Source organism: Paenarthrobacter sp. 10N417 (assembly GCF_056394745.1).
In genome coordinates this window covers 1-108,455 of the sequence record NZ_JBFTIL010000024.1, presented here as the reverse complement: position 1 = coordinate 108,455, position 108,455 = coordinate 1, and the positions used below count along the sequence as shown (strand labels likewise).

The 108,455-nt window shown below is 61.1% G+C and carries 101 protein-coding genes, 6 tRNA genes, 1 other RNA gene, 2 pseudogenes and 1 riboswitch; of the genes and pseudogenes, 33 read left to right on the top strand and 77 right to left on the bottom strand.

Annotation, left to right across the window (positions count from 1 at the left end):
- The 7 genes and pseudogenes from AC1DCM_RS22915 to AC1DCM_RS22885 form a co-directional block, all read right to left on the bottom strand.
- Nucleotides 1-290: pseudogene (locus AC1DCM_RS22915) on the bottom strand (pyridoxal 5'-phosphate synthase lyase subunit PdxS); the annotation flags it as partial.
- Nucleotides 291-598: 308 nt separating this feature from the next.
- Nucleotides 599-1,210 (bottom strand): phosphatidylinositol phosphate synthase, encoded by a 612-nt coding sequence (pgsA, locus tag AC1DCM_RS22910; protein WP_309929787.1) that lies wholly within the window; start codon nucleotides 1,208-1,210, stop codon nucleotides 599-601.
- Nucleotides 1,200-1,793 (bottom strand): HIT family protein, encoded by a 594-nt coding sequence (locus tag AC1DCM_RS22905; RefSeq protein ID WP_224090593.1) that lies wholly within the window; start codon nucleotides 1,791-1,793, stop codon nucleotides 1,200-1,202. The genes pgsA and AC1DCM_RS22905 overlap by 11 nt, the downstream gene beginning before the upstream one ends.
- A gap of 18 nt (nucleotides 1,794-1,811) precedes the next feature.
- Entirely contained in the window at nucleotides 1,812-3,821 is a 2,010-nt protein-coding gene (gene thrS, locus AC1DCM_RS22900; protein ID WP_442018946.1) for a threonine--tRNA ligase, read from the bottom strand.
- Between the two features lie 131 nt (nucleotides 3,822-3,952).
- On the bottom strand, nucleotides 3,953-7,504 hold the full coding sequence (locus AC1DCM_RS22895) for a DNA polymerase III subunit alpha (RefSeq protein WP_477519824.1): 3,552 nt from the start codon (nucleotides 7,502-7,504) through the stop codon (nucleotides 3,953-3,955).
- Between the two features lie 3 nt (nucleotides 7,505-7,507).
- Nucleotides 7,508-7,852, bottom strand: coding sequence for a DUF6504 family protein (locus AC1DCM_RS22890; protein WP_442006700.1), 345 nt, complete (start codon nucleotides 7,850-7,852; stop codon nucleotides 7,508-7,510).
- 79 nt (nucleotides 7,853-7,931) lie between these two features.
- Complete coding sequence (locus AC1DCM_RS22885; RefSeq protein ID WP_477519823.1) at nucleotides 7,932-8,987, bottom strand: FAD-dependent monooxygenase; 1,056 nt, start codon at nucleotides 8,985-8,987, stop codon at nucleotides 7,932-7,934.
- 58 nt (nucleotides 8,988-9,045) lie between these two features.
- Between AC1DCM_RS22885 and AC1DCM_RS22880 the strand changes: the two genes are divergently transcribed.
- Nucleotides 9,046-9,585 carry a TetR/AcrR family transcriptional regulator gene (locus tag AC1DCM_RS22880; protein WP_477519822.1) on the top strand — a complete coding sequence of 180 codons (540 nt, stop codon included), beginning with the start codon at nucleotides 9,046-9,048 and terminating at the stop codon, nucleotides 9,583-9,585.
- 45 nt (nucleotides 9,586-9,630) lie between these two features.
- The gene (locus AC1DCM_RS22875; RefSeq protein WP_442006697.1) at nucleotides 9,631-10,020 is read left to right on the top strand and encodes a hypothetical protein; all 390 of its coding nucleotides are present in this window, start codon (nucleotides 9,631-9,633) and stop codon (nucleotides 10,018-10,020) included.
- On the opposite strand, the gene AC1DCM_RS22870 is transcribed toward AC1DCM_RS22875, so the two are convergent.
- Nucleotides 10,021-10,785, bottom strand: a complete 765-nt coding sequence (locus tag AC1DCM_RS22870; RefSeq protein WP_477519821.1) for an SOS response-associated peptidase — start codon at nucleotides 10,783-10,785, stop codon at nucleotides 10,021-10,023.
- 148 nt (nucleotides 10,786-10,933) lie between these two features.
- Between AC1DCM_RS22870 and AC1DCM_RS22865 the strand changes: the two genes are divergently transcribed.
- Nucleotides 10,934-11,191: a mycoredoxin gene (locus AC1DCM_RS22865; RefSeq protein WP_017197512.1), complete on the top strand. Its 258-nt coding sequence runs from the start codon at nucleotides 10,934-10,936 to the stop codon at nucleotides 11,189-11,191.
- Between the two features lie 4 nt (nucleotides 11,192-11,195).
- On the opposite strand, the gene AC1DCM_RS22860 is transcribed toward AC1DCM_RS22865, so the two are convergent.
- The 4 genes from AC1DCM_RS22860 to AC1DCM_RS22845 all read right to left on the bottom strand — a co-directional run bounded on the left by AC1DCM_RS22860 (nucleotide 11,196) and on the right by AC1DCM_RS22845 (nucleotide 15,686).
- Complete coding sequence (locus AC1DCM_RS22860) at nucleotides 11,196-13,523, bottom strand: FdhF/YdeP family oxidoreductase (RefSeq protein ID WP_477519826.1); 2,328 nt, start codon at nucleotides 13,521-13,523, stop codon at nucleotides 11,196-11,198.
- A 66-nt stretch (nucleotides 13,524-13,589) separates the two neighbouring features.
- Nucleotides 13,590-14,363 (bottom strand): lipoate--protein ligase family protein, encoded by a 774-nt coding sequence (locus tag AC1DCM_RS22855; protein ID WP_477519820.1) that lies wholly within the window; start codon nucleotides 14,361-14,363, stop codon nucleotides 13,590-13,592.
- Nucleotides 14,363-15,166 carry a thioesterase family protein gene (locus AC1DCM_RS22850; RefSeq protein WP_477519819.1) on the bottom strand — a complete coding sequence of 268 codons (804 nt, stop codon included), beginning with the start codon at nucleotides 15,164-15,166 and terminating at the stop codon, nucleotides 14,363-14,365. The genes AC1DCM_RS22855 and AC1DCM_RS22850 overlap by 1 nt, the downstream gene beginning before the upstream one ends.
- 31 nt (nucleotides 15,167-15,197) lie before the next feature.
- Nucleotides 15,198-15,686, bottom strand: a complete 489-nt coding sequence (locus AC1DCM_RS22845) for a DedA family protein (protein WP_477519818.1) — start codon at nucleotides 15,684-15,686, stop codon at nucleotides 15,198-15,200.
- Nucleotides 15,687-15,756: 70 nt separating this feature from the next.
- On the opposite strand from AC1DCM_RS22845, the gene AC1DCM_RS22840 reads away from it, so the two are divergent.
- Nucleotides 15,757-16,719 carry a hypothetical protein gene (locus AC1DCM_RS22840; protein ID WP_477519817.1) on the top strand — a complete coding sequence of 321 codons (963 nt, stop codon included), beginning with the start codon at nucleotides 15,757-15,759 and terminating at the stop codon, nucleotides 16,717-16,719.
- Here the strand turns inward: AC1DCM_RS22840 and AC1DCM_RS22835 are convergent, their stop codons facing one another.
- Both AC1DCM_RS22835 and AC1DCM_RS22830 read right to left on the bottom strand, forming a co-directional pair.
- On the bottom strand, nucleotides 16,720-18,228 hold the full coding sequence (locus AC1DCM_RS22835) for an FAD-dependent oxidoreductase (RefSeq protein ID WP_477519816.1): 1,509 nt from the start codon (nucleotides 18,226-18,228) through the stop codon (nucleotides 16,720-16,722).
- Between the two features lie 78 nt (nucleotides 18,229-18,306).
- Nucleotides 18,307-18,795 carry a DNA alkylation repair protein gene (locus tag AC1DCM_RS22830; RefSeq protein ID WP_477519815.1) on the bottom strand — a complete coding sequence of 163 codons (489 nt, stop codon included), beginning with the start codon at nucleotides 18,793-18,795 and terminating at the stop codon, nucleotides 18,307-18,309.
- 61 nt (nucleotides 18,796-18,856) lie between these two features.
- Here AC1DCM_RS22830 and AC1DCM_RS22825 point away from each other — a divergent pair, with 61 nt between their 5' ends.
- Nucleotides 18,857-19,960, top strand: coding sequence for a PDDEXK nuclease domain-containing protein (locus AC1DCM_RS22825; RefSeq protein WP_477519814.1), 1,104 nt, complete (start codon nucleotides 18,857-18,859; stop codon nucleotides 19,958-19,960).
- A gap of 2 nt (nucleotides 19,961-19,962) precedes the next feature.
- On the opposite strand, the gene AC1DCM_RS22820 is transcribed toward AC1DCM_RS22825, so the two are convergent.
- Entirely contained in the window at nucleotides 19,963-20,994 is a 1,032-nt protein-coding gene (locus tag AC1DCM_RS22820; protein WP_477519813.1) for a dienelactone hydrolase family protein, read from the bottom strand.
- A 70-nt stretch (nucleotides 20,995-21,064) separates the two neighbouring features.
- Between AC1DCM_RS22820 and AC1DCM_RS22815 the strand changes: the two genes are divergently transcribed.
- On the top strand, nucleotides 21,065-22,342 hold the full coding sequence (locus tag AC1DCM_RS22815) for an HNH endonuclease (RefSeq protein ID WP_477519812.1): 1,278 nt from the start codon (nucleotides 21,065-21,067) through the stop codon (nucleotides 22,340-22,342).
- Nucleotides 22,343-22,506: 164 nt separating this feature from the next.
- Here AC1DCM_RS22815 and nrdF read toward each other — a convergent pair whose 3' ends face one another.
- The 4 genes from nrdF to nrdH all read right to left on the bottom strand — a co-directional run bounded on the left by nrdF (nucleotide 22,507) and on the right by nrdH (nucleotide 26,531).
- Complete coding sequence (gene nrdF, locus AC1DCM_RS22810; protein WP_477519811.1) at nucleotides 22,507-23,481, bottom strand: class 1b ribonucleoside-diphosphate reductase subunit beta; 975 nt, start codon at nucleotides 23,479-23,481, stop codon at nucleotides 22,507-22,509.
- A 121-nt stretch (nucleotides 23,482-23,602) separates the two neighbouring features.
- Nucleotides 23,603-25,744 (bottom strand): class 1b ribonucleoside-diphosphate reductase subunit alpha, encoded by a 2,142-nt coding sequence (gene nrdE, locus AC1DCM_RS22805; RefSeq protein ID WP_477519825.1) that lies wholly within the window; start codon nucleotides 25,742-25,744, stop codon nucleotides 23,603-23,605.
- 11 nt (nucleotides 25,745-25,755) lie between these two features.
- On the bottom strand, nucleotides 25,756-26,226 hold the full coding sequence (nrdI, locus tag AC1DCM_RS22800; RefSeq protein ID WP_216925512.1) for a class Ib ribonucleoside-diphosphate reductase assembly flavoprotein NrdI: 471 nt from the start codon (nucleotides 26,224-26,226) through the stop codon (nucleotides 25,756-25,758).
- A gap of 62 nt (nucleotides 26,227-26,288) precedes the next feature.
- Nucleotides 26,289-26,531 carry a glutaredoxin-like protein NrdH gene (nrdH, locus tag AC1DCM_RS22795; RefSeq protein WP_011775022.1) on the bottom strand — a complete coding sequence of 81 codons (243 nt, stop codon included), beginning with the start codon at nucleotides 26,529-26,531 and terminating at the stop codon, nucleotides 26,289-26,291.
- A gap of 394 nt (nucleotides 26,532-26,925) precedes the next feature.
- Here nrdH and AC1DCM_RS22790 point away from each other — a divergent pair, with 394 nt between their 5' ends.
- Together AC1DCM_RS22790 and AC1DCM_RS22785 are read left to right on the top strand one after the other, a co-directional pair.
- Nucleotides 26,926-27,891, top strand: coding sequence for a LysR family transcriptional regulator (locus AC1DCM_RS22790; RefSeq protein WP_431115432.1), 966 nt, complete (start codon nucleotides 26,926-26,928; stop codon nucleotides 27,889-27,891).
- 50 nt (nucleotides 27,892-27,941) lie between these two features.
- A complete protein-coding gene (locus AC1DCM_RS22785; RefSeq protein ID WP_477519810.1) occupies nucleotides 27,942-28,433 on the top strand; it encodes a DUF2004 domain-containing protein in 492 nt (163 codons plus the stop codon).
- On the opposite strand, the gene metE is transcribed toward AC1DCM_RS22785, so the two are convergent.
- The 8 genes from metE to AC1DCM_RS22745 form a co-directional block, all read right to left on the bottom strand.
- Complete coding sequence (gene metE / locus AC1DCM_RS22780) at nucleotides 28,426-30,765, bottom strand: 5-methyltetrahydropteroyltriglutamate--homocysteine S-methyltransferase (protein WP_477519809.1); 2,340 nt, start codon at nucleotides 30,763-30,765, stop codon at nucleotides 28,426-28,428. The two genes, AC1DCM_RS22785 and metE, sit on opposite strands and share 8 nt — an antisense overlap.
- Nucleotides 30,766-30,844: 79 nt before the next feature.
- Nucleotides 30,845-31,813: a methylenetetrahydrofolate reductase gene (locus AC1DCM_RS22775; protein ID WP_477516351.1), complete on the bottom strand. Its 969-nt coding sequence runs from the start codon at nucleotides 31,811-31,813 to the stop codon at nucleotides 30,845-30,847.
- 369 nt (nucleotides 31,814-32,182) lie between these two features.
- Entirely contained in the window at nucleotides 32,183-32,893 is a 711-nt protein-coding gene (locus AC1DCM_RS22770; RefSeq protein ID WP_477519808.1) for a tetratricopeptide repeat protein, read from the bottom strand.
- Complete coding sequence (locus AC1DCM_RS22765) at nucleotides 32,890-33,912, bottom strand: vWA domain-containing protein (protein WP_477519807.1); 1,023 nt, start codon at nucleotides 33,910-33,912, stop codon at nucleotides 32,890-32,892. The genes AC1DCM_RS22770 and AC1DCM_RS22765 overlap by 4 nt, the downstream gene beginning before the upstream one ends.
- A complete protein-coding gene (locus AC1DCM_RS22760; RefSeq protein WP_477519806.1) occupies nucleotides 33,909-34,892 on the bottom strand; it encodes a vWA domain-containing protein in 984 nt (327 codons plus the stop codon). The genes AC1DCM_RS22765 and AC1DCM_RS22760 overlap by 4 nt, the downstream gene beginning before the upstream one ends.
- The gene (locus tag AC1DCM_RS22755; RefSeq protein ID WP_477519805.1) at nucleotides 34,883-35,353 is read right to left on the bottom strand and encodes a hypothetical protein; all 471 of its coding nucleotides are present in this window, start codon (nucleotides 35,351-35,353) and stop codon (nucleotides 34,883-34,885) included. The genes AC1DCM_RS22760 and AC1DCM_RS22755 overlap by 10 nt, the downstream gene beginning before the upstream one ends.
- The gene (locus AC1DCM_RS22750; protein ID WP_477519804.1) at nucleotides 35,343-36,266 is read right to left on the bottom strand and encodes a DUF58 domain-containing protein; all 924 of its coding nucleotides are present in this window, start codon (nucleotides 36,264-36,266) and stop codon (nucleotides 35,343-35,345) included. The genes AC1DCM_RS22755 and AC1DCM_RS22750 overlap by 11 nt, the downstream gene beginning before the upstream one ends.
- Before the next feature lie 10 nt (nucleotides 36,267-36,276).
- The gene (locus AC1DCM_RS22745; protein ID WP_442018421.1) at nucleotides 36,277-37,284 is read right to left on the bottom strand and encodes an AAA family ATPase; all 1,008 of its coding nucleotides are present in this window, start codon (nucleotides 37,282-37,284) and stop codon (nucleotides 36,277-36,279) included.
- 105 nt (nucleotides 37,285-37,389) lie between these two features.
- Between AC1DCM_RS22745 and AC1DCM_RS22740 the strand changes: the two genes are divergently transcribed.
- Nucleotides 37,390-37,593 carry a hypothetical protein gene (locus AC1DCM_RS22740; protein WP_442006678.1) on the top strand — a complete coding sequence of 68 codons (204 nt, stop codon included), beginning with the start codon at nucleotides 37,390-37,392 and terminating at the stop codon, nucleotides 37,591-37,593.
- Here AC1DCM_RS22740 and AC1DCM_RS22735 read toward each other — a convergent pair.
- From AC1DCM_RS22735 to AC1DCM_RS22715, 5 genes are all read right to left on the bottom strand, one after another.
- A complete protein-coding gene (locus tag AC1DCM_RS22735) occupies nucleotides 37,590-38,405 on the bottom strand; it encodes a carbohydrate ABC transporter permease (protein WP_442018420.1) in 816 nt (271 codons plus the stop codon). The genes AC1DCM_RS22740 and AC1DCM_RS22735 overlap by 4 nt on opposite strands.
- Nucleotides 38,405-39,274 carry a carbohydrate ABC transporter permease gene (locus AC1DCM_RS22730; protein WP_477519803.1) on the bottom strand — a complete coding sequence of 290 codons (870 nt, stop codon included), beginning with the start codon at nucleotides 39,272-39,274 and terminating at the stop codon, nucleotides 38,405-38,407. The genes AC1DCM_RS22735 and AC1DCM_RS22730 overlap by 1 nt, the downstream gene beginning before the upstream one ends.
- 38 nt (nucleotides 39,275-39,312) lie before the next feature.
- Complete coding sequence (locus tag AC1DCM_RS22725; protein ID WP_477519802.1) at nucleotides 39,313-40,668, bottom strand: extracellular solute-binding protein; 1,356 nt, start codon at nucleotides 40,666-40,668, stop codon at nucleotides 39,313-39,315.
- A gap of 32 nt (nucleotides 40,669-40,700) precedes the next feature.
- Nucleotides 40,701-41,900 (bottom strand): ROK family transcriptional regulator, encoded by a 1,200-nt coding sequence (locus AC1DCM_RS22720; RefSeq protein WP_431115445.1) that lies wholly within the window; start codon nucleotides 41,898-41,900, stop codon nucleotides 40,701-40,703.
- 208 nt (nucleotides 41,901-42,108) lie between these two features.
- Nucleotides 42,109-43,239: a class I SAM-dependent methyltransferase gene (locus AC1DCM_RS22715; RefSeq protein ID WP_477519801.1), complete on the bottom strand. Its 1,131-nt coding sequence runs from the start codon at nucleotides 43,237-43,239 to the stop codon at nucleotides 42,109-42,111.
- A 211-nt stretch (nucleotides 43,240-43,450) separates the two neighbouring features.
- On the opposite strand from AC1DCM_RS22715, the gene AC1DCM_RS22710 reads away from it, so the two are divergent.
- A complete protein-coding gene (locus AC1DCM_RS22710) occupies nucleotides 43,451-43,828 on the top strand; it encodes a cupin domain-containing protein (protein ID WP_442018415.1) in 378 nt (125 codons plus the stop codon).
- A gap of 94 nt (nucleotides 43,829-43,922) precedes the next feature.
- On the opposite strand, the gene AC1DCM_RS22705 is transcribed toward AC1DCM_RS22710, so the two are convergent.
- Nucleotides 43,923-43,995: transfer RNA gene (locus tag AC1DCM_RS22705), tRNA-Ala, on the bottom strand.
- Between the two features lie 384 nt (nucleotides 43,996-44,379).
- Between AC1DCM_RS22705 and AC1DCM_RS22700 the strand changes: the two genes are divergently transcribed.
- Nucleotides 44,380-44,970, top strand: coding sequence for a ScbR family autoregulator-binding transcription factor (locus AC1DCM_RS22700; RefSeq protein WP_477519800.1), 591 nt, complete (start codon nucleotides 44,380-44,382; stop codon nucleotides 44,968-44,970).
- 78 nt (nucleotides 44,971-45,048) lie between these two features.
- Here AC1DCM_RS22700 and AC1DCM_RS22695 read toward each other — a convergent pair.
- The 12 genes from AC1DCM_RS22695 to AC1DCM_RS22640 all read right to left on the bottom strand — a co-directional run bounded on the left by AC1DCM_RS22695 (nucleotide 45,049) and on the right by AC1DCM_RS22640 (nucleotide 58,123).
- Nucleotides 45,049-45,121, bottom strand: a tRNA-Ala gene (locus AC1DCM_RS22695).
- 104 nt (nucleotides 45,122-45,225) lie between these two features.
- Nucleotides 45,226-45,630 carry a ribosome silencing factor gene (gene rsfS / locus AC1DCM_RS22690; RefSeq protein WP_442006133.1) on the bottom strand — a complete coding sequence of 135 codons (405 nt, stop codon included), beginning with the start codon at nucleotides 45,628-45,630 and terminating at the stop codon, nucleotides 45,226-45,228.
- 58 nt (nucleotides 45,631-45,688) lie between these two features.
- The gene (locus tag AC1DCM_RS22685; protein ID WP_477519799.1) at nucleotides 45,689-46,840 is read right to left on the bottom strand and encodes a hypothetical protein; all 1,152 of its coding nucleotides are present in this window, start codon (nucleotides 46,838-46,840) and stop codon (nucleotides 45,689-45,691) included.
- Between the two features lie 7 nt (nucleotides 46,841-46,847).
- A complete protein-coding gene (gene nadD / locus AC1DCM_RS22680) occupies nucleotides 46,848-47,534 on the bottom strand; it encodes a nicotinate-nucleotide adenylyltransferase (protein ID WP_442006191.1) in 687 nt (228 codons plus the stop codon).
- Nucleotides 47,535-47,538: 4 nt separating this feature from the next.
- A complete protein-coding gene (locus tag AC1DCM_RS22675; protein WP_224090660.1) occupies nucleotides 47,539-47,778 on the bottom strand; it encodes a hypothetical protein in 240 nt (79 codons plus the stop codon).
- An 82-nt stretch (nucleotides 47,779-47,860) separates the two neighbouring features.
- Nucleotides 47,861-49,225, bottom strand: coding sequence for a glutamate-5-semialdehyde dehydrogenase (locus tag AC1DCM_RS22670; RefSeq protein WP_477519798.1), 1,365 nt, complete (start codon nucleotides 49,223-49,225; stop codon nucleotides 47,861-47,863).
- Nucleotides 49,222-50,400, bottom strand: a complete 1,179-nt coding sequence (gene proB / locus AC1DCM_RS22665) for a glutamate 5-kinase (protein ID WP_477519797.1) — start codon at nucleotides 50,398-50,400, stop codon at nucleotides 49,222-49,224. Before proB ends, AC1DCM_RS22670 begins: the two co-directional genes overlap by 4 nt.
- Nucleotides 50,390-51,976 (bottom strand): GTPase ObgE, encoded by a 1,587-nt coding sequence (gene obgE, locus AC1DCM_RS22660; protein ID WP_477519796.1) that lies wholly within the window; start codon nucleotides 51,974-51,976, stop codon nucleotides 50,390-50,392. The genes proB and obgE overlap by 11 nt, the downstream gene beginning before the upstream one ends.
- A gap of 133 nt (nucleotides 51,977-52,109) precedes the next feature.
- Entirely contained in the window at nucleotides 52,110-52,373 is a 264-nt protein-coding gene (gene rpmA / locus AC1DCM_RS22655) for a 50S ribosomal protein L27 (RefSeq protein WP_021470683.1), read from the bottom strand.
- 59 nt (nucleotides 52,374-52,432) lie between these two features.
- On the bottom strand, nucleotides 52,433-52,741 hold the full coding sequence (gene rplU, locus AC1DCM_RS22650) for a 50S ribosomal protein L21 (protein WP_216925647.1): 309 nt from the start codon (nucleotides 52,739-52,741) through the stop codon (nucleotides 52,433-52,435).
- Nucleotides 52,742-53,118: 377 nt separating this feature from the next.
- Nucleotides 53,119-54,669, bottom strand: coding sequence for a bifunctional hydroxymethylpyrimidine kinase/phosphomethylpyrimidine kinase (locus tag AC1DCM_RS22645; RefSeq protein WP_477519795.1), 1,551 nt, complete (start codon nucleotides 54,667-54,669; stop codon nucleotides 53,119-53,121).
- Nucleotides 54,661-54,758, bottom strand: a riboswitch (TPP riboswitch). (Overlaps the previous gene by 9 nt.)
- Before the next feature lie 146 nt (nucleotides 54,759-54,904).
- The gene (locus tag AC1DCM_RS22640) at nucleotides 54,905-58,123 is read right to left on the bottom strand and encodes an Rne/Rng family ribonuclease (RefSeq protein WP_477519794.1); all 3,219 of its coding nucleotides are present in this window, start codon (nucleotides 58,121-58,123) and stop codon (nucleotides 54,905-54,907) included.
- Between the two features lie 479 nt (nucleotides 58,124-58,602).
- Here AC1DCM_RS22640 and AC1DCM_RS22635 point away from each other — a divergent pair, with 479 nt between their 5' ends.
- Nucleotides 58,603-59,310, top strand: coding sequence for a vitamin K epoxide reductase family protein (locus AC1DCM_RS22635; RefSeq protein WP_477519793.1), 708 nt, complete (start codon nucleotides 58,603-58,605; stop codon nucleotides 59,308-59,310).
- A gap of 79 nt (nucleotides 59,311-59,389) precedes the next feature.
- Here AC1DCM_RS22635 and ndk read toward each other — a convergent pair whose 3' ends face one another.
- The 4 genes from ndk to ileS are packed head-to-tail and all read right to left on the bottom strand — an operon-like array spanning nucleotide 59,390 to nucleotide 64,991.
- Nucleotides 59,390-59,809 carry a nucleoside-diphosphate kinase gene (gene ndk, locus AC1DCM_RS22630; protein WP_477519792.1) on the bottom strand — a complete coding sequence of 140 codons (420 nt, stop codon included), beginning with the start codon at nucleotides 59,807-59,809 and terminating at the stop codon, nucleotides 59,390-59,392.
- Between the two features lie 41 nt (nucleotides 59,810-59,850).
- Nucleotides 59,851-60,303 (bottom strand): DUF4233 domain-containing protein, encoded by a 453-nt coding sequence (locus tag AC1DCM_RS22625; protein ID WP_477519791.1) that lies wholly within the window; start codon nucleotides 60,301-60,303, stop codon nucleotides 59,851-59,853.
- A 2-nt stretch (nucleotides 60,304-60,305) separates the two neighbouring features.
- Nucleotides 60,306-61,667: a bifunctional folylpolyglutamate synthase/dihydrofolate synthase gene (locus tag AC1DCM_RS22620; RefSeq protein ID WP_442006143.1), complete on the bottom strand. Its 1,362-nt coding sequence runs from the start codon at nucleotides 61,665-61,667 to the stop codon at nucleotides 60,306-60,308.
- 3 nt (nucleotides 61,668-61,670) lie between these two features.
- Nucleotides 61,671-64,991, bottom strand: a complete 3,321-nt coding sequence (gene ileS / locus AC1DCM_RS22615; protein ID WP_477519790.1) for an isoleucine--tRNA ligase — start codon at nucleotides 64,989-64,991, stop codon at nucleotides 61,671-61,673.
- Nucleotides 64,992-65,331: 340 nt separating this feature from the next.
- On the opposite strand from ileS, the gene AC1DCM_RS22610 reads away from it, so the two are divergent.
- Nucleotides 65,332-66,405, top strand: a complete 1,074-nt coding sequence (locus AC1DCM_RS22610) for an endonuclease/exonuclease/phosphatase family protein (protein WP_477519789.1) — start codon at nucleotides 65,332-65,334, stop codon at nucleotides 66,403-66,405.
- 13 nt (nucleotides 66,406-66,418) lie between these two features.
- Here the strand turns inward: AC1DCM_RS22610 and AC1DCM_RS22605 are convergent, their stop codons facing one another.
- The gene (locus AC1DCM_RS22605) at nucleotides 66,419-67,198 is read right to left on the bottom strand and encodes an SDR family oxidoreductase (RefSeq protein ID WP_477519788.1); all 780 of its coding nucleotides are present in this window, start codon (nucleotides 67,196-67,198) and stop codon (nucleotides 66,419-66,421) included.
- 22 nt (nucleotides 67,199-67,220) lie between these two features.
- The gene (locus tag AC1DCM_RS22600; RefSeq protein ID WP_477519787.1) at nucleotides 67,221-67,592 is read right to left on the bottom strand and encodes a DUF488 domain-containing protein; all 372 of its coding nucleotides are present in this window, start codon (nucleotides 67,590-67,592) and stop codon (nucleotides 67,221-67,223) included.
- An 86-nt stretch (nucleotides 67,593-67,678) separates the two neighbouring features.
- Here AC1DCM_RS22600 and valS point away from each other — a divergent pair, with 86 nt between their 5' ends.
- Together valS and AC1DCM_RS22590 are read left to right on the top strand one after the other, a co-directional pair.
- On the top strand, nucleotides 67,679-70,300 hold the full coding sequence (valS, locus tag AC1DCM_RS22595) for a valine--tRNA ligase (RefSeq protein WP_477519786.1): 2,622 nt from the start codon (nucleotides 67,679-67,681) through the stop codon (nucleotides 70,298-70,300).
- Between the two features lie 346 nt (nucleotides 70,301-70,646).
- A complete protein-coding gene (locus tag AC1DCM_RS22590; RefSeq protein ID WP_477519785.1) occupies nucleotides 70,647-71,522 on the top strand; it encodes an Fpg/Nei family DNA glycosylase in 876 nt (291 codons plus the stop codon).
- A gap of 36 nt (nucleotides 71,523-71,558) precedes the next feature.
- Here the strand turns inward: AC1DCM_RS22590 and AC1DCM_RS22585 are convergent, their stop codons facing one another.
- From AC1DCM_RS22585 to AC1DCM_RS22560, 6 genes are all read right to left on the bottom strand, one after another.
- Nucleotides 71,559-72,203: a mycothiol-dependent nitroreductase Rv2466c family protein gene (locus AC1DCM_RS22585; protein ID WP_477519784.1), complete on the bottom strand. Its 645-nt coding sequence runs from the start codon at nucleotides 72,201-72,203 to the stop codon at nucleotides 71,559-71,561.
- Nucleotides 72,204-72,283: 80 nt separating this feature from the next.
- Nucleotides 72,284-73,573 (bottom strand): ATP-dependent Clp protease ATP-binding subunit ClpX, encoded by a 1,290-nt coding sequence (gene clpX, locus AC1DCM_RS22580; protein WP_442006151.1) that lies wholly within the window; start codon nucleotides 73,571-73,573, stop codon nucleotides 72,284-72,286.
- Nucleotides 73,574-73,755: 182 nt separating this feature from the next.
- The gene (locus tag AC1DCM_RS22575) at nucleotides 73,756-74,415 is read right to left on the bottom strand and encodes an ATP-dependent Clp protease proteolytic subunit (protein WP_216925476.1); all 660 of its coding nucleotides are present in this window, start codon (nucleotides 74,413-74,415) and stop codon (nucleotides 73,756-73,758) included.
- Nucleotides 74,416-74,454: 39 nt separating this feature from the next.
- Nucleotides 74,455-75,078: an ATP-dependent Clp protease proteolytic subunit gene (locus AC1DCM_RS22570; protein WP_275964122.1), complete on the bottom strand. Its 624-nt coding sequence runs from the start codon at nucleotides 75,076-75,078 to the stop codon at nucleotides 74,455-74,457.
- Nucleotides 75,079-75,332: 254 nt separating this feature from the next.
- Complete coding sequence (tig, locus tag AC1DCM_RS22565; protein ID WP_442006153.1) at nucleotides 75,333-76,715, bottom strand: trigger factor; 1,383 nt, start codon at nucleotides 76,713-76,715, stop codon at nucleotides 75,333-75,335.
- A gap of 70 nt (nucleotides 76,716-76,785) precedes the next feature.
- Nucleotides 76,786-76,860 (bottom strand) — tRNA-Pro (locus tag AC1DCM_RS22560).
- Between the two features lie 150 nt (nucleotides 76,861-77,010).
- On the opposite strand from AC1DCM_RS22560, the gene AC1DCM_RS22555 reads away from it, so the two are divergent.
- A tRNA-Gly gene (locus AC1DCM_RS22555) sits at nucleotides 77,011-77,084 on the top strand.
- 51 nt (nucleotides 77,085-77,135) lie between these two features.
- Here the strand turns inward: AC1DCM_RS22555 and AC1DCM_RS22550 are convergent.
- The 3 genes from AC1DCM_RS22550 to AC1DCM_RS22540 all read right to left on the bottom strand — a co-directional run bounded on the left by AC1DCM_RS22550 (nucleotide 77,136) and on the right by AC1DCM_RS22540 (nucleotide 79,607).
- On the bottom strand, nucleotides 77,136-78,041 hold the full coding sequence (locus AC1DCM_RS22550; RefSeq protein ID WP_477519783.1) for an Fpg/Nei family DNA glycosylase: 906 nt from the start codon (nucleotides 78,039-78,041) through the stop codon (nucleotides 77,136-77,138).
- The gene (locus AC1DCM_RS22545) at nucleotides 78,041-78,523 is read right to left on the bottom strand and encodes a ribose-5-phosphate isomerase (protein ID WP_477519782.1); all 483 of its coding nucleotides are present in this window, start codon (nucleotides 78,521-78,523) and stop codon (nucleotides 78,041-78,043) included. Before AC1DCM_RS22545 ends, AC1DCM_RS22550 begins: the two co-directional genes overlap by 1 nt.
- A 73-nt stretch (nucleotides 78,524-78,596) precedes the next feature.
- Nucleotides 78,597-79,607, bottom strand: coding sequence for a hypothetical protein (locus AC1DCM_RS22540; RefSeq protein ID WP_442018398.1), 1,011 nt, complete (start codon nucleotides 79,605-79,607; stop codon nucleotides 78,597-78,599).
- A 132-nt stretch (nucleotides 79,608-79,739) separates the two neighbouring features.
- Between AC1DCM_RS22540 and pepN the strand changes: the two genes are divergently transcribed.
- Both pepN and AC1DCM_RS22530 read left to right on the top strand, forming a co-directional pair.
- Nucleotides 79,740-82,319: an aminopeptidase N gene (gene pepN / locus AC1DCM_RS22535; RefSeq protein ID WP_477519781.1), complete on the top strand. Its 2,580-nt coding sequence runs from the start codon at nucleotides 79,740-79,742 to the stop codon at nucleotides 82,317-82,319.
- A gap of 55 nt (nucleotides 82,320-82,374) precedes the next feature.
- The gene (locus tag AC1DCM_RS22530) at nucleotides 82,375-82,854 is read left to right on the top strand and encodes an OsmC family protein (RefSeq protein WP_477519780.1); all 480 of its coding nucleotides are present in this window, start codon (nucleotides 82,375-82,377) and stop codon (nucleotides 82,852-82,854) included.
- A gap of 16 nt (nucleotides 82,855-82,870) precedes the next feature.
- On the opposite strand, the gene AC1DCM_RS22525 is transcribed toward AC1DCM_RS22530, so the two are convergent.
- Nucleotides 82,871-83,902, bottom strand: a complete 1,032-nt coding sequence (locus AC1DCM_RS22525) for an NAD-dependent epimerase/dehydratase family protein (protein WP_477519779.1) — start codon at nucleotides 83,900-83,902, stop codon at nucleotides 82,871-82,873.
- Nucleotides 83,903-83,989: 87 nt separating this feature from the next.
- Here AC1DCM_RS22525 and AC1DCM_RS22520 point away from each other — a divergent pair, with 87 nt between their 5' ends.
- Both AC1DCM_RS22520 and AC1DCM_RS22515 read left to right on the top strand, forming a co-directional pair.
- A complete protein-coding gene (locus tag AC1DCM_RS22520) occupies nucleotides 83,990-84,652 on the top strand; it encodes a mechanosensitive ion channel family protein (RefSeq protein ID WP_309929868.1) in 663 nt (220 codons plus the stop codon).
- 34 nt (nucleotides 84,653-84,686) lie between these two features.
- Complete coding sequence (locus AC1DCM_RS22515; RefSeq protein ID WP_223949302.1) at nucleotides 84,687-85,100, top strand: globin; 414 nt, start codon at nucleotides 84,687-84,689, stop codon at nucleotides 85,098-85,100.
- A gap of 44 nt (nucleotides 85,101-85,144) precedes the next feature.
- Here AC1DCM_RS22515 and AC1DCM_RS22510 read toward each other — a convergent pair whose 3' ends face one another.
- Nucleotides 85,145-85,816, bottom strand: coding sequence for a DUF8185 domain-containing protein (locus AC1DCM_RS22510; RefSeq protein WP_442006159.1), 672 nt, complete (start codon nucleotides 85,814-85,816; stop codon nucleotides 85,145-85,147).
- A gap of 63 nt (nucleotides 85,817-85,879) precedes the next feature.
- On the opposite strand from AC1DCM_RS22510, the gene AC1DCM_RS22505 reads away from it, so the two are divergent.
- The gene (locus AC1DCM_RS22505) at nucleotides 85,880-86,785 is read left to right on the top strand and encodes an acyl-CoA thioesterase (RefSeq protein ID WP_477519778.1); all 906 of its coding nucleotides are present in this window, start codon (nucleotides 85,880-85,882) and stop codon (nucleotides 86,783-86,785) included.
- A gap of 94 nt (nucleotides 86,786-86,879) precedes the next feature.
- Here AC1DCM_RS22505 and ettA read toward each other — a convergent pair whose 3' ends face one another.
- Both ettA and AC1DCM_RS22495 read right to left on the bottom strand, forming a co-directional pair.
- Nucleotides 86,880-88,562, bottom strand: a complete 1,683-nt coding sequence (gene ettA / locus AC1DCM_RS22500) for an energy-dependent translational throttle protein EttA (RefSeq protein WP_224164549.1) — start codon at nucleotides 88,560-88,562, stop codon at nucleotides 86,880-86,882.
- Between the two features lie 83 nt (nucleotides 88,563-88,645).
- On the bottom strand, nucleotides 88,646-89,089 hold the full coding sequence (locus tag AC1DCM_RS22495) for a DUF6993 domain-containing protein (protein WP_442018393.1): 444 nt from the start codon (nucleotides 89,087-89,089) through the stop codon (nucleotides 88,646-88,648).
- A gap of 148 nt (nucleotides 89,090-89,237) precedes the next feature.
- Here AC1DCM_RS22495 and AC1DCM_RS22490 point away from each other — a divergent pair, with 148 nt between their 5' ends.
- A complete protein-coding gene (locus AC1DCM_RS22490; protein WP_442018392.1) occupies nucleotides 89,238-89,684 on the top strand; it encodes an SRPBCC family protein in 447 nt (148 codons plus the stop codon).
- A 71-nt stretch (nucleotides 89,685-89,755) separates the two neighbouring features.
- On the opposite strand, the gene AC1DCM_RS22485 is transcribed toward AC1DCM_RS22490, so the two are convergent.
- Nucleotides 89,756-89,828 (bottom strand) — tRNA-Arg (locus AC1DCM_RS22485).
- 220 nt (nucleotides 89,829-90,048) lie between these two features.
- On the opposite strand from AC1DCM_RS22485, the gene AC1DCM_RS22480 reads away from it, so the two are divergent.
- Nucleotides 90,049-90,606, top strand: coding sequence for a single-stranded DNA-binding protein (locus AC1DCM_RS22480; protein ID WP_442006163.1), 558 nt, complete (start codon nucleotides 90,049-90,051; stop codon nucleotides 90,604-90,606).
- A gap of 134 nt (nucleotides 90,607-90,740) precedes the next feature.
- Here the strand turns inward: AC1DCM_RS22480 and AC1DCM_RS22475 are convergent, their stop codons facing one another.
- Nucleotides 90,741-90,935 (bottom strand): hypothetical protein, encoded by a 195-nt coding sequence (locus AC1DCM_RS22475; protein ID WP_477519777.1) that lies wholly within the window; start codon nucleotides 90,933-90,935, stop codon nucleotides 90,741-90,743.
- An 8-nt stretch (nucleotides 90,936-90,943) separates the two neighbouring features.
- Nucleotides 90,944-91,711, bottom strand: a complete 768-nt coding sequence (gene map, locus AC1DCM_RS22470) for a type I methionyl aminopeptidase (protein ID WP_477519776.1) — start codon at nucleotides 91,709-91,711, stop codon at nucleotides 90,944-90,946.
- 202 nt (nucleotides 91,712-91,913) lie between these two features.
- Between map and AC1DCM_RS22465 the strand changes: the two genes are divergently transcribed.
- Entirely contained in the window at nucleotides 91,914-92,600 is a 687-nt protein-coding gene (locus AC1DCM_RS22465) for a DNA alkylation repair protein (RefSeq protein ID WP_477519775.1), read from the top strand.
- A gap of 39 nt (nucleotides 92,601-92,639) precedes the next feature.
- Here AC1DCM_RS22465 and mptB read toward each other — a convergent pair whose 3' ends face one another.
- Nucleotides 92,640-94,196, bottom strand: a complete 1,557-nt coding sequence (mptB, locus tag AC1DCM_RS22460) for a polyprenol phosphomannose-dependent alpha 1,6 mannosyltransferase MptB (RefSeq protein WP_477519774.1) — start codon at nucleotides 94,194-94,196, stop codon at nucleotides 92,640-92,642.
- 149 nt (nucleotides 94,197-94,345) lie between these two features.
- Here mptB and orn point away from each other — a divergent pair, with 149 nt between their 5' ends.
- The 4 genes from orn to AC1DCM_RS22440 all read left to right on the top strand — a co-directional run bounded on the left by orn (nucleotide 94,346) and on the right by AC1DCM_RS22440 (nucleotide 96,739).
- Nucleotides 94,346-94,981, top strand: a complete 636-nt coding sequence (gene orn / locus AC1DCM_RS22455) for an oligoribonuclease (RefSeq protein WP_477519773.1) — start codon at nucleotides 94,346-94,348, stop codon at nucleotides 94,979-94,981.
- Nucleotides 94,982-95,113: 132 nt separating this feature from the next.
- Nucleotides 95,114-95,186 (top strand) — tRNA-His (locus tag AC1DCM_RS22450).
- A gap of 136 nt (nucleotides 95,187-95,322) precedes the next feature.
- Nucleotides 95,323-95,895 (top strand): peptide deformylase, encoded by a 573-nt coding sequence (def, locus tag AC1DCM_RS22445; RefSeq protein WP_477519772.1) that lies wholly within the window; start codon nucleotides 95,323-95,325, stop codon nucleotides 95,893-95,895.
- 4 nt (nucleotides 95,896-95,899) lie between these two features.
- A complete protein-coding gene (locus AC1DCM_RS22440) occupies nucleotides 95,900-96,739 on the top strand; it encodes an acyltransferase domain-containing protein (RefSeq protein ID WP_477519771.1) in 840 nt (279 codons plus the stop codon).
- Here the strand turns inward: AC1DCM_RS22440 and AC1DCM_RS22435 are convergent.
- The 4 genes from AC1DCM_RS22435 to rnpB form a co-directional block, all read right to left on the bottom strand.
- The gene (locus tag AC1DCM_RS22435; protein ID WP_477519770.1) at nucleotides 96,724-97,524 is read right to left on the bottom strand and encodes an HNH endonuclease family protein; all 801 of its coding nucleotides are present in this window, start codon (nucleotides 97,522-97,524) and stop codon (nucleotides 96,724-96,726) included. The two genes, AC1DCM_RS22440 and AC1DCM_RS22435, sit on opposite strands and share 16 nt — an antisense overlap.
- 122 nt (nucleotides 97,525-97,646) lie before the next feature.
- On the bottom strand, nucleotides 97,647-97,856 hold the full coding sequence (locus AC1DCM_RS22430; protein WP_224090731.1) for a hypothetical protein: 210 nt from the start codon (nucleotides 97,854-97,856) through the stop codon (nucleotides 97,647-97,649).
- Between the two features lie 71 nt (nucleotides 97,857-97,927).
- Entirely contained in the window at nucleotides 97,928-99,415 is a 1,488-nt protein-coding gene (locus tag AC1DCM_RS22425) for a glyceraldehyde-3-phosphate dehydrogenase (RefSeq protein WP_442006171.1), read from the bottom strand.
- A 284-nt stretch (nucleotides 99,416-99,699) separates the two neighbouring features.
- Nucleotides 99,700-100,091: RNase P RNA component class A (gene rnpB, locus AC1DCM_RS22420), an RNA gene on the bottom strand.
- Between the two features lie 57 nt (nucleotides 100,092-100,148).
- Between rnpB and AC1DCM_RS22415 the strand changes: the two genes are divergently transcribed.
- A complete protein-coding gene (locus tag AC1DCM_RS22415) occupies nucleotides 100,149-100,913 on the top strand; it encodes a YaaA family protein (RefSeq protein ID WP_477519769.1) in 765 nt (254 codons plus the stop codon).
- 9 nt (nucleotides 100,914-100,922) lie between these two features.
- Here AC1DCM_RS22415 and AC1DCM_RS22410 read toward each other — a convergent pair whose 3' ends face one another.
- Together AC1DCM_RS22410 and AC1DCM_RS22405 are read right to left on the bottom strand one after the other, a co-directional pair.
- The gene (locus AC1DCM_RS22410; protein ID WP_477519768.1) at nucleotides 100,923-101,660 is read right to left on the bottom strand and encodes a zinc ribbon domain-containing protein; all 738 of its coding nucleotides are present in this window, start codon (nucleotides 101,658-101,660) and stop codon (nucleotides 100,923-100,925) included.
- Between the two features lie 90 nt (nucleotides 101,661-101,750).
- Nucleotides 101,751-102,662: a Nif3-like dinuclear metal center hexameric protein gene (locus AC1DCM_RS22405; protein ID WP_442018385.1), complete on the bottom strand. Its 912-nt coding sequence runs from the start codon at nucleotides 102,660-102,662 to the stop codon at nucleotides 101,751-101,753.
- 124 nt (nucleotides 102,663-102,786) lie between these two features.
- Here AC1DCM_RS22405 and msrA point away from each other — a divergent pair, with 124 nt between their 5' ends.
- The 3 genes from msrA (at nucleotide 102,787) to epsC (ending at nucleotide 104,939) form a co-directional block, all read left to right on the top strand.
- The gene (msrA, locus tag AC1DCM_RS22400) at nucleotides 102,787-103,311 is read left to right on the top strand and encodes a peptide-methionine (S)-S-oxide reductase MsrA (protein ID WP_216925449.1); all 525 of its coding nucleotides are present in this window, start codon (nucleotides 102,787-102,789) and stop codon (nucleotides 103,309-103,311) included.
- A gap of 66 nt (nucleotides 103,312-103,377) precedes the next feature.
- On the top strand, nucleotides 103,378-104,313 hold the full coding sequence (gene cysK / locus AC1DCM_RS22395) for a cysteine synthase A (protein WP_442006176.1): 936 nt from the start codon (nucleotides 103,378-103,380) through the stop codon (nucleotides 104,311-104,313).
- A 41-nt stretch (nucleotides 104,314-104,354) separates the two neighbouring features.
- Nucleotides 104,355-104,939: a serine O-acetyltransferase EpsC gene (gene epsC, locus AC1DCM_RS22390; RefSeq protein ID WP_223933212.1), complete on the top strand. Its 585-nt coding sequence runs from the start codon at nucleotides 104,355-104,357 to the stop codon at nucleotides 104,937-104,939.
- Here the strand turns inward: epsC and AC1DCM_RS22385 are convergent.
- Together AC1DCM_RS22385 and gndA are read right to left on the bottom strand one after the other, a co-directional pair.
- Nucleotides 104,936-105,769, bottom strand: a complete 834-nt coding sequence (locus tag AC1DCM_RS22385) for an oxidoreductase (protein ID WP_477519767.1) — start codon at nucleotides 105,767-105,769, stop codon at nucleotides 104,936-104,938. The two genes, epsC and AC1DCM_RS22385, sit on opposite strands and share 4 nt — an antisense overlap.
- A gap of 113 nt (nucleotides 105,770-105,882) precedes the next feature.
- Complete coding sequence (gene gndA, locus AC1DCM_RS22380; protein WP_442018382.1) at nucleotides 105,883-107,319, bottom strand: NADP-dependent phosphogluconate dehydrogenase; 1,437 nt, start codon at nucleotides 107,317-107,319, stop codon at nucleotides 105,883-105,885.
- Between the two features lie 253 nt (nucleotides 107,320-107,572).
- Between gndA and AC1DCM_RS22375 the strand changes: the two genes are divergently transcribed.
- Complete coding sequence (locus AC1DCM_RS22375; RefSeq protein WP_442006180.1) at nucleotides 107,573-108,301, top strand: FadR/GntR family transcriptional regulator; 729 nt, start codon at nucleotides 107,573-107,575, stop codon at nucleotides 108,299-108,301.
- Here the strand turns inward: AC1DCM_RS22375 and AC1DCM_RS22370 are convergent.
- A pseudogene (locus AC1DCM_RS22370) lies at nucleotides 108,298-108,455 on the bottom strand (L-idonate 5-dehydrogenase); the annotation flags it as partial. The gene AC1DCM_RS22375 and the pseudogene AC1DCM_RS22370 overlap by 4 nt on opposite strands.

Sequence of the window (108,455 nt, the reverse complement as noted above, 5' to 3'; positions counted from 1 at the left end):
GGGGTCAGGACCTCGGACTCGTCGATGTAGTCCACGCCGAGGGACTGCAGGACCTGGGCTTCGACGAAGTGGCCGATGCGGGCCTTGGCCATGACCGGGATGGACACGGCGGCGATGATCTGATCGATCATGTCCGGATCTGACATGCGGGACACGCCACCCTGGGCGCGGATATCAGCGGGTACGCGCTCGAGTGCCATGACGGCGACGGCACCGGCGTCCTCGGCGATGCGGGCCTGCTCGACGTTAACGACGTCCATAATGACGCCGCCCTTGAGCATCTCCGCCATGCCCCGCTTAACGCGGCTGCTGCCCGTGACGCTGTTCGCGGACGAACCGGCTTCGTTGCTTACATCTGGTGTAGACACAAAAACCCCTATGGGTAGATAAACGACCTTTTCGCCGGTGGCTCGCGCAGCCACACGACCGCAGTCAGCGCACACCGGGTTTTCAGGTCAAGGTGACCAAGTACTAGTAATACTAGTCGCACGTTGCCCGGTGGCTGTACATTCATTACCGCATTCGGGGGCCAAGAAGAGGGCGACTATAGGACACCTGCACAACTGCCGCTGCTGGGCTCTGGTCACATGCCAGTTTCCTAGGCTTCGGCCATCGCTTGCTTGCGGACAGTCGCCATTCTTTGCACGATAGTGACCACACTGGCGAGGGCGAGAAGGATCAGGGTGGCGAAGAGCACCACTGCTGGAAGTCCCAGCCCTGTGAGCCCGGTGATGAGAAGCACCGAAGCTAAACGCTCTGCACGCTCGGCAATGCCAACGCTGGCTTGATAGCCCAGTGACTCGGCCTTTGCCCGCGCATAGGAAACCACCATGCCCAGTACCAGGCAAACGACGGCGGCAGTACCAATAGCCGGGTCCTCACCTTTGGTGAAGAACCAGATGGTCAACCCTGCAAAGATGGCGCCGTCCGCCAAACGGTCCAAGGTGGAATCGAGGAAGTTTCCCCAGCCGCCGCTTCGGCCTTGCAAACGGGCCATAATGCCATCCACGACGTCCGAGAACGCGAAGAACGCGACCACCACTGAACCCCACCACAGATATCCCAGCGGGTATAGAACCAGTCCGCCAAGAATGACTCCTGCTGTACCAGCCACGGTCACTGCGTCTGGAGATACGCCAATCTTGAGGAGCCAACGCGCCAGGGGTGTGAAAAGGGAAGTAAAGAAACCACGCGCATGCCTATTGAGCATTCGACTCCCCCGGCCAGGCTTCGGCCACCAGTTTGCGGACCTCGTCGAGTGTCTGCGTAATGGCCTTCGTCTGGGCGATGATCGGGAAGAAGTTTCCGTCCCCACCCCAGCGGGGTACAACGTGCTGGTGCAGGTGCGCGGCGATCCCTGCTCCACCGGTGACACCCTGGTTCATGCCCAGGTTGAAGCCGCTGGGGTTGGAGACCTTCCTCAGCACTCGCATGGCTGTCTGCGTGAGTTCGGAGAATTCCGCCGTCTCTTCCACCGTGATGTCCGTGTAGTCCGGAACATGGCGGTAGGGGCAGATCAGCAAGTGGCCTGGGTTGTAAGGGAAAAGGTTGAGCACCACATAGCAGGTCCTGCCACGGTAGACGATGAGTGATTCCTCATCGCTACGCGTGGGCCCAACACAGAACGGGCAGTCGTCCTTGTTCTTGAACTGATCCTGTCCGCCCTTGATGTAGGCCATGCGGTGGGGAGTCCACAGGCGCTGAAAAGCGTCCGGAACACCTGCCAAGCCGAAGTCATCGGTTACTTCGGCGTCGCCCGGAAGGTCAGCTGCCGCGCCTGTGTTCTCCTGCACCGTCTATTGTCCGTTCCGTCAGCTTTCGCGGTTCTTGACAGCGTCCACGATTCTGCGGACCGCCTCTGCCACGGGCACGCCGTTATCCTGGCTGCCATCACGGAAGCGGAACGAGACAGCACCTGCCTCGGCATCCTCACCGCCCGCGATCAGGACGAATGGGACCTTGTCCTTGCTGGCCGTGCGGATCTTCTTCGGGAAACGGTCTGAAGAAATGTCCACCTCTGCGCGGATTCCCGCGGCTTTCAGCTGGCCGACGACGTCGAACATGTAGTCATTGAATGCCTCGGCCACAGGGATGCCCACTACTTGGACGGGAGACAGCCATGCGGGGAAGGCACCGGCGTAGTGCTCGGTGAGAACGCCCATGAAGCGCTCCACCGAGCCGAAGAGGGCGCGGTGAATCATGACGGGACGCTGGCGCGTTCCATCCGCTGCCTGGTACTCCAGCTCGAAGCGTTCAGGCAGGTTGAAGTCCAGCTGGATCGTGGACATCTGCCAGGTCCTGCCGAGGGCGTCCTTTGCCTGGACGGAGATCTTCGGCCCATAGAATGCTGCTCCACCCGGGTCCGGTACCAGATCCAGCCCGGAGGCCTCCGCAACCTCGGCGAGTGTGCGGGTGGCTTCCTCCCAGGCGGCGTCGTCACCTACGAACTTTTCCTCGTTCTTCGTGGAGAGCTCGAGGTAGAAATCATCCAGGCCGTAATCCTTGAGGAGGCCAAGGACGAAGTTCAGTGTTGTGGTGAGTTCGTCCTTCATCTGCTCGCGGGTGCAGTAGATGTGGGCGTCGTCCTGTGTCATGCCACGGACACGGGTCAGTCCGTGCACAACACCGGATTTCTCGTACCGGTACACCGAGCCGAATTCGAACAGGCGCAACGGCAGTTCGCGGTAGGACCGGCCGCGTGAGCGGAAGATCAGGTTGTGCATGGGGCAGTTCATCGGCTTCAGGTAATAGTCCTGCGCGGGCTTTCGCACGGTGCCGTCTTCGTTGAGCTCGGCATCCACCTGCATCGGCGGGAACATGCCGTCCTTGTACCAGTCAAGGTGGCCGGAGACCTCGTAAAGGTGTCCCTTGGTGATGTGCGGGGTGTAAACAAACTCATAGCCGGCGTCCACGTGGCGCTGACGGGAGTAGTCCTCCATGGCCTTGCGGATGATGCCGCCCTTGGGGTGGAACACAGGAAGGCCCGATCCAAGTTCGTCAGGGAACGAGAACAGATCCAGCTCCACACCCAGCTTCCGGTGGTCGCGGCGTTCTGCCTCAGCGATGCGTTCCTGGTAAGCCTTGAGGGCTTCCTTTGTGGGCCATGCGGTGCCGTAGATTCGCTGAAGCTGCTGGTTGTTCTGGTTGCCCAGCCAGTATGCGGAGGATGAGCGCGTCAGCGCGAACGCGTTGGAGATGATCTTGGTGTTGGGCAGGTGCGGTCCCCGGCAGAGGTCGCACCAGACGCTTTCGCCGCTCTTGCGGTCCACATTGTCGTAAATAGTGATATCGCCGGCACCGACTTCAACGTTCACGCCTTCTCCGGCGTCGGCGGCGTCGTTCTTCTTGCCCAGCAACTCAAGCTTGTAGGGTTCGCCGGCCATGGCTTCGCGGGCTTCTTCTTCGGTGACCACGCGGCGAACGAACTTCTGGTTCTGGTTGATGATCTTCTGCATCATCTTTTCCAGCTGGCGCAGGTCTTCCGGGGTGAACGGCTCAGCGACGTCGAAGTCGAAGTAGAAGCCGTCAGTAATGTAAGGGCCGATGCCAAGCTTGGCATCAGGCCGCAGCTGCTGCACGGCCTGGGCCATGACGTGCGCGGTGGAGTGACGGAGAACGTTGAGTCCGTCAGGAGATTCAATGGTGACACCTTCGACGTCTGCGCCCTCGGTGAGGACCTGGTCAAGATCCTTCAGCACACCATTGACACGGGCAACAACGACGTCGCGGCGCTCGAAGAAGAGTTCCGCGCCGGTAGTCCCTTCCGTCACCTTGGTCTCTTCGCCATCGACGATGAGGGTGATCTGTTGGGCATCTGACACGGGTGTCTCCTATTCATAGTGAAGGCTTCATAGCTTGTGGCGTACGGGGACCACAGCCAGCCACCGTCAATCGTATCTGTTTCGACGAAGGCGGCCAAAGCAGCGCGCCGACGCCTGATTTACCTGCCTGTTCAGCTCCCCAACCCGGTAATGGCAAGGTTCCTGGAGATACCCTCAAGGGGTCCGGAATGAGTGAATTCAGGCGGAAGCCCGACGCCGGGTGGCAGGACTTCGCTAAACGGCAAAGTTTCGGGGCGGCTAAGGTCCCAGGCTTTGCTGGCACTGAGGCTGATTCCCTTGGGACCTGTTCTTCGCGTAGTTCCGCGGATCAGCAGAAGCCGGGTACCGAACAGGAGCGGACCCGATTCTTCCTGTGCTTCATGAAAGAAGACGGAGTCCACGCAGCCTGTACCGTCGTCGATGCTGATGAACACCACGCGGCGACCGCCACGCATGGGAGGTGTCTGCGTTGCGATCCGGACACCGGCAACCAGTACCTCGGTACCGTTGCGAAGCCCCAGGAGCTTATCGGCCGTGGTGACGCCAAGCTTGTCCAGCAATGGCCGATGGCTTTGCATAAGATGCTCACTCACATCCACTGCCATGAGATCAAGCTCTGCACGCACGTTCTCCACCATGCTGGGCTCAGGTAGTCCAGCAGCAAGGTTCCGCAACTCCACATCACCAAGGGGTAGGGATAATTGCCCTTCAATGACATCGTTGGCCTTTTTGGAGGGACTGGCCTGGAGTGCTTGCAAGTGCTGCACCAGATCGGCACGGTTTGCCGTTCCGCCGGCATCCCGGTGCAGGGCATCGAAGGCTCCGAGTTGGGCGAGTCTCTTGATATTCGGCTTGCTCACCCTTGCCCTTGCCCGGAGGTCCGCGAGGGAATCATAGGGTTGACCAGCTACTATCCGCTTCAGCTCCGCTCCCGACAGTCCATATATTCCGTTCAGGCTCAAGCGAATGCCGAGCTTGCCGGAATCCTTGCCTTCCTGGATTCTTTCCACTCTGTATTCAGCCTGGCTGCGATTAATATCCAAGGGCAGGATGGGAATACCCAAGCGGCGGGCCTCAGCAACCAGCAGCCGTTTGGGGTACATCCCTGGATCGTGTTCCCACAGCCCTGCAAGGAAGGCTTCAGGGTGGTGTGCCTTCAGCCACGCCGATTGATAGGTGGGCACAGCAAAGGCAGCTCCATGGGCTTTGCAGAAACCAAAGCTGCCGAAGGCTTTGAGGGTTCCCCATACTTTGTCCACGACGTCCGGGGAGTATCTCTTGATCGCTTCCCGACGGAAATACTTCTCTACTTCAGGTTCGCGGAGCTCATCACCCAAGGCCCTTCGAAACTCGTCCGCCCGGTCCAAACCACACCCCGTCATGACATGGAAGGTCTTCAGGATCTGCTCATGGAAAACCGTGACGCCATGGGTTTCCTGCAAAACGGGTTTCAGGTCCGGGTGCGGGTAGACCTCGGGTGCGAAACCATGCCGGTGTTCAAGGAAGGGGCGGACCATGTCCGACTTCATGGGTCCAGGGCGGAACAAGGAAATATCGATAATGAGGTCATTGAATTCGCGCGGCGCCATCTTCCCAATAAGCTCACGCTGGCCAGGGGATTCAATCTGGAAGCAGCCCAAGGTGTGGGTACTGCGGATCAACTCATAGGTGGGCTCGTCGTCGAAAGGCACCGCATTGAGATCAATCCTGCCGTCCTGGGCAATGTAGTCCGGGCCAGCGCCTCCCACCTCCACCGGGTGGTGGCCAGCAGCAACTACCTCAGCTTTGGACGGGTGCAGGCGGATGACCTCCCGCACCGCAAACGCCATGGCACTTTGCATCCGCACACCCAGGACATCCAGTTTGAGCATGCCCATGGGATCCATGTCGTGTTTATCGAACTGGCTCATCGGCAGCCCCAAACCGCTGGGCTGTACCGGGGTTCTGTCCAGGAGCGTGGCATCGCCCAGGATCACACCGCACGGGTGCATGGAAATGTGCCGGGGAAGGCGGTCCAACCTTTCAGTGAGATCCACCAGCAGGTCCAACTGCTGGTTTTCCTCCATGCCCCCAGGCCCTTCACGGCCAGCCTCCACCCTTCCGGCAAATTCTCGGAGTTCAGGCTTTTCAACCAATGCCTCCCTGAATTTACGCGCAGAAAATCGCCATAACTGCTTGGCAATTTCACCGATTTCACCATCGTCCATGCCAAGGGCCATGCCGGCATCGCGGACAGCACCACGGGCCCGGTACCCGTTCTGCATGCTCATCAGGGTCACCCGTTCGGCTCCGAAGCGCTCGAAGATCTTCCGGTAGACGTTGTGCCGTTCGGCGCTTTCGACGTCGATGTCAATATCGGGAAGGGTGGATCGGCGACCCGAGAGGAACCGTTCAAAAATGAGGTCATGCCGGATGGGATCCACTTGGCTGATGTCGATCAGATAGTTGACCAAGCTGGAGGCGCCGGAACCTCTGGCAGCTACCCGGACGCCCATCTCGATGATCATTCTGGATACTTCCGCAACAGTGAGGAAGTAGGAGGCAAAGCCGAGTTTGTCGATGATCCCCAACTCATGCTGCAACCGTGAGCGCATCTGTAATTCCGCATCGCCGTTGATGCCGGGGAAGCGGCGGGTGATTCCTGCCTCGCATCGTTGCGTGAGTTCCACCATGGGGTCACGGTCGATGCCGATGATGGAAGCTTCGGGAACAACGGGCTTTTTCCATCCCATGTCCAGGACGGGATCGATGCGGCATTTGTCGGCGAGCGCTTCTGTGTTGGAGAGCAGCTTGTTCAGCCCTGCCGCTCCTTGCCCTGCGGCGCCCATGATTTCCTTGCCGAGTTGGTGCATTTGTTGGGCGTTTTTCAACCAGCCTTGCCCTGTTGGTTGCAGCTGCCCTGTTGGTTGGAGCAGGCCGGTTGGTTGCAGCTGTGGGGCCGATGAGAGTTCGGGGAGGGATTTTAGTGTGCGTGCTGAGTCCAGGACGTCTGCGGTGGGGGCGCCGTCCTGGGCGCAGTAGCGGACGGCGTTGCTGAGAATGGCGGGGATGTTGTATTCGAGGGCGAGTTTGAGCATGCGTACTGCGTGGGATGTACTGAGGGGTTCTCCTGGGGCGCTGAGGTGGGATACGGTTTCGGCGACCATTGTTCCGGGGGGCATGGCGTCGATCCATTGTTTGAAAAGTGTGCGGGGGCGAAGATATTTCCGCCCTCCCATGGCGCGGCCCACATCGGAGTCCGGTCCTATGAGGACGGTTAGCACGGGTTTGAGGGTTTTTGGGTCCAGTGTGCGTGATGCGAGTTCTGCCCGTGTTACGGCGACGGGCACCACTCCCCCGGCCTTGCCGGAGGTGCGGGCATGGGCGTCTGAGACGAGTCGGCAGAGGGCGCGGTAGCCGGCGCCGTTGTTGTTGCCGTGGGCGAGTACGACGACGCGGCCCGCTACTTGGGTGCGGTGGTCGCCGTCGTCGTCGAAGATGGCGAGATCCACGCCGATGATGGGGTCGATACCGGCGTCCATGCATGCTTTGAGGTGTTTGATGGTGCCGTACAGGCCGTCCCGGTCAGTACAGGCGAGCGCTGTTGCGCCGTCTCCTGCGGCCGACTGGGCAAGTTCGTCTGGCCAGGAGACGCCGTAGTGGGCGCTGAAGGCTGTGGAGACGTGCAGGTGTGTGAAGCTCAAGGTTCAGGCGGCTTCGTCTGGTTCGACTGCTTGGGCCGGTGCGGCGTCGTGGATGCGTAGAAGCCGCCAGCGGCCGCTGGCGAGGTGGCGGACGAGGTCAAGGGTGATGGTTTTGCTGGTTTGCCCTTCGTCCTGCGGGCGCTGGAGTTGGACCCGCCAGATCTCGTGATCCACCAAGCCTGCGCCGCTTCCCAGTGGGGCCCGGCTTTCTTCTACCCACCATTGGCGTCGTTCGTACCATCTGAGGGGTTCGTTGGTGACGAGGTAGTGGGTTCCTTTCCACTGGATTTCCTGCGGTTGGCCTGTATCCGTGCAGATGACGTCCACGGACTCGCTGAAAAGCCCCATATCCACACTCCTTGCCTGGTGAAATTCGTTCGAATGTATGTTCGAATATCTCCAGTTTACGTCGCCCCTCCGGCAAAACCTACTGGGAAGTTTTGCTCCTTCCGGGCGCTTTGGACTTTTGCTTGGCAGCAAGGTCCAGCAGCTTGTCGCGGAGGGGTTGCGCACCTTCTGCGAGCGCCACGCGCATCATCAGGGATGAGCCGATGCGGTATTGCTGGGTCCGAAGAACGCGTTGACGGTTGTACGCCTTGAGGGCTTGGTACAGGGGCAGGGTGTTGACCAGCTTGCCCAAGGTGACGGCGTCTATCAGTGATTCGCAAGCGCCTCGTCCGAGGTTGGGTGCCATGGCGTGGGCCGCGTCGCCGATGAGGACCACATTGCCCCGGGAATAACGCCATAGTGGCGGGGTGATCCAAATGCGTTGCGCCAATGATGTTTCGGGCGTCGCTGCTTGCAGGACATGCTGGATGCCTTGGGAGTGCCCGGCGTAGCGGCGGCGCGCAACTGCCAAGGCTTCGCCGACGTCAATTCCCTCGGGCCCCATCCGGGAGCGGAAGGACGCATACCAGTTTGTTCCGCCGCTTGAAGGGCCTATGCCAAAGAGGTCCCCGCGCCCCCAGTACTCACCTATGGTTTCGCTGCCCGGCTCTTGGGCAATGACGCCTCGAACGGCGAGGTAGCGTGTCAGCTTGGCCGAACGTGCTTGGCCCCACACGGAGCGCCTCACCATGCTGCGCACCCCATCTGCCGCCACTGTCAGGTGGGCGTCGCTTGGAACCGCATCCAGCTTTTCGATGCGTCGTTGGACTGTTGAGGGTACGGCTGAGTCCAGGAGTCGCAGGAGCGTGTGGCGGGCGACGCCCACAAGATTCTGCCCTTCCACACTTAACCACGGCACCCCTGTGGCACTCCGGAGCGCGCCGCCCCTGATGACGGGGCTGCTTTCCCGGACGGCGCCAAGGATCCCCAACGAGGCCAGGGCCTCCTGGGCTTCGGGCCACATGGCCAGGGTTGTTCCTACCGCCGGGAGGCCGGCCCGATGTTCGTACACGGTGACGTGGAACTGGCTGCGATCCAGAGTTCCTGCCAGGGCGAGGCCTGCTATGCCACCACCGACGATATCCACTTTTTTCATGCTGCCAATGTACTACTACATTTGTAGTAATAACGAGGTTAAAGACTAGACTTTCTCCATGCCGGACAGACGAACCGATCTTGCCGACGCCGCCCTCGCCGTGGTCGCCGCCAAAGGTCTCAAGGGACTGACCCATCGGGCCGTTGACGCCGAAGCTGGCGTGGCCGTCGGAACGACCTCCAATTACTTCCGCAACCGTGCCGCTTTGGTAGCTGCCGCCGTCGACCGCGTTGAAGAACGGGATTCGCTCCTGCTGCAGCAGCAGGGTGGGTCCGAATTCCCGACGTCGGTAGCCGCCTTGGCGGAACAACTCGCGGGAGCGCTGCTCGGGCTCGCAAAAAACCACGCTGAACTGACCCGGGCACGGTTCGCCTTTGCCCTGGACCAGCCCGAGGTAGTGGCCGCCGGGCACCAGAGGATGCTTTCAGCTCTTGAACAGATGCTCGACTCACTGGGAATTCCTGGCCCAAGGGCCCGCGCAGAAGCCGTATCGGACTACGGCGACGGGTTGGCCCTGCACCTCCTGACGGCACGCAGCGGCCAGGCGATGGACCAAACCACAGTCGCGGCCAATGTGCGGCGACTCTTGGAGGGATGAAGCAAAGGGGTGGACGCGGGCGGGTCCACAGAGCAGGATTGTGGCATGAGTACCAATGACGCACTCCTGAAGCAGGTCAGTATCTCCGCCGCCGATGACAACCTCGTTGCGAGATTCGAAATCGAAGGCAACATACCGGGCTCCGGCGCTTATGTCGTGGGCCTTGTTGCTGCCAGCGAGGACTATTCCTCCCAACGCAGGCTGGGCATTGAGTTCATGAATGGAGAAGCGATCTCGTTCTACTCCTTCAACCACTCACTCAGTGCCGAGGAAAACTATGACATCAAGGGCGTGGAACACTCCGGCAACGTGATCACGGGGAACTTTCCGATGTCCGCCATCCATGGACTCAGTAAGGGCCACGTCATGACGGCCTTCAGCGAGGCGGACGGCCGCGATTTCCAGGCCGGCGTACCGGTCACGGAAGCGCTCTAGCTAGAAAAGGCCCTCCACCGGTTCAATGAGTTCCGGTGAGTTGTTGCGGACATTTCCGACCGCTTGCCCCACAGCGTCGAGCGTCCAGTCAGCAGCGGCATCGTGCGCCCTTGAGCGGACCATGTCCACCAAACCGGCCGCATCGTCCTGGCGTGGATCCAGCCAGGCCTCCATCGTTTCCCTGCTCATGGGCAAGGGAACCCGGTCATGCAGAACAGTCAGCTCGTCAAAGACGGAGGCACTGCGGCGCGTGCGGGCCGATTCGGACGTCGGAGTATCGGCAGTGATGATGGACATGGACAACAGCCACCGGTCGGGGTCGTCGTTGGACATCGACTGGTCCCGCCACCACTCATACAGGCCGGCGAAGACCAGCCCCTCACCATTCGCGGGATGCACGTAGTAGGGCTGCTTGGACTTTCCCTCACCCTTCTTCCACTCGTAATACCCATCAGCGGGAACAGCGCAGCGCCTGGCCGCAGCAGCCTTTCGGAACGACGGCTTCTCCAGGAGAGTCTCACTGCGCGCATTGATCAGGCGCGCGCCACCTTTGGGATCTTTCGCCCATGAGGGCACCAACCCCCAACGCGCAACATGCAACTGCCGCTTCAATCCATCGTCCACGAGCCTTTCCAGCACAATCGGAACAGCATCCGTTGGAGCCACATTCCACGATTTTTCCAGGGCGATCTCGTTTTCAAGTTCGGCATCAAAGTCAGCCAGCAGATCCCCCACGGCACGGGCCATTACATAACGTCCACACATGGGAACAGTCTGCCGTGTCGCTCAAGGACGCACCAGCCCGGAATGTGACGTAACCCCGATTCCCGGCCTCACGGGAATTATTGGGCTGCGGGTTACGGTTGTTACCAACGAATCACCCGTGGAAACGACCAATACTGAGGAGAGCTCTGTGGACTTCACTCCCGACTCCGGCACCATCACCATGTTCTCGACCACCTGGTGCGGCTACTGCAACCGCCTGAAGAAGCAGCTCGACGCCAAGGGCATCGGCTACACCGAGATCAACATCGAAGAAGTAGATGGCACGGCCGAACTTGTCGAGCAGCTCAACGGAGGCAACCGCACCGTCCCCACCGTCCTGTTCCCGGACGGAACCGCAGCAACCAACCCTTCTGCTTCCGAGGTAGAAAACCGCCTCGCAGCCTAAGCATTCACTTCCGCTGCCCGGCTGCCGCCTCGAAAATCGGGGCGGTAGCCGGTTCCAGACGAATAATCACAGACTTCGACGCCGGCGTATTGCTGCCTTCCGCTGTTGAATCCAGCGGCACCAACACATTCGCCTCCGGATAGTAGGCCGTGGCGCAGCCCCTGGCACTGGGGTACGCCACTAAACGCAACTGATGAAGCACTCGGTCAACGCCGTCGTCGGCTTCACTGTGCACATCCACATACGCGCCATCCTGGAAACCCAATCCCGCCAGATCCTCAGGGTTCACCAACAAGACCATGCGGCCTTTCTTGATGCCACGGTAACGATCATTCATGGAATACGTCGTCGTATTGAACTGGTCATGGGACCGCACAGTCTGAAGGAGCAGTCTGCCCGGCGGCACTTCAATGGTTTCCAGGTCATTGACAGAAAACATGGCTTTTCCCGTTGCTGTGGGGAAAGTCCGGGAATCCCTGGGGCCGTGTGGAAGCACGAAACCGTCGCGCTCGCGGATGCGGGCATTGAAATTATCAAATCCAGGCACCACATGGGAAATGTGGTCACGGATGGTGTCATAGTTGCGCCTCAGACCGGCCCAATCCACCGGAACCTTGTGGTCAAGAACCGCCTCGGCCAGCCGGCTGACGATCGCCACTTCGGAGAGAACGTCCGGAGCGATGGGTTCCAGCGTCCCGGCGGAGCGGTGCACGGCGCACACGGTGTCCTCTACCGTGACAAACTGTTCAATCCCGTCCTGCTTGTCGATTTCGGTGCGGCCAAGGGTCGGAAGGATCAGGGCCTGCTCCCCCACCACTACGTGGGAGCGGTTCAGCTTGGTGGAAATCTGAACAGAGAGCCGGGTCTTTCGCACAGCCTGCTCAGCAACCGTGGTGTCCGAGATCGCATGGACCAGATTCCCGCCCAACGCGACGAGTATCTTGATCCTTCCATCCCGCATTCCACGGATGCTGTCCACGGAATCGACGCCAGCCTTCCGTGGCGGGTCAAAGCCAAACTCATCCCGCACGGCGTCAAGGAACCGCGGCGGCATCTTCTCCCAAATACCCATGGTCCGGTCACCCTGGACATTGCTGTGTCCACGGATCGGCGAAGGGCCAGCGCCCGGTTTGCCAATGTTGCCGCGGAGCAGAAGAAGATTAATGATCTCCTTGATGGTGGGCACTGCCTTCTTATGCTGGGTCAGTCCCATGGCCCAGGTGATGATGACCCTGTCCGCGTGGATGTACCTGTCAGCAAGTTCATCGATTTCTGCGCTGGTCAGGCCGGTGGCGGCAAGAACGTCCCGCTCCTGCAAAGTTGCGAGGTGGGCGGCGAAACCAACAAACCCCTGGCAATGCTCATCGATGAACGGGCGGTCCAACACCGAACCCGGCGCCGCTGATTCGGCATCCAGGACACGCTTGGAAACAGCCTGCAGCAGCGCCATGTCTCCGGCGAGCCTGATCTGCAGGAACTGGTCAGCCAAGTCAGTTCCCTTACCAACCAGGCCTCGAACACGTTGCGGGTTCCGGAAATTGATCAGGCCAGCCTCAGGCAGCGGATTAACAGCGACGATGGACGCACCCGCGAGTTTCGCTTCCTCCAGCGCCGTCAGCATCCGCGGATGGCAGGTTCCTGGGTTCTGCCCCATGATGATGATCAGGTCCGACTTCGCGAAGTCCGTATACGTGATGGCCGATTTGCCCACGCCGATGGTCTCGCCCATGGCAAGGCCAGTGGACTCGTGGCACATGTTGGAACAATCCGGGAGGTTGTTGGTCCCGAAAGCCCTGACGAAAAGCTGGTACAGGAACGCTGCTTCATTGCTGGTGCGTCCACTGGTGTAAAACGTGGCCTGATTTGGATCATCAAGGGCGTTCAACTCGTTTGCAATCACGTCGAAGGCCCGCTCCCAGCTGACGGGTGCGTAGTGGTCCGAGCCTGCCGCCTTATACACCGGCTCCACCAGCCGGCCCTGTTGGCCCAGCCAGTACTCGGATCGGGATTCCAGGGAACTCAGCGGATTCGCGGCCCAAAACTCCGTGGGGATCCTCAGCGGCTCTGCTTCCCAGCCGATTGCCTTGGCTCCGTTTTCACAGAATTCTGCAGCCTTGCGTTCCGGTGGATCGGGCCAAGCACAGCTCATGCAGTCGAAACCGTCTTTTTGGTTGACCGCCGTGAGGGTCTTCCAGGCGCGGGAAGGGCCCATATGGGCCATCGCATGGGGCAGGGTTTCGCTGAGGCTGGGCAAACCAGCGGCCGACCTCTTGGGCTCGCTGATGCTCAGATCGACGTCGGTATCCTGAACTGGGTGCTTCTTCCGGCCCATCATTCCACCAGGTTTCGTGTGGTTAGGTTCCTGATTCCCTCAGCGTAAACCCGGCCCCCAGCAGGCTCAACCAGCCAGGAGAGTGCGGAAGTCGCCGTCGACCACGTCTGCGTAGCCGCGGTAAGCGTCAACCACAGCGTCCTCCACAGTCTTGACGTCCAGGTGGGGCAGCAGGTCATTTGCAGCACCGGCGGTAGCAGGATCCCAGTCCAAGCCCAGTGCTGCGTAGCTCGCCGTCAGGACGTCACGGATGGGGCCGGAGTTCTCCACCACAATCACAGAGCTGAACAACCAGCCTCCGGACACCACCCGTTGGGCCGTGCCAATGAGCTTGATGCGATGGGCGGGAAACTCCGCGTCCTCCCCGTGCACGCTGAACTCCCCGGGGCAGTACTCCCCCGGGATCTCCCCGACGGCGGCATGGACACCGACGCTGCGAAGCGCACCTGCCAGCAACTCACCGAACTCCGCGAAGCGGGCTTTTGCACGGACGATCGCGTCAGGGTGCGGCTCAATATGATCAATCACCAAGGTGCCCTGGTGATACGCCGCCGCACGTCCGCCGGCCTTCCGCACGAGAGGTTCGAAGCCGAGCTCCCGGCAGGCATCCTCAGCTGCGCTGAAGCCGGGCAGGTTCGCATCGCGCTGGCCAAAGGCAACGGTGGGCTGCGGGCGGTACAAGCGCAGGGAGGGACCCAATTGCCCGCTGCGGGCTCGTTTCAGCAACTCCAACGCAAAATCAAGATCCTCAGCAGCACCGAGGGTTTCCTCTTGGCGGTAGACGGTGAGCTTGGAGCGGTCGCCGACGCCGCCGTCGGACTCGTTCCTTGCTTCGCTCATCAGCTTTTCCTCAGCGTCAGGATTTGCTCGGCCCTGCCGAAAGGTCCGTTGATGTCATGGAGCACGCTGGACGTCAGGCCGATGCCATCGGCTCCGAAGGAGACCTTGTTGTCCAGCCCGAGCCACTCGCCCTGAGGCGCACGGTACATGTGGATCTGCAGATCCACGTTGGGGAAGATGTAGCTGTTCTCGCCCGGCGGGACCCGTGCGGCGATGCCGTTGGCTGTATCGACCAATCCCATCAGCCGGGCAAGATCGCTGCTGTCTTCCTTGTCCGTCAAAGGATGCATGGTCCGGATCCACACCCTGCCCGAACCCGGCCTGTGGCCTTCGCCGATACGCATTTCCAGGGAACGGATGTAACCCCCGGGCCAGACGCTGGCACCATCCCACAACTTGCATTCGTCCGCGGCGGGCATGGCCTCGTCTTCGAACGCCGCCACCGCGCTCGTATCGCTGGTGATCATGCGCCACGCCGCGGCACGAATCGCCACCCGCCCCCCGGCGGAAAGCTCAGCCTGGATAAGTTCAATGGTTCGTCCCGGTCTCAACGTTGAGGTGGTCACTTGAAACTCGCCGCCGGGGATCAGCCCCAGGATCTCGTAGCTGATACGCGCCATACGGACGTCGTCACGGGGCTCATGCCTCAGGAGGGCGTCAGCCATGATGCCCGAGGCAGGGGCCATGTGTTGTTCGTGCGGATTCCAGGCACCTTGGGCATGAATCGTGGAGCGGTAGCGGCCCTCACCCAACGATTCGTAGTAGAAGTTACCCTCCGCCAGTTCCGGTAATGAAGTAGTCAACCCGAGCCTTTCGCAGATCCAGCAGTAGAACTCAGACCACTGTATCCGCTGATTTGGCAGCCGCCCGACGCCGCCGGGCAACGACCGCCCACACCATCACGGCGACCACAGCCGTCACTAACAACCCGGCACCAACCGGCGACGCCGCAGCTACCGCAAGCCACGCCTCAAGTGCAGCGAGTCCGATAGTTGCATACAGCAACGCCCAGATGATGGAGCCCAGGACGGCAGCGGGGAGATAGCGGCGCAACGGCATCCTCGCTGCCCCGGCGGCCAGGTTAACGGCGGTCTGCAGGCCAATGGTCAGGAAGGACAGCACGACGGCGTACGGTCCCCAACGCTGAATGAGGGCTTGGGCCTGGGCTGCTTTGGGCCGTTGGAGCGACGCCCCGAAGCGCGTGTGGGCGAATCCGGCAACCGCTCCACGACCCAGCCAGTACGTGACATTGACGCGGATCATGACAATCGCAAACAGCGCCGCAAGCGCGACGCCAAAGGGCAAGCTCATGATCTGGTCCACGTGACTTAGGCTACCCTAAGCGCTGCGGTGTCGTGGACGGGGTCAGCACAAGCGCACCTAGGATGAAGTCATGGATCTCCGCGATGCCGCCCAACAGTTATACGCCGCGCTTCCGCGTGAATTCACTGCGGAGCGGACAGCCTTGGCACGACAAGCAAAGGAGGCAGGTGAGAAGGACCTCGCGAAGGAGATCGGCAGCTTGCCAAAGCCCGCCGCCGGCGCCTGGGCCATCAACATGCTTGCCGTCCACCAACCCGAGGTGATTGACGGCGTCGTGCGTTTTGGCGCGTCCCTCCGTGCAGCACAAGAGGAGGGAGACGCTGAAGCCTTCCGTGAACTTGGCCAGCAGCGCCAAGGCCAACTGACCTCGGCCGTGCACGCGGCAAAGGACCTGGCGAGCGGGCTGGGAGCGCCGCTCAGCGCGGCCGGTGCTGCCGACGTCGAGCAGACGCTTCGGGCAGCAATGGCCGACGCCAGTGCCGCAGCCGCGGTGACGACCGGACGGCTGGTGCGCGGACTAAGTAGCAGCGGCTTCGAGTCCGTGGACCTGACAGATGCCGTCGCTGCAACAAATCCCGATGAAATCCCGGATGTAGGCGAACTGCCAAAAGTGAAGTTGCCCGCCGAACCCAGACCGGCACGCCAGAGCAAGAAGAAACAAGAGCCGGAGCCGAAAGAGAAAGCACCTGCGGAAACCCCAACATCCCTGGCCGAACGCCGGGCCCAAAAGCGCCAGGCCGCGTTGGAAGAAGCCCGCACCGAGTTTGAGGCAGCCGATCAGGAAGCCAGGGAGGCCGAAGACGCCGCATCCACAGCGTGGAATGTTGTCAAGGAAGTCGCGGGCAGGCGCTCGGATGTCGAGGCCGAGATCGCCGAGGTCAAGAAGCGTTTGGCTTCCCTCGAAGCTGAACTGATCGGCATCACGCGGGACGCGGAAGCCGCTGAGTCGCAGAAGAAGCTGGCAGTCCGCGCCGCCACCCAGGCGCGACGCACCGCGGACCAGGCCCGGCGGCGCGTCGAACGGCTGGCGTAGTCAGTCCTTCTTCTTTAGTGGCGACTTCTGCAGGTTGTGGGTTGCCGGTCCTTCGAGATACTTGCCGTCGGGTGCGTACCTGGAGCCGTGCAGGGGGCAATCCCAGGATTTCTCGGCGTCGTTCCAGCTCAGCAAACCTCCCAAGTGGGCGCAGCTCGCCGAGACCATACAGACGTTGCCATCAACGGTAGACACAGCTGCCGGCTCACCCTTGTAAAGTCCGACGACGCCGCTCCCCTCCGGTGGTCGGGTCTGGTCCGTGATCTCGGGGTTGCTTCTGACCTTGGCCTTGTCCTCGACCATGCGTTTGGCGACGCTGGCATTGAGGCGAACAGATTCCAATGCGCCCTGGGGCGACGTAACGCGGTGGTGTATGACCTTGGCCCAATCAGACTGGCCGCCCAGAATGTCCGCAGTAATGGACAGCGCGGCAGCGACTCCGTTGCTCATGCCCCACTTGTTGTAGCCAGTGCCGAAGAAGATCCGGCCGTGGCCCCGGGGCATTTTGCCGAAGAAGGGAACGAGGTTGGTTGGCCGGTAGTCCTGGGCAGACCACGTATGGGTGACCTCCGCGCCCGGATAATGCTGGTTGGCCCAGGCGAGAAGGTCATCCAGGTGGGCCTTGGGTGAGGCCGCCCGGCCTCCCGTATGTCCATAGCCGCCTACCAGCAGCAACTCACCCTCCGGCGTCGGGTGAGTGCGTTGGGAACGTGTGGGTGGATCAATGCTCAGGTACATTCCGCTCGGTGGCGGGGTTTCACCTGGAAGCCGAAGTGCTGCCGCATAAGAGCGGTTGGGTTCGAGCTTGGCGAAATAGAGTCCGCGGTCCAGGATCGGCGTGCCCGTGGCAATGACGACTGTGTCCGCGGTGAAGGCGCCTTTTCGGGTGGATACTTCCACCGGAAGGTCAGAACCCACATTCTGCACCTGGACACCTTCGACGATTATTCCGCCGTGCTCCCGGATATCCCTTGCAAGCGTTTCCAGGACTTCCATGGGGTGGATCTGCGCTTGGTCATCAAGTTCCAGTGCCTCAACCACGGGGAACGGCAGGCCTGGGTCACGGCTGAAATGTACGTCCAAGCCGGCATCCCGTGAAACTGCGGCCTCCTTGCGAAGCCGCTGACCGCCGTCGTCGCTGGTTGCGAAGGTGACTGCCGTCCGGCGCTGAAACGGGACGCCCTGCTCTTCCATGTACCGCATCAGCCATGCCTGTCCAGTGCGGTTCGCCTCCACGTAGGCTTGCACCACTTTCAGGGAGTACTGGCCTCGCAGGCCCGAGAGTGCCCCTCCCTGCAGGAGGCTTAGTTTGCCAGTGGTGTTTCCGGTAGTTGCAGCGCCAAGGGTGCGCGCTTCCAAAACTGCCACACGCTGTCCCGATCTGGACAAGAGCAGGGCCGTCACCATTCCTGTGAGCCCTGCGCCCGCCACTATTGTGTCGAAGTGCTTTTCATCGGGGATTGCATCGGACGTGAAGCTGGATTCCCTGTCCAACCACAGCGATTTCATCGAACAACCTGCCTCTCAATTCACGGAATTGGTGCCTGGCATGCGTTGATGAAACGGTAAGCCGGTGGCTGCGGCTAATCAAGGGGTCGAGCTGTCCGTGGCGAGCTGCGCGGCCCGGCGGAGCCATGGATCCATGTCCCGGGACCAGCGCTCCAGAACACGTGCAGCGCGTTCCTTCGCCTGTCCTTCAAGCCTCTCGAACAGTGGTTTGACCACGTCTACCGCCAAAGGACCTGTCAGTTCCTCCGTGCCGGCCTGCCTGATGAAGCCCTCAATGCGGGTCAGGTCTGTGTTGACCAGGACCCCTACCTTGGTTTGCAGCAGCACAACAGCAGCGAGCCTGCGCTCAAAGACCGGTTCATCCCATAGTTCCGAACTCAGCGCCGTGATGTCGTCATGGCCCAGATTCTTGTGGCGCTTCAGGGCGTCCCGCACCGTTCCTCTCACCGCACCAACCGATGCCCCGTAGACCTTCATTCCACCCAGGCGTTCGCGGGCTTCCATGGCCTTCTCCCAGGACGATTCACGCTGCAGCGTGAAGTCCACAAATTCACCGGCTTCACTCACCTGTCCATTCTGTCAGTGCCTCCCCTTAGCGTGAGGGCAATAGCAATCGACAGGAGAAAATATGCCTTCGCAAGAGCTCGTCAGCGGAACCGCGGAAACCACAGCGTCGTTCCCGGGCGTCCCGGCCGCGGCATCGATGCCCGACTGGTATCCCGCCCTGCTCAACACTGTGGCTCAAGAGGTCCGGACAGGCCGCACGCGCGCTCTGGCGGCAGCGAACAGCGAGCTCCTGAATTCCTACTGGAGCATCGGCCGGCAACTTGCCGAGCGCGAATCGCAGGAGGGCTGGGGCGCCAAAGTGGTCACCCGATTGTCCGCCGACATCCGAACCCGTTTCCCCTACGCAAAGGGTTTCTCCCCCAGGAACCTGCGGTACATGAAGAGCTTTGCCCAGGCATGGCCCGAGTTTCCAATGTTGCAAGCGCCGCTTGCAACATTGCCCTGGTACCACCAGATCGCACTCTTGGAAAAGCTCGACGACGCCGCCACGCGCCTCTGGTACGCAGCGGCAGCTGCACAACATGGATGGTCGCGCAACGTGCTGACGCACCAGATCGAGACCCGCCTGCACGAGCGTTCCGGGCAGGCCATCACCAATTTCAAAACCACTATGGTTCCTGCCGATTCAGACCTCGCCCAGCAGGCAACCAAGGATCCCTACGTCTTTGACTTCCTGGCCATGACCGACCGTCGGAGCGAACGGGAACTGGAGCTTCAACTGGTGCAGCACGTGGAGAAATTCTTGTTGGAGTTGGGTCAAGGCTTCGCGTTCGTTGGTGAACAGGTGCGATTGGAGATCGCCGGCGACGAATTCTTCGCAGACTTACTCTTCTACCATTTGAAATTGCGCTGCTACATGGTCATTGAGCTGAAGGCCGTGAAGTTCGAACCCGGGTTCCTGGGCCAGTTGGGCATGTACATGGCCGCCGTCGACGACCTCATGGCCCATCCCGATGACAAACCGACTATCGGCCTGCTGCTATGTAAGGAAAAGAACAGCGTGGTTGCCGAGTACGCCCTGCGTGGCTTCAACGCTCCAGTGGGGATCGCGGAGTGGCGAACCTCCATTGCCGAGTCCTTGCCCGACGAATTTGTTACCAGCCTGCCCAGTATCGAAACGTTGGAAGCTGAGCTCGCCAGCCAAGCCCCCAGTCTGCCGGACTGACCTCAGACGTTGTCCTTGAACCAGGCCAAGGTGTCGTTCCAGGCCTCCGTGGCCTGGGCCTCGTTGTAGCGATCGCTTGTGTCGTTATGGAATGCATGGTCCACGCCCGGGTACACCTTGAGCTGGTGCTTGACCTGCGTCGCATCCAATGCGTCCTTCAACTGCGGCATGGAGCCGGTGATCCGCGCGTCTTTTTCAGCGTAGACACCGAAAACAGCGGGCTTGATGGTGGGGACCTTCGCAAGGTCCGGGGCGGGACCGTAGAACGCAGACGTTGCCTTCAACCCCGGGATCTCAGTCGCTGCCTGCCAGGTGATGCCTCCACCAAAACAGTAGCCGACCATGGCAATGCGGCCCTTGTCCACGAACTCCTGGCCGTTCAGATACTCGAATGCTGCCTGGAAGTCGCCAACGTGGCGCTGGGCGCCGGCCTTGGTAAGTGCACCCGGGACGGCGTCCGGATCCATGGATGCGGTGCCACCCTCCCTACTCAGGAGGTCCAGCGCCAGAGCCGCGTAGCCTTCCTTGGCAAAGCGCCGGGCGACGTCCTGGATGTGTGGCGTGAGGCCGCGGTTTTCATGACAGATCAGGACGGCCGGACCCTTTTGGCTTCCCTCGGGCCGGGCCAGGTACGCACCGATTTCAGTCCCTCCGGAATCGAACTTCACCGTGGCTGTCGCCAGGCCCGCTGTCCCTTCCGGCACTGTCAGCGGACTCTTGGCATTTGGGACGGCTGTCGTGTTTCCTGAACTTGCTGATGCCGTGGACGTTGGCATGGGGTCCCCGGTCTTTGGCACCTCGTCCGGCGTACACCCCACCAGGGTCATAGCCGCCGCGGCCGCGGTCATGCTTCCCATCATGAACGCCACGCGCCTGGTGAAAGTCCCGTGGGACATTTCGCCCGAGCGGTAATCGTCGTAGAACTCTTCGATCAAGTACTTTTCAAACTTCTCAAGCTGAACCATGACGTCCTCCCGAAGTTGGGCAGTATCTTCCTCTGCTGGAAGGACGCGGGCAAGGGCAGGAGGGTTCACCTACAGATTCGATCTGCTGCCAAAGTTCCGGGCGGTAAAAACGGTCGGTGGCTACTGACATAGTAAAAACATGAGCCGGAGTCAGCAGATACAAGCCACCCAAGCGGTCGCTTCGCTGCCTGCACGTGCTCATGCAGGCAACGTCAGCGGTGACCTGATAGATCAGCTGCGTGTTCTTGAGGACATGAAGTCTGCGATCTCAAGTTTGCAAGCGAAAATAGCCGTGGCCTTTGACCTTGCCCAGCGCCAGGAGCGCGCAGAGTCCGGAGTTCCAGGGGCTGAACGAAGCCAAGGTGTGGCGGCGCAGATCGCGCTCGCCCGGCGTGAATCACCAAACAAGGGTTCCCGGCTTCTGGGACTGGCCAAGGCGCTGGTGTCGGAGATGCCGCGCACTATGGCCGCCCTGGAGTCGGGAAAGCTCAACGAATGGCGCGCCACACTCCTCGTGAAGGAAACAGCGTGCCTCAGTGCTGAAGATCGCTGCGCAGTGGACGAGGAACTCGCCCCGGATGCGGGCACGTTCGATGGTGCCGGCGACAAGACCATCATCGCCGCCGCAAAAGCCGCGGCCTACCGTCTTGATCCTCGTTCCGTGACGCAACGGGCTGCCCATGCGGCATCGGAACGGCATGTCAGCCTCCGCCCGGCACCGGACACAATGACGATCCTCACAGCGCTACTCCCGGTCGCCCAAGGCGTTGCTGCATACGCCGCGCTCACCCGCCATGCAGACTCAGCACGCTCCGACGGGGACAGCCGGCCCCGGGGACAGGTCATGGCGGACACGCTCGTCGAACGCATCACCGGTTCGCCCGCAGGGTTCGCTGGGATCGACCTTCAACTCGTTATGACCGACCGCACCTTGCTACAAGGCGACAGCGAACCCGCAAGACGTACTGGCTACGGCGTCGTGCCCGCAGAATGGGCCAGAGAGCTCCTAACCAGCGGTGAGAGCAGGACAGATCAAGACGTCAGCATTTGGCTGCGACGACTCTTCACGGCACCAAGCACGGGCGAGCTCCTTGCCACCGACTCCAGGGCACGTTTCTTCCCCACGGGCATGAGACGGTTCATCGAAACCCGCGACCACACCTGCCGCACGCCATACTGCGACGCCCCCATCCGCCATTACGACCACATCCTGCCGTGGGCCAAAGGCGGTAAAACCACACTGAATAACGCTGCCGGGCTTTGCGAACGATGCAACCACACCAAGGAAAACCCCGGATGGAGCGTCAGACCAGAACCCGCAGAGAGACACACGCTGAAGGTCACCACGCCCACCGGGCACAACTACCACTCAACGGTTCCGCCACTGCCAGGCTATGAACGAACCCGGGTTCATTAAGGAAGTTTCGAGTCAATTGGCATGGTCCTACTGGAGCTGCCTGAGCTCTAGCGCGCATACGTCGTGCCCCGGATACGTGCCTTCCACAACTGCGCTCTTAACAACAAAACCCCACACGCCAGCACAGCGTAAGGGGCTTTGAAGATACCAAGAACTAAATCCGTTTAGAACTCCCAGTCCTCATCTTCCGTGTTGACAGCTTTGCCAATCACGTAGGAGGAACCCGAGCCGGAGAAGAAGTCGTGGTTCTCGTCAGCGTTCGGGGAGAGTGCCGACAGGATGGCCGGGTTCACGTCAGTGACGGAAGCCGGGAACATGGCCTCGTAGCCCAAGTTCATGAGGGCCTTGTTGGCGTTGTAGTGCAGGAACTTCTTGACGTCCTCGGCCAGGCCGACGCCGTCGTAAAGGTCGTGCGTGTACTGGACTTCGTTTTCGTACAGCTCAAAGAGCAACTCGAACGTGTAGTCCTTGATTTCCTGCTTGCGGGCCTCGGAAACCTTCTCCAGGCCCTTCTGGAACTTGTAGCCGATGTAGTAACCGTGCACGGCTTCGTCGCGAATGATGAGGCGGATGAGGTCGGCCGTGTTCGTGAGCTTGGCTCGCGAAGACCAGTACATGGGCAGGTAGAAGCCTGAGTAGAACAGGAAGCTCTCCAGCAGCGTCGAAGCCACTTTGCGCTTCAGGGGATCGTCGCCCCGGTAGTAGTCCATGACGATCTGAGCCTTCTTCTGCAGGTTCTCGTTCTCGAGCGACCAGCGGAAAGCGTCGTCAATCTCCTTGGTGGAGCACAGCGTGGAGAAGATGGACGAGTAGGACTTCGCGTGCACCGACTCCATGAAGGCGATGTTGGTATACACGGCCTCTTCGTGCGGAGTCAGTGCATCCGGGATCAGCGAAACAGCCCCGACTGTGCCCTGGATGGTGTCCAGCAGGGTGAGGCCAGTGAAAACACGCATGGTGAGCTGCTGCTCATCCGGCGTCAGCGTGTGCCACGACTGGACGTCGTTGGACAGCGGCACTTTCTCCGGCAGCCAGAAGTTGTTGACCAGTCGGTTCCAGACTTCCACGTCCTTGTCGTCCTGGATCTTGTTCCAGTTGATTGCTTCGACGTGGCTAAGCAGCTTGACCTTTTCGGTCATTTCATCCCCTTTAGCGTTGGGTTCTTTAAGGTAAGCCTACGACGGCGGGTGGAAACCCGCCGTCGTAATCTTTAGTTTTGAGTGCGGCAACTGCCGCAGGAAATCAACCAATCCAAGTTGATTAGAGCGCGCAGCTTACGCAGCCCTCCACCTCGGTCCCTTCGAGGGCCATCTGGCGGAGACGGATGTAGTAAAGGGTCTTGATGCCCTTGCGCCATGCGTAGATCTGCGCCTTGTTGATGTCGCGCGTGGTCGCGGTGTCCTTGAAGAACAGCGTCAGGGACAGGCCCTGGTCCACGTGCTGCGTTGCAGCTGCGTAGGTGTCGATGATCTTCTCGTAGCCGATTTCGTACGCATCCTGGTAGTACTCCAGGTTGTCGTTGGTCAGGTACGGAGCCGGGTAGTAGACGCGGCCAATCTTGCCTTCCTTGCGGATTTCAATCTTGGCGGCCACCGGGTGGATCGACGACGTGGAGTTGTTGATGTAGCTGATGGAACCGGTGGGCGGAACGGCCTGCAGGTTCTGGTTGTAGATACCATGCTCCATGACGGAAGCCTTGAGCTCACGCCAGTCATCCTGAGTAGGAATGTGGTGGCCGGCGAAGAGCTCGCGGACGCGCTCCGTTGCCGGAACCCATTCCTGCTCCGTGTACTTCTCGAAGAACTCGCCGGAGGCGTAGGTGGACTTTTCGAAGCCGCCGAACTTCTGGCCGGTCTCGATGGCCAGACGGTTGGAGGCCCGCAGAGCGTGGAACAGCACCGTGTAGAAGTAGATGTTGGTGAAGTCCAGGCCCTCTTCGGAACCGTAGTGGACGTGCTCGCGGGCAAGGTAGCCGTGGAGGTTCATCTGGCCAAGGCCAATCGCGTGGCTCTGGGCGTTGCCCTGGGCGATGGACGGCACCGAGTTGATGTAGGACATGTCCGAAACGGCGCTGAGGGCGCGGATGGACGTCTCAATGGAGAGACCGAAGTCCGGCGAGTCCATGGTCTTGGCGATGTTCATGGAACCAAGGTTGCAGGAAATGTCCTTACCCACGGTCTCGTAGCTGAGGTCTTCCGCGTAGATGGACGGCGAGGAAACCTGCAGGATCTCCGAGCACAGGTTGCTCATGGTGATCTTGCCGTCGATCGGGTTGGCCCGGTTCACGGTGTCCTCGAACATGATGTACGGGTAGCCGGACTCGAACTGGATTTCGGCGAGAGTCTGGAAGAACTCACGGGCGCTGATCTTGGTCTTCTTGATCCGCGAATCGTCAACCATCTCGTAGTACTTCTCCGTGACGGAAATGTCGGAGAAGGGGACACCGTAGACGCGCTCCACGTCATACGGGGAGAAGAGGTACATGTCCTCGTTCTTCTTGGCGAGCTCGAACGTGATGTCCGGAACCACAACGCCCAAGGAGAGCGTCTTGATGCGGATCTTCTCGTCGGCGTTCTCACGCTTGGTGTCCAGGAAGCGGTGAATGTCCGGGTGGTGGGCGTGCAGGTAGACGGCACCTGCACCCTGGCGGGCACCAAGCTGGTTGGCGTAGGAGAAGCTGTCTTCGAGGAGCTTCATCACGGGGATGACACCGGAGGACTGGTTTTCGATCTGCTTGATCGGGGCGCCGTGCTCACGGATGTTGGTGAGCGAAAGGGCTACACCGCCACCACGCTTGGAGAGCTGCAGTGCGGAGTTGATGGCGCGGGCAATCGACTCCATGTTGTCTTCGATGCGGAGCAGGAAGCAGGAGACCAGCTCACCGCGCTGGGCCTTGCCGGCGTTCAGGAAGGTGGGGGTCGCGGGCTGGAAACGGCCGTCGATGATTTCGTCAACAAGGCGGCTGGCAAGTTCTTCGTTACCGCGGGCAAGGTGCAGGGCAACCATGCAGACGCGGTCTTCGTAGCGCTCAAGGAAACGCTTGCCGTCAAACGTCTTCAGTGTGTAGGACGTGTAGAACTTGAAGGCGCCAAGGAAAGTCTCGAAGCGGAACTTCTTCTTGTATGCACGGTTGAAGAGCTCACGGATGAAGTTCATCGTGTACTGGTCGAGGGTTTCGCGCTCGTAGTACTGGTTCTTCACCAGGTAGTCGAGCTTCTCTTCCAGGTCGTGGAAGAACACGGTGTTGTTGTTCACGTGCTGCAGGAAGTACTGGTGCGCGGCTTCACGGTCGGCTTCAAACTGGATCTCGCCGTTGGGGCCATATAGGTTCAGCATGGCGTTGAGCTCGTGATAGCCCAGGCCCTTGTAGGCCTCCGGCAGTGGCTTCTTGGCCGTTTCCACAGCGCCCCCGGTTACTTCTGTTTCTGCGACAGTAGTGTCCAAAACTTTTCCAATCCTTGATTGACCCGATCGACGTCTTCCGGCGTCCCCATGAGTTCAAACCTGTAGAGATGCGGCACGTTGCACTTGGCGGCGATGATGTCCCCCGCTGCGCAATAGTTGTCCGCGAAGTTGGTGTTTCCTGCACCGATAACACCACGGATCAGTTCCCTGTTCCGTGGGTTGTTGAGAAACCTGATGACCTGCTTTGGCACTGAACCTTCGCCGTTCGTCCCGCCGTAAGTCGGCAGGACGAGGACAAAGGGTTCAAGTGCTTGAAGCGGGGCATCGTGCGCATAAAGCGGGATGCGCGCTGCATCCCTGCCCAATTTCTGGACAAAGCGCTTGGTGTTCTCAGATGTCGAGGAAAAGTAGATGAGGTGACTCCTCGTGGTCACAGTGTCCGTGTCACTGCGCACGGATGCCGTTGCCAGCGGTGCCATGGAAGTCACCTCGACTACATAGGAATTCTTGCTTGCTGTGGTGGCGAAGTCCGAAAGGAAACTTAGGCCACGGAGGAAACGGCCTGGGCCAGTTCCTCGATCTTGTCCGGGCGGAATCCAGACCAATGGTCCTGCTCGGTCACGACGACGGGAGCCTGCATGTAACCCAGCGCCTTGAGGCGTTCGAGCGCCTCGGCATCCTGGGAGATGTCGACACTCTGGTAGGCAATGCCCTTCTTGTCGAGTGCCCGGTAGGTTGCGTTGCACTGAACACAGGCCGGCTTCGTGTAAACCGTAACGGTCATGATCCCTGTCCCCTTAGTTGAAGTCTGTCGCTCTTCGTATCTGGCGGGCTCAACCGGAACTGAATACTGAATCCGATACCGGCCCGCAGGCTGCTGTGGCAGCCAACACGCTTATTTAGTCTTGTGCTGGTTTCCCGCTCAATCCGTAAACCGATACTACATGTAGTGCAAGCGCCTCGCCGGGACCCCAAGATGATGTATTACAAGTATGTCATTCAATCCACCGCTCGTCCACAGGGCAGGTGCCTCAAAATGTCCGTGATTCCGCCAAAGTGGGAGATGAAATCCACACCCTGTGGACTACTTAGCCACATTTAATCTCCAGCGTGTCGCCGGGTTCCGGCGTGTCGTGACACTTTGAAAATGTGGCGTGGCGAACAGCTAAACTCTCCTGATGGTCAATCTCCTCCACCTCCGGACGCTGATGGAAGTAACCCGGCTGGGTTCTTTCGCTGCGGCTGCCGCGCAGCTTGGCTATACAGCCTCCGCCGTTTCCCAGCAGATGGCAGCACTGGAACGCGATACGGGCGTGGAACTGTTCCAGCGTTCGGCGAGGAGCGTCATTCCCACCGAGGCGGCCATCACCATGACGCGGCACGCCTCAAAGGTGCTGACCGACGTCGAAGCACTGATGGCGGCAGCATCAAGGACCAACGATGCGCCAGCCCAGGAATTGCGGCTGGGCATCTTCCCAAGCCTTGCCACTTACGTGCTCCCGGACATCCTGAAGAATGAGCGGTGGAACGGACTCGGAATCGAGCTGCGGGTATCAGTCGCTGAACCGGCACAGACCATCCAGGGACTGCGCAGTGGCGGAGAATTGGACGTCGCCCTCGTGTACCAGGTGGGCCAGTCCGGATTGGCCTGGCCACATTCCCTGGAGCGGCAATGGATCGGCGACGACGACTTCCGCGTGGTGCTGCCCGCTTCATGGAAAATCCGTGAGGATGCCGAGATTGAAGCCGCGCACCTCTCGGACATGCCGTGGATCGTCCACCATCCGGGCACCAGCGACGCCTTGGTGATCGAACGCTTGTTCGCCAGCTGCAACCTGCACCCCCGCGTCGTGGCTTACAGTGACGATTTCCACGCCAGCCTGGAGATGACCGCGGCTGGCTTGGGTGCCTCGCTGGTACCGGAACTGGCGCTGCGCAACAGGCCACCCGGTGTCGTGGTCCTTGACGTCCCGGACATCCGGCTGGCGCGTAACGTGTTTGCGCTGCTCATCAATGAAAAGCGCACAGCGCAAGTCCAACTGTTTACGCAGCTCCTTGCCGACACCCTCCGCGGCACCTCCGAAAAGAGCGGTTTGCATCCCCTGAAATCAGCGCCTGTCAAGGGTCCGCAGCGTCGGAGGTGAATTCTTCCCAATTGCTGGAACCGGCCCGATGTTGGGGTTAGATTGATCACATGGGCAAGGTAGCAAGCACACATTTTGGGGAGATCGAGCTCAATCACGGGCGTGAACATTGCTTCGTGACCAAACACGAACTCGGCGGCAATCAGCTTGAGCTGGACCTCAACGTCACGGCGCATGACCATTTCGACGAGGCTGCCATGCACAAGGTGGACTACCGCTTGCGCTTCCTGCCGGAGCTGGTTGACCAGGTCCGGGAGATGATCGCCGATGAGCTGGACCAGGACGGCACCAATCCGCAGCAGTTCCTGCATTTCCATAGTTCCCAGCTCAAGGAAGAGCAGCTCGAATCCGTTTTCGGGGTCAGGGACAAGTCCCAGCTCACCAACGACGTCTTCCTGAAAGCCCTCAAACTGGGTCATGTGGCCATCTACCCTGGCCAGCCCGAGCGCTATTTCGTCCTGGACTTCACCCTCGGCTCGCACTTCACGGATGAGCTGCTGGTAGTGGCCGCCGGCCGCCGTCGTTGTGGCTGGCTTACTTAGCGGTTTCGAGCAGCGTGGCGCGAACCGTCTGGGTTGCCTTGACCAGGTTGCGCAGGGACTCTTCGGTCTCGGCGTAGCCACGGGTCTTCAGGCCGCAGTCCGGGTTGACCCAGAGCTGGCGCGAGGGAACGTGCTTGACGGCGGTGGCCAGGAGTTCGGTGACTTCTGCTTCACCCGGAACACGCGGCGAGTGGATGTCGTAAACGCCCGGACCAACGCCGCGGCCGAAGCCGTGTGACTCGAGGTCGTGGACGACCTCCATGCGGGAGCGTGCAGCTTCGATGGAGGTCACGTCTGCGTCGAGGCCGTCGATTGCATCGATGATCACACCGAACTCGGAGTAGCACAGGTGGGTGTGGATCTGAGTGGAGTCGGCAGCACCGGCCGTGGCGAGGCGGAAGGAGTCAACGGACCACTTCAGGTAGTCGGCGTGGTCTGCCTTGCGCAGCGGGAGGAGCTCACGGAGGGCGGGCTCGTCCACCTGGATGACCTTGATGCCGGCCGCCTCGAGGTCAGCGATTTCGTCGCGGAGTGCCAGGCCAACCTGGTTGGCGGTCTCGCCCAGCGGCTGGTCATCGCGAACGAAGGACCAGGCCAGGATGGTGACAGGACCGGTCAACATGCCCTTCATCGGCTTGCTGGTCAGCGACTGTGCGTACTCAGCCCAGGCGACCGTGATCGGGGCGCTGCGGGTGACGTCGCCCCAGAGGATGGACGGACGGGTGCAGCGGGATCCGTAGGACTGGACCCAGCCGTGGACCGTCACGTCAAAACCTTCGAGGTTCTCCGCGAAGTACTGGACCATGTCGTTGCGCTCGGGCTCGCCGTGAACCAGGACGTCGTAGCCCAGTTCTTCCTGCAGGTCCACAACGCGCTTGATCTCGTCCTTCATGAGCTTCTCGTACTGCTCGTTGGTGAGATCGCCCTTGTTGTTGCGGGCACGTGCGGAGCGGATCTCGGACGTCTGGGGGAACGAACCGATGGTGGTGGTGGGCAGCGGCGGAAGGTGCAGTGCCTCTTCCTGGGCAGCTTCACGAACCGCGTACTCGGAGCGGTTGAAGTCCGCAGCGGTCAGTGCCTGGGTGCGGGCGCGGACGTCGTCGCGGCGAACGCCTTCGGCGGTTGCGCGGGAAGCGATCACGGCGGATGCTTCGTCGATGGCAGCCTTGGCCGACGCGGGGTCCGCCAGGTAGGAAGCGAGGGTCTTGACCTCCACTGCCTTCTGGTCGGAGAAGGCGAGCCAGCTGCGCAGCTGCTCAGGCAACGCGGTTTCCTCTGCGACGTCGTGCGGGACGTGCTGGGTGGACGTGGACGTGCTGACGGCCAGCTTGCCGGCTGCAGCCTTCAGCTCATCCAGCTTCGCGGCTGAAGCGGCGAGGTCGTTGCGCCAGATGTTGTGACCGTCAACCACACCGGCAACCAGGGTCTTGTTGCCCAGGCCTGCGAGGGCAGCTGCAGAGGGAACTCCACCCTTGAAGACGTCGATGTGCAGGGCGTCGATGTTGGTGGCAGCAATCGTACCGAGCTGGCCGTCAAGCGAACCGTACGGGGTGGAGACAAGGATCTGCGGACGCTTCGCGGCAGACGTGAGGACCTCGTAAGCGCGGGCAACGGCTGCTTCGATCTCGGCGGCCGGCGTGTCCTGGTCAACAACCAGGGCCGGCTCATCGAGCTGAACCCAGCTGGCGCCAGCCTCGGCGAGCTTCTCAAGCAGCTGCACGTAAACGGGCAGGATGTCCTCGAGGCGGGACAGCGGGGCGAAACCGGCCGGGGCGTCGTCGGATGCCTTGGAGAGCAGCAGGTAGGTGACCGGGCCAACAATGTACGGACGGGTCTCAATGCCATTGGCAAGTGCGAAGGCGAACTCGTCAACCTTGGCGGTGGAGGCGAGCGTGAACTCGGTTTCCGGGCCGATTTCCGGTACCAGGTAGTGGTAGTTGGTGTCGAACCACTTGGTCATTTCCAGCGGCTGCTGTTCCTTGTTGCCGCGTGCCAGCGTGAAGTAGCCATCGATGTCCAGCTGGCCCTCAGCGTTGAGGAGCTTACCGAAGCGTGCCGGAACTGCGCCCAGGTGCGCAGTGGTGTCCAGCACCTGGTCGTAGAAGGAGAAGGTACCCGGAACAGCGGCAGCTTCAGTAAGGCCCAGGTCCTGCAGGCGCTTGGCGATGGTGAGCTGGATGTCCTTTGCTGCTGCGTCCAGTGCTGCGGCGTCGATCTTGCCGGCCCAGTAAGCTTCGACAGCCTTCTTGAGCTCGCGGCGACGGCCGATGCGAGGGTAGCCGAGCAGCGAGGCTGCCGGGAACGGAGTGGCGGGCGTGTTCTGTTCAGTCATGGGAATTCCTTGATGAAGTGGTTTGAAAAGGTTGGTGTCTTGGGTGGTCGGGAAGAGCCGACGGGTTGGTGGCAGGCTGTTAGCTTGCGTATTCCTGGCGCAGGGCCATGGTGTTTACGCGGCCAGCAGGGCGGGATGGCCGCGGCAGCGCCAGCTTGTCCAGCACGTCCAGGGCGTCGGCGTGCTCATTGAAGGTGTACAAGTGAATGCCTGGCGCACCGGCATCCAGTGCCGCATTGGCCAGATCCACAGTGGCTGCGACGCCGATTCGCCGACGGTCGGCTTCAGTGTCCACGGCAGCCAGGCGCTCCATGAGTTCCACGGAAGGGTCGACGCCGGCCAGCTCGCCGAGGCGCTTCAGGCGCCGAAGGCTGGTGAGCGGCATGACACCGGGGATGATCGGGATAGTGACCCCGGCCCGACGTGCACGGGTCACAAGGTCCGAGTATTCGTTCGCGTGGAAGAAAACCTGCGTGATCGCGAAGTCCGCACCGGAACGCTGCTTGGCCAGGAGAACTTCGACGTCGTGTCCCACACTTGGCGATTCAGGATGCCTGGTGGGGTACGCGGCCACTCCGACAGCGATCTTGCCGGCGCAAAGGAGTGCTGAACGACGCTGCTCCACGCGGCGGATCAGTTCGATCAGATCCTGGGCGTAGCGGAGTGAACCGCTGGCAGGCTGGCTTCCGTCTTTGGGAAGATCGCCGCGCAGTGCAAGGATGCCGCGGACGCCGTGGTCCAGGAGCTCACCGATGATCTCCGCCAGTTCAACCGGTGTGTTGCCTACACACGTCAGGTGGGCCAAGGGCCGAAGCGTGGTTTCGAGCAGGAGTCGGTTGATCAGGTCAACGGCGGTGTCCCGGTTGGATCCACTGGCACCGTACGTCACGGAGACGTAGTCCGGCTCGGTGGCTTCGAGTTCACGGATAGTGGTCCACAGAGTTTCTGCGGCCGCCGGGGAGCGAGGGGGAAACAGCTCGTAGGAAAGTGCTACGGGTGCCGTTCCGGCTAGGTTGGGATGTACGTCAATAAGGCTTGGTGGCGACATTTGCGTCCTTGGCTGTTCGTCATCGAACGTCACCCAATGGATCCAAGGGAACCATTGATTGCATGATCGATGAATTGAGTTTGGGATACACGAAAGAACTCCAGCAGGACGCAGCCGCGACTGGTACGCCTGGAATGAAGCTTTCCGTGTGCAAATGTCAGGCCCACATGGGGGCACCCACACCCTCCTCACCGCCCTTGCGGGGCGGATCCAACGGAGGATCGCTGACACGTTACCGCGGTAACTTGTTTATGACTCTAGGTCGTGGGCAAGGAGGGGTTCAACTCGGCCACCGAATTAAGACGCAGTTTTACGATCCGTGAAGAAGGATTTGTGAACTTTGTTCGCCAAAAGGCGCCGTAGAAACCTTCACCACGGCCTGTCTACGCTCGAGTCATTCTCGGGGCCGCGCAGGTACTCCTCGCGTTCCTGCCCTTCTGTTCGCTCCCGTTGGGCCTGTTGCGCGCTCTCTCCCAGCTTTTGCAGTTGCTCCTGCTGTGGCTCGGACGGCGAATCCTTGGCTTGCTTCTTCGCCTCGCCACTTCCCTTGGAGTCCGCAGCTATCTTGGCTTTGAGCCGATCCATGGCCGAATCCAGGGCTTTCCCCTCCCCTGACGAATTCCCGGGCCCCTCCTGCGCGCACTGCGCAGGTGAGGACTCGAGGACATCCAACGCTTCACGAAACAACGTGGCTGCCATCGGCTTATTTCCTGCAGCCAAAGCAGCATCGCCCAGTTTCTCGATACTCAACACCAGATTGACCCGCACCTGACATTCATCAGTGCCGGCACCGGCATCCAACGCCGCTTCGAAGTCCTTCCGTGCCGCCGTGAAGTCGCCGGCCAGAACATGGACGTCGCCGGATGCAAAGTAGGCTTTGTGCGGCTCGAACAGGTTGGCAACATGCAGCCAGGAAGCGGCTCCGGCTGCAGCATCCTGATCGGCCGTTTCGAAGGCCTGTGCAGCGTACCCGCCCAAGGCACCCACGCTCAGGAGTTTCGCTGCGACGGCGAGCGCCAGCAGGGCCGGCGGGGCGGACCACAGCGCGAGGCGGCGTCTGCGGCGTCGTGCGTTGTTCATGCCTTTGGTTCCTTGGTTTTCGGGCGCAAGCTTTGACCCCGTACTTCCCGTAGCGCGGTGAGATGACGCAGGGGTTCGTGAAGGGCCAGCAGGAATCCGGCGAGCGCCAGGAGCCAGTAAAGTTCCACGCGGCCGGGTGCGTCGTCGTTGGTAGGCGTGAGGGTGCCTGGCTGGGCTTTGGCAAGCATGTCAGCCGTGGGTTGGTTCCCGGTCCGGTGGACATATGGGACATGGAGCTGAGTTGCGATGTTTTTCAGTTGCCCTTCGTCGATCCTGGACACCGCGTCCTGCCCCGAGCTCTTGTCCTGTACGTACCCGGCTTCGGTGTCTGACGGGTCTTTCATTCGGCCACCCTGCCCTGTGCCGTAACCCAGCACGGCTCCCCCGCTCACGCTGTTCGCGTCCACCGGCAGCGGCGCTGGTGCCTCGGCGGCGGTGTTCTCGCCGTCCCCGGCGTAGAAGACCAGTGCTGGACGTCCCGGGTGCTGCTCTTTGGCGGCCGCGAGCCTGTCCTTGAGCAACGTTCCTGCGCCCGCAATGCTGCTGCCGTTGGCGTACCGCGGGTTTTGCGGCTGCAGTGTTGTCATGGCGGTTTGCAGCGCGGTGGCGTCCTGGCTCAACGGCATGCGGACGGTCGCCTTGTTGTCGAAGGTGATGAGGGAAAACCTGGCTCCCGCTAGTTCCTTGGCGATCGCCATCACGTCGTGTGTTGCCCCTGACAAGCGGGTGCCTGTGCCGTTGTAATCCTCTGCAGCCATGCTGGTACTGGTATCGACAACGAAGAAGACGTCCACGTCCGCGACCGCGGTCCTCGCTTCACTGCCGGGCCACCCTGGTCGCAGTGCGGCAAGGACCAGAAGCACGACGGCGGCGCCCCGGATGGCGGCTGGCCGCACCGACCCTCGTGGTCCAGTGCTGCCGGGTCCCGGCCCGCGAGCGATGGCCCACAGGGTGAAGGCTACGACGGCGACGCCTATGGCAGCGAGGAGCGCCCACGGAATAATCGGTTGAAGCGTCACGGGTTCAGCCTCCATCCCAGGATCACCATTCCGGCACCTGCCAGCAGCGCGACGCCAAGCGGCAGCGCCGGGCTGTCGCTCACCGCAATCTGGGGTGCGGCCTGGTAGCTGCTGGCTTCGGACTCCTGCACTTTCTGGACGATCCCGGGCACTGCGTCAGGACTGTCCAGGGTGAAGTAGCTGCCCCCGGTTCCTTCGGCAACCGCCCTGAGTTGGCCGCCGGGCTGATCAGCTTGATTTCCGTAGTCGAAGTCGCCGGGGTTCAGTGCGTACACCTTGACGTTCTTGCTCCGGGCCAGCCCGCCGGCCTGCTGCAGGGTGAAGATGGGGTCACCGGAGAGGAAGTTGTCGGTCGCCAGCACAACAGACCGCGAGCGCTTGGCGTTGTCGGACTCCGATTCGACGTCCGGGAAGCTTTGCACGCAGGATGCCAGCCCATCGCCGATCAGGGACGATCCTCCCCCGTTCCATGTCCCGTCGAAGAAGGATCCAGCCCCGCTGTCCAGGGCCTTCTGAGCTGCCGTGAGCTGTTCGGCGGCGTAGTCGTAGTCGTCTGTCAGCGGGAACAATTGGACGCTGCTGCTATCGAAGATCACCATGCCTATGCGCTCGCCGTCGAATTCCCGGGCGAGTCGCTGGAACACTTTGGCGATGGCAGCGTCCGTACTGGTCATGGATCCTGAAACATCCAGGCAGAGGATGATGTCCCGGTTCCGGATTTCTGGCTGCTCCGTGGTGCGCTGGGCGGGTCTTGCCGCTGCTGTGGCTGTGGCCCCCAGGAACAACGCACCCAAGGCCATGGCGAGGACCAACGTGGCCTTGTAGCGCCGCAGAGCATCTTGGTATTCGGGAAGGTCAGTGAGGCGCTCGCCGTGTGCCACTGGCCTGCCCCTTTGCGGACGACGCCGGATCACCAGTCGGGCGGCTATCACCAGGGCCAGGGCAGCGAGGGGAAGAATCCACCAGTACGTCAGCTCCATGCCTGTACCACCTGGCGTGCGGTCTTTGCGGAGTCCCGAACGGATTGCATGGCTGCGGGCGCGAATTCGTTGGGGTAAATCAAAGCGATACCCACGGCGAACTGATCCAGTCCGTTGCCGCGCAATTCCTCCAGTGTCATGGAAGTGGCCGGAAGGCCTGTGGCTGCACCCGCAAATTCCCGCACGAGGAGGCTGAGTCGCTGGTGGGCGTCGCGCCCGGGGAGGCGGCCGGCGTCGACCTCTCTTTCGAGGGCATCTATTGCTGACAGGCACCCGGCCCGCAGCGTTTCCAGATCTTGTGACCCCCCATGCAAGCTAGCCGGAGTTTTTCGCGATGCTTTGCGGACGGGCCACAGGATCCACCCGTACCAGCACGCTACGAGAAGCAGTAGCGCCAATCCCAGCCATAGCCACAGCTGCTGATATTGAAGGGGTGCGTAGAAGCCCGCGTCATCCTGCACGGTTGCCACTCTTTGCAGACTTCGAGCCAGAGCGGTGCTTCTCCAGGAGCGCGAACACCGCCGGGAGGACGTCGCCTGTGGCACTAACCGTCTGCTCAGCAATGCCGAGCCTGCGGAAGAAGGCGCTGCGCTCCTCCGCGCGTTTCCGCATGGCGGTGGCGTATGCGGCACGAACAACACTGTTCCCCGCCAACGGCGCAGGGATCCGCTGCCCACTCCCGACGTCGAAGCTGGCCTCGTGCATGGGCGCCGGATGGCCCTCCTTGGCCAACTCAGCGTCGAGGATAGTAAGCCAAAGGACTTCATGCCGGGCCCTCAGCCGCCGCAGCAGAGTTTCCGTGCGGTGGTCGGGCTTAAACTCATCGGCGAGAACGACAACAAGCAGCCGGCCCTTCAAGAACCTGAGCGCATAGTCGAGTTGCTCGGTGATGGCGCTCACCGGCCCACCCAGGGAAATCCCCGCCTCCACTTCCCGCAGCAGCCGTTCCAAGTGCTCTTCACCGCCCTGGGGCGGGAGGTAGCGCGAGGTAACGGCCGAGCCGTGCAGGAGTCCGACATCGTCCCCGTGCCTGCAGGCGAGATAGCCCAGCACGCCGGCAGCATCAACGGCAATCTCCTTCTTGGATTCACCGGAGGCGGCATGGGCTGCCATGTTCCGTCCTGTGTCCACGAGCAACAGCACCGAATGACGGCGGACGGCCACATAGCGCTTGACCAGTGGTGATCCGTGGCGGGCAGTGGCTTTCCAATCGATGTCCCTGACTTCGTCGCCGGGTACGTACGAGCGTAATTCATCGAAGTCCAAGCTGCGGCCCTTGAAGACCGAACCGTATTCGCCATCCAACAGGGTGAGGGTCCTGCGATGGGCGAAGATGAACATCTTCGACTTCACGCGTCGGAGCAGGCTGGGCACTTTGGGTCCGCTACGGCGTCTGAACGGACGCGAGCACTGCATCAATGATGGTTTCCACGGGGACACCTTCAACCACGGCGTCGAACCCCAACACTATTCTGTGGCGCAGGATCCTGTGGGCCAGCTTCTTGACGTCCTCCGGAATGACATGATCCCGCCCATTCAGTAGTGCCAACGCCCTCGCTGCCTGGCTGAAGGCAATGCTCGCCCGGGGACTTGCACCGTACTCGATGAGGTTGGCCAAACGTGGCTCCAGGTATTGGGAAGCATGGCGGGTCACATACGCCAGGCCAACGATGTACCTGATGATGGCAGGATCAACGTAAACCCTCTTGACGAGTTCCTGCACCTGGACAATGGCGTCAAGGGAAGCAGCCGCTGGTGGCTTCTGCGCTGCGCTGAACACCCCGGCATCTATGCGCCTGATGACTTCGGCTTCCTCCGCCGGGCTCGGATAGTCCAGGACGTCCTTGAGCATGAAGCGGTCCATCTGTGCTTCCGGAAGGCGGTAGGTACCCTCCTGCTCAATCGGGTTTTGCGTTGCCAGCACCAGGAAAGGCTCGGGCAGAGGATAGGACTCGCCACCAATGGACGTCTGCCGTTCCTGCATCGCCTCCAGCATGGCGCTCTGCGTTTTGGCGCTGGAACGGTTGATCTCATCAAGCAGCACAATGTTCGCGTGAACCGGTCCCAATTGGGTGACGAACGTGCCTTTGACCGCATCAAATATCTGGGTGCCCGCGATGTCGCTGGGCAACAGGTCCGGAGTGCATTGGATCCGGCGAAAATCCGCACTCACTGACTCCGCAAGAGCTTGCGCCGCTGTGGTCTTGGCCAGACCCGGCACGCTCTCCAAAAGGACATGTCCGCCGGTCAGTAAGCCGATCACCAGCGTCTCCTGCAGCCTGGACTGGCCCACCACCTTGGTCTCGAAGCTGCGGATAATGCTGCCGACGAGCTGCTGGGCACTGGCCAAGTCCGGTGCATGGATTCCGGCCGTGGCTGTGTTCTGAAGCACTCGTGGTCCCCTCGCTGGCGTGAATCACTCTATCCAAGCCTCCCCTGAACAAGCTCGCAATGGGGAGCCCTCCCCATGCGGGCTTCTGAGGTCTATTCTTTTGCCATGCCTCAGCTACCAGTCCGCTATGAGCAGTACCTCAACGGCCAAAGCCAGCGCGTCATCGACGCCGTCCGCCCAGTTCTGTTGCAGTCCGCCGCAGACCAAAGGCATGGAGTCCGGATTATCTACAACACAGGCCCCACCGGGCACCAGGCTCATCTGGATGAGTCGATACCCTACGGCGAAATAGTCGAGGACATCGACTAGCCCTTCACCGAGCCGGACAACGCGAAGGAGCTGCCCACGCTCCGGGATACCAGCACGTACAGCAACAACACCGGCACTGAGTACAGGATGGAAAACGCCGCCAGCTGCCCATAGGCTATGGCGCCATGCTGGCCAAAGAAGCTGAAGATGGACACCGCGGCTGGTTGCTTGGCTGTGGAGAGCAACAGGATGAAGGGGACGAAGAAGTTTCCCCATGCCTGTATGAAAACAAAGATGAATACCACGCCCAGTCCCTGCCTCATAAGAGGCAGGACGACGGTGCGTAAGGCCGCCATGCTTGAGGCGCCATCCATCCATGCTGCCTCCTCCAGTTCCAAGGGAACGGAGTCCATGAAGTTCTTCATCATCCAGATGGCCATGGGCAGCGTGGTTGTAGCCATGAAGAATACGGTGGCCATCATGGAATCGAGCAACTGGAGCTGGACGAATAATCCGTAGACGGGCACCATAATGGCAGTCACGGGCAACGACGTCCCGAAAAGGACCGAGTACATGAACGGCTTGTTGAACCTGGACTGGTAGCGGGACAGCGGATACGCAGCAAGGACTGCTGCCACCAGGTTGACCGCCGCTGTTCCGGCCGAGAGAAGGAAACTGTTGGTCAGGGGCTGGAACAACAATTCCGGCGTGAACACCGCGCCAAAATTATCCATCGAAGGCGCCGACGGCACCGCCGTCTGATAGCCCGCGTGAGGATCGACGGCGGCCAGCAGCAACCACAGCAACGGTGCCACAAAGCACAAACCGATCACGGCCAAGGCAACATCTGCCGCCAGCCGCGGCTTGGACATCACGGCTTCTGCTCCCTGAGCAGGCGGACATAGACAGCGCCGAAGACCACTCCCAACACAATCAATACCGAAGCAACGGCCGTGCCATAGCCAATATCCCCGAATTTGAAGGCCTCTTGGTACGCCAACACCGGCAAGGTGGTACTGGCATTGGCTGGGCCTCCGGCCGTCATCACCCAAATAAGCGTGAACACGGCCAACGTCTGCAGGGTAATCAGCATCAGGTTGGTGGCGATGCTGCTCCTGATCAGTGGCAACGTAATGAATGCCAGGCGCTGCCAGCCTTGCGCACCATCCATCAGGGCAGCCTCCGAGACATCCTGCGGAACGTCCGCGAGGGCGGCCCTGTATACAAGCATGGAGAACGCCGTTCCCCGCCACGTGTTCGCCAGGATAATCGCGACAAGCGGGAACGTGTACAACCAGTCCGGCCCCTGCCCGCCAAAGAAGGCCAGCATCTGATTCAGAGTGCCGTCACGGTTGAAGTAGGCATAGGCCACGAAGGCAGCCACGATCTCCGGAAGTACCCAGGCGGCTACCACCGCCGTTCCCACCCACGAGGAAACTGCCTTACGTGAGCGCGTCATGAGCAGGGCGATCAATAGGCCGAGCACGTTCTGGCCGAACACGGCCGAGGCCGCGACGAAAACAACAGTCAGCCATGCCGCCAGTGGAAACGAGCCATCGCTGAACATCCGGACATAGTTCTCCAGCCCCACCCATTGTGGATCCCGGGCAGCCCGGCCTGAAAGTGCGGCATTGGTAAACGACGCATAAAAGGACCAGGCCACCGGGGCAAGCAGGAACAACAAGAGCAAGAGAACGGACGGAACGACCGGCAGGAGCCGCAGGTAGCGGCGAATCGTCATTTCGCCGCTGTCATTTCTTTGATGTCATCTCATGCCCGTCATCTGTCCAGGACCTTGTCATCGCCAACAACCTTGCGCACCGTGGCGTCATACTCGGCTGCGGCATCTTCAGGGCTTTGCTTTCCAGTGATGACAGACTCGGTGGCTACCTGGACCGCCGTCGAAATCCTCGGATAATCGGCGGTGGCTGGGCGGTAATGCGTCACCTTCACCAATTCCGACACGTCCTTGACGAACGGATTCGCCGAAACGTAGCTCGATTCCTTGGCAACATCCGTGCGGACCGCTATCTGGGAGTTGTTAACGTCAAAGGCCAAGGCATTCTTCTTGTTCAGCGCGGTGGTGAGGAACTTGAACGCCAGCTCAGCGTTCTTGCTCTTGGCACCAACTGCAAGGGTCCATCCACCGGACATACTGACGCCACCCGGTTCCTGTCCGTTCCGCGTGGGGAACATGGCCACGCCCATGTCCTGCTCGTAGCCTGCCCACTCATAGGGCCCGCCCTTTTGCCAGAACGACGGCGTGTAGGAGCCTTCCACGGTTGCCCCCAGTTTGCCCTGCGGGAACCACTCGCCAAAGACCTTCTTCCAGACATTGGCGTCGAGGGCTTCAGCCGGGCTGGTTGCGAGTTTTTCGTCGTAGAGGGTCTTCAGGAAAGCCAGCGAGTCAGTGAAACCCTGGGAACCGACTACCCACTTCTTTTCCTTTTCGTCGTACAGCGTGCTGTCAGTCCCGTAGAGGAGTTCGTAGAAGCTCTGCATGACGGTTCCCTCGCCCGTACCCTTGCCGGCGTACATGTTGAAGGGAATCACGGTTGGGTCCGAGGCTTTGATGGCACGTGCCGTGGAGAGAATGTCTTCCCACGTTTTGGGCTGCCACGGAACAGGAATTCCGGCCTTCTGCAGCACTGCCTTGTTGTACCAGATAGCACGCGTGTCAGTGCCCAGAGGCACCGCGTAAATACCTCCGTCGTCGGCCCGGCCTGCAGCTTTGGCCGCTTCATTGAACTGGGACCAGTCATCCCACTTTTCCAGGTAGCTGTCCAGCTTGAGGAGGTAACCGGCGTCGACGTCGGAACGCACCTTGAACGTGTCCTCGTAGAAGACGTCCGGCGCGGTGTCCGGGGATCGCTGGGCCAGAGCGAGCTTGGTGCCGTAGTCGTCATCGTTGGCTTGGATCGGTTCGAGATTGACCGTCACCGAAGAGTTGGCTGCCTCGAATTCTTTCTTGGCGTCGTGCATCACGGTATCCAGGGCCGTGAAGGAGTCGGATTTCTGGTAGACGATCTTCAGGGTCTTGTTCTCGGCAGTAGGCGGCGTCGAGGAACAAGCGGTTGCAGCGAGAAGAGCGGCTACGACGGGAAGGACGGTGGCAAACCTCATGGGGCGGCGCATTATGCTCCAATCGAGTCGACGTGGCGGAGTAGTTAGCCTTCCAGCAGGAGCCGTTGGGCGCGTGGTGCCAGCGTGTGCTCCAGCACGAGGCAGGCCGCACCAATGGCGCCCACATCCTCACCCACTCCGGAACCCACAACTTCAATACCGTGGATCATGCGGGCCGCACTGTTTTCAGCAATCAGGCCCGGAACACGCTCCAGGAAGTACTTTGACATCCGCCCCCAGAAAGGACCACCAAAAACAACGCGTTCCACGTCAAGGGTGTTGGTCACCACCGAGACAGCACGGGCCACAAGGGTGGCTGACTTATCAAGGATGGCGATGGCTTTTTCGTCGCCGGCATCGGCTTTGTCGCACAACAAGGCGTAACGTTCCTGTACCTGCGGCCCATCTGCGTCCTCGCCATGGCTGTCCAGCACACCGGCCGCCTCGGCCTCAGCCACCAGGACCTGTGGGATACACGAGGACTTCACGCAACCACGGAGCCCGCAGTCACACTGGGGCCCCATCGGATCAACGATGATATGGCCGATTTCGCCCGCATTGCCGGACGTTCCACGGACCACTTCATCGTTCAGGACAATGCCGCAACCAATACCGGTGCCCATATACATGAAGACGAAACTGCCGGCACCGCTGGCCCCGCCGGCCCAGGTTTCGGCCACCGCAGCACTCGTTACGTCCTTGTCCACCAGCGTCTCCAGGCCCGTGGCCTCTGTGAGGGCCTCGCGGATACGCACACGGTTCCATCGAGTCAACAGCGGAGGCTCCACGACGGAACCTTCATCGAGGTCGATTGGCCCCGGGACGGCTACACCGAGCCCCGCGATCTTGGATGCATCAACGCCCGATTCCTCAATGAGGACCTTGATCTGCTGGGCGATGCTCGTGATCACCGCGGCGGGGTCTCCACCGGGAGTAGCCATCCGCGAATGCCTGACGACGTCGCCCAGAAGATCCAGGACAACAAAGGTGATAACTGCAGGGTCAAGGTGGACGCCTACCGCATACATGCCCGATGGATTGAGCCGCAGGATGGTCCGCGGTTTGCCTGGGCCAGTACCCTCTTTGCCTGCCTCCACAATCAAGTGCTGGTCAAGCAGGCGACGGGAAATATTGGAGATGGTTTGCGGGGACAGTCCAACAATCTGTGCGAGTTCAACACGGCTGAGCCCGCCCGAAGACCGCCGGATCGCCTCCAGGATGACTGTCAGATTAAAGTCACCCATGCGGGGTAGATTCGTTCCGCGCCTCGGTGTGGGCTGCCGGATCTCAGTCACTGATTCCCCTAGTCGTTTTCGAAAAAACATCATCGTACTTCGTCTTTGTCTGAATCGTACGATACCCATGCTCACACGGGTATGCGCACACGCAGGCAACGGTGTCAGGGCTTGGTAACGATGACACTAAATTCCCGCCGTGAAGCGCGGGACCGGCTCATCCACGACGACTCCGAGTCACCGTAAACTTCGGGTTCCGGCCTTCCTCCACGGTGGGGCCAATGAGCCGCTCAAGGGCCGGCCGGTACTGCAGATGGCTGTTGTACACAGTCCACAGCTCGCCGCCGGGCGCGAGAACGCGGGCAGCCGCTTCGAACATCTTCAGGGCAGCGCCGGCATGCACGCTGGCTCCAAGGTGGAAAGGTGGATTCAACAGGACAAGATCCGCGCTGCCTGCATCAAACGTTGACAGGGCGTCGTCGTGGATCACGGAAATCCGGTCTTCCAGTCCATTGGCAGCTGCCGTGGCCGTAGCTGATGCCACGGCCGCCGCCGACTGATCAGTTGCTACCAGGCTCGCCTTCGGCTGGTGCCGTGCCAACATCGTGGCAAGAATGCCGGTCCCACACCCCAGATCCACCACCCGTCGCGCTTGCGGCATCCTGTCCAGGAAGGTCAGGAGGTACCTGGTTCCGATATCCAGGCGTGCACCGGAAAATGCAGCACCATGAGCACAAACCGTGATCCCCAATTCCGGCAACTGCTCCACCACAGGGTAGGGAGGCTCGCTCGAAACCGGCTTGGGATTGCTGGCCACCAGTACCCTGGACTTCTGCCGGGCCAACTGCGGCTGCACAGATGAGAAATAGCGGTCCAGCACTTTATTCATACCCAGGGACATGTGCTTGACGCGGCCCCCCGCGAGCAGGACCGCATCCGGCGCTGCATAGCGGGCAACGGCGTCGGCGTTTTCCTCCAGCTCCGCCAGCGATTTCGGCAACTGCATGAGCACCAGATTGGCCCCCTCCAAGAGTTCAGCGCCCAATTCGTGGGAACTGAACCGTCCCTGCAGGCCAGCTGCTTCCGCATTGCGCTGCAGCGCAAGCCTGCCGGTGTAGAGATCTTGGTTAACGCGGACGTGCCCGACGCCGGTCCCGGCCAAAGCGCCCAGCGTCAAGGCACCATACCGGTCGCCGATGACAACAACCTTGGTTTCCGGCCGGATATGATCCGAGACCGCCTGAAGCAACAGCCTGTCTGTGGCGTCATATGCCTGAAGGTTGTCCGCCTCGACATCGGGGAACCTACGAAGCCCGCCGAACAGCGACTCCAGTTCCTGTACGGTCACGATCGCGTTCTCGCTTTCCTTAAATTCGTTCGCTTTAGTGTCTCGACTTCATGCTGGCTTCGGAGGAATGTGGATGATGCAGCATGCCAAGCACCTGTTGTCGCGTCGGATGGCGAACCCATACCCTGACGGCAGCAGGCACCGGTCCCGCCCAACCGCAGAGCCAGGCCACGGGACCGCACTTAACCGGCTCCCTCCCTGAGAGCAAACCATGAGTGTCAATGTTGTCACGCAACTCCAAGTGAAGTCACTTAACTCCCCCGATGAAACGCGCAGTCCGGACAAGACAACGGTTGAGATCGTTACTGTCGGAGACTACACAATCGGCCGAACCACCTTTGAACCCGGCTGGACATGGGACGACTGCATCAAACCAGTAGTCGGAACAGACTCCTGCCAATTGAGCCATGTAGGCTTCTGCGTCTCCGGCTCCCTCGAGGTGGAAACCAATGACGGTGGGCAGGTCAGCATTTCCAGCGGTGATTCCTACTCGATCCCACCGGGACACCATGCCCGGGTGGTAGGCGATCAGCCGTTCCAAGGCATCGAATTCCTCAGTGCAGCCGAGTTCGGCGTCCGTCCGGAGTAGGAATCCGGCCTCCTCACCCGCTAAGGCAGGCATCCCTCAAGGGAACCAGAAAGCAAAAGACCCCGCTCACCCGAGCGGGGTCTTTTATCCGAAGTGGAGCTGAGGGGACTCGAACCCCTGACCCCCTGCATGCCATGCAGGTGCGCTACCAGCTGCGCCACAGCCCCGGATCTTGTTGATTTCCGTAGGAAGATTTCCCTTCCCGCCGAAGCAACTCGTCAATACTAACCACAATCCCCCGAGAAGCGAAATCACAGGAGAGTGATCCCCATCACCGGGATTCTGGGTATTTCCGCCCTGCTGAACTCGTAACGCCGCAGCCGGGGTGCGCTGGATTGCTCCACCGCACCTCCCCCCAACGGCTGCACGGGAGTCCCTCCGGTTCGGACCGGCGACTCCTTCTGAAGTCTAGAATCATGGGAAGGATAAACCAAACCGTCCAGTCGGTTTTAGCGACCTGAATTTAGGCACGGTGGTAGCGTAGTGGGGTCCGGCGGCGCGTTTTTGCTTGCCACCACACCTCGGAATAACTGAGAGGCTCCCCACCCTCCATGCAGCAACGTGCGAAAGACACCCGCCTTTCCGTCATTGAAGGCGCCGCCCATGTCTTCGCAGAAGTTGGATACGGCAACGCAAGCCTGAGCGACATCACCAAGCGTGCCGGAGTGACCAAGGGAGCACTGTACTTCCACTTCACGTCCAAGCGGGAGCTCGCCTTGGCCGTCATCCAGGAGCAGCATGCGTTGGTCCTCGCGGCGGGTGCTGGCATTGTGGCCTCAAGCATGCCTGCCCTGGAGAAGATCATTGCGCTCTGCAGGATGTTTGGCAGGCAATTACTGGATGAAGCGATTGTCCAGGGCGGAATCCGCCTGACGTTCGAAGCATCCGCGTTTGATGCCGATATCTCGGACCCCTACCAGGACTGGATTGAAACGGTGGAGCAACTGCTTCGCAAAGCCCAGGACGAGGGGACCGCTCGGACCATGCTGGATCCCGCCGCCTTTGCCCGCTACCTGGTTGCTTCCTTCACCGGAGTCCAGATGGTTTCCAACGTCCTCACTGCCCGCACGGACGTACTTCGCCGCATTGACGAGATGTGGGAATTCATGCTGCCAGCAATCGAAGCGGATGCTGGTGCCTAGCAGGTCGCAGCCAGGGCGAAAGCCACACAAAAAAGGCCCTGCCCTTCTTCATCACGAAGAAGGGCAGAACCTCAAGAGTGGAGCTGAGGGGACTCGAACCCCTGACCCCCTGCATGCCATGCAGGTGCGCTACCAGCTGCGCCACAGCCCCATATCCTCGCTGCTTCAAAGCTGTTCACGCCGAAGCAACTCAAATATCTTAGAACAGCGTTTCCGAAAATTCCAAATCGGGCATATTCGGATGCCGGCCCATGTTTAGAGCTCTGATTCCCCTGCTGGCGCGGCCTTTGCCGAGGCGTCATCCCCGAGTTCAAGGTCAACTACAGGGCAGTCCTTCCAAAGGCGCTCCAGCGCGTAGAAAACACGGTCCTCGGCGTGCTGGACGTGGATGACGATGTCAGCGTAGTCCAAAAGCACCCAGCGGCCCTCGGATCGTCCTTCACGACGCACCGGGCGAAGGTCCTGCTTCATCAGCTCTTCCTCGATGCCATCAACGATTGCGTTGACCTGGCGTTCTGTGGGCGCAGATGCAATGAGGAAGATGTCAGTCAGGGCCAGGCGTTCGCTGACATCGAGGGCAACGATGTCCTCTGCCAGTTTGTCGGCCGCAGCACGCGCGGCGTGACGGGCGAGAGTGATGGATTGTTCATGTGCAGACACGGGGACTCCTTGTTGTGGCCAGTGGCCTGTAAATGGCGTTAGCCGGGTTCTAGCGAAACTAGCCGCTGGTGATCATGATGATGCCGACGATGAGCGCGAGAACACCCAACGCCAGGACGCCGAGCTGCAGCAGCCTGTTGCGCTGTGCCCGGGCCAAGCCGGCCGTGTTGGCGTCCAGCGGGTCAAGCCCATAGGCCGCACTGGCAGAAACCGGCGGGCGTTGCGTTTCTTCAAGCTGTTCGTCGACGGCGACAGGCCGCTTCCGCGCGTTCCTTGCCACAGCCTCGGCACGCGCGAGAACACCCGAACGGCCACGTGTGCCTTTTCCGTTTGCCGGGGCCTTCGCGCTCTCAAGCGTGGGACCCGACGACGTCACGAGCGGCACGAATGTGGTGCTGGGACGCTTCATGACCGGGCGTTCAATGCCGGGAACCTTGACGAACTCCAGTGGCGTGACCATGGCAAGGTTGTTGGCAGTGGACGGACCTACCGAGGCTGCAGCTGGCACCTTTGCTTCGGCTTGGTTCTGTTCGGCAAGCTTCTGCTTGGCCGCGGCCCGCTTGTTCAGCACCGCAGCACGCTCGGCAAGGGCAATCTGCTGGGCGAGGATTTCAGGATCGACAGCCAGTGGATCTTGCTCGGCAATGTGCTCAAGCTTGGCGGTTTGATTCTGGACCTGGGCAGCAATCAGTTCACGTACCGCGAGTGCCTGCTCCACAGACATTTCAGATTCTGCGGTACCAGCGCTGGCTGCCGAATCGTCGTCGGAACCCTTGGCGCCCGCATCAGGCGCTGGGGCGGCCTTAGCAGCAACCGGTTTGTCGGTCGGTTTATCGGCTGGCTTTCCGGAAGGTATGGGAACAATGGGGTTGGCAGAGGTGGCTACTTCTGCCTGGAGTTGCTGCAGGCGAAGCTGGCGACGTGTTGGTGGGCCGCCGCCGGAGAGCTGCTCTTCCTTGTCTGCGAGCTCTTTGATGGTACGCAGCGCAGCGCGGTCGCGGGCGCGGATCTGGGAGGACCGCTCCTGCGCGGCGGCACCCACTGCGTCTACAGGCGCGTCAGCAGCACGGCGATTACGACCAGTTACAGCATTCTCCGCTGCATCCACTACCTGGGGTGGTGTAGCTTCGGCCTGCGGCTCCTGGTTCTCTTCGCGGGCGCGGCGAAGCTCACGCCTGCTGCGGATGGGTCGCTGTTCCTGGCTGCTCATTCAAAACTCATTCAGTACGTGCTTGGTCGTCTGATCCGGATAATGCGGGGGCCAGCTCCCCTGTCCCTGGCCGCGCGGTACCGGAGTGTGCGGCGTACAGACCATATTTGGCGATGTACTGCACCACGCCATCGGGCACGAGGTACCAGACGGGGTTCCCCGCACCTACGCGTGTTCGGCAATCCGTTGAAGAAATCGCCATAGCCGGAACTTCCAGGAGGCTGACGTCTTCCCTGCCCATGCCGTCCAATTCGTGGCCAGGGCGCGTGACACCAACGAAGTGCGCCAAAGACCAGAGTTCGTCAACGTCTTTCCAGGACAGAATCTGCGCCAAGGCGTCGGCGCCGGTGATGAAGAACAGATCAGCGTCGGGTCGCTGGGCCCTTAGATCGCGCAGGGTGTCGATGGTGTAAGTGGGTCCGGGGCGGTCAACATCAACCCGGCTCACCGTGAACCTCGGGTTTGACGCCGTGGCGATCACGGTCATCAAGTAGCGATGCTCGGGTTTGCTGACCTGCTTGCTGGACTTCTGCCAAGGTTGGCCAGTAGGCACGAAAACGACTTCGTCGAGATCGAACTTGGCGGCAACCTCACTTGCAGCCACAAGGTGGCCGTGATGGATGGGATCAAAAGTTCCACCCATCACGCCCAGCCGGAGCCTGCGCTCCGACTCCCCGCGCGGAGTTGCGGCGATAATGTTAGTGGCCCTGCTTGTGGGTGTGCTTGTTCGGGTGCTGGCGGTGCGGATCCGAGTGCTCTTCTACAGCCTCGTGACGGTTGCCGAGGTTGGTGTAGGAGAGAGCAACGAACATCAAAACCAGCAGGAGAGCAAACATGCTGACTCCGAAGACCCACGGCTCGGCCCAGAGCGGGGCGGGCGCTTCGTGGCCGCCTTCTGTTTGGGCTGCTATGGACGTGGCGATCTGCTGAAACAGCATCTTCTCCCCTAGTTGGTTCTCAAGGATTTTCGACGGCGGGACTCCCCGCCGTTCCGGACTTCTGTTCTATGTTACCGCGTAGCTAGCCGCGGATCTGGCCTTCGCCCTGGACGATCCACTTGGTTGTGGTGAGTTCCGTGAGGCCCATGGGCCCGCGGGCATGCAGCTTTTGGGTGGAAATGCCCACTTCTGCTCCGAGCCCGAGCTCACCGCCGTCGGTGAAACGCGTGGAAGCATTGACGATGACGGCGGCCGAGTCGATTTCAGCGATAAATCTTTCGGCGTTGGCCAGGTTGTTCGTCAGGATCGCTTCGGTGTGTCCAGTGGTCCACTTCCGGATGTGATCAACGGCATCATCAAGGTTGTCCACCATGGCCACAGCGAGGTCCAGGTCCATGTACTCGGTGGCCCAATCGTCGTCGTCGGCCGGAACGGTTTCCACGTCCTCGCCCAAGGCAGCGGCGATCCGGTCATCCACGTGGAGCGTGACTCCGGCAGAGCGGAGTGCGGCTGCAACGGCAGGCAACACAGTGGAGCCCGAGTGAACGAGGAGGGTCTCGACGGTGTTGCAAACGCTGGGACGCTGTGTCTTGGCATTCAAAAGAATGTCAACGGCCATCTCTTCGTTTGCTGATTCGTCGATGAAGATATGCACGTTGCCTTCACCCGTTTCAATAACGGGCACGGCAGAGTTGGTCACGACAGTCTGGATAAGGTCCCGTCCACCGCGGGGAATCAGGACGTCAACGCGGCCACGGGCACGCATGAGCACGTTGGCGCCCTCACGGCCATACTGGTCCACGGTCTGCACAGCATCAGCAGGCAGGCCTACCGAATCCAGAGCTTCCCGAAGAATCTGCACCAAGGCCTCGTTGGTGTTCGCAGCTGCCGATCCGCCACGCAGGATGACGGCGTTACCGCTCTTGAGTGCCAAGCCGGCAATATCCACCGTGACGTTGGGGCGCGCTTCATAAATAGCGGCAACAACGCCCATGGGGACATTGACCTGGCGCAAGCGCAAGCCGTTGGGAAGGGTCTGGCCGCGGACTACGTTACCCACGGGATCCGGCAGGCCAGCCAGGTTCTCCAAAGCCGCAACCAAGCCATCAATGCGGGCAGGTGTCAGTGTCAGCCGGTCCAGGAGTGCGGCAGACGTACCATTGGCGCGGCCTGCGGCGACGTCCTTCGCGTTTGCGTCCAGCACGTGCTTCCGGCGCTCCTGAAGGGCGGTCCCGATGGCACGCAGGGCGCGGTCCTTCCAGGCCCGGTTGGCCTGACCCATGCGTCGGGCAGCCTTGCGGGAGCGGTCTGCAATCGCATGTACTGCGGTTTGGACGTCTTCCGGTGACAGCGGAGCGCCTCCTGCCACAGGGCTCTCCGGCGTCTGGCCGGCGGCACCGGAAACGTCGGAAATCACAGGGGCGTCAGGGGTCAGCGCTTCAGTCATGCTCCAAGTTTAGATGAGCGAACGGCCTGAAGGAGTACGAGGTCGTCAACATGAACAACTTCGCGGTCGTAACCCCTGCCCATCGCCTGTCCGAGCTCCTGTGTAGTGCGGCCAAGCATGCGGGGAAGCTCTTCCGAGGAATAGTTCACCAGGCCACGAGCCACAACAGTTCCATCCAACGCCACCATTTCCACAGGGTCACCTGCTTCAAAATCACCGCTGATGTCCGAAATGCCCGCGGGAAGGAGCGACCTGTGCCGGTCGCGCACGGCTTTCACCGCGCCGTCGTCGAGTACCAAGCGCCCGTGAACCGTTGCCAGGTGGGCCAACCACAACAGGCGGACGGGCTTGCGGTTGCCGTTCACGGCGAACCACGTTCCCACGTCCTCCCCCGCAAGGGCTGCCGCAGCGTTCGCCGTGGACGTCACCAAGGCGTGGATGCCCGATCCCGCCGCAATGGACGCGGCCTCCACCTTGGTCATCATGCCGCCGGTACCCACACCTGCTTTGCCTGCCTTGCCAATAGTCACGTCCTCGAGATCCTGCGGACCTCGAACCAACGCGATCCGTTTGGCCCCATGGGAGGGCGGACCGTCGTAGAGGGCATCGACGTCGGAGAGCAGCACCAGCGCGTCGGCGCGGACCAGGTGTGCCACCAAGGCCGCGAGGCGGTCGTTGTCGCCAAAGCGGATCTCGTGGGTAGCAACGGTGTCGTTCTCATTGACAACGGGAACGACGCCAAGGTTCAGCAAGCGGTCCAGAGCCCGGAAGGCATTGGTGTGCTGCGTCCTGCGCATGAGGTCGTCAGCCGTCAGCAGGACCTGGCTGACCGTGACGCCATGCGCGCTGAAGGCTTGCGTATAGCGCGCCATCAACAGGCCTTGCCCTACACTCGCCGCGGCTTGCTGCGTCGCAAGATCCTTCGGGCGCTTGGCCAGCCCCAACGGAGCAAGGCCGGCTGCAATAGCACCCGAAGAAACGAGGATGATTTCAGTACCGGCATTTCGCTTGTGCGCCAGCGCATTCACCAGCGACGTCAGTGATTTCTCGGAGATGCCACCCTTGATACTGGTCAGCGAGGACGAACCAACTTTGACCACAATCCTCTTGGCAGTGGCGAGGGCCTGGCGCTCAAGAACTTCTTCGTTCGGAATTTCGACGGTCCTAGTCGTCATCACCGGTATCCAGGTTGCCTTCCGTCACAGGCTGGGCACGACGGCGGCTGACGGACTCAGTCCAGATGCCCGCCTTGCGCTCGGCTTCCAATTCGGCACGGGCGGCAGCCTTGGCTTCGCGTCGCTCAAGCTGTTCATCGCGCTTCTGTGAACGGGTGGGACGGTCGCCGATGTCGGCAACGCGGATGTCGGTACCGCGGGGAGTTGCCAGCAGTTCGGCACCGGCCATCATGGTGGGCTCCCAGTCAAAGACCACGCCATCGTCCTCACCGATGACTACGGTATCGCCAGGCTTGGCACCAACCTTGAAGAGCTCAGTCTCGACGCCAAGCTTGGCCAGGCGATCAGCCAGGTAGCCGATGGCTTCCTCATTGGTGAAGTCGGTCTGCTTGACCCAGCGGACAGGCTTCTCGCCGAGGACGCGGAACAACGGCTCGAGGTTCTTCTCCTCGCGGCGGATCCGGAATCCGCTCTCGTTGACGGCGCGGGGACGAAGGACAGGCGGGGCAACCTTGGGAGGCGCAGTCTCAACGGCGTCCCGTGCAGCCTTGACGATCTCCGCCATGGCGAAACCAAGCTGGCGCAGGCCTTCATGGCTGGTGGCCGAGACTTCGAAGACCCGGTAGCCGCGTGATTCGAGTTCCGGACGAACGAACTCAGCCATGTCCTTGCCGTCCGGGAGGTCCACCTTGTTCAGGACAACAAGCTTGGGACGTTCGTTCAACGGCACAACTTCGCCGTCGACGCCGGCATAGCTCATGTCAACGGCGTACTTTTCCAGTTCCGCCTCGATGATGGCCAAATCGGAGAGGGGATCACGGTCCGATTCCAAAGTTCCGCAGTCCAGGACGTGAACCAGGGCTGCGCAGCGCTCGACGTGGCGCAGGAAGTTGTGGCCAAGGCCCTTGCCCTCGCTGGCGCCCTCGATCAGTCCGGGCACATCGGCGATGGTGAAGCGGATGTCGCCAGCCTGGACGACGCCAAGGTTGGGAATGAGGGTGGTGAACGGGTAATCGGCAATCTTGGGCCGGGCAGCTGACATCGCTGCAATGAGGCTGGATTTTCCTGCGGACGGAAATCCGACCAAGGCGATATCGGCGATGGACTTCAGCTCCAGGACGATGTCGCTGGATTCGCCCTCGATGCCAAGCAGCGCAAAGCCGGGCGCACGGCGTTTCTGGGAGGAAAGTGAGGCGTTTCCGAGGCCTCCCTGGCCACCTGCAGCCGCAACATACTCCGTGCCCTCGCCAACAAGGTCGGCCAGGACTTCGCCGTCCTTGGTCTTCACCACAGTGCCGTCCGGCACGGGAAGGATCAAGGTTTCGCCGTTCTTGCCGCCGCGCCAATCGCCCATGCCGGGGCCACCGTTGGTGGCATGGCGGTGGGGGGCATGGTGGTAGTCCAGCAGGGTGGTGGTCTGCGCGGACACCCGGAGGATGACGTCTCCACCATTGCCACCATTGCCGCCGTCGGGTCCGCCGAGTGGCTTGAACTTTTCGCGCTTAACAGAGACACAGCCGTGGCCGCCGGTTCCGCCGGATACGTGCAGGACTACCCGGTCTACAAAGCTCGCCACGTGAATCTCCTCTTGCTGTTGCCAGCGCTGTTGCATAAATCAGAGCGCCATAGACGCCCTAATCGATTGTAATGCGGTTAAAAGAACGGTGGAGCGGGCCGTTTGGCCCGCTCCACCGGTTCAGAACTTGTTGTTACTCTGCAGCTGCAGCAGCAACGATGTTCACTACGCGACGGCCGCGGCGAGTACCAAACTCAACCGCACCGGCCTCGAGTGCGAACAGGGTGTCGTCGCCACCGCGGCCGACGCCTGCACCGGGGTGGAAGTGGGTTCCACGCTGGCGAACGATGATCTCGCCTGCGGAAACTACCTGGCCACCGAACCGCTTGACGCCGAGGCGCTGTGCGTTGGAGTCACGACCGTTGCGAGTGGAGCTCGCGCCTTTTTTGTGTGCCATGTGAAATGCCTGCCTCTAAATTTCTGGGGAAACTGAAAATCTGAACAGAGTAACCGAAGTTACTTGATGCTCGTGATCTTGATCTTGGTCAGTTCCTGACGGTGACCCTGGCGCTTCTTGTAGCCGGTCTTGTTCTTGAACTTCTGGATGACGATCTTGGGACCGCGAAGGTCCTCAAGGATCTCAGCCGTGACCGTGACCTTGGCCAGGTCCGCAGCAGCGGACGTGACCTTGTCGCCGTCAACCAGGAGCAAGGCGGGCAGCTCAAGCGTGCTGCCGGCTCCACCGGGGACGCGGTTAAGCGTTACGTAGTCTCCAACGGAAACTTTTTCTTGGCGGCCGCCTGCGCGGACAATCGCGTACACCACTTGGGTACTCACTTCTCTCGACGTTTCTTACTAAATTTGCGTGCGGAACCTTAACCGGAATCAGGCTTGGTTCGCGCTGTGCCTCAACGCCGTGGACTTCAGATCGAAGCCCGCGAGTCATCCCATGAACAATTCCAAGGGGCATAACCCAAGTGTTGGCGTAAGCACCGAAGATCAAGATTACGCTAGTTTGACCTTCAGCTGCAAATGAGGCCGCGTCCGGAGGCTATCGGGTGACTTGCATCACCAGTTGTAACGGACTCTCCCGGCACCGTGCCCATACAGCCTACAGGGTTTGTGGAGGAATACTGCGATTTGGCCGACGACGCGCTGGAGTTTTGTGGAATTGCCCCAGAAGGCAACCTCGGAAACCCTGCTCAGGCGAAGAGCCTGGGTGCATCAAAGAAGGCTGTCTCGTAGCGGCAAGACTGTGCGAAGGCCTCTACCATGGCCTCGCGTTCCTGCGCGGAGGCGAAAATTGCGGCGGCATCGGTAAAGTCGATCGCCTTCCGGGTTGCGGCAGCAAACTCCTCGTCCGCGTACGTCTTCAACCACTCGGCGTAAGGGTGGTCGCTGGGAGCGCCTGCTTGGACATACCCCGCGTGAAGTTGCTGCCCTACCTCCGCATACAGCCAGTAGCAGGGCAGGATTGCCGCCAGCAACACGGCGTAACTGCCGGAGGCTGATGTGGCCAGCAGGTGGTCCACGTACGACCTTGTCACGGGTCCGGTCTGTGTTGAGGCCGAGCGCGTGCTCAGCCAGTTCCGATGGAGCTCGGACTCCACTTCAAGGCAGAGTTGCGATGACTTCGCCCAGAAGAGCTGCTCTTCTTCAGTGGGGGCAAGTGCACCTGCGCGCGCCAAAACCCGCGAGTAGCCGTTCAGGTAAATGGCGTCCTGGGCCAGGTAGTAGTTGAACTCGGGCTCCGGGAGCCGGCCTGACTGCAGGCCCTGGATGAAGGCGAGACCGTAAATCGCATCCAATTCCGGCGCAGCTTCGGCCCACAGCCGCGCGGCAAAGTCGCCGGATTTCCCGGCAGGATTCAGCGCTGGCTCCATGTGGTGGAAGTGGTGGACCGGCCCGCTACCCTTACCCACCTTCAGCCCGTCGGCCGCCGCGAGGGCCTGCAGCAGCCACGGCTTTACCTCGCGGAGAGACGCCTCCCAGTCGCCGGTGCGGGCTTGGACCGTGGCCAACGCCGAGGAGAGCGAGCACCCCGTTCCGTGGCTGTTCCTGGTATCAACGCGGGGCCCAGGCACCTCGATGACGTCCTGTCGCAGCAAACCGCTCGTATTGACCAGCGCATCGGGACAGTCGTTTCCTGCCAAGTGGCCGCCCTTTACCAAAACCGTCGTTCCACACTCAGCAGCCAGGCGTTTACCCTGGTCAAGCGCCGTAGCCCAGTCGGGGGCTTCGGGCTCCCCCAGCAACATCGCCAGCTCGGGAAGGTTTGGGGTGACGAGATCCGCCAACGGCAGGAGGCTGCGCAGCGCAATTTCGGCGGTCTCCCGCAGAAGGCGGTCGCCGCTGGTGGCAACCATCACCGGGTCAAGGACCACGACGGCGGGACGCACCTCTTCGAGCCAACTGCGGACTTCGTCGATGACGGCCGCATCACCCAACATCCCGATCTTGACCGCATCAATCTCAATATCGCTGCTGATCGCGTCCAGTTGCTGACGCAGGAACTCGACGGGCGGAACATGGACTGCACTGACGCCCAACGTGTTCTGGGCCGTCAAAGCCGTGATGGCAGCCATGCCATAGCCCCCGTGCGCTGCGATGCTCTTCAAGTCTGCCTGGATTCCGGCGCCGCCAGAAGGATCCGAGCCGGCAATGCTGAGCACCCTCGGATGTGGCCGGGCCGGGACTGCTCCCATACCCGCGGCGCAGACAGGGTAGACAGCGGAATTCGACGATGAAGCCATGGTGGACATCCCTTCGCCGGTGCTAACCGGACAGGTTCAACGGGTCTGGATCTCAGCCTGGCCCGTGCCCGGCACCCCGTGTCAGTTTCCTAGCGTAGCCCGGAAGCCCCTCGCCCCGGGAACCGGACAGCTTCGGGGAATCGATGTGACTGGCGGGCAACGAAAGAGCCCCGCAGTATCCGCCGTAAACGGATGCTGCGGGACTCTTTGGTTGCTTAGTGACTGGTTGCCCTGCTTACAGCTCTGAAGCGGGAACTCCCACCCCAAGGATGATGGGTTCGTCCGCTACCTTCTTTTTGGCCGGCTCTTCCGCTGCCGGCGCCTTGGCCTCATGGGCAGATCCGCCAGCGGCAGCAGCAGTTACCTCGTGGTGTTCCACACTGGTTTCGTTTGCGGCACCCTGCGCCCTGCTGGCACTGCGGTTCCTCCGGCCACGACGACCACGGGCACGCGACGAATGATCGTGCTCATCGGTAGTGCCAGCAGAAGCACTGGCAGGGGAAACGGCGGCAGCAGCCGCAGGTTCGGAAACCGAAGCCGTGGCCTCTTCCTCCGCAGACGGCGGGGCACCGAGGTGCGAGAACGCCTCGGCCAGCAGGTCCAGGCTCATGGCCGGCTTGCCAGCAGTTGGTTCCTCATGATGTTCCACAAACGGAAGAGCCACTTCTTCGCCACCGAAACGCAGAACAGGAGTGGCGCGCGCTTCCCGAACCGCAGCCTCATGACTGGCCGTATCAGGTGCAGCCGGAACGCCAGCCTCGCCGGTTGCAGCCTCAGGGGCAGATCCATCGGTGTGACCCTGCTGGCCTGCTGCACGGGCCTGCTCCTCCGCGCGGTGAACCTCGTCATCGTGCAGGTGGGCGGCATGTGCTGCAGCGGCGATCGTGGCAAGAGCTGCCCTGGTCGCCTCAGCCTTCGCCTGGCGGACCGGGTCCACGGACTCCGTGGTCGCAGGAGCTGCGGGGGCGGCCGGCGTGCTGTGGACTGCAGGAGGCACTTCGGCCATTGCCGGTCCCCCACCCTTGCCACGGCGGCGCTTACGATCAGTGCGTGCAGCAGGCTGTTGGGGTTCGACGTGCGGGCGGTGATGCTCGGCAGCAACGACGTTGGCGCGTCGGTGCTCCACCGGCTCATCATGGGTGACGACACCCCGTCCGGCACAGTGCTCGCACTGCTCACCGAATACCTCGAGCAGGCCGGTGCCCATGCGTTTGCGCGTCATCTGCACCAGGCCCAGCGATGTCACTTCGGCCACTTGGTGTTTGGTGCGGTCACGACCCAGGCATTCCACCATTCGGCGGAGCACCAGGTCACGGTTCGATTCGAGGACCATGTCAATGAAGTCGATGACGATGATGCCACCAATATCGCGCAGGCGTAGCTGGCGAACAACTTCCTCGGCTGCTTCAAGGTTGTTCTTGGTCACGGTTTCTTCCAGGTTTCCACCGCTGCCGGTGAACTTGCCTGTATTAACATCCACCACGGTCATGGCTTCGGTGCGATCGATGACAAGGGAACCACCAGACGGAAGGAAAACCTTGCGTTCCAGCGCCTTGTGGATCTGTTCGTCGATCCGCCAGGCAGCAAAAATGTCCTGGTCCTTGGTCCACTTCTCAAGGCGGCCCACCAGATCGGGAGCCACGTACGTAACGTAAGCCTCGATGGTGTCCCAGGCGTCGTCCCCGGAAACGATCAACTTGGAGAAGTCTTCGTTGAAGACATCCCGGACAACCTTGATGGTGAGGTCCGGTTCGCCGTAAAGCAGTTCCGGAGCCAGCACCTTCGTGGAGGACGCCTGCCCTTCAATGCCTTCCCACTGCGCGCGCAGACGGTTGATATCGTGCGTCAGTTCTTCCTCGGAAGCACCTTCAGCGGCTGTGCGCACAATGACGCCGGCGTTCTCCGGCAATCGATCCTTGAGGATGCGCTTGAGGCGGTTGCGTTCGACGTCAGGAAGTTTGCGCGAGATACCGGTCATGGAACCGCCCGGCACGTACACAAGGTAGCGGCCCGGGAGGGAGATCTGGCTGGTGAGGCGGGCACCCTTGTGTCCAACCGGGTCCTTGGTGACCTGCACCAGGACGGAATCACCGGACTTCAGCGCATTCTCGATCCGGCGCGGCTGGCCCTCAAGGTTCACTGCGTCCCAGTTCACTTCACCGGCATACAGCACGGCGTTACGGCCACGTCCGATGTCAACAAAAGCAGCCTCCATGGAAGGCAGAACATTCTGGACCTTGCCCAGATACACGTTGCCAATGAGGGAGTCCTGCTGGGTCTTGGACACAAAGTGCTCGGCCAAGACGCCGTCTTCAAGGACCGCGATCTGAATTCTGTCGTCGCGCTGGCGGACGATCATCTGGCGATCCACGGACTCGCGGCGGGCAAGGAACTCAGCCTCGGTAATCACCTGGCGGCGACGTCCGGTCTCGCGGGATTCGCGGCGGCGCTGCTTCTTGGCCTCAAGCCTGGTGGAACCCTTAACGCTGGTAACGCGGTTTGACGGGGCCGTCTCAGTGATCGGGCGGGGCGCGCGGACACGGGTCACCGTGTTGGGCGGGTCATCGTCAGAGCCGCCCGTCAGTTCGAGATCCTGGTCACCCCTGCGGCGACGGCGACGACGACGCGACGTGACGCCCTCTTCGAGGGCTTCCGCTGCCGGAGCTTCTTCTTCGTCCTCAGTCTCAGTGCCGTCCTCGGCATCGGACTCGTCGCGTTCGTTTCCGCGCCGACCACGGCGGCCACGGCTCCGGCGACGACGACGGCTGCTGGAATCCTCCAGCTCCTCGGTTGTCCCCGTTTCCGGAGTTTCTTCAGTCTCTTCGGCCTTTTCCTCGACGGCCGGACGTGCCACGGTGCTGAGGTCAGGGGCCTGGAAGATCATGGACGTAATGGAGACCGGCTCCAGGAACAAAGACGTTGAACCGGGGGCGGACTCCTCGGCAGCTTCAGCCTCTTCCTCGGCGGGAATGGTGCCTTCTACGGCAGCATCCGGCGCCGGCTGGGACCCGRCATCCGGCGTCGTGATTTCTTCGGTGGTTTCCACAGCGGCAGAGGCTGCAGGCGTCTCAGCGGCCGTTGCGTCAGCTGCGTTTACGTCCTTGGGCTTGGTAGTCCGACGACGGCGGACCGGCTTTTCAGGGGCAGGTTCGGCATCGGTTTCCGGCTGGGACGCTACCCCGGCCTGGTCATCAAAACCGGGGAGGGGCTCGGCAGGCACTGTTGTCTTGCGCGCGCGGCTACGGCGTGCCGGCGCCTTCACGGCTGCTTCGGTGGGTTCAGTACTGGTGGCTTCTTCGGCAGCTTCCTCAGAAGCGACAGCTTCTTCAGTACCGGCTGTTTCGACCGCTTTGGGCGCAGCCTTGCGCCGTGTCCGGGTGGTCTTTTTGGGCGCTTCCGCAGTTTCCGCGGTAGCTGCCTCTTCATTAACGGCTACAACCTGGTCATTATCCATATGTGGCAACACTCCTGCCCCAGCGACGCCGCCACATCCGGCGCCCAGTGGGGCAATTATTTGTCAAAACCCTCAGGCGTTGACAGAAGTCGGTAGTATTCCTTCCGGTTCGCACCATCATTGGGGTGCGGCAGCCCTGGAAGGCCGATGGCTTTGCTCTGAAACCCGTTGTTCTGCTGCCACAACCAGGTGCCGTCCATTGTCATGGCGGGCATGCGAAGGATCACGTGATCCAGGCAGGCCCTGCTCATGCTGGCGGTCTTGGGAACAAGTCACCGGACCGGATTCCGAATGTGGATCGGCTTCCGGCCATGTTCATTCTCTCACACCCCTGCACATTCGAAGCGTAGGAGACTGTGTCGCACGGTGGGGAAAGTGCCTGTACAAGCTGGGGACCATGTCCAGCCTCCGGCGTTACAATCCTCAGAAGAGCCGTTCCCGGACTGGCCGGGTCATTGTCGAAAAGGATTGCGTCCGCGATGCCAAGCACCGCCAGGGGAAACCTGGCCAATCAAGCCTCCACCCCTGCGGGTGGGAAGACCACCGAGCCTGGATTGCAGCGCGCGGCCGGGCCTGATTCCCTGCCTGATTCCCTGCCTAGGGCCGTGCAGAACAAGCCATTTGCGTGGCTCCTGCTGATCACCGGCGTCATCGGCTGGCTGGCTTCCGGGGCATTGGTCCTTGAGAAGCTGGCAGTGCTCAAAGACCCCAACCACATCACGCTCTGCGATGTGAATCCGTGGGTTTCCTGCGGAGCCGTGATGCAGACACCGCAAAGCTCCGTTTTCGGGTTCCCCAACATGTTCATCGGGATTGTCGCCTTTGCGGTGATCATCACCACTGCCATGGGACTCCTGGCCGGGGCCAAGTATTCACGCAGCTACTGGCTGGGCTTGCAGGCAGGTGTAACCCTTGGATTCGTTTTTGTTGTGTGGTTGTGGTCTCAGGCCCTGTATGTCATCAACGTGCTGTGCCCGTACTGCATGGTGGTGTGGGCAGTCATGATTCCCATGTTCGTCTGGGTGACCATCCGCAACATCTCCCATGGAGTCATCAAAGCCCCGCCAGCGCTGGCCAAGATCCTGGGTGACTCCGGGTGGATCATTGTGGCACTGCTGTACGTAGCTGTGATCGCCACGATCTTCTTCGCCTTCATCCACGTCTTCGCCGGTACCTCGGGCTACTAAAACAACTCCGCGAGATGACAGTTAAGGCCAATGTTCACTGCGAACATTGGCCTTAACTGTTATCTCGGCGAGGGCGTCGTTAGCCCGCGAACCAGATCTTGATCTCACGCTCGGCGGAGTCAACGGAGTCCGAGCCGTGCACGAGGTTCTGCTGGACTGCCAGGCCCCAGTCACGGCCGAAGTCGCCGCGGATGGTGCCCGGTGCCGCAGTGGTGGGGTCGGTAGTGCCCGCCAAGGAGCGGAAGCCTTCGATCACGCGGTGGCCTTCGAAGACAGCGGCGATGACCGGGCCGCTGAGCATGAATTCCACCAGTGGTTCGTAGAACGGCTTGCCCACGTGTTCTTCGTAGTGCTGCTCCAGCAGCTCGCGGGTCGCGTTGACCTTCTTCAGCTCAGCCAAGGCGTAGCCCTTGGCTTCGATCCGGGCGAGGATGCTTCCGCTGAGGTTGCGGCCGACGCCGTCGGGCTTGATCAGGACAAGGGTCCGTTCAATGCTCACAGTTGCTCCAATGTGATGGGCGGGTGGGTTTCCCAGCCAGTTTACGGGGTTTCCGGACCTGCCCCGTCACTGTGCGTTGCATCCCATTCAGCCTGTTCCCGGTCCCGTTGAGCCACTTCACGGTCGATCCGCATCCCCGTCCGGATTCCGTACCACCAGCAGATGGCGAAGAGGACGCCCACGATGAACATCATGGGCTCGGCGATCCCAGTCAGGATCAACAGGAGCTGCAGCCCCCAGCCCAGGCCGATTCCCCAGGGCTTGGACAACACGGCACAGGCCAGAACGAGGACTACGCTGAGCGTGATGCCGACGCCCAGGATGATTCCAGGAGCCACTTCGCCACGCTTTAAGCCAAAGACCACCAACGTGCCGAAGAAGGCTACGAAGGCTTCAAGCAACAGCACGGTGGATGCAAACATCACCTTGGTGGACCGGCGCTTTTTGGGCATCCCGGGGCGCCATTCACGCTGGGCCTTGGTCAGCTTTGCCACGGTCAGGCACCTTCCTTGCCAAGGAGGATGCGTGCCTCGGCCACCAGAGTGATGGAGCCGGTGACCAGGACGCCGCCGGAAAGGTCATCATTGGACTCGGCGCGTTCAACGGCCCACTCCAGGGCATCATCAAGTTTCTCGGCGATGTGGACGTTGTCCTCGCCAAAGCCAAGATCGACGGCGAGTTCGGCCAGTTCCGCTGCAGGGACGGCCCGCAGCGAGTTGGACTGGGTGAAGCAGAACTCCTCGGCCAGGTCTCCGAGCTGCTCCTTCAGGGTCTTAAGGATCTCCTCGGCGTCCTTCTCCCGGAGTACTCCCACGACCACCACGAGCTTGCCGAAGCTGAACGCCTCATGGATGGCCTCCGCAGAGACGCGGATCCCTTCGGGGTTGTGGGCGGCATCCACCACAATGGTCGGTGCTGTCCGCACCACTTCCAGGCGGCCGGGGGACGTCACATTGCCGAAGGCTTCTTTCAGGACATCGATATCGAGCTCTTTCTCTCCTCCACCGAAGAACGCCTCCAATGCCGCTACAGCAACGGCCGCATTCTCTGCCTGGTGCGCACCATGCAGAGGCAGCAGGAGGTCCTCGTAGCGACCCGCCAGGCCTTGGACGGTCAGGACTTGTCCGCCCACCGCTACGCTGCGCGACTCCACACCAAACTCAACACCCTCGAAGCGGAACGGGACGTCCACCTCGCGGGCTTTTTCCAGCAGGACCTGGGCAGCGTCCACCGGCTGGGCAGCACTCACCAGGAAACCACCCGGTTTGATGATCCCGGCCTTCTCATAGGCGATGTCCTCGGTGGTGTCGCCCAGGAGATCCGTGTGGTCCAGGGAGATCGGCGTGATGACAGAGACTTGGCCATCGCCCACATTGGTGGCATCCGTAATGCCGCCGAGGCCAACTTCCATGACCGCCACATCCACCGGCTGGTCAGCGAAAATCGCGAAGCCAAGGATCGTCACGCACTCAAAGTATGTGAGCCGGGGCTGGTTCTCAGCTATGAGCTCGTTGTCCACGATTTCCAGGTACGGACGGATCTCGTCCCAGATCCGAACAAACGTCGCATCTGATACGGGCTCACCATCAATGCTGATGCGCTCGGTGACTTTTGAAAGGTGCGGGCTGGTATAACGGCCTGTGCTTAACCCGTGTGCACGAAGCCCGGCCTCAATCATGCGGGCCGTGGAGGTCTTGCCGTTGGTTCCCGTGATGTGGATGATCGGGAAAGCCTTGTTGGGCTCCCCCAGCACGTCCATGGCCCTGAAAAGCGGTGCCAACCGGGGTTCCATCTTGTTTTCAGGTGCACGGCCAAGAAGTTCGGCGTACACACTTTCCACTGAGAATTCGTCAGTCATGATTCAGGCCCCTGCCTTTGCTACAGTGACGCGCGGTTCCTCGGCGCTGGAGAGAAGGACTTCCAATTCCAGGGACAGCGTCTCGGTCTTGACGAGCTCAGCGTTGGCTTCCAAGGCATCAACAACGTCCTGCTGTGCCTGGACAGACGTGCGGATACGGTCGCTGACATTCAGTCCAGCATCCTTGCGTGCTTGCTGGATGGAACGAACCATGTCACGGGCAAGTCCTTCCGCAGCAAGCTCCGGAGTGACTTCGGTGTTCAGGACGACGAATCCCCCACCCGGCAGCACCGAGACGGCCTTCCGGGCGGCAGCACCGCCGTCGGACGTTTCTCCGACCACAGTCTCCAGGCTGTATTCATGCGGCTCAAGCTCGAGTCCCCCGGCCACCACCGCGCCTGAATCGTTCACGGACCAGTCGCCTGACTTGGACCCCTTGATGGCCTGCTGCACGTTCTTGCCCAGGCGCGGACCGGCAGCCCGGGCGTTGACCACCAGTTTCTGCTCGATGCCGAACTCCTCCGGCGAAGCCGAAGCAGCGTCCAACAAGCGGACGGAGCGAAGGTTCAGTTCATCAGCGACGACGCCGGCGAAGCCTTCCAGCGCATCTGCACCAGGTGCCACCACAGTCAGTTCCTGGAGCGGCAGGCGGACCCGCAGGTTCGCGGCCTTGCGCAGGCTTGAGCCGGTGGAGCAGATCTGCTGCACGCGGTCCATGGCCTCCACGAGCTCTGGGTTGGAGGGGAACAGTGAGGCATCAGGCCAGTCGGCCAGGTGCACAGAGCGGCCGCCTGTCAGCCCGCGCCAGATCTCCTCGGTCACCAGCGGCAGCAGGGACGCAGATACGCGGCACACAGCTTCGAGGGCGGTGTACAAGGCGTCAAAGGCATCAACATTCTCGTCGAAGAAGCGCTGGCGGCTGCGGCGGACGTACCAGTTGGTGAGCATATCCAGGTAGCTGCGCAGTTCATCGCAGGCCCCGGAGATGTCGTAGCTGTCCAGGCTGGCAGTGATGTTCCGGACCAGGTCTCCTGTGTTGGCCAGGAGGTATTGGTCCAGGGTGTCGGAGTAGCCGTCGTAGCGCAGCTTCGCCTCGTAGCCCGAACCGCCGTTGGCAGCGTTCGTGTAGAGGGTAAAGAAGCTGTAAACATTCCACACCGGCAGGATGACCTGGCGAACGCCGTCGCGGATGCCCTGCTCGGTAACCACCAGGTTGCCGCCGCGAAGGATCGGGCTGGACATGAGGAACCAGCGCATGGCGTCGGAGCCGTCACGGTCCAGGACCTCGGAAACGTCCGGATAGTTCCGCAGGCTCTTGGACATTTTTTGGCCGTCGGAGCCCAAGACGATGCCGTGGCTGATGACGTTGCGGAAAGCGGGACGGTCAAACAGCGCCGTGGACAGGATGTGAAGCATGTAGAACCAGCCGCGGGTCTGGCCGATGTACTCCACGATGAAGTCCGCAGGGTTGTGGGTGTCGAACCATTCCTCGTTCTGGAACGGGTAGTGCACCTGGCCGTATGGCATGGAACCGGAGTCGAACCAGACGTCCAGGACATCTTCGACGCGGCGCATGGTGGATTGCCCCTCAGCCGGCGTACGGGGGTCGTCCGGGTTGGGGCGCGTCAGGTCATCGATGAAGGGCCTGTGCAGGTCCACCTGACCTTCATTGTTGACCGGCAGTCGGCCGAAGTCCGCCTCAATGTCAGCGAGCGAGCCGTAAACGTCCGTACGCGGGTACTCGGGATCATCGGACTGCCACACGGGAATCGGCGAACCCCAATAGCGGTTACGGCTGATCGACCAGTCGCGGGCGTTGTCCAGCCATTTGCCGAACTGGCCATCCTTGACGTTGCCCGGGATCCAGTTGATCTCCTGGTTCAACTCGGACATGCGGTCCTTGAACTTGGTGACCTCCACATACCAGGACGATACGGCTCGGTAGATCAGCGGGTTCCGGCAACGCCAGCAGTGCGGGTAGCTGTGCTCGTAGCTGGCCTGGCGGACCAGGCGGCCGTCCGCGCGGAGGACCTGGGTGATGGGCTTGTTGGCATCGAAGACCTGCAGGCCCACAATGGAGGCCAGTTCTCCGTGCGCAAACAACGGCAGGAACTTCGCGCCCTCGTCCACGGACAGGACAACGGGAATGCCGGCGTCTTCACAGACCTTCTGGTCGTCCTCACCATAGGCCGGGGCCTGGTGGACAATGCCCGTACCGTCAGTGGTAGTCACGTAGTCAGCTACGAGGAAGCGCCAGGCGTTCTGCGTGCCGTACTTCTCGGCATCGGCGAAGTCGTTCCAGAGCGGCTCGTACTCAAGCCCCGCCAACTCTGCGCCTGTATGCGTTGACACGACGGCGGCAGTTGCGGCCTCTGCGCCACCGGCACCATCTCCGTACCCCAAATCCTTGGCGTAGGTCCCCACGAGGTCAGCGGCCAGCAGGAAGCTGCCCGAGACCGGCGCTTCGGCAGAAGCAGCTTTGACGCCATTCGGACCGGCGGGCAGGACGGCGTAAGAAATCCCAGGCCCGACAGCGAGCGCCAGGTTGGTGGGCAGCGTCCAGGGCGTGGTGGTCCAGGCCAGGGCCTGGACGCCTGCGAGCGCCTGGGAGAGTTCGGACTCCCCGGCCTTGATGGGGAACGTCACCGTGACGGTCTGGTCCTGGCGGTTCTTGTAGACGTCGTCGTCCATGCGGAGTTCATGGTTGGAGAGCGGGGTCTCGTCCTTCCAGCAGTACGGGAGCACGCGGTACCCGTTATAGGTGAGGCCCTTCTCATGCAACTGCTTGAAGGCCCACAGCACTGATTCCATGTACTCGACGTTGAGTGTCTTGTAATCGTTGTCGAAGTCCACCCAGCGGGCCTGGCGGGTGACGTAGGCCTTCCATTCGTTGGCGTACTTCATCACGGACGCGCGGCAGGCGTCGTTGAATTTGTCGATGCCCATGGCTTCGATCTGGGTCTTGTCTGTCATTCCCAGCTGCTTCATGGCTTCCAATTCAGCTGGGAGCCCGTGGGTGTCCCAGCCGAAGCGGCGTTCCACGCGCTTTCCGCGCTGCGTTTGGTAGCGCCCTACAAGGTCTTTGGCGTAACCAGTGAGGAGGTGGCCGTAGTGCGGGAGGCCGTTGGCGAAGGGAGGGCCATCGTAGAAGACGAATTCGTTGCTGCCGTCTTTGCCCGCATCACGCTGGTCGATGCTTGCCTGGAAGGTGCCGTCTTCATCCCAGTACTTGAGGATGCGCTCTTCGATTTCCGGGAACTTCACGGAAGCGGACACGCCGTGCGTGCCTGAAGGAGACGCTGAGGCCTTGGGGTAGTGGGTCATCTCATATCCTGTGATAGCTGGTTGACTGTCAGGATGCGAGGACGGCTTCAGTGTTTGCTGTTGCCGCGGTACCACCTCACTTACCGATACCTTGGCGCCCCTTGGTAGGGGAACCTCCGGTTCCGGCCTCTCATTACTGCTGTGACGGGCTTACCCGTCCGGTTCTACTGGGCGCTTGGCACCTTTCGGTGGTCAATGCGGTTCTTCCGGAAGCTCACCGGTGATGGCCGGGTCAACGCTGGTCTCCCAAGTCTAGCGGCAGGAGAGCCCGGTGCTCCACTCGCAGGATCATCCTTCGGGTGGACAAGCTGGATGCCCTCGGCTGCATAGACTCGACACCATGACCAACCCCGCCCCTGTCCTTCCGGCCGCACGCCCGGTAAAACGCTGGTTGGGTGGCCAGGCATCCCCTATATGGTCGGTCCTGGCTCTGCTCTTGGCGATGCCGGTGGCAGGAATGTCCTTGTTCAGGGCGGTCCCCACGGAGTGGCCGCTGGTGATTGTTCAACTCTTGTCCTTCACCCCATGGGTGGTCCTGCCCTCGACGCTGGCGATGGTCCTTGCGTTGGCGGGGCGTCGCCTGTGGGTCATCATCACGACGGCGGCCCTGCTGGCTCTCCAATTGTTCTGGCTTTTTCCGTTGGACCCGGGAAGGGCAGAAGCAGTTCCTCCGGGGACCGCGACAGTTTCCGTGAAGGTGATGAGCCTCAACACTGAATACGGTGAGGCTGACGCAAGCGCCATCGTAAAGCTGGTCCGGGACAACGGTGTTCAACTCTTGACCCTCCAGGAGCATACTCAAGGGCTGGAAGACCGTCTGCGCTCCGAGGGCTTGGAGTCAATACTGCCGAACCTTGTCAGTGAACCAAACGACGACGCTTCCGGTGGCGCCGTGTATTCCGTGTTCCCTCTGCAGCCGGAGGGACTTCTGCCTGATACCCCATTCCGGATGGACGTCACGCGGGTCCTCATCACAGATCCGGTCAGCATCACCGATCCGGGCAGTTCCAAGGCCACGTTGAACCTCACGAACGTTCATGCTCTGCCCCCGGTTGATGAGCGGATCCAGCAGTGGCGCAGCGACCTCGTCCAGGTTGCCCGACAGGCCTCCCGGCCGGGATATCACCTGCTGATGGGCGACTACAACTCCACCTACGATCACTCCGAGTTCCGTGCATTGCTTGATCCTGCCCTGGGCGGTGGGCAGGACGGGAAAAAGCTCGTCGACGTCGGAACAGCCTCAGGCGGGCGGTTCTCTCCCACTTGGCCAATGGAGGGACCACCTCTTCCGGGAATAGTGATCGACCATATGGTTACCTCGCCCCGGATCAGCAGCAGCGGCTACGGAGTCCACCAGGTTTCCGGTTCTGACCATGCCGCCATTGTGGCAACGCTGATTATTCCCGCCAGCTAGTACGCCCTGTGCTTCAGCTTTCCTTGCGGATGAGCTTGTGGTTGGCCGCCTGCGCAACAGGGCGGATAACGATCTGGTCCAGGTTGATGTGGTGTGGCAGCGAGACTGCGTACTTGACGACGTCGGCCACATCCTCTGCCGTGAGGGGCTTTTCGACTCCGGCATAAACCTTGGCGGCTGCGTCCTTGTCGCCCAGCCGGTTGAGGGCAAATTCCTCAGTGTGGACCAGTCCCGGTGCTACCTCGATAACCCGGATGTTGTTACCCACTTCTTCCAGCCTCAGGGCGGTGGTCATCGCGTGCTGGGCAAACTTTGCCGCGTTGTATCCGGCGCCGCCTTCGTAAGCAGCCAGTCCGGCGGTGGATGTCAGGTTCAGGACAGTTCCTTCCCCGTCCTCCCTCAACATCGGAAGGAATGCCCGGGTGATTTTCATGGTGCCCAGGACGTTGACCTGGTACATCCACTCCCAATCCTCAGTATCGGCGTTCGCGATCGTGTCCGCGCCCCGGGCACCGCCGGCAATGTTGATGAGGGTATCGGCTCCCCCGGCTTTGGAAACAGCCTGCAAAAGGGCTGCCACGTCGTCGTCGCTGGTGATGTCAGCCGCGAACGGAATGGCGCCGGTTTCGGCACCCAGCGCGCCCAACCGATCGGCCCTGCGGGCAACCGCAAAGACCTTCCAGCCTGTGGAGGCCAGCGCCCGCACCGTAGCCTCGCCAATGCCCGTGCTCGCGCCGGTTACTACTGCCGTTTTGTTCTGAACTGGATGAGCCGTCTGTGCTGCCAAAGTCATGGCACCACACTATCCGCAGGCCTCAAGCATCTGCTCGGCCGAGCAGGAAGTCGCGTAACACCACGGCATGGTTGACCTGTGGATCGCGCGCGGCATAAAGCAGGGTGACCCGCGGATTCGACGCCGCCAACTCCAGCAAGGTCTGAACTGCGGGATTTCCGTCCAACTCAGCCTCATACTGCTGCCTGAAATCGGCGAATCGTTCCTGCATGTGGGCGAACCCGGTCCGCAACGGCGGCGATGGGGCAACGTCCTTGAGCCAAAGATCCAAGTGGGCCTTGTCCTTGGACACCCCGCGCGGCCAGAGACGGTCCACCAAAACCCGGAACCCGTCGTCGTCAGCGGGTTCATCGTAGATGCGTTTGAGGACGAAAACCTTACTGGAAGGAGCCATGTACTGACGCTAGCGCAAATGGATATAACTGAGCTTTGGTGCAAGGAGGTGCAATGCCTGGTGCACTTTGATGAAACAATTGGCCCATGGCTGAATCAACGCAGGGTACAGACACGCCCGCCACCGCCCCCATCAACGTTCCCGACAAACCGGCCCTTGAAGGCCTGGAGGCCGCGCTGACGCAGCGCTGGCTGGACGAAGGAACCTACAAGTTCAATCCGGACACCACCCGGGAGCAGGTCTACTCGATTGACACTCCCCCGCCGACCGCCTCGGGCTCCCTGCATGTGGGGCACATGTTCTCGTTCACCCAGACAGACGTCCAGGCCCGCTATATGCGCATGACCGGAAAGAACGTCTTCTACCCCATGGGTTGGGACGACAACGGCCTGCCCACCGAGCGTCGCGTCCAGAACTTCTACGGTGTGCGCTGCGATCCCGCCATCCCCTACAACGCCGACTACCGTCCTCCCGCCCAGCCGGCCAAGAACCAGCGCGATTTCGACGTCGTTTCCCGGCAGAACTTCATCGAGCTGTGCGAGGAACTCGCTGTTGAGGACGAAAAAGTCTTCGAGAACCTGTTCCAGACCCTCGGTTTGTCCGTGGACTGGGACCTGACCTACCGCACCATCGACGACACCTCCCGTGCGGTATCCCAGCGAGCCTTCCTCGCCAACCTCTCTGCCGGTGACGCTTACATGGCCGAGGCGCCCACGCTGTGGGATGTTACCTTCCGCACGGCCGTTGCACAGGCTGAACTGGAGGACCGCGAGGTTGCCGGCGCGTACTACCGCTACCCCTTCTTCACTGAAGACGGCGAAAAGATCTTCATCGAAACCACGCGCCCGGAGCTTCTTGCCGCGTGCGCTGCCCTGGTGGCAAACCCCGACGACGAACGGTACAAGCCGCTCTTCGGCAAAACAGTGAAATCCCCGCTGTTCGATGTAGAGCTTGAAGTCAAGGCCCACCCGCTCGCCAAGGCGGACAAGGGTTCCGGCATTGCCATGGTCTGCACATTTGGTGACCTCACCGACGTCACCTGGTGGCGTGAACTGCAGCTGCCTACACGCGCCATCATGGGCCGCGACGGCCGCATCATCGCCGAGACCCCGGAATGGATCACCACCGACGCCGGCAAGGAAGCCTACGCTGCGATCGCCGGCAAGACGGCTTTCTCCGCTAAAGAAGCAGTCGTAGAGCTCCTCACTGCAGCAGACCTGTTGGACGGCGAACCAAAGAAGATCACGCACCCTGTGAACTTCTTCGAAAAGGGCGACAAGCCCCTGGAGGTCGTGACCTCACGCCAGTGGTACATCCGCAACGGCGGGCGAGACGAAGAACGCCGCGAACGCCTGATCGGCCGCGGCCAGGAAATCACCTTCCACCCCTCCTTCATGCGCTCCCGCTACGAGAACTGGATTGCGGGCCTGAACGGCGACTGGCTCGTATCGCGCCAACGCTTCTTCGGAGTGCCCATCCCCGTCTGGTACTCCCTGGATGCGCAGGGCAACCCGGACTACGACCACCCCATCCTGCCCTCGGACGACATGCTCCCCGTGGATCCCGCCGCAGATGCAGCCCCCGGCTTTGAGGAAGCGCAGCGCGATCAGGCCAACGGCTTCACAGGTGACGCCGACGTCCTGGACACCTGGGCCACCTCCTCCCTTACCCCGCAGATCGTGGGTGGCTGGAGCCGTGACGAGGAACTGTTCTCCAAGGTCTACCCCTTCGACCTCCGCCCCCAGGGTCACGACATCATCCGCACCTGGCTGTTCTCCTCCGCTGTCCGCGCCGACGCCTTGCAGAAGAGCGCGCCTTGGAAGCATGCAGCTATCTCCGGGTGGATCCTTGACCCGGACCGCAAAAAGATGTCCAAGTCCAAAGGCAACGTGGTTGTCCCCACGGACGTCCTGAACGAGTTCGGCTCAGACGCCGTCCGCTACTGGGCAGCCTCGGCCAAGCTCGGCGCAGACACGGCGTATGAGATCGCGCAGATGAAGATCGGCCGTCGGTTGGCCATCAAGCTGCTCAACGCCTCCAAGTTCGTGCTGAACCTCGGGGCCACCGAAAACTCCGTGGTGTCCAGCGATCTCTCCGCGCTGACCAATCCGCTGGACCGGGCACTGCTCGCTCAGTTGTCCGACGTCGTTGCCCAGTCCACCAAGGCCTTCGAAAACTACGACTACGCCCGGGCACTGCAGATCACCGAGTCATTCTTCTGGCAGTTCACTGACGACTACGTCGAGCTGATCAAGGACCGCGCCTACGGTGCGGCCGGGGACTCGGAGCAAGCATCCGTGCTGGCTGCCCTGGCCACCACCTTGGATTCCTTGCTGCGCCTTTTCGCGCCGTTCCTGCCCTTCGCAACCGAAGAGGTGTGGAGCTGGTGGCGCACCGGCTCGGTTCACCGCGCCCAGTGGCCGGCCGCACTGGAAATCGCCGACGGCGACACCACGATGCTTGGCACTGTTGGCGTAGCACTGAGTGGCATCCGCAAGGCCAAGTCCGAGGCCAAAGTGAAGCAGCGCACCGAAGTACTCTCGGCCTCCATCACGGCCAATGAAATGCTGGTTGCACAGCTGAAGGCCGGACTCGGAGACCTGAAGGCCGCCGCTAACGCCCAGGAGATTGCACTCCAGTCCGGCGAGGGTGAGCTGACGGTCAGCGACGTCGTCCTGGCACCAGCAGAAGAAACGCCCGCCGTCTAGAATTTTTGGGCAAAGGGGAAGCCCCATCAGCGTTTTGCCGTTGGTGGGGCTTCGACTTTTCGGCTGTCTGGTGACGGCTTGACAGTCTGGCGGAATCCTCGGAATTTCAGGTCTTACTACCTCGTCACTGGTAGCTTGCTTCCAACTTTGCCAAAGGCTGCGTTGGTTGCATATCACTGAATCTTTGGTTTCCGTGTCCCTCTTCTTTCGAAGTGGGTAAGAACCATTGTGGTCCCGCCCGGGTCCATGCACAAGGGGCCCGGCAGAACTACAATCCTGTAGTTCTGCCGGGCCCTTTCGCCTAGCTTTTCCTGCAGCCGGGGCAAAGCTATGGCAGAGTATGGTCATGCCGGAACTTCCCGAAGTGCACGGCCTGTGCACGTATCTGGACACCCAGCTCCACGGAGCTGTACTGAACAGCGTCCGCATTAACTCCATCGCCGCACTGAAGACCGCTGATCCGCCATACAACGCACTTGAGGGCCGCACCATCCAGGGCACGCAGCGCTTCGGCAAGTTCATTTGCCTCGATGCTGACGGCCTGTTTTTCGTTTTCCACCTGGCAAAGGCTGGCTGGGTCCGTTATACGGAGCATCCCTCATCAGCAGGGTTGCGCATGGGCAAGAGCAATATCGCGGCCAGGCTACTGCTGCACCGGGAGTCCGACGATGCCCATATCGGCCTTGACCTGACAGAAGCCGGCACCAAGAAAAGCCTCGCCATCTACGTGGTCCGGGATCCCTCGGATGTTCCTGGAATCGCAACCCTGGGCCCTGAGCCGCTCAGCCCCGACTTCGACGAAGAAGCCTTGGCAGCAATCCTGAGGTCAAGCTCCCAACAGATCAAGGGGCTTCTCCGCAGCCAAAGTGTTATCGCAGGGATCGGCAACGCCTACAGCGACGAGATTCTGCACGCTGCCAAAATCTCGCCCTTTGCCATCGCCAAGACACTCGAGGGCGAAACGGTGCAGCGGCTCTACGATGCCATGCAGGAAGTTCTGGTGGGTGCCGTCAACGCGGCAGCCGGAAAGCCTTCCAGCGAGCTGAAGGACACCAAGCGAAGCAATTTCAGGGTGCATGCCCGGACCGGGCTGCCGTGCCCTGTTTGCGGAGATACAGTGCGTGAGGTGTCCTTCGCCGACACCTCACTTCAGTACTGTGCCACCTGCCAAACCCATGGAAAGATCCTCGCGGACCGGCGCACATCACGCTTCCTGAAGTAGGGCACTGAACCCCAGCCTGTTGAATCCCGGGCTCGCCTAGTTGAACTCAGGGCTTTCGGTGCGGCTGCGCTTGAGTTCGAAGAAGTGCGGGTACCCGGCTAGGGTTACCGTGGCATCCCAAAGCTGTCCCGCCTCTTCGCCCCTCGGAATCCGGGTGAGTACCGGGCCGAAGAAGGCCGTGCCATTTACGGCGACCACGGGTGTTCCGACATCCTGGCCCACCAAGGAGATGCCGGCCTCGTGACTGGCTCGCAGCTTGGCGTCGTACTCCTCCGAGTCCGCGAAGCGTGCCAGCTCAGCAGGAAGGCCTACCTCTGCCAGCGCTTTCTGGATCACGGAACTGCGGTCCTTGTTGCCTTCATGGTGGATCTGCTCCCCCATGGCGTCGTACAACGGCTTAATATAGCTGCTGCCATGGAGCTCCTGGGCAGCAATGATCACGCGAACAGGACCCCAGCTGTCGTCCATCATTGCCCTGTAATTCCCGGGAAGGTCACGGCCCTCATTCAGGACGGACAAGCTCATGACATGCCATTCGGTCTCAATACCACGCACTTGCTCCACCTCGCCGATCCAGCGCGATGTGATCCATGCGAAGGGACAAACGGGATCGAACCAGAAATCGGCTTTGTTGACGGGCTGCTCAGGCAAATTCTGTTCGGACAGATTCTGTTCGGGCACAGGAAACTCCTTGAAAGAGTGAAAACGGGCGTAGGGCAAGGCGGATTCAGTGAACCGCCGCCTACTAGGCCAACGGGTGGCTAGGCCGACTTATTCCGGCGCTTCGCTACGACGTCGTGTCCAATCATGGTCGGTTGTGCCTTGTTTTCCACGACATCAGCGGTTATGACCACAGTTGCGATGTCATCCCTGCTCGGGAGATCAAACATGACGGGCAGCAACACTTCTTCCATAATGGCCCTCAAGCCGCGGGCGCCGGTGCCGCGCTCAAGAGCTTGGTCTGCGATGGCATCCAACGCGTCGTCGTCGAACTGCAGCTCCACACCATCCAACTGGAACATCTTCTGGTATTGCTTCACCAAGGCGTTCTTGGGAGTGGAAAGGATCTGAATCAACGCAGGACGGTCGAGATTCGAGACGGTGGTGATCACCGGCAGGCGGCCGATGAACTCCGGAATGAGTCCGAACTTCAGCAGGTCCTCGGGCATGACTTCACCGTAGGTGTCCACGTTGTCCCGGACCTCATTCAGCGGCGCCCCGAAGCCGATGCCCTTGCGCCCGGACCGGGAACCGATGATGTCCTCGAGACCGGCAAATGCGCCCGCCACGATGAAGAGCACGTTGGTGGTATCGATCTGGATGAATTCCTGGTGCGGATGCTTACGTCCACCCTGGGGCGGCACGGAGGCGACCGTGCCTTCGAGGATCTTCAGCAGGGCCTGCTGGACTCCTTCGCCGGAGACATCCCGGGTAATCGAGGGGTTCTCGCTCTTGCGTGAAATTTTGTCGATCTCGTCAATGTAGATAATGCCTTGTTCGGCTTTCTTGACGTCGTAATCGGCGGCCTGGATGAGCTTGAGCAGGATGTTCTCAACATCCTCGCCGACGTAGCCTGCCTCCGTGAGCGCCGTGGCATCGGCTACAGCGAAGGGCACGTTCAGCCTCCGTGCGAGCGTTTGCGCCAAGTACGTCTTGCCACAACCTGTTGGGCCAATCAACAGGATGTTGGATTTGGCGATCTCCACATCCTCGTGATGAGGGCCCTCACCAAGACTGCCGGCCTTGGGAGCATGGCCGGCCTGGATGCGCTTGTAGTGGTTGTACACGGCAACCGCCAGCGACCGCTTGGCAGGTTCCTGACCGATGACGTATTCCTGCAGGAAATCGAAGATCTCACGGGGCTTGGGGAGTTCGAAGCTGCCAAGGTCCGAAACTTCCGCAAGTTCTTCTTCGATGATCTCGTTGCAAAGCTCGATGCACTCATCGCAGATGTAGACACCGGGCCCGGCAATCAGCTTCCGTACCTGCTTCTGGCTCTTTCCGCAGAAAGAACACTTCAGCAGATCCGTGCTCTCGCCAATCCGAGCCATGTGGGAATCCCTTCGTTACAAGCGGGTGATGCGGCACCGGGCCGTACTTAAGTGTGCGGCCTGGCCGGGGTTGGCACCACCGTGACACCATCCACTCTAGGTCACAATGGGCTGCTTGGGTGGAAACAGAACGCCGGTGCGGTTCATATTTCGCGAACCGCACCGGCGTCGATTTCCGTGTGCTACCGGGCGATTGCCTGGGGCTTGATCTTGCGGGAGTCCAGTACCTGGTCGATCAGGCCATAGCTCATGGCCTCGGCCGCGGTGAGGATCTTATCGCGCTCGATATCGTTGTTGACCTGCTCGGACGTGCGGCCCGAGTGGTGTGCCAAAGTGTCCTCAAGCCATGTACGCATGCGCATGACTTCAGCAGCCTGGATCTCGAGGTCGGATGCCTGGCCACCTTGGCCACCGGACAACGCCGGCTGGTGGATCAGCACGCGTGCGTTTGGCAATGCCAGCCGCTTGCCGGGAGTTCCCGCTGCAAGCAGGACAGCAGCCGCGCTGGCTGCCTGCCCCAGGCACACCGTCTGGATCTCCGGACGAATGTACTGCATCGTGTCGTAGATCGCCGTCATGGCCGTAAACGATCCACCTGGCGAATTGATGTACAAGGTGATGTCGCGGTCCGGATCCGTCGATTCAAGGACCAGCAGCTGGGCCATGATGTCATCGGCAGAGGCGTCGTCAACCTGGACGCCGAGGAAGATGATGCGGTCCTCGAACAGCTTGGTGTATGGGTCCTGGCGCTTGAAGCCGTACGGTGTGCGCTCTTCGAACTGGGGCAGGACGTAGCGGCTGGTTGGGAGATTACCGGCAGACCATCCGAAGTTGTAGTTCATGTCATTACTCCTGGGGGTTTCAGTGGTTCTTGGTGCCGGTTAGTTTTCGGAGCCTGGCTCGGAGTTCGACTGGTTGGCCGTTCCACCGCCACCAGCTACCGAGCCTGCGTGAGCCGAGATCTTATCGAAGAAGCCGTACTCCAAAGCCTCTGTGGCCGTGAACCATTTGTCGCGGTCATTGTCCTTGAGGATGGTCTCCACAGTCTGACCTGTCTGTTCAGCGGTGAGTTCCGCCATGACCTTCTTCATGTGGAGGATCAGTTCGGCCTGGATCTTGATATCCGAGGCAGTGCCACCGATTCCACCGGAAGGCTGGTGCATGAGGATACGGGCGTTGGGGGTGGCGTAGCGCTTCCCCTTGGTCCCGGAGGAGAGCAGGAACTGCCCCATGGAAGCAGCCAGGCCGGTGGCAACAGTGACAACATCGTTGGGGATGAACTGCATGGTGTCGTAGATGGCCATGCCGGCCGTCACGGAGCCACCGGGTGAGTTGATGTAAAGGTAGATGTCCTTCTCGGGGTCTTCAGCCGAGAGGAGGAGCAGCTGGGAGCAGATGGCGTTGGCGTTCTCGTCACGGACTTCAGAGCCAAGCCAGATGATGCGCTCTTTCAGCAGGCGGTTGTAGATGTAGTTGTCCTGGGCTGCGGGATCGACAGTTGCCATCCGGGGAGCCTCTGATTGCTGTGACATAAGTACTTACCTCTCGCTGGTGCCAGTGACCTCACTGAACTTCACTACTTGGACACTAACCGTTTTCACTGAGGATTTGTTCGCCGGAATCGCGCTGTTCGCTGACGGCGCACGATTGAAGCAGGCCCGCGGATCCGGCGCCCTGATTGTTTGAGGGCTTGTCCGTTCAGGGCTTAAAACAAACCGACCCCGGATCACTGATCCGGGGTCGGTAGATGCGTTATTGACTAGAACTTCACGGCTGCGGGGTCATCGCTGGCGACGACATCCGCTTCCTCGCCGCTTTCGACAGGTGCAGCCTCATCGGCAGCAACTTCGCCGGCAGGGCGGACGAAATCGCTCAGGTCAACCTTGTTGCCTTCAGAGTCGACGACCTCGGCCTGGCCCAGCACAACGGCCAGTGCCTTGCGGCGGCGTACCTCGGAAACCATCATGGGGACCTGGCCGCTCTGATCGATGATCTGGGCGAACTGGTTCGGATCCATGCCGTACTGGCTTGCGGTGCTGACGATGTAGTCGATCAGCTCGTTCTGGCTGACGTCAACTTCTTCCTTGTCCGCAATGGCGTCAAGGATGACCTCGTTCTGGAAGGCGCGCTCAGTGTTTGCCTTGACCTCAGCGCGGTGCTCCTCGGTGTCGTGGTCACCTTCGCCGTGGGCGTTCTCCGGGTTGAAGTGAGCTTCGATCTGCTCTTCGACAACCGAAGCCGGAACCGGGACCTCGACGAGCTCTACAAGCTTGTCCAGAACCTTGTCGCGGGCCTCAACACCCTGTCCGACGACCTTGGAATCTGCAGCCTGCTTGGCGAGGTCCTCGCGGAGCTCATCAAGGGTGTCGAATTCCGAGGCCAGCTGTGCAAAGTCGTCGTTGGCTTCAGGAAGCTCGCGCTCCTTGACGGCCTTGACAACAACCTTGACCTGGGCTGCCTCGCCGGCGTGGTCGCCGCCAACGAGTGTGGTGTCGAAGATTGCTTCTTCGTCTGCGGACAGGCCGGTCACGGCCTCGTCCAGGCCCTCAAGCATGGTGCCGGCACCAACCTGGTAGGACAAGCCGGAAGCTGAGTCGATTTCTTCGCCATCGATCGTTGCGGTGATGTCGATCGTGAGGAAGTCCTCGTTCTGGGCGGGACGCTCCACGGACTTCAGCGTGCCGAAGCGGCCACGCAGTTCGTCCAGTGCCTTGTCGACGTCTTCAGACGAGGACTCAGCCGCAGCAACCTCAACCTTGATGCCTGCGTAGTCCGGCAGTTCGATCTCGGGGCGAACGTCAATTTCCACCTGGAACTTAAGCTCGCCATCGGTTGCGGACGGGTCCGGAACCTCAGTGATCTCAACTTCGGGACGGCTCAGGGGGCGAACACCCGTTTCCTGGACAGCGGCCTGGTACCAGCCGTTGAGGCCATCGTTGATGGCGGTTTCCAGGACATAGCCACGACCAACACGCTGGTCAATCAGCTTGGACGGAACCTTGCCCTTGCGGAATCCGGGGACCTGGATCTGCGAAGCAACAGTCTTGTAAGCGGCATCGATGCTCGGCTTCAGTTCCTCAAAGGGAACCTCAACGTTGAGCTTGACCCGCGTGGGGGTGAGGTTCTCGACAGCGCTCTTCACAGTCTAAGTACTCCTGATTTTGTGGGTATGGGGTTCTGCCGCATCCCTGAGGCGGACACGAAACACAGAGTCGGGGTGACAGGATTTGAACCTGCGACTTCCTGCTCCCAAAGCAGGCGCTCTAGCCAAGCTGAGCTACACCCCGAATGCACAGGACAGTCTACGGGCAAGCAGGCCCTGAATGCACATTTGACACCGACGCCGGAATTAGGTTTAGTTGTACCCGGCTTGAACAGCCACCGGGAAGATGTCCTGAGCGAGTGATCCATACAGGGATCGCACAGGAGATCCATCCGGGGACGTAGCTTAATGGTAAAGCCTCAGTCTTCCAAACTGATTACGCGGGTTCGATTCCCGTCGTCCCCTCCAGTAAAAAGCCCCAATCCTCGGATTGGGGCTTTTTCGTTGTTGCAGCCGAGGCTACACCTGGCAGCCAGGGCACCAGTACAGTTTGCGGGCGCCGATTTCGGCCATGCCTACCAGCGTTCCGCAAGCGCGGCAGGGCTGCCCTTCGCGCTTATAGACAAAGTGGGCATCGGCGTCGGGCGCTGAGGCGCCGTTACCGGTCCATAGCGCTGGCGGCGTGGTGACAATCCGGCCGTCGCGTACGCCGTCGGACATTGCAAGGACGGCGTCATCCCACAACTTGCCCGCCGTCTCGGCATCAATCGTGTTTCCGGGAGTCCATGGATCCACAGCCTGACGAAAGAGGACCTCGGCACGATAAATATTGCCGACCCCTGCCAGCACCGATTGATCCATCAACAGCAAAGCCACGGCCGTCTTGCGGCGTCGCAACCGGCGGACGAACTCGTCCCGGTCCCCCGGGCGGTTACGCAGCGGATCAGGACCCAGCCGGCCCAGTACGCCTTCGGCTTCATGGGACGTAACAGCGGCGCAAGTGGTGGCGCCACGAAGATCGGCCCAGCCGTTGTCCGACACCAGGCGGGCGCGGACTGCACCCACCGGGGCGGGAGGCCCGGTGTACTCCACGTCAGCACCGGGCTCCACCTCAGCACCGGATGAGGCAGTCTCGCGCTCCCCGATCCGGCGAGGCGCGCCAATGCTGGACGCCCCCGTGAAGGAGCTATCGCCGCCAAAGCTCCAAGCGCCATAAAGACCAAGGTGAACGTGGAGGAGAAGATCGTGATCGAACCTGAGGAACAGCTGCTTTCCGTGGGCAACAGCTTCAACCATCACATGACCGCTCAGAAGCTCGGCACCTGCCGTGAATCGCCCCTGTGGACTGGAAACATCCAAACGCCGGCCGCCAAAAACATCGTGGAATTGGCGGGCCAGCCTATGGATGGAGTGCCCCTCAGGCACTACTCGACGATCTCGCCGGTGGTCTCGTAAGCCGCAATCTTGCCGATACGGCGGATGTGGCGTTCATCATTGCTGAAAGGTTCCTGCAGGAAGGCCTCAATGAGTTCGGTTGCTTCTTCCACCGTATGCTGGCGGCCGCCAACGGCCACTACGTTGGCGTCGTTGTGCTCGCGGGCGAGCTTGGCGGTAGAGAGGTTCCAGGCCAGCGCGGCACGCACACCCTTGACCTTGTTGGCGGCAATTTGTTCACCGTTTCCTGAACCACCCAGAACGATGCCCAGCGCGTGCACGCCTGCTTGCTGGTCAGCCACCACTGCAACTCCTGCATTGATGCAGAAGGACGGGTAGTCATCCAGTGCGTCATATTCCTTGGGTCCGTGGTCCACAACATCGTAGCCCTTGGCCGTGAGGTGGCTGACCAGGTGGGCGCTGAGTTCCATGCCGGCGTGATCGGTGGCGATGTGGACGCGGGGTGTAGTCACGGGAAGTCCATTCTTTCTGGCGCGCCGGTACGGCACCTGGCCGGGCGCGGCGGTGTGGGATGCGCTACCTAGGTTACCGCGCCCCGGGTTGCTGGGGTTGCCCGCCGTGGTGGGCCCTCTCGGCAGCCCGGTTCAGGATACCGGCGAGTTCGTCCGCGGTTGCCGTAGTCCCTGCACTGAGCGCAACCCTTCCTCCATTAAGTTTCCTTACGACGACGGCCGGTCCGCTGCTGACCAGCATCGCTGTTGCGTCGTCATGATGCCGCCAACCCCATCCACCAAAGTCTGCGGCTTTCACGTCAGCTGGAGCTGCTGCCGCGATGTCGACGGCGGGAACGGTCAGGACCCGCACTATGCCGCCTGCGAAGACCTGCAGCCCTCCCCTGTCAGCCCGGACGCGGGCGAAGAGGAAGCCTGCACCAACCATCGCCACTGCGGCCACCAAGGCTCCCAGCCATGGGACGGCTATCGCGATCAGCGCGGCTGGAAACAACGTGGACACGATGATCATGATGAAAACTGAACTGCGGGCATGGACCCACATGCGCAGCGTATCCCTTGCGAGGTCCGGGTCCGTGACGTGCAAACGTGCGGCCTCAAGGGCTTCGTCATCCTCCCGCGTCCACCGGGGATCCGGTTTGAAGGCGAACATGAGGACGACTCCCAAGGACACGGCCGCACCACTGCCCATGGCGAGGACGATCGGATCAACGTGGGAAGCGCGCGCGTCCTCCAGTCCCGATTGTCCTACCAGCCCGGCAGCCAGCACTGTTGTCACGAAGAGGCTCACCATGAGGCCAAGGCCCATCATGACCCTGCGCATGACCACCGGTCGTGATAGCGGTACGGCCTGCAGGAAGGCGACCCAACCGAAAAAGGTGATCATGGCCGCGCCGCCGGCTACATAGGCGCCGAAGGGAGCAAAGGCGCTGCCGCCGTCGGCGTTCCACATGACTGCTACGGGATCAGGAAGATCGTTTCGCACCATCTGTGCGCATACGACGAAACCTGTGGCCAGCAGCAACGGAAAGGCGAGTGCAAACCTGAGTGCGCGGATATCAAGAGACTCCCTGAACGTTCCCATGGTTCAAAGCTACTCCGTGGCGGCGACACTGTGGTGGCACCTCCTTGCCATCGGCGCGTGGAGTGAAAGAATGGCTTCACACCATCGACCGGACCTGCCCCGGCCGGTCACCCCAACCTCTGGAGGCACCACTTGCCAGGCCTTAACCTGACGCGCGAAGAAGCTGCTCAGCGCGCTGAAATGCTCAACGTCGAGTCCTACAACGTCACCCTGGATCTGACCAAGGGTGCCGAGGTCTTCGGATCCACCACCATGGTGAAGTTTTCGGCCAAGGCTGGAACCGCGACCTTTATCGACGCCGTCACCGAGAGCGTTCACAGCGTTACCCTTAACGGCACCGAACTGGATCCCGCCGAGGTATCTGATGGCATCCGCATCCAACTTCCAAACCTCGCTGCCGAGAATGAACTCATAGTCGTCGCCGATGCGCGGTACATGAACACGGGCGAGGGCCTCCACCGCTTCGTGGATCCGGTAGATGGGGAGGTCTATCTCTACACCCAGTTCGAGGTTCCGGATTCCCGGCGGATGTTCGCTGTCTTCGAGCAGCCGGACCTGAAGGCCAGCTTCACGTTCCACATCACCGCTCCCTCCCACTGGGACGTCGTCTCCAACTCCCCCACGCCGGTACCGGTTGAAACTGATGGAGACGAGGACGGTGGAGGCAGGTCCGTGTGGGAATTCGCTCCCACGCCGCGTCTGTCCTCGTATGTCACCGCCCTGATAGCCGGACCGTACCAGTCCATTCGTTCCGAGGTGACAAGTTCGGATGGCAGGGTCATTCCGCTCGGCGTCTTCGCGCGCAAATCCCTGATGCAGTACCTGGACGCGGACAACATCTTCGAACTGACCCGCCAGGGCTTCGAATTCTTCGAGGCACAGTTCGGCTGCCCGTACCCGTTTGAAAAGTACGATCAGCTGTTCGTCCCGGAGTTCAATGCCGGCGCGATGGAAAACGCAGGTGCCGTGACAATCCTGGAGGGATACATCTTCCGCGGCAAGGTCGCCGGTGCACAGATCGAGCGCCGTGCCATCACGGTCCTGCACGAGCTCGCGCACATGTGGTTCGGGGACCTTGTGACCATGCGCTGGTGGAACGACCTCTGGCTCAACGAGTCGTTCGCCGAGTACATGTCACACCTGGCCGCGGTGGAAAACACTGCCTTCGACCGGGCGTGGACCACCTTCGCCTCGGTGGAGAAGTCCTGGGCCTACCGTCAGGACCAGCTGCCCACCACGCACCCGATCTTCGCGGAAATCAACAACCTTGAAGATGTGGAAGTTAACTTCGACGGCATCACCTATGCCAAGGGCGCCTCTGTCTTGCGGCAATTGGTTGCCTGGGTTGGACCCGAGCAGTTCATGTCCGGGGTGCGCGCGTATTTTGCCAAGCACGCCTGGAAGAACACTGAACTTGCTGATCTCATGGTGGAACTTGAAGCCGCAAGCGGCCGTGACCTGGACGTTTGGGGCAAGCTCTGGCTTGAAACCGCCGGCGTGAACACCCTCGCTCCCGAGGTGGACGTGGACGCCGACGGCACCATCACCGCGTTCAGCATCCTGCAGTCCGCGATCGATGAACAACCAACCCTCCGCCCTCACCGCCTTGCGGTGGGCTTCTATAACCTTTCCGAACAGGGCAAGCTGGAGCGGACGCATCGCGAGGAGCTGGACGTCGAGGGCCCTCGGACCGAAGTCCCCACCCTGGCTGGCCTCGCACGCCCGGACCTCATCCTGCTCAACGACGACGATCTCGCCTACGCCAAGGTACGCCTGGATGCTCACTCGCTGGCCACAGCGAAAGCGCATCTCAAGGATTTTGCCGCCAGCCTGCCCCGCACGCTGGTCTGGGGTTCGGCGTGGGATGCGGCACGGGACGGAGAAACTCCCGCGCGCGGCTACGTCGACCTGATCCTGGCAAACATCGCAGAGGAAACAGACTCCTCGGTGATCCTCGTCCAATTGCGGCAGCTTGCCACGACGCTGACCTACTACGTGGCAGCCGAGCACAAGCAGAACGCAACGATTGCGTCCGCCGACAAGTTGTGGGACCTCGCCTCCGAAGTGGAAGCCGGCTCGGATGCGCAGCTGCAGTTCGTGAAGTCCTATGCTCAACTTTCACGGAGCGGGGATCAGCTGGATCGCATCCAAGCGCTGCTGGACGGGACCGACACGCTTGAGGGCCTCACCGTCGACCAGGACATGCGGTGGGAGCTGCTAACCGCTTTGGTGGCCGGCGGCAGGCAGGGCCAGGAGCGCATCGACCAGGAACTCGCCCGCGACAACACCTCCACCGGCCAAAATGCCGCGGCACAGGCCAAGGCCGCTATTCCCACAGCCGGGGCCAAGGCTGCGGCGTGGGATTCCATCGTGGTCAAGGGCGAACTCTCCAACGCCCTGCAAGCCTCAGCGGTGGCCGGCTTCATGCGGGTGCCTGACACCAGCCTGCTGGAGCCGTACGCGGAAAAGTACTTTGAAGCGGTCCCCGGGATTGTCAAAGAACGCACGCACGCCTTGGCCCAGCAGATCGTCGTGGGCCTCTACCCGGCGCAACTCACAACCCAGGCCACGGTGGACCGCACGGACGAGTTCCTCGCGAACCTGCCCGAAGAAAGTGCAGCGCTGCGCCGCATGATGCTGGAAAACCGGGACGCAGTGGCGCGGGCGCTCCGTGCCCGGGCAGCGGACGTGGACGTGGACGCAGACGCCTAAGCAAGTCCGTTGGGGCCTGTGCTGGCGCTGTTTGGCTGATGGCTAAACTGTCCGCATGGGCCTCAACGAACACCACTATGCATTGACCGTCCGCTGGACTGGAAACCTGGGCGTCGGTACAGAAAGCTACCGAGGGTACTCGCGGGATCATGATGTCGATATCCCGGGCCTTCCGATCTTGAAGGGTTCCTCGGACCCGACCTTCCACGGCGACCGCGCACGCTACAACCCAGAGCAACTCCTGCTTGCTGCCCTGGCGCAATGCCACATGCTCTCGTTCCTCCACGTGGCGGTAAGACATGGAGTTGTGGTTACTGGTTACGAGGACAACGCCGAGGGCGTCATGAAGCTAAATCGTGATGGCAGCGGTCAGTTCGAGAGCGTGACCCTGAAGCCTCACGTCACCATCGCGGATCCGGCTCATTCGGCATTGATGGCGCAACTTCACCACGAAGCCAACCAGGTCTGTTTCATAGCCCGCAGCGTCAACTTCCCCGTTCTGCATGAACCAATCACGACGTCGGCAGCGGCCTGAGGCTGTTGAACCCGCCTTAGGTCCTTTGTTCCCGCAGGAGTCCTACCAGCCTGCGTTCGGTTCCGCGGCTTAAGCCTGCCTTGCGCTCCCTTTCCAAGCCCAGGCTGCGCTCGTAGTCCAAGGCGTCCCGGAGAGTCTCCTGCCATGGGCGCAACGTCATACCGAGCGCCTTGGCGGCTTGATTGCTTCGCGATTGGAAGCCGTCGTGGTCCGCTGGCAACCACAAGGGAAGTGAGTCCGGCCCGGCCCAGTACTCAACGCCCTGCTCCACCAGCCAGTCTTCGTCGGCCTGGACTGTTTCGCTCAACGGTGGCCACTCCTCCCTGTCCGGCTGCCTCTCCTGGCCCAGGGCCACGCGGCAGGATTCCGAAATGTACTTGCGGAACGGAACTACATCTCCCGACGCGTTGTAAGCGCCCGTCAGGCCCTTCTCTGCCCCTTGAATGATCCACCTGGCGAGGTCCCGGACGTCGATAACCTGGGTGGCGTCATCCGGAATGTTCGGCACCAGAACCGGCTCAGTATTGGCAGCAAAGCGCCCAGGCCAATAGCCGTAACGGTCAGAGCCGTCCTCTGGCCCTCCGATCAGACCTGCCCGCACAATGTGGGCTTTGTGCCCCACCAGGTCCAGCGTCATGCGCTCGATCGCAGATTTTGATTCCCCATAGGTTTCCGGGGTTCCGGCTTGTCCTTCGGGCAGGGGTTCAAGGAGCCCCGCCGTCTCGTCAGCCCCGGGAACCGAATGATCGGCATACACAGAGCAACTGGACACGAAGGTCCAATGGCGCGCACTCGGTCCCAAGACCTCAAGGGCATCCCGCGCCTGAACCGGATCCCTGGAAACATCAACCACCGCGTCCCAGCTGCTGTTCACGTCCTCATAGGCTGCACTACCCAAGGCGCGATCGCCACGAACCCAGGTCACGCCGTCGGGCGGGTTCGCCTGGGTGCCACGGGCAAGACACGTGACCTCGTGCCCCAAGGCAAGCGCCTGCTTTGCGATTTCAGCTGACAGGAAGGCAGTACCGCCAAGGACCAGGATGCGCATACCGTCACGCTACGGCGATAGGGTTGGACGTGGACAGAGTGTTCCGCGCCCGGCGAACACGGGCCGACCACAAGGAGTTATTCCACCTTGACCTCCATCCCCCTGGCGGAAACCATCACCATCGAACCGGAGAAAATCGACTTCGTTTCGATCCTCATCACCTTGGGCGTGGGCCTGCTGGTGTGGATCGTGGCGCGATTCATCATCCTGCGCATCACGCGGCGAGTGTCCGCGGGCAGTTCCTTCTTCAAGAAGCCCCACTTCAAATGGGTACAACCCGCAATCCGCGCGCTGGACCACGAACGCCGATCACAGCGCGCCGAAACCATCGGCACTTTGCTGACAAGCCTCGTGAGCGTCGTCGTTGTGGTGATCGTGATCATTTACGTCCTCAAGTTCATGAACGTGGACGTCGCGCCCCTGCTGACAAGCGTGGGAATACTGGGTGTCGCTATCGGTTTCGGTGCACAGCAGCTGATCCGTGACTTCCTCGCCGGTATCTTCATCACCATCGAAGACCAGTACGGAATAGGCGATGTGATCGTCACCAGCGAAGTGATTGGTACCGTTGAATCAGTGGGCCTGCGCATTACGCGGGTCCGCGCTGAAGACGGAGCCATCTGGTATCTGCGAAACGGTGAAATCCTGCGCGTGGGCAACCGCTCGCAGGGAGACTACGTTCCGTTGGAGTCGCCGGAAACCGACGACAATGATGCTGCCAAGAAGGCTGAGGAGAAGGCCAGTGAGTGACACGAACCCCCAGGCTGGTCCACGACGCCAGCTGATGCAGAACGATCCCTTCAGCCAACCTGCCTACACCGACAGCTTTTATGCAGCTGTGGGCGGGCACGATACTTTCGTGAAGCTGATTGACGTCTTCTACGACGGCGTGGCGCAGGATCCGCTCCTGCGGCCCATGTACCCCGAAGAAGACCTGGAACCGGCCAAACGGCGCTTCCTCATGTTCCTTGAACAGTATTGGGGCGGTCCAACTACCTACAGTGAGGAGCGCGGCCATCCGCGCCTGCGGATGCGCCACATGCCCTTCCGCGTCACTCCCGAAGCGAAGGACCGCTGGCTCTTCCACATGCGGACAGCAGTGGACTCGCTGGGGTTGTCGCCCCTTCACGAGGGAACCCTTTGGGACTACATGGAACGCGCTGCACTGACCATGGTGAACAGCCCCTCGGCCGTCTGAACCTGGTCGTCTGCTCCTGGTCGTCTGCTTCTGGTCGTCTGAGGCTAGAAGCCCAGGCCCAAGCCTGCGCCCGTGCGGACCAGTACATGGCCACGAGGACCACTTAAGCGGAACCACCGTCCATTGCGGAACAACTGCTGTTCGCCCGCTCCCAGGAATCCCAAGGCGAATGCAGCGAAGGCCGCACCGGCAGGCAGGTCACTGAGGCCGGGTAGCTCCCGTCCCCACACGGCGGCCCGGGCGGTATTCACAACGGCAGCTCCGGCGGCAGTGGGCACCACGCCAGCCACCTCGGCAATGCCGGCCTCCGCTGCTGACTTCAGGTCGGCGTCGAGCACCTTCCCCAGGACTTCCCAACCGCTCCTCGGCGCGCCGACGCCAGCCCAGGACTCCGAAACCGTCGACGGCGGAATGGGCAACTCGACGTCGTCGGCACCTGAGCGGGCAAGACGGTCCATGACGGAGGCGAGCGTCACCGTGACATCGGCCTGCGCGGGTTCTGCAAGTGCCATAGTCCGTAACCCAAGGATTGTGGGAGTCGATTCGCCCAGGATGCGTGGCCTGAGCACACACACGTACGCGGCCAATACCTGGCCTGCGGCCTGCAGGCGGATGGCACCGTCATCGATGCTCTTGGCACGCGTGACGTACGTCCGCAGGTCAACAAGGTCGCTGGGATCGGCAAAGCGGAAGGACTGGGTCAAGAGGTCTGTCACAGCATCGACTCTACCGGCATGTCCGCGGTTGAGAGGGGTCCGGGGGCCGTCTAGAGTCGAACCATGACTGACACGAACGCTGGCCTCAAGGTTGAGGCACCCGCCGAAGATCCGACGGAAGTCCTGATTGGCCTGTTGGACCTGGGTGACTTCGACGGAGCCCGGACCAATGAGGACATCTTCCTTGGACCTTCCCAAAAACAGCCCCGGCATCGTGTCTTCGGCGGCCAGGTTCTAGCCCAATCCATGATGGCTGGCATGCGAACCGTGGAACCTGACCGGGTGGCGCACTCCATGCACGGCTATTTCCTGCGTCCCGGTGACGCCAATAAGCCCATCACCTTCGGTGTGGAACGGTTGCGTGACGGTCGGTCCTTCTCGGCGCGGCGCGTTCATGCATATCAGGACGGTGTCCCCATCCTTTCCATGATTGCCTCGTTCCAGGTTCAAGATGAAGGCCTGGACCATCAAGCGACAATGCCCGAAGGCATTCCGGACCCCGAATCCTTGCCCAGCACGGCTGAGTTGCTGGCTCAATTCGACCACCCGTTGGCACGGCATATGTCCTCGGAGCGGCCGTTCGACGTCCGCCACATCGACCCCGCACTTTACGTGTCACCGCCCAACGAGCACGTGGCCACCAATGCCGTCTGGATGAAAACCATGGGCCCCTTGCCCGACGATCCCAAGCTGCACTTGGCCGCGTTGGCATACGCCAGCGACTACACCTTGTTGGAGCCCATTCTCCGCAAACACGGCCTCGCCTGGATGACACCGGGTATGAGCGTCGCAAGTCTCGATCACGCCATGTGGTGGCACCGGCCCGTCCGGGTGGACGAGTGGATGCTGTACGTCCAGGAGTCCCCCAGCGCCCAAGGGGCACGTGGTTTGGCTACCGGCCGGATATTCAACCGCGAAGGCGTGCACGTCGCGACCGTGGCACAGGAGGGGATGGTCAGGATTCCGTAGGCAGTTGGTGCGCTGGAAGGTTAAAGCGCAGGTGTTAAAGCAAAGAGGCCGGCCCCTGGTGGGACCGGCCTCTTTTTGTGTCTGTGGCTACCCGTTAGTCGCGGGTCAGACGGCGGTGCGTCACGCGGTGCGGCTTTGCCGCATCAGCGCCGAGGCGCTCCACCTTGTTCTCCTCATAGGAGTCGAAGTTACCTTCGAACCAGTACCACTTGGAGGGGTTCTCGTCGTCACCTTCATAGGCGAGGATGTGGGTTGCTACCCTGTCCAGGAACCAACGGTCGTGGGAGACCACCACGGCGCAGCCAGGGAACTCGAGCAGGGCATTTTCCAAGCTGCTCAGGGTTTCGACGTCGAGGTCGTTAGTGGGCTCGTCAAGGAGCAGGAGGTTGCCACCCTGCTTAAGGGTCAAGGCAAGGTTGAGGCGGTTGCGCTCACCACCGGAGAGGACACCAGCCTTCTTCTGCTGGTCCGGTCCCTTGAAGCCAAACGCTGAAACGTAGGCACGTGAAGGCATTTCGACCTGCCCGACCTGAATGTAGTCATGGCCTTCGGAAACAACTTCCCAGAGAGACTTATTGGGATCGATGCCGCCACGGGACTGGTCCACGTAGGAGATCTTCACGGACTCGCCGATCTTGAGCTCACCATCGTCCAGGGGCTCCATGCCAACGATGGTCTTGAACAAGGTGGACTTGCCCACACCGTTCGGGCCGATGACGCCGACAATGCCGTTCCGGGGCAGTGAGAAGGAGAGGTCCTCGATCAGGACACGATCGTCGAAGCCCTTCTTCAGGTTCTTCGCCTCGATAACCACGGAACCCAGGCGCGGGCCCGGCGGAATCTGGATCTCTTCGAAGTCGAGCTTGCGGGTGCGCTCGGCCTCTGCAGCCATTTCTTCATAGCGGGCAAGACGGGCCTTTGACTTGGTCTGACGGCCCTTGGCGTTGGAGCGCACCCATTCAAGTTCTTCGGTAAGGCGCTTGGACAGCTTTGCGTCCTTCTTACCTTGGACCTCAAGGCGGGCCTTCTTCTTCTCCAGGTAGGTGGAGTAGTTACCTTCGTACGGGTAAAGGTGGCCGCGGTCCACTTCTGCGATCCACTCAGCCACGTGATCCAGGAAGTACCGGTCGTGAGTCACGGCAAGGACGGCACCGGGGTACTGGGAGAGGTGCTGCTCAAGCCACAGAACGCTCTCGGCGTCCAAGTGGTTTGTGGGCTCGTCAAGGAGCAGAAGGTCCGGCTTCTGGAGCAGAAGCTTGCACAGCGCTACGCGGCGGCGCTCACCACCGGAGAGGACGGTGACATCGGAATCAGCCGGCGGGCATCGCAATGCGTCCATGGCCTGCTCGAGCTGGGAATCGATATCCCAGGCATCGGCAGCGTCAATGGCTTCCTGCAGCTTGCCCATCTCATCCAGGAGAGTGTCGTAATCCGCATCCGGGTTGGCCATCTCTTCGGAGATCTCGTTGAAACGCTGGATCTTGCCGTAGATCTCGCCAACGCCTTCCTGGACGTTGCCAAGGACAGTCTTTTCCTCATTCAGCGGCGGTTCCTGCAAGAGGATGCCCACGGTATACCCGGGGCTCAGGCGGGCCTCGCCGTTTGAAGGAGTGTCCAGCCCGGCCATGATCTTCAGGATGGTGGACTTGCCAGCACCGTTCGGGCCCACGACGCCAATCTTCGCGCCAGGGTAGAACGACATGCTGACATCGTCCAAAATAAGTTTGTCGCCAACGGCCTTGCGAGCCTTGGTCATCGTGTAAATGAATTCCGCCATGCCCTTAAATCTAGTGGGTAGGCGGACAGATCTCACATTCGGTGCGATTGGGCCCCTGCCAGCAGCTCCTTGGGGCGGTGCTCCTAGCGAACGCTGCCCACGAAGCATTTCCCCGTGGCAAGTACCGGCAGAACGCTCATCACGACGCCTCCATCCCGGATCTGGCCCATGACGCAACTATCGCCTGCCAGCGCCGCAGCTTCCAACGCATCGACATCAAGACCAGTGGGCGTCCGGCTGACGGACACTTCTACATTGGCTTTGGGAATGCCAGCCGATACCAAAGCTGCTCGAACGGATTCCGTATCCGGCTTGGGGTTGGCAGCCACGATTTTCTTAAGTGCCGCCTCCACAGCCGTGCTCGTGGTCACGACTGCGGGGTCCATAGTCGTTCCGCCGCCGGGCTGTTGGGACGCGGGGCTTGAAGAAGGGGTGCCTGCCGTGGGTGTTTTGGGGGATGCGGCACATGCAGGCAGCGCCAGCGCAGCAACAATGACCAGAGCCGTCCCGACAGCCTTACCGTTCAACTGAAAATTTCTTGCACGACTCGGCTGCTCCACCCTGGTTCCCCTGCTCATCACATAGCCATTCTGCCATTCCCACGGGCTGCAGGCGGGCGTAGCGTGGGCCAAGTGCTGGCTCGCCGGGACGGGTGGGCCGCAGGAAGGAGAAATCATGGAAGGAAAAGTTCCCAATGCCGAGGCCTCGATCACGGTGGCCGCCCGGCGCGAGCAGGTATGGAAGGCCCTGACGGATCCTGGCCTCATCAAGCAATACTTCCTCGGGACCAATGTCGAAACGTCGTGGAAGGTCGGCGACCCAATCACGTACTCCGGCGAGTACAACGGCAAAGCATACGAGGACAAGGGCGTCATCCTGGCCTTCGAACCCCTACAGCTCTTGAAGACCACTCACTACAGTCCTGCGTCAGGACTTCCCGATTCCCCCGGGAACTATCACACGGTCGAATACCGACTCGACGATGCGGATGAAGGAACATCAGTCACGATTGCGCAGGGCAACAACAAGAGCGAAGAAGAAGTGGAGCATTCCGCAGCGACATGGCGCACGGTTCTTCAGAACCTCAAGGAATTTCTTGAGTCACAGCCCCAAATTTCTTGAGTCGCAGGCCAGGAGCCAGGCAGTGAAAGAATAAATCCCCCGGAACCCTGCAGGTTCCGGGGGATTTCCTGTGCCCCAGGAGGGAATCGAACCCCCGACCGGCGGATTAGAAGGCCGCTGCTCTATCCCCTGAGCTACTGGGGCGCACTGGCGCCAATACCAGCCTAAGCCGCTGGCGCCACAAAGAGTTTACAGTGCATTCGACCTCCAGCCTGTCAGCCCACGCCTATGGGTACTTCTCCTCCACAACAGGCCTTCGTTCGGTAGTTATTCACATAGGCACATACCGTACTCCCCTGCGCGGGTTGTGTGGATGAAGCTAAGAGGGCCGGACGGGCACTTTCCTACATCCAGAAGGACCACCATGAATGACACCATTACTCTTCGAGGCTTCGTAGCCTCGGAGGTCAAGAGTTCTACCACTACGCGGGGTACGTCCACTGCTTCATTTCGTCTTGGGACAACTGAACGCCGCTACGACCGGGCCAGCAATACATGGGTGGACGGCAATACCAACTGGTACACCGTGCAGTCGTTTCGCTACTTGGCCGGCCATGTCGGCTGCAGCGTGAAGAAGGGTCAACGCGTCATCGTCGTCGGAAAGCTACGCCTGCGGCAGTGGGAACACGAGGGCAGGATCTACCATGTGGCAGAAGTCGACGCGGAATCAGTCGGGCACGATCTCATGTGGGGCTCTGCGAACTTCACCCGGATGAACGGGACGTCGGCTCCAGCTGACTCGAACCCGTCCGGCGAGGCAGCCGGGAAGCTTGGAGATCCGGGGATTGAGTGGGAGTCCGGCGACAACGAACAAGCGCCCCCGGAGGAGGAGACAGAAACAGTCGACGTCGATGACCCGGACGGTACCGGTCCGCTGGTGGTAAACACCACCACAGGTGAGTTGGTGGGTGCCGGGGCTTGAACTTCCGCGTCGGGGACCGCGATGAAACTCGTGGGACCAGCCCCGCGGGTGGAGATTATTCTGGGTCCATGGCATACGACGCAGCAGCTCCCCGGCTGGAGACCGCTCCTGCATCCTGGGAGGCCTTGGAGGAGTTATTCGGGGTCAAGGGCGAGCCATCCCGGTGCTGGTGCCGCTGGTTCGCCCTCCCCGGCAAGGAGTTCAGATCCATGGCACCCAGCGAACTCAAGGAGCTCCTGCGGACACGCTTTGACGAGGACCCAGAGCCAGGCGTACTGGGATTCCGGGGCGGTCAGGCGGTCGGCTCGTGCGCTGTGGAACCGCGCCATCGAGGCAGCTACGGCAAGGTCAGGATCATGGGCCCATCGGCGGTGATCGCCACGGTGTGTTCGCTATGCGCGGCCCTGTTTCCGCTGGAGGAGCGCAGAGTCCACTCATCGTCATCGTGGTAATAGTCGTCCTTACCTCCAAGGATGAGCATTGGTTCGATGGCAATGACCAGCCCTTCTTGAAGTTTGATGCCCCTGCCCGGCCTGCCGATGTTGGGAACGGGCGGTTCGGCGTGCATTGTCCGGCCGATACCGTGGCCACCGTGATCGGCCAACAAACCATATCCAGCACGTTTGGCCTCACCGCCGATTGCATAGGCGAGGTCGCCCATCTTGTTGCCCACCCGGGCAGCTTCGATACCCCGGGCGAGTGCAGCGTCTGTGGCATCGATCAGTGCCTGGTCCGCTGGATCTGCCGTCCCCACGATGAAGCTGATGGCAGCATCTCCACACCAGCCTTCAAGGAAGGCGCCGCAATCCACACTTAGGAGGTCCCCGTCCTGGAGGACGTAGCCATCTGGTATTCCATGCACCACAGCGTCATTCACGCTGGCACAGATCACCCCGGGAAACGGGAGCGCTGCCCACCGCGGATGGTAATCCAGGAAGGCCGGTTTGGCCCCAGCGCCTGAAATGACGTCCGCAGCAACCTCATCCAGTTCCTTGAGGGAAACGCCGACATCGGCATGCTCCCTGACTGCTGCCAAGGCGTTGGCCACCACCCTGCCGGCCTCACGCATCATCGAGATCTGGTCCGGTGTCTTAAGCATGGACATGGGATTCCTCCGGTTTTGCTGGGCGGGAGCATTTGCTGTTCAGGGTCATTCGCTGTTCAGGGACATTCGCTGTTCTGGATCATCGTGGGATCCGCTGGCCATTGGACCCACTCTACGTGGGGCAGGTGGCTGCATGGCGTGGAGAATAAGGAGGAGTTCCCGACTGGATACTTCCCACGACGGCCGGTCATAGAGTTGGGGCATGGAGAACAAGGACTTACTTGAGGCCATCCGGTCAACACTTCGCTCCGCGGGGGACGCTGAGCGAGCCCGGGGAGCCCAGGCATATATGAAGTCGGACATGCCGTCCTGGGGTATCCGGGTGCCTGAAGTTCGCAGGATCGTCAAGGTGGCAGCGAAGCAGTTTCCCATCTCTTCACCCGCCAGCCTTCGCGAGGCCGTTCATGATTTATGGCGGAATGCCCAGGCGCGCGAAGAACGATATGCAGCCATTGAATTGACGGGCCTGCCGTTGGTCAAGGAAGACCTTGGCATGCTGCCGGTCTATGAGGAAATAATTCGCACCGGCGCGTGGTGGGACCTCGTCGACGGGGTGGCCCACCGCCTCTGCGGCCTCCTGCTTGCCCACAGGTCCACCATGACGCCGCTATTGCTCCAATGGTCCACTGACCAGGACATGTGGATCCGAAGGGCGTCCATTACTGCGCAATTGGCAGCCAAGGGCCTAACGGACCCGGGACTGCTGGCGGCTGTCATCAAACCCAACCTTGCCGACAAGGAGTTCTTCATCCGCAAGGCCATCGGATGGGCCTTGCGTGAGTACAGCAAGACAAACCCGGAGTGGGTCAGGGCGTTTGCGGCAGAGAATGCTCCAGCACTGAGCCCTCTCTCCACACGTGAGGCGGTACGGCTTCTGTCGTCGCATTAAGCATTGGAACAGGAGCCCTCAAGACGCTCGCCCGATTCCTCAGATGATCGGGCGCAGGCCCGGCTCGTCGCGCTTGCGGAAAAGGCTCTTTGTCTTCGGATCAACGAAGATCAAATAAACGGCAAACAGGAGCGCAATGATGGCTGCCGCGTTCCGCGCCAAGGTCAGGGCAAGGCCGAGATCCTCGCTTTGAAGATAGGGAAACACATCCAGTTGGTCTGAGATGGCGTAGACCATGAAGAACGACACCACGAAGTAGACCGCCTTTACCTGCCAGTCATTGCGTATACCTGTTACCGCAAACAACGGAATCAGCCACACCACGTACCAGGACTGGATCATCGGGGCCAACAAGACGATCGCCGCAAAGGCAAGGGTGAGCCGGCGCATGAGGCGATCGTGTTCTCCCCGGAAGACCTGCCAGGCAATGGCTCCCACCATCAGCACTTTGCCGGCGTCGTAAACCCACTTGGCCATGCCCCAGCCGTCAAGTCCAAAGACGTTGAAGATCGACGCGACAACCAGGCCTATCAAGCCGATGGGTGCGTACCAGATCCAGACGCTCCCGGGGGCAGACAGACCCTTCACCCATCCAAACCCAAACCCGTTGACCAGGCTCATGGCGTACAGGAGGCCGAAGGTCAGGGCGGCTGTCAGGAACCAGAAAAGGATCTTGCGCGGCCATGACGCACCCTTGCCCGCCCAGAGCAAGCCAATAAAGGGCAGGAAGACCACCGTAATTGGCTTGACCGAAATGGAGAGTGTCACCAGCACCAAGCCCAGGACCACCCGGCGGGTGGCGCAGTAGTACAGGCCTGCCAAGGCCAGACCAATCATGAGTGCGTCATTATGGACACTGGCAATGAAATTGGTGAGAAAGAGGGGGTTGGCGGCTGTCAACCATAGTGCGCGGTGCGGATTGACGCCGTGGAGTTCTGCCAGCTTGGGTACGTAGATGATGCAAAGTATGACGCCCGCAACTGCCACCAGCCTGAACAGCATGATGCAGGCCTCAGGCTGGACGTTGGTCACCCAAACAACGAATTGTTCGATCCAAAGGAACAACTGACCATAGGGAACAGGCGCTTCCGTCCACATCTTGTCGGCACCCAATTGGAAGTAGTTCGGTAGGGCGGAAATCCCATTCTCATAGGGATTCATTCCCTCAACCATGAGTCTGCCCTGCCCGATGTAGGCGTAGACATCCCTGCTGAACAGCGGGACAGTGAACATCATGGGCAACCCCCAGGCCACCACAGCCTGCAAGGTGGCCTTGCGGGCTTGGAGTCCCCATACCCGGACCCGCTGTCCCAGCCGCAGCCAAGCCCGGACAAGCAGCATGCCACCAACAGCCAACAGGACAATGGACAGCCCGACGCCCACACCTTCGGTACGCATCCAGATGAAAAGCGGAAGCCGCCGAAGTTCAGAAACCGGCGCGAGCCAGCCAACGCCCAGCGAGCCAAAGACAAGGAACATCGAACCTATGAAACCGGCGATCAGCGGGGACCTGGCGTTATCCACTTCGCTGGCAGCAGCATCCGCAGGCGGCGCTTCTTTCCCTGCCTTCTGGGCGGCGGGTACAGGCACCGTCATGTGGTCTTCATCCAATCGTTTGCCCGTTGCGTTCCGGGACAGAAATCTGAATCTCTGGGGGCTGTCCACGACAGGAAGAAAGGACACTGCCGTGCTCAAAAATCCTACCATCGGAGCACTTGGAACCGCCTGAAGGATAGGCTAGGCGCGTGCCTATTACTAATGAACGCATCGTCTGGATTGACTGCGAAATGACCGGCCTGGACCTCAAGAACGACGCCCTGATCGAAGTGGCGGCGCTCGTGACGGACTCCGAGCTCAACATCCTGGGCGATGGCGTGGACGTCGTCATAAAGCCCGACGACGCAGCGCTGGAGCAAATGAACGACTTCGTTCGCGACATGCACACCCGCTCCAAACTCCTTGACGAACTCCCCCACGGCAAGACGATGGCCGAAGCTGAGGCGCAGGTGCTTGAGTACATCGAGAAGTGGGTTCCGGACCCCCGCAAGGCCCCCCTGGGAGGCAACTCGGTGGGCACGGACAGGATGTTCCTGGCCAGGGACATGCCGAACATTGTGGAGCACCTCCACTATCGCGTCATCGATGTCAGTACCATCAAGGAACTCTCGCGCCGCTGGTTCCCGCGGGCCTACTTCCAGTCGCCGGCCAAGCATGGCGGACATCGCGCACTGGGGGACATCAAGGATTCCATCGACGAGCTCCGCTACTACAGGCAAGCTGTTTTTGTACCTGCCCCGGGCCCTGACACTGCTACCGCCCAGCGCATCTCCAAAGACATCACAGCCACTGCTGAGACTCTGGGTGCAACAGAAACTATGTGATCTGCGCCATTTTTGAAGGTTTTTTCGTCGAAACCGGCAAAAGTGGACTTTTCACCCCAAAACAGCAGGTAAGCTATTTGTCGTTGCCTTCACGGAATGCCGGTCATACGGACTTACCGAAAAAGGCGCATGGTGGGCGTAGCTCAGTTGGCAGAGCGCCTGGTTGTGGTCCAGGAGGTCGCGGGTTCAACCCCCGTCGCTCACCCCGCCGAGATTGGCTCAAAAGCCGGTTTCCACAAAGGCCGCACCGGTTATCCGGTGCGGCCTTTGTTTTGTTTTGGCCCGCCTGCAGTCCCACGGGTTGCTTCCGGAACACAGCGATCGACTAAGGAAGAGCTGACATGACCGTCCTCCCTGTGACCATTTGGGGCGAACCCGTTTTGCACCGTCGGGCAAGTGAAGTCGAAGTATTCGATGACGAGCTCCGAAAACTCATCGCGGACATGTTCGAAACCAATGATGCCGCGAACGGAGTGGGCCTCGCCGCACCCCAGGTGGGAGTCGGCAAGCGCATCTTTGTGTATAAGTACGCCAATGACGACGACGCGCCTGAGCAAGGCGTTCTGGTCAATCCCGTCTTGACCCTCTCAAAGATCTCAGGAGCCCTCCCGGACCCGGAAGAGCACATTGAGGGGTGCCTGTCGTTCCCCGGAGAGCACTATCCTCTGCAGCGCGCTGAGTGGGCCCGCGTCCAAGGCTTTGACGCTGACGGAAACCCGGTGGACTTCGAAGCTACGGGCTGGTTCGCTCGAGTGATGCAACACGAGTACGACCATTTGGACGGCAAGCTTTACATCAACCGCCTTGTGGACCGATATGCCAGGAAGGCCATGAAGCAGGCCAAGAAGAACGGTTGGGGCGTTCCCGGATTGACATGGATGCCTGGCGTCGACCCGGACCCGTTCGGACACTGATCCGATGAACCAAGAACGCCATGCAGAATTGTTTCAGCTCCTGGACGTTGCCGGCGAGGACGCCATGGAATGCGCCGCGCTCTTGGACAGAAACCCCAGCGGCCACGTCTTGGACGCATTGGAACTGCTGCAGCAACGGCTTGGCACTTTTCCAGCTGACAGTATTTCTCCCCATGAGCTGGGCGAGACCGTCTGGATCGAAGCTCTGCTCCGCTTCGCACCCAGGGTCCACGCATACCATCTGGAGTTGGGAATCGGCGCCGACGTGTCGGCAGCCGCCCTGGCTGACGTGGGACTTCAGCTCCGCATCAACCGCCGCGTGCATGGACATTTCGGCTTGGACACCTGGAGCTGGCTGACGTTACATATGGCAGGCAATCTGTTCCGGCTCGGCCGATTGCAATTCCATTTGATCCGGAGCGGGCCTGACGACGGGCCAGGGGGCAGCCTCGCGTACGCATCCGATTGGGTCCTGGGTGTCCACATTCCCGAGGATGGCGGCCTCTCCCCCTCGCTGGTAGACGCCAGCTTTGACGAGGCGCGCTCGTTTTTTCCCCACTACTTTCCGGACAAGCCGGCCACTGTGGCCACGTGCGAGTCCTGGATGCTGGATCCCTACTTGGTTGAACGGCTTCCCAATAGCAACATCGCATCCTTCGCCCGCCGTTTCACGCTGGATCGGTGCACCGATGCCCCCACTGATGCCGTGTACTTCACGTTTAGGCAGCGGGGGCTCGAGAACCTGGACAAACTACCCCGGGAAACTTCGCTCCAGCGCATAGTCCTTGAGAGAATCGACGACGGCGGTACCTGGCAACTGGGACACGGTCACCTGACGCTGTAAATGGTCTGCTGATCGGGGCAAGAAGAAAGGACGCGCATCATGGCGTCCTTCTCCGCCTGTGTGACCCAGAGCTTGTAGGCTGCCTTGACGGAGATCTGCCGTGCTACGTAGTGACACCGGAAGTTCTTGTTCGGCGGGAGCCAGGTGGCGGCGTCGCCTGCGCCCTTCTTCACATTCTCGGGCCCATCAGCTGCAATCAGGTTCAAGGGATCATTTGCCAGCCTTTGACGCTGCTGCACCGTTAATTGCTTGGCACCCTTCTGCCATGCGTCGGCGAGGGCGACAATGTGGTCAATCTGAACATCAGCGCTGGTGTCCTGGCCCCGACGGAAGGTCACGTGGGCGCCCGTGTAGGGTTCGTGAAACTCTCCAGTGGCAACCTTGCATGAGGAACCACTAGTGAACTCCACCGACGACAGGTCCCTGCGCAGGATGTCGTTCCTGGTATCGCATCCGTTTCGATCGGCATCCAGCCACGCCTGGCCGAATGCGGTTCGCTCATAGTCTTCCTGGGATGCCCGTCCCTTAACTTCCAACTGTGCCAGTGCGGTGCTTGCCTTCTCCGCGGGAACAGCCTCGATGCCGGAAATGGGTTTCATCCAAGCCGGGTTAAATACCGGCGCATCAGTGGGGCCGGAGACCCAAGGCTCAGCCGCGTTGAACTGGCCGGTGGTGAAGAACCAAGACAGTCCTGCCACGAGGGTGGCGGCCACTAATCCTAGAATGGCCCAGGCTTGGCGTGATCGTCTGCGCGCGCGTTTGTAGGCAGACCAGGTGATACTCAAGGGGCTCCGTCCAGTCGGGGAGGGTGGTGTCCTTCGAGCGTAGGACACGGCACCGACAGTCAGAGCCGATATCCACAGTGTGTAGGAGAAGTCACACTGCAGTGGTGGGGTTCTTCCCCGGGTTACTGCTCACGCATAACGCGTTGCAGGTCTTCCGCAGCCACCTCCAGCAGCGTACGCAATTGCTGGACGCGTTCGTCGCTGACGTCCCCCGCAGCGTTTGCTGCGATGGCCTGGTCCAGCAGTTTCTGTGCCTGCTTGTGGTTGGCCCGTGCTACGTCCAACGCGTGTTCCAGCGTTGTCTCGTGTTCCAAAGTCGATTCATTTTCCATGAACCCATTTTGGTCAGGTTTCCCGGCTGATGCCAGTGACACAGCCGGGAAACCCGTGAATACTTCCCGGCTTAGGCGTTGGCTGCCTCAAGCACTGCGATGGGAGCCACGATGTCGCGGGCAGGGAAGGACGGCGGGTTGACGCCGGCCATTTCCTCCATGACACGGACCACCTGGCAGGAGTAGCCGAATTCGTTGTCGTACCAAACGTAGAGCACGAGGTTCTTGTCGTTGGAAATAGTGGCCAGACCATCAACGATGCCTGCGCGGCGGGAACCAACGAAGTCGGTGGAGACAACGTCCGGCGAGTCGATGTAGTCGATCTGCTTCCGCAACGGCGAGTGCAGCGACATTTCGCGGAGGTAGTCGTTGACCTCATCGCGTGTGGTGCCATTGGCAAGGTTGAGGTTCAGGATCGCCATGGACACATCCGGGGTAGGTACGCGGATCGCGTTACCGGTGAGCTTGCCCTGAAGTTCCGGAAGCGCCTTGGCAACAGCCTTGGCTGCGCCTGTCTCCGTGATAACCATGTTCAGGGCTGCCGAACGGCCGCGGCGGTCTCCCTTGTGGAAGTTGTCGATCAGGTTTTGGTCGTTCGTGAACGAGTGCACCGTTTCAACGTGGCCGTGGATGATACCGAATTTGTCGTTGATGGCCTTCAGTACCGGAGTAATGGCGTTGGTTGTGCACGACGCAGCGGTGACGATCTTGTCGTCATCGGAGATGTCGGACTGGTTGATTCCGTGGACGATGTTCTTCAGATCGCCCTTGCCCGGAGCCGTCAGCAGGACGCGCGCAACACCCTTGCTCTGCAGGTGCTGGGACAGGCCCTCCGCATCGCGCCAGCGTCCGGTGTTGTCCACTACCAGGGCATCCTTGATGCCGTAGGCGGTGTAGTCCACGGTGGCGGGGTTGTCGGAGTAGATGACCTGGACCTGAACGCCGTTGGCAGTGATGGTGTTGGCTTCTTCGTCCACGCGGATGGTTCCCTCAAAGGAACCGTGTACGGAGTCGCGGCGCAGGAGGCTGGCACGCTTGACGAGGTCGTTCTCGGCGCCCTTGCGGACAACGATGGCACGCAGCCGCAGGCCATGCCCACCACCGGCCTTTTCAATCAGGATGCGGGCCAGGAGGCGACCGATGCGCCCAAAGCCATAAAGCACGACGTCGGTGCTGGTGCGGTCATCAGCGCCACGCTTTCCGACGATTTCGGCGAGCTCGGCCCGCAGGAACTCATCCAAGGAGGTGCCGTGGCCCTCTACGCGGAACTTCTCCGTAAGGCGGGCAATGTCGATTGCAGCCGCACCGAGTTCCAGCTCAGCAAGAGCGTTCAACAGGGGTGCGGTTTCTTCGAGCAGCAGCTCGGTGTTGCTCATCCGGCGCGCAAAGCGGTGGGCCTTCAGGATGTTCATGGTCGACTTGTTGATCAGGCTCCGGCCGTGGATGCTCGTGACCACGTTGTTTTCCCGGTACAACCGGCCGATCACCGGAATCATGGCCTCGGCGAGAGCCTCCCGGCCCATCCACTTATCAAGACAAGAATCTGACGTCTGGCTCACAGAACTACCTTCCTTGGGTCAACCACATACGTCCTCGTATGCAGATGGCGGCCGCCCGGAGTAATCCTGCGGCACGGGCACTGGCCGGGCTTCGGTCCACCCACAGCGCCTTGAACGATTGCAAAGAAAAGACCGCCGGCTGCGAACGCAGTCCCGGCGGCAGAACATCTACGTTCATAACAAGTCTAAGGCGGAAGGGCGTCCTCTTGGGTGCCGGGGGGCGTGAAATCACTCACATGGCAGTCACAATGGACGTCATATGCCCGGGACCTCAGTGGCGAATGTGGATGGGTTGACCGATACGCCGGGTTCTGTCATCCCTTGCCGTTGCCGGCAAAGGAGTGGCGGCCATCCATCTACGAACGCCGTTGCCGACGCCCTCCAGCAGCCTACCCGGACACTCGGGCGAGCAGCCCTCAAACGTGTCCTGTCTGGCCTTGCTCCGGGTGGGGTTTACCTAGCCTCCCCGGTCACCCAGGGAGCTGGTGGTCTCTTACACCACCGTTTCACCCTTACCTGCCGCATGCTGATGCGAGCACCATTACGCGAAGGCGGTCTGTTCTCTGTGGCACTGGCCTGCGGGTTACCCCGAGTGGGCGTTACCCACCACCCTGCTCTGCGGAGCCCGGACGTTCCTCGAGCCACTTCCGTGACGCGCGACCGCCTGGTCAACCCATCCGCCGTACAGTCTACCGGCGTCGAGGGTTGCCCCGGTCACCGGTAATATCGTCAGGTGCTGATTCTGCTGCCGCCTTCCGAAGGCAAGACCCCCGCCGTCAAAGGCCCCGCCGTCGAATGGGAGTCGCTTAGCTTTCCGGAGCTCAACCCTTACCGCGCCAAGGTCCTGGAATCGTTGGGCACCGTCAGCGCGCACGAGGACGCCTTGGCGTTGCTTGGCGTCGGTGCCTCGCTGAAGGACGACGTCGAACGTAATACCCGGCTGCACGCGGAACCGGCGGCGCCGGCCCACCAGGTCTACTCGGGAGTCCTGTATGACGCGCTCGGCTTCAATTCGATGACGCCGACTCAACGCCGCAAGGCAACCGAATCGATTTTGGTGATTTCGGCACTGTGGGGTGCCATCGGTTTTGGTGACCATGTGCCGGCTTACCGGCTGTCCATGGGAACGGCACTGCCCGACGTCGGACGCCTCGCCTCCTTCTGGAAGCCGAACCTGAATGCGGCCCTCGCCAAACGGGCTGAAGGAGAATTGCTGGTTGATTGCCGTTCCAGCACGTATGCCGCTGCGTGGGCTCCACCAGCAGCGCAAACCGTCACAGTGAATGTTTTCAACGAGGCAAACGGCAAGCGCACGGTGGTCAGCCACTTCGCCAAACACACGCGGGGTGAGTTTGCCAGGCACCTGGTGACCAGGCCCGGGAAGGCTCCAGCAACTCCGGATCAGTTACTGAAGGCTGCCAGCGAAGTTTGGACCGCGGAACTGGTTGAGGGTTCGGCCCGCAAGCCGCACGCGCTGAATATCATCCTGACGAGCTGACTGAAGCTGTCAGTTCCACTCCGCCGAACGGACCAGGATGACACCGGAATCCGGGCAGAAGACGATGTCGTCTTCAGCAGCGGCCTTGACTTCGGCCAGGTCACCGGGGCTGAGCATCATGCCGGACCCCTCAGACTTCCCGTGGAACAGCCGGGCAGCCCCGACGCCACGCTTGGCAATCGTCTTCTCATAAACTGCAAGCATTCCGGCGTCCAGGGCCTCCGCGAAAGCGGCACGTTGCCCGCGGACCACGGTTTCCTCGGCCGCGATCTCAGCAATTGCCTCATCCAGTTCGGCGCGGATGCTGGCAAATGAACCCTGGATGTCATCCACGATGGTCTGTTGTGCGGCTTGGCGCTCGCGCAGGGTGTCCAAACGCTCCAGGATTTCAAGCTCAACGTCCTCCAGGTCGGAGCGCCGCTTGTTAAGGGATGCGATGTCACTCTGAAGCGCCACCAGGTCCTTGGAGAGGCCGGTTCCGCTGTTGAGCCTGGCTTCGTCACGCTCGATGCGGGAGGCGACCTGCTCCACGTCCGCTTCGGAACGACGCAGTTCAGCTTCGGCGTCGTGCACCGCCATCTTGGCAGCGCCCAGTTCACCATTGGCTACATTCAGTGCATCCTGAAGGTCAGCTATCCGCGGATCTGTTTCCAGCACCTTCCGGCGGCCGGCCAACGATTTGAGCTTGGCATCCAGTCCCTGCAGTTCAAGCAATTTCAGTTGTTCTGCCGGTGCTGCTTTCGCCACGCTTACCTCCGCTTGTATCGCTTCCGGCCCTGGGGATCAGTTCCGGATGGACGGCCCGTGTTTATTGGGATTGTCCGTATCTTCTAGACTCTAGTCCCCGCCGGGAGTGAGTATGAAGTCCCAAGGATCGCTGTTGGTGCTGCTCACGCGGATCTCGACGTCGTAGCCCTGATCGCCCAGTACGTTGCCGAGCGCTTCCGCGGCTACGGGCAGCCACAGCCATTCACTGGCAAAGTGTGAGACGTCGATGAGGTACGGCCGGCCGTTGACCGCCCCTTCGCGCGCTTCCGACGCCGGATGGTGCCGCATGTCTGCTGTCACATAGACATCTGCATTGCTGGCCCTGACGGCATCGAACAAGCTGTCGCCCGCACCACCACAGACGGCGACGCGCCGCAGCAGACCGTCCTTGTCGCCGGCCACGCGAACCCCTCCGGCCACCGCGGGGAGCATCCCAAAGACCCGGGCAGCGAAATCACCCAGGGTCATGAGCTCAGGAAGGTCACCAACCCGACCAATGCCTTCCTCGGGCAATCCATTGGCGGCAGGGGTCAGTGGAGCAACATTCTCCAGGCCAAAGGCGTCCGCCAACACGTCCGATACGCCCCCGACGGCGGAGTCACCGTTGGTATGGACGGTCAGGAGTCCGGTGCCCGCTTCGATCAGCCGGTGCACGGCCAAGCCCTTCGCGGAGGTGGCCGCGACGGAGTTCACGCCTTTGAGCAGCAAAGGATGATGGGTAATCAGAAGGCCTGCACCCCACTCAATGGCCTCATCGATCACAGCCAATGTAGGGTCCACGGCAAACAGGATCTTGGTGATTGGCGTGTTGGGGCGCCCAACGACGAGGCCTACCTCGTCCCAGTCCTCAGCCAAGGACTCTGGCCAGAGCTCCTCAACAGCAAGCAACACCTGGCCAAGAGTCGGGTCCCCGCTTGCTTCCACTGTCCCGGCGTCGTCGCTGGAATCCGCATCAGAAATGGCGGTGTCTACTGCTTCCATACTCTTATTCTTACCTACTGGACCCGATGGGGCAGTTTTGGTAGCTGCCGTACCTGCCCAGCGGCGTTATTGTCCCGTAAGGTATTGCGGGAATCATCAGGCCCTCCAATCCATTGAAGAGATCATGAAAACTTTTGTACTTGGTGGTGGATGCTTCTGGTGCCTTGATGCCGTGTACCAGAAAACCCGCGGTGTCAGTTCGGTAGTTTCCGGCTATACGGGTGGCCATGTCCGAAACCCTGACTACTACGACGTCTGCTCGGGAACTACCGGTCATGCAGAGGTGGTTGCGGTGACATTCGACGAAACCGTGGTGCCGGAGGAGGTCATTCTTGACATGTTCTTCGCGTTGCACGACCCCACCACGTTGAACCGCCAGGGCTACGACACAGGCACCCAATACCGTTCGTCGATGTTCTACACCACGACGGAGGAAAAGATCCTCTTCGAAGAAGCCATCGAGCGCGCGCAAGCACTCTGGGCCAATCCGATTGTGACGGAAGTAAGCCGGCTACCCGAGTTCTATGAGGCAGAGGAAGTCCATCAGAACTATTACGCCAAGTTCCCGTACCAGGGCTATTGCCAGGTCATCATCAATCCAAAGCTGGCCAAAGCGCGGAAATATTACTCTGCATGGCTAACTGCTTAGCAGGGTTTCGATGCGGCTGGTTAGGCTGACCTCAGCATTCCCTCTTCAGAGATAGGCATAATCTTCATGGCAAGGATCTACGACGACGTCACCCAGCTGGTCGGCCGCACTCCGCTGGTCCGTTTGAACCGGCTGACCGAAGGCCTTGAGGCCACCGTTGCGGTCAAGCTTGAGTTCTACAACCCGGCCAACAGCGTGAAGGACCGTATCGGTGTGGCCATCATTGACGCCGCCGAAAAGTCCGGTGCCCTGAAGCCTGGCGGAACTATTGTGGAAGGCACCTCCGGTAACACCGGAATCGCGCTTGCCCTTGTTGGTGCCGCACGCGGCTACAAGGTCATCCTGACCATGCCTGAAACCATGTCCACGGAACGTCGCGTCATGCTTCGCGCTTACGGTGCAGAGATCGTCCTGACTCCCGGTTCCGAAGGCATGCGCGGCGCCGTTGAAAAGGCGCAGGAAATTGTTGCCAACACAGAGAACTCCATCTGGGCTCAGCAGTTCGCCAACCCGGCCAACCCGGAGATCCACCGCAACACAACAGCCGAGGAAATCTGGGCTGACACAGATGGCGAAGTAGACATCTTTGTTGGCGGCATCGGTACCGGCGGTACCGTGACCGGCGTCGGGCAGCTCCTTAAGGAGCGCAAGCCCGAAGTCCAGATCATTGCCGTTGAGCCCAAGGACTCCCCCATCCTTAATGGCGGCAGCCCTGGTCCCCACAAGATCCAGGGCCTGGGCGCCAACTTCATTCCGGAGGTCCTTGACACGAACGTCTACGACGAAGTCCTCGACGCTACCCTTGAAGACTCGGTTGCCACCGCCCGCGCCTTGGGTTCCAAGGAAGGCGTACTCGCCGGCATCTCCGGCGGCGCCGCAGTATGGGGTGCACTGGAAGTCGCCAAGCGTCCCGAGAACAAGGGCAAGCTGATCGTCGTGATCGTGCCGGACTTCGGAGAGCGTTACATCTCCACTGTGCTCTTTGACGATATCCGCGGCTAACACTTCGCCCGCAAGCATTCATTTCCTGTAGAAAGGTCTTTGTGAGCTTCTTCGCAAGGCTTAAGGAAGACCTCGACGCCGCCCGGTCACATGACCCGGCGGCTCGAGGTTCTTTTGAGAACTTTTTCGCCTACTCCGGCCTGCACGCCATCTGGGCACACCGCGTGACCCACAAGCTGTGGCAAAACCCGGCCCTTCGCTTTCCCGCCCGCCTGATTTCCCAGTTGGCGAGATTCCTGACGGGCATCGAGATCCATCCCGGCGCAACCATCGGCCGGCGTTTCTTCATCGACCACGGCATGGGCGTCGTTATCGGTGAAACTGCTGAAATCGGCGAGGACGTGATGATCTACCACGGTGTGACGCTCGGCGGCCGGTCCCTTGCCAAGGTCAAGCGCCATCCGACCATCGGGGATCGTGTGACCATCGGCGCCGGCGCCAAGGTCCTGGGTCCCATTACGATCGGCGCAGACAGCGCAATTGGCGCGAACGCCGTCGTGGTGAAGAACGCTCCCCCGGAGTCGATCATCACCGGCATTCCTGCCACATGGCGGCACCGCGACGCGAAATCCGAAACCAAACCGGCGGTTGACCCGGCTGAGTACTACATCGAATACCGGATCTAGCTGGTAAACCTCTTGTAGGAGTTCCAGAGGACGGCGTCGAAGACGCGGTCAGGAAGCACCCTCCGTAAGGCCAGGACGCTCCAGGCTCCCCTACCCACCGGGTAGCGGGTCTTGGGGCGTTTTGCCGTTGACGCGCGAACTATTGCCCTGGCCACTACCCTCGGAGGCGTTGATATCAGCTGTCCGGATGTTGACGCCAAGGCTGCTGCCATGACGTGGGCCTGCCCTTTGTATGGACCTCTACCCGACGCGGATATCAGGCCTTCCCCGGCAATGGTGCCCCATTCGGTGTCCGTTCCGGCCGGCTCAATGAGGACGACGTCGATGCCGTGCGGCTTCAGCTCGAGCCTCAAAGAATCGCTCATCCCCTCCACTGCGAATTTTGTCCCGTGGTACCAAGCGCCCAGGGGCTCGTAGATCTTTCCTCCAATGGACGAGACGTTGATGATCCGACCAGAACCCACTTGCCGCATCCTTGGAATAACGAGTTGAGTCATCCTTGCCAGACCCATCACGTTCACCTCGAACTGGCGCCTGCCTTCGGCCAAGGGAACCTCTTCCAGGGAGCCGTAGGAGCCGTACCCGGCGTTGTTCACGAGGACGTCTATGTGCCCGTGTGCAGCCTCAACAAGCGCGACTGCTGAGGCCATGGAGTCCTCGATGGTGACATCCAGGTGCATGACGGTGATTCCCTGTGCCTTAAGCGGATGCATCTTCTCCACCCGACGCGCGCCGGCGTAGACAACGAACCCTTCGGACCTCAGGGCACGCGCCGTCTCGAAACCAATGCCGGTAGATGCTCCAGTGACAAAGGCGACGCGGTCGGTCATGGCACTGGCTCCTTGGCTCGTGGCACTCGCGCGCTGGCCCAGTACCCGTTCCGGCACGGCAAAGGCCGGCTCCTCCCAGCGTATCGGGGAAGAACCGGCCTTGCGGTGGAACCTTAGTGGGTGTCGACGGCCGAGATTTCGGACTTGTCTTCGCCCCACAGCGTGTGGAACGTACCTTCGGCATCAACGCGGCCGTAGGTGTGCGCACCGAAGAGGTCACGCTGGCCCTGGATCAGCGCAGCGGCAACGCGCTTGCGGCGCAGGCCGTCGTAGTACGCCAGCGAGGAGGAGAAGACCGGTACCGGGATCCCCAGCTGGACAGCGGTGGCTACAACGCGGCGCCAGGCCGGGAGGGCCTCGGCGATGGCCTTGGTGAAGGCCGGCGCGAACAGGAGGTTGGCAGGCTTCTCCTCGGCAGCGTAAGCCTTGGTGATGTCCTTGAGCAGTTCGGCACGAATGATGCAGCCAGCACGCCACAGCGAGGCGATCTCGTCCAGCTTGAGGTCCCAGCCATACTCCTTGGCAGCGGAGGTCAGCATGTCCAGGCCCTGGGCGTAGGACACCAGCTTGGATGCGTACAGTGCCTGGCGGACGTCCTCAACGAACGTCTCGGGGATCTCGACGGCGGCTTCCTCACCGGCAAGGAGTTCCTGGCCAAGCTTGCGCTGCTCTGCCTGGGAAGACAGTGCACGGGCAAACACGGACTCGGCAATGCCGGACACCGGGGAGCCTAGTTCAAGAGCGGAGATAACCGTCCAACGCCCGGTGCCCTTCTGGCCTGCGGCATCCACAACCACGTCAACGAACGGCTTGCCCGTCTTGGCATCGACGTGGCCCAGGACTTCGGCGGAGATTTCGATCAGGAAGGAGGACAGATCGCCCTTGTTCCACTCAGCGAAAATCTTGGACTGCTCAGCCGGCTCAATGCCGGCACCGGAGCGGAGGAGATCGAATGCTTCACCGATGACCTGCATGTCGGCGTATTCAATGCCGTTGTGGACCATCTTGACGAAGTGGCCGGCACCGTCGGTGCCGATCCAAGCGCAGCACGGTTCGCCGTCGACCTTTGCGGCAATCTTCTCCAGCAGGGGCCCAAGGGCGTCGTAGGACTCACGGGAGCCGCCGGGCATGATCGAAGGACCGTTCAACGCGCCTTCTTCGCCACCGGAAACACCGACGCCAACGAAGTGCAGGTCCTTCTTGGCCAGCGCGGCTTCGCGGCGGCGGGTGTCCTCGTAGTGCGAGTTACCGGCATCGATGATGATGTCGCCGGCCTCGAGCAGCGGTTCGAGCTGCTCAATGACGTTGTCCACGGGAGCGCCTGCCTTGACCATGATGAGGACACGGCGGGGCTTTTCGAGGGAGTCGACGAGTTCCTGCAGCGTTTCCGTGCGGATGAAGTCGCCGTCCGTGCCGTGCTTTTCCAGCAGGGCGTCGGTCTTTTCCACGGAGCGGTTGTGGAGAGCCACGGTGAAGCCGTTGCGGGCCAGGTTGCGGGCCAGGTTGGCGCCCATCACCGCAAGGCCGGTGACACCGATGTGTGCTGACATCAAAACTCCAATTCGATCGTGTGCAAACAGTCCCACCTACCCCCCTGGGGGCACGCAGGAAGCGATTTCAAAACCAGGGGCTGTAATAAACCATACGTATTTAAGCCATGAGCAGGAAAGTGGCGCCCACGTTGTGGAACGGCGCCACGTCATAAACAGTCTATGATGTGCGGGACTTCCGCAGGCTCTCCCACGGCGGAGGCGGCATCGGATGCTACACGCGGATTGTCCTCGCCCCACTATGCTTACCTCTATGTCAACCAGCCTCCACCACCGCGCCGTAGAGCATCTGGGAACCCGGATTGTGGGCGGCGCCCTTCCCACCGGCCATGTCATGCTGGCCGAACATCTGGAAGACGAGCTCAACGTTTCTCGCTCGGTGGTCCGGGAGGCCGTCCGCGTCCTGCAGTCGCTGGGTTTGGTGGAGACGATCAAGCGTGTCGGAATCCGCGTCCTCCCGGCGCATCGTTGGAATCCCTTTGATCCATTGGTCATTCGCTGGCGCTTGGCTGGCGAGGGTCGTGGCGCCCAACTGCGGTCGCTCGCGGAGCTGCGTTCCGCCGTCGAGCCTGTTGCTGCGGAACTCGCAGCCGGGAACGCTCCGGAAACCCTGCGGCGGGAACTCGTGGATATTTCGCTGGCGATGAAGGAAGCCGGCGACGCCGGAGACATGCCACGGTTCCTTGACCTCGACATCCGGTTCCACGCGCTGGTGCTGTCCGGCTCCGGAAACGAAATGTTTGCCAACCTGATTGGCCAGGTGACTGAGACCCTGACGGGACGCACAGTGCACGGACTCATGCCTGAGCACCCGCAGAAGCAGGCGCTGCAGTGGCACATTGACGTCGCCCACGCCATCGACGCCGGCGACGGTCAGCAGGCCAAAGATGCGGCCGGAAAAATTATGCGCCAAACGATCGCGGAGCTGGCGCCCAGCTGGAATGACCAGCCCCGCGTGTTCGTACCCGTGGCGAAAAACTAAGTCTGGAAGTTCAGCAGGACTTTGCCGGACTCGGCTGAGTTCCTGGCTACGTCGAATGCCTCGAGGCCGTGGGCGAGGTCGAACTCGTGCGTTATCACGGGATCCACGAACAATGATCCGTCGGCCAACGCTGCGATGACGTCATCGATTTCGT

What these genes read in the sequence shown, in the direction of transcription:
- valS (WP_477519786.1), top strand. Translation starts at nt 67,679, where the DNA reads ATGGCTGAATCAACGCAGGGTACAGACACGCCCGCCACCGCCCCCATC.
- nrdH (WP_011775022.1), bottom strand. Translation starts at nt 26,531, where the DNA reads ATGACCGTTACGGTTTACACGAAGCCGGCCTGTGTTCAGTGCAACGCA.
- AC1DCM_RS22505 (WP_477519778.1), top strand. Translation starts at nt 85,880, where the DNA reads ATGACTGACACGAACGCTGGCCTCAAGGTTGAGGCACCCGCCGAAGAT.
- AC1DCM_RS22790 (WP_431115432.1), top strand. Translation starts at nt 26,926, where the DNA reads ATGGTCAATCTCCTCCACCTCCGGACGCTGATGGAAGTAACCCGGCTG.
- msrA (WP_216925449.1), top strand. Translation starts at nt 102,787, where the DNA reads ATGAAAACTTTTGTACTTGGTGGTGGATGCTTCTGGTGCCTTGATGCC.
- AC1DCM_RS22620 (WP_442006143.1), bottom strand. Translation starts at nt 61,667, where the DNA reads ATGACTGACGAATTCTCAGTGGAAAGTGTGTACGCCGAACTTCTTGGC.
- ettA (WP_224164549.1), bottom strand. Translation starts at nt 88,562, where the DNA reads ATGGCGGAATTCATTTACACGATGACCAAGGCTCGCAAGGCCGTTGGC.
- AC1DCM_RS22670 (WP_477519798.1), bottom strand. Translation starts at nt 49,225, where the DNA reads ATGACTGAAGCGCTGACCCCTGACGCCCCTGTGATTTCCGACGTTTCC.
- AC1DCM_RS22385 (WP_477519767.1), bottom strand. Translation starts at nt 105,769, where the DNA reads ATGACCGACCGCGTCGCCTTTGTCACTGGAGCATCTACCGGCATTGGT.
- AC1DCM_RS22540 (WP_442018398.1), bottom strand. Translation starts at nt 79,607, where the DNA reads ATGGGAACGTTCAGGGAGTCTCTTGATATCCGCGCACTCAGGTTTGCA.
- AC1DCM_RS22710 (WP_442018415.1), top strand. Translation starts at nt 43,451, where the DNA reads ATGAGTGTCAATGTTGTCACGCAACTCCAAGTGAAGTCACTTAACTCC.
- mptB (WP_477519774.1), bottom strand. Translation starts at nt 94,196, where the DNA reads ATGACGGTGCCTGTACCCGCCGCCCAGAAGGCAGGGAAAGAAGCGCCG.
- AC1DCM_RS22475 (WP_477519777.1), bottom strand. Translation starts at nt 90,935, where the DNA reads ATGGCGCGGTTCCACAGCGCACGAGCCGACCGCCTGACCGCCCCGGAA.
- nrdF (WP_477519811.1), bottom strand. Translation starts at nt 23,481, where the DNA reads ATGACCGAAAAGGTCAAGCTGCTTAGCCACGTCGAAGCAATCAACTGG.
- metE (WP_477519809.1), bottom strand. Translation starts at nt 30,765, where the DNA reads ATGACTGAACAGAACACGCCCGCCACTCCGTTCCCGGCAGCCTCGCTG.
- AC1DCM_RS22885 (WP_477519823.1), bottom strand. Translation starts at nt 8,987, where the DNA reads ATGAAAAAAGTGGATATCGTCGGTGGTGGCATAGCAGGCCTCGCCCTG.
- ileS (WP_477519790.1), bottom strand. Translation starts at nt 64,991, where the DNA reads ATGACCCACTACCCCAAGGCCTCAGCGTCTCCTTCAGGCACGCACGGC.
- map (WP_477519776.1), bottom strand. Translation starts at nt 91,711, where the DNA reads ATGTCCATGCTTAAGACACCGGACCAGATCTCGATGATGCGTGAGGCC.
- rpmA (WP_021470683.1), bottom strand. Translation starts at nt 52,373, where the DNA reads ATGGCACACAAAAAAGGCGCGAGCTCCACTCGCAACGGTCGTGACTCC.
- AC1DCM_RS22735 (WP_442018420.1), bottom strand. Translation starts at nt 38,405, where the DNA reads ATGTCCAAGCCGCGGCTGGCGGCAGATGTTGCCTTGGCCGTGATCGGT.
- AC1DCM_RS22700 (WP_477519800.1), top strand. Translation starts at nt 44,380, where the DNA reads ATGCAGCAACGTGCGAAAGACACCCGCCTTTCCGTCATTGAAGGCGCC.
- AC1DCM_RS22740 (WP_442006678.1), top strand. Translation starts at nt 37,390, where the DNA reads ATGCCTCAGCTACCAGTCCGCTATGAGCAGTACCTCAACGGCCAAAGC.
- def (WP_477519772.1), top strand. Translation starts at nt 95,323, where the DNA reads ATGACCGTCCTCCCTGTGACCATTTGGGGCGAACCCGTTTTGCACCGT.
- AC1DCM_RS22515 (WP_223949302.1), top strand. Translation starts at nt 84,687, where the DNA reads ATGCAGAACGATCCCTTCAGCCAACCTGCCTACACCGACAGCTTTTAT.
- AC1DCM_RS22375 (WP_442006180.1), top strand. Translation starts at nt 107,573, where the DNA reads ATGTCAACCAGCCTCCACCACCGCGCCGTAGAGCATCTGGGAACCCGG.
- AC1DCM_RS22775 (WP_477516351.1), bottom strand. Translation starts at nt 31,813, where the DNA reads ATGTCGCCACCAAGCCTTATTGACGTACATCCCAACCTAGCCGGAACG.
- AC1DCM_RS22635 (WP_477519793.1), top strand. Translation starts at nt 58,603, where the DNA reads ATGCCAAGCACCGCCAGGGGAAACCTGGCCAATCAAGCCTCCACCCCT.
- AC1DCM_RS22840 (WP_477519817.1), top strand. Translation starts at nt 15,757, where the DNA reads ATGGATCTCCGCGATGCCGCCCAACAGTTATACGCCGCGCTTCCGCGT.
- proB (WP_477519797.1), bottom strand. Translation starts at nt 50,400, where the DNA reads ATGACGACTAGGACCGTCGAAATTCCGAACGAAGAAGTTCTTGAGCGC.
- AC1DCM_RS22725 (WP_477519802.1), bottom strand. Translation starts at nt 40,668, where the DNA reads ATGCGCCGCCCCATGAGGTTTGCCACCGTCCTTCCCGTCGTAGCCGCT.
- AC1DCM_RS22490 (WP_442018392.1), top strand. Translation starts at nt 89,238, where the DNA reads ATGGAAGGAAAAGTTCCCAATGCCGAGGCCTCGATCACGGTGGCCGCC.
- AC1DCM_RS22875 (WP_442006697.1), top strand. Translation starts at nt 9,631, where the DNA reads ATGAGTACCAATGACGCACTCCTGAAGCAGGTCAGTATCTCCGCCGCC.
- AC1DCM_RS22770 (WP_477519808.1), bottom strand. Translation starts at nt 32,893, where the DNA reads ATGAACAACGCACGACGCCGCAGACGCCGCCTCGCGCTGTGGTCCGCC.
- AC1DCM_RS22430 (WP_224090731.1), bottom strand. Translation starts at nt 97,856, where the DNA reads ATGGAAAATGAATCGACTTTGGAACACGAGACAACGCTGGAACACGCG.
- AC1DCM_RS22825 (WP_477519814.1), top strand. Translation starts at nt 18,857, where the DNA reads ATGCCTTCGCAAGAGCTCGTCAGCGGAACCGCGGAAACCACAGCGTCG.
- AC1DCM_RS22465 (WP_477519775.1), top strand. Translation starts at nt 91,914, where the DNA reads ATGGAGAACAAGGACTTACTTGAGGCCATCCGGTCAACACTTCGCTCC.
- AC1DCM_RS22760 (WP_477519806.1), bottom strand. Translation starts at nt 34,892, where the DNA reads ATGGAGCTGACGTACTGGTGGATTCTTCCCCTCGCTGCCCTGGCCCTG.
- AC1DCM_RS22880 (WP_477519822.1), top strand. Translation starts at nt 9,046, where the DNA reads ATGCCGGACAGACGAACCGATCTTGCCGACGCCGCCCTCGCCGTGGTC.
- cysK (WP_442006176.1), top strand. Translation starts at nt 103,378, where the DNA reads ATGGCAAGGATCTACGACGACGTCACCCAGCTGGTCGGCCGCACTCCG.
- AC1DCM_RS22890 (WP_442006700.1), bottom strand. Translation starts at nt 7,852, where the DNA reads ATGGGGCTTTTCAGCGAGTCCGTGGACGTCATCTGCACGGATACAGGC.
- AC1DCM_RS22685 (WP_477519799.1), bottom strand. Translation starts at nt 46,840, where the DNA reads ATGAGCAGCCAGGAACAGCGACCCATCCGCAGCAGGCGTGAGCTTCGC.
- AC1DCM_RS22870 (WP_477519821.1), bottom strand. Translation starts at nt 10,785, where the DNA reads ATGTGTGGACGTTATGTAATGGCCCGTGCCGTGGGGGATCTGCTGGCT.
- AC1DCM_RS22860 (WP_477519826.1), bottom strand. Translation starts at nt 13,523, where the DNA reads ATGGGCCGGAAGAAGCACCCAGTTCAGGATACCGACGTCGATCTGAGC.
- AC1DCM_RS22815 (WP_477519812.1), top strand. Translation starts at nt 21,065, where the DNA reads ATGAGCCGGAGTCAGCAGATACAAGCCACCCAAGCGGTCGCTTCGCTG.
- AC1DCM_RS22730 (WP_477519803.1), bottom strand. Translation starts at nt 39,274, where the DNA reads ATGACGATTCGCCGCTACCTGCGGCTCCTGCCGGTCGTTCCGTCCGTT.
- pgsA (WP_309929787.1), bottom strand. Translation starts at nt 1,210, where the DNA reads ATGCTCAATAGGCATGCGCGTGGTTTCTTTACTTCCCTTTTCACACCC.
- AC1DCM_RS22785 (WP_477519810.1), top strand. Translation starts at nt 27,942, where the DNA reads ATGGGCAAGGTAGCAAGCACACATTTTGGGGAGATCGAGCTCAATCAC.
- AC1DCM_RS22530 (WP_477519780.1), top strand. Translation starts at nt 82,375, where the DNA reads ATGGGCCTCAACGAACACCACTATGCATTGACCGTCCGCTGGACTGGA.
- AC1DCM_RS22605 (WP_477519788.1), bottom strand. Translation starts at nt 67,198, where the DNA reads ATGACTTTGGCAGCACAGACGGCTCATCCAGTTCAGAACAAAACGGCA.
- AC1DCM_RS22590 (WP_477519785.1), top strand. Translation starts at nt 70,647, where the DNA reads ATGCCGGAACTTCCCGAAGTGCACGGCCTGTGCACGTATCTGGACACC.
- nrdI (WP_216925512.1), bottom strand. Translation starts at nt 26,226, where the DNA reads ATGGCACCGCTGGCAACGGCATCCGTGCGCAGTGACACGGACACTGTG.
- AC1DCM_RS22720 (WP_431115445.1), bottom strand. Translation starts at nt 41,900, where the DNA reads ATGGGTGACTTTAATCTGACAGTCATCCTGGAGGCGATCCGGCGGTCT.
- AC1DCM_RS22855 (WP_477519820.1), bottom strand. Translation starts at nt 14,363, where the DNA reads ATGAGCGAAGCAAGGAACGAGTCCGACGGCGGCGTCGGCGACCGCTCC.
- AC1DCM_RS22600 (WP_477519787.1), bottom strand. Translation starts at nt 67,592, where the DNA reads ATGGCTCCTTCCAGTAAGGTTTTCGTCCTCAAACGCATCTACGATGAA.
- AC1DCM_RS22575 (WP_216925476.1), bottom strand. Translation starts at nt 74,415, where the DNA reads ATGAACTACAACTTCGGATGGTCTGCCGGTAATCTCCCAACCAGCCGC.
- AC1DCM_RS22645 (WP_477519795.1), bottom strand. Translation starts at nt 54,669, where the DNA reads ATGGCTTCATCGTCGAATTCCGCTGTCTACCCTGTCTGCGCCGCGGGT.
- AC1DCM_RS22610 (WP_477519789.1), top strand. Translation starts at nt 65,332, where the DNA reads ATGACCAACCCCGCCCCTGTCCTTCCGGCCGCACGCCCGGTAAAACGC.
- AC1DCM_RS22480 (WP_442006163.1), top strand. Translation starts at nt 90,049, where the DNA reads ATGAATGACACCATTACTCTTCGAGGCTTCGTAGCCTCGGAGGTCAAG.
- AC1DCM_RS22570 (WP_275964122.1), bottom strand. Translation starts at nt 75,078, where the DNA reads ATGGCAACTGTCGATCCCGCAGCCCAGGACAACTACATCTACAACCGC.
- AC1DCM_RS22835 (WP_477519816.1), bottom strand. Translation starts at nt 18,228, where the DNA reads ATGAAATCGCTGTGGTTGGACAGGGAATCCAGCTTCACGTCCGATGCA.
- AC1DCM_RS22405 (WP_442018385.1), bottom strand. Translation starts at nt 102,662, where the DNA reads ATGGAAGCAGTAGACACCGCCATTTCTGATGCGGATTCCAGCGACGAC.
- AC1DCM_RS22525 (WP_477519779.1), bottom strand. Translation starts at nt 83,902, where the DNA reads ATGCGCATCCTGGTCCTTGGCGGTACTGCCTTCCTGTCAGCTGAAATC.
- AC1DCM_RS22440 (WP_477519771.1), top strand. Translation starts at nt 95,900, where the DNA reads ATGAACCAAGAACGCCATGCAGAATTGTTTCAGCTCCTGGACGTTGCC.
- AC1DCM_RS22675 (WP_224090660.1), bottom strand. Translation starts at nt 47,778, where the DNA reads ATGCTGTTTCAGCAGATCGCCACGTCCATAGCAGCCCAAACAGAAGGC.
- clpX (WP_442006151.1), bottom strand. Translation starts at nt 73,573, where the DNA reads ATGGCTCGGATTGGCGAGAGCACGGATCTGCTGAAGTGTTCTTTCTGC.
- gndA (WP_442018382.1), bottom strand. Translation starts at nt 107,319, where the DNA reads ATGTCAGCACACATCGGTGTCACCGGCCTTGCGGTGATGGGCGCCAAC.